Genomic DNA, 115,343 nt, shown 5'->3' with positions numbered 1-115,343 from the left:
AAACTTTAAATGTTTCCAAATAAAAGGTATTCTCTCTAAGAATAACTTACTTCCTGGTTTTGGACTCTTATACTTTAATAAATTAGCCGGTTTTTCCTTAAATAACTGATGAGAAATTAAGGCAATAGTAATTAACATTGCTACTAATAACACTGCTGAAATGATAATCCCAAATCCAACATGAACTGTATCTGTTAATGGTGGCATCACGACTAACTGATTAAACGCATTATATATTAATTTTGCCAGTGTTTCATAACCTAATGTAATCCCAATAAAGGCGCCTATAAATCCTGCAAGTATAGCAACAAAATAATATCTAAATTGAATTTTTGCAAGACTATACCCTAATGATAAGAATGATCCTGCAATTAATCTGTCATCTTCAATCATTCTTGTCATTGTTGTTAAAGATACAATAATAATGACAATTGTAAAGAAAACAGGGAAGATTGCACTAATGACTTCCATTTTTTCGATATTAGCATCTACTGCCACATGGGTAATCATTTCATTTTTAGTTAAATAAGCTAAATCAGTAGATATGATAGTTTTAATCTCATTAACATGAGCTTCAACTTTATTCATATAAGCTACACTGAAGTTTGATTCTTTGATATTAAACTTTATATAAAGATCTGTTGTAATTGGTAAAGTACGATAATTAGTATCAAAATAAATCACAGTTTCTAAGGCTTTACCATCTAAATTACTAGGAATTTCTTCTTGGAAAATTAAAAGTGGATTTTCTACAATACCTACAACCGTTAAAGTTTGTCCTTGATAAGTAATTTCATCTTCTACTTCATACGCTTTAATCCATTTGGTAGATTTTTCTACTAAGACTTCTGTATTGCTTCTTGGGTATCTACCTTGTAAGAGTTTTAGTTTATTTGTATGTTGTAAGATTGGGTCCATCATATAAATACGGAATCCATCTGCCATATCCATTTCAATTAATGTATCAAAACTTTCTACAAAAGGTAATGAGGTAATCGTGTTAATATCCGCTTCACTTATTCCAGTTTGCGTTTTAGCTTTAATAATTAAATCTGGAAAATTCACTTCTTTATAGTAATCATTAAAAGATTCTTCTAATTGTGCAGGTAGACTGCCTAAACCAGTAGAAAGAGCCACACCGACTGCAATAATCGATGCGATTACTAACATTCTGGTTAATTGACTTTTTAGTGTTCGAAACAATAATTTAATATATGTTTTCATACCCACCCGCCCTTACTTTGAACATTGTTAGTTTTTATAAGAATTACCACTCAATTTCACTGATATCTAGTGGTCTATCATTTTTAACCATGTGTTCAACAGTTCCATTTTTTACATAAATGACTTTATCTGCCATATCTTTTAATGCACTATTATGTGTCACAATAACAACCGTTTTATGATCAACTCTAGCAACATCTGATAATAGCCCTAAAATTGATTTTCCGGTTACATAATCAAGTGCCCCAGTTGGTTCATCACATAATACTAATTTAGGGTTTTTAGCTAATGCTCTTGCGATTGATACTCTTTGTTGTTCCCCACCCGATAATTGTGAAGGGAAATTATGCATTCTATCTTTTAACCCGACTTTATGTAACATTTCTTTAGCATCAAGTGCATCTTTTGTCACTTCAATTGCTAATTCAATATTTTCTAATGCAGTTAAATTGGGCATTAAGTTATAAAACTGGAAGACAAATCCAACATCTGTTCTGCGATATAGTGTTAATTTTCTTGAATTAAGATCACGTAAGTCTTTATCATCAACGATTAAAGAGCCCCTAGTTAAAGTATCCATTCCACCAAGTAAGTTTAATAAAGTCGTTTTACCTGCACCACTTGGTCCAACAATAACTACTAATTCTCCTTCATCAATCGAAAAAGACATCTTTTTTAATGCCTCAATTTCAATTTCGCCAACTTTATATGTCTTATCCACATCCAAAGCTTTAATAAAGTCTTTCTTCATCTTTATTTCCCCACCGTATCTTTCTTACTCTCATTTTATCACGTATAACAAAAAAAATCTTATTAACAAAAAAGTCCTCATAATATGAGAACTTTTTCTTTTGTTGCAATTTACATATTTAATTTTCTTTCTATCATCTGATTAATCCTGATATAAAGTTATCTCTAGGCTCAAACTTATCTAATGAGCTATCTGATGGAATTGTTGGTGCTACTGGATTAAAGTCAACCATAAATTGTAATCCATTTAAAGTCACATCATTCTTCATTTCACTATCCGAATATTCAAGTAATAAATCACTTGCTAAATAAATCTTACTTAATTTCTTTTGATTTAACTCAATTCTTAACTCAAACGTTAATTTCTTTAAATAATCTTTAAATTCTGGTGGCAATGGTAAATTTTCAGTAGTTGTTGTTATAAATTCTATAACTTGTTCTTTAGTAATTAATAAACGAATGGTATGTATATCACCTGTCTTATAGACAGTAATCATTTTATCAACGTATTTAATTTGTTCTAATAAACTATCAGAAATATCAAAATGTAAATTTTCTTCTAATGAGTCAAACATTGATTTTAAAATTTCATACTCATTTTGTGTAAATACGACTTCTTTTGAGCGCATTTGTTTATTATTAAAAGACTCTTCAACAGGATTCCCCTGATTGCTTGTTTTATAAGAACCATTGAGCTGTGCATATACATATCCATTTTTTAATAATAGAAATGATTTTGTAGCTTCAATTCGATTTTGATATTCCAAGTATGAAGTTTTTTGTTCATTGTTTACTAATAATTTATTTAAGTTGAAATACATAATTGACTCAGATGCTTCATTTCCTAATGAAATATATGCTGATGCATCAAATTCAAATTGTATAAGTACCTTATTAGATGAATTGCTTACATTTGGGAGTGGTTCGGCACTTGCCTTAAAATCTCCTTTTGCGGAAATCATTAGTGCATTTGATTTAACATCGCTTAAATTCATTTCATTCAATAATGTAAGTTTTTGGGCGAGTGTTAATTCAACCTGATCTGATTTTTTAAGTGGTGGCATGAAGTTACTTTGACATGCAACCAGTATAAATAATCCAATAGACATTAAAACTAATAATATTTTTTTCATTTCCCCCTCCTATGTCCATATTTTACTTTATTTTTACCAAAAAGAAAAACATACCTAATTGGTATTCCTAATTTGATTGATTTATATAATCATTTAATACTTTAGCAATTTCTTTTCGATAACTAAAGATTTGGTTTAAATTACGTTTTGGATGTACTGCATTTGTTAGTAAGATAAAACCTAATTTGTGTTTTCTATCAATAATCATGTTACATCCTGTAAATCCAGTATGCCCAATTGTATTTTCAAAATCATAATTTTCACCAAAATAACCATTCTTATATGGCTTTTGCCAACCTAAGGCACGGTTCATTTCGATATTATCTTCACTTACATAATTAATTCTATTTTTAAATAATTCATTTAATAAGTCATTATTGATAACAAACTTCTCATTTAAAATACTTTCGATAAAGCGTGCTAAGTCTCTTGCTGTTGAAAATACACCAGCATGACCACTTAACCCTTCACAGGCAAATGACTTTTCATCATGAACCATACCTTGCAGTAAACCGTGATAAACTTCATCTTCTCTAAATTCAGTTGGTGCAGTCTTTTCTTTATTTGGACGATAACTTGTCTCATTCATGTTGAGTGGATGAAAGATAACTTCATCTGCATATTCATTAATTGGCTTTTTTGTGATATTTTCTATCACTAGCCCTAAAAGAATATAGCCAATATCTGAATAAACTACTTTTGTATGTTTTGGGTAAATAATATCTGCTGCTAATGCTTTTTCAATAACTTCTTCTTTAGATTTTAATTTATTTGATCTTTGGATATCAGCAGGTAAACCTGATGAATGAATCATTAAATCATAAACCGTGATATCCTCGTGCCTAAATCCTAAAACATAGTCTTTAATCTGACTATCCAAGGATAGTTTTTTTTCTTCAATCAACTTCATTATCATGGTTGTTGTAGAAACAACTTTACTTAATGAGGCAATATCATAAATGGTATCTTTTGTTACAGGACGTTTTGTTACATAGTCAGTTACACCAACAGTGTCACATTCAATTTTCCCATCATATAATACACAAAATGATCCACCTGGAAAATGATGTGCGTTAGCACCTACTTCTAAAATTTTTTTAATTTCATTAATCATTTTTTTAACATCCTTTACTCGTATCTAATGGGAACAATACCTTTAGGTGTTATTTCACCTTTTAAGTATTTCTTTAATACTTGAATTGAGTTCGGTGTGTATTCGTATAAACATACGTAATTTTTTATTTGTTTTGTGTAGTATAAATCATATGGGTTTCTTAATGAAATGACATGTAAGTCATTATCTAATTTTGCTAATTCATTAATTAAGTTGATTTGGCCCTCATGGTTATTTCCATTATAAGTTGTAAAAATCACTTGGTTATAATTTTTAGCTAACTGAACATATGATTGAATTTCTTCACTTGTTGGGTTAAGTTCAACAATATTTACATCTAAGTTTTTAATTTCTTTAACTGGACCAATTAATTTTGTATTACCTAATGCATCATCAGCAATATTTAGCACAGCTGGTAAAATGCCTAGATAGAGCGCTTTATCACTTAATTTGATTGGGTTTCCCTTAATTAAAGTTAAAGCATCTTCAACGACTTGATAACTAAATTGTTGATGTTTTTTATTATCAACTATTGGAATGATTGATTCATATGATTGTTCTAAGTCTAAGTGTATTAATTCTTTTTTATGTTCTAAGATAAGTTTCACATGATTATCTAATGTTTCCATTGTGATTCTTCCATCTAAAACAGCTTGTTTAATGTGTTCTATTGTTTCTATTCTTGGCTGATGTGAATGACATACACATACTAAGTTAACGCCTGCATTAATTGCACGCACACATGCTTCTTCAGTTGTGTATTTATCAACCACACCTTTCATCCCCATACCATCTGAAACAATTAAACCTTTAAAGCCAAACGAATCACGAAGTAAATCTGTCATGATTGACTTAGATAATGTTGCCGGGTGTTCATCTTGTGTTAAATTAGGAAAGTTTATATGTGAACTCATCACACCTTTAATCCCATGATTGATTGCGTGAATGAATGGTTTAAATTCCACTTCTTTTAATCTTTCTAAATCATGTTTGATGACTGGTAAACCTAAGTGTGAATCTATATTTGTATCACCATGACCTGGAAAGTGTTTAGCGGTTGCTACTACATTGTACTCTTGTAAACCTAAAGCAAAAGCTGTACTATATGCTGCAACCACATCTGGGTTATCAGAAAAACTTCTAACACCAATAACTGGATTTTTAGGATTATTATTTACATCCATTACAGGTGCTAAATTCATGTTAATCCCTAACGCATTTAATTCTTCACCCATTATTTGACCAAGTTTATATGCATTTTTTACTTCATTTGTTGCTGAAATTGTCATTGCACCAGGAAAGAATGTTGAACCATTAAAAATACGTGTAACCATTCCACCTTCTTGATCAATTGAAATGAATAAAGGAATTCCAATTGATGATAGTGCTAATTTTTGTAAGTTTTTATTTAAGTTGAATAATTGTTCTGCACTTTGAACGTTTCTGGCAAATAAAATAATATTACCTAAACGGTACTTCTTAATTAAATCAATGATATCATCATTAACGGTTAATCCGTCAAATCCGAACATACATAATTGACCAATTTTATCATCTATAGACATTTGATTAATATCATAATTAAACATGTGCTTACACCCTTTTTTGTATAGTAGTTTAAGTCTATCTTAACATATATAATGTTAAATAATCTTTCATTAATCGAATAAAAAAGCGAAAAACAAGTATGTTTTCGCTTTCTATATTAACCGATTCTATAATAGCTACGATAGAGGTGTCTACCTCTTGATGTTGATACATAAATACCTGAATCATACACATCGGGTAACATTGCACCAAAACCACCCGCAGCATTACGCTTTAACCCAAATATCACCCCTGTACGGTAAGTAATTGAGTTAACTGCACTTGGTTTTTTAATCTTTAATAATTCTTTTGTTAAGCCATCATAAATCTTTAATCCATTTTTTTGATAATCATAAAGAATATGCTGTAAGTCAATATTTTGTTTTTCCTTAACAACATAAACTCTTGTAATCTTTTTACTGAGTAGATATTCTGCTGTTGGAAAATCTTGTTTAAAGATGCTCCATCGATTATCAAAATACCCTGGGGCAACTGGTGCGTTTTCACCTAAACGACGGTCATCAAGTAAAAATACTGGATTAGCTTTTTCATAAATCTTTATATCTTTTAAAATTTCTGCTCCCGCTTTAATCGCATGATATAGTTTATGATTTGGAACTGTTACAACCTTACTTTGAATATTTGAACCATTAAATAGACAAACTGGTTGATATCCTTTTTTAGCAAAAGCAAGTCCATAAGAGATTGCTGCGCTATCAGGCAAATCAACAATATAAATAAATTCGCTTGAGTATGTAATATCTAATTCAATTTCTTTTAGTTCTGGATCAAAATATAATGCATCACCTAGATTCATGAATGCAACCGGCTTTGTCCATCTTGTCCATGGATTTTTACTAGGGCTCCAAATTTTATATGCTTGTTTTTCTGTCATCTTACAAATCCCCCTTAACGACTAAAATTGGAATATCGACGGCATGTTCATCGATTCTTGGTTTCGTGCTAATTCTTCCATAAAAACCAGCACACTTATCTTTTACAGTAAATACGCCAATACATAAGTGATATAACTTACCATCAACTTCAAGTGGTACACTTTCAAACTTTTCTTGAGCAACCCAGTTTAATGGGAACTTCTTAGCAGCTTTCATGATACCTTCTTTATCTACTTTAGAAATAACCCCATCAATCATAACCCCTTCGCCTACACGACCTAAATTAGGTTTTAAGATATGCGTTTTTCTTAAGCTTTCATCTTTAAAGAAAACTTTAGGATCAACTGTATGTGGTAGTAGGCTTTTCCATGTTGTTAAGTCAATATCTAATTTATTCCAAATCACAGGAATACGTTTAGACTGACTTAATAAATTCACTGGGTGGTTACATGAAATTGCATTGGTATGAAAATAATGGTGCCATTTATATTTTCTTGGTAAGTTTTCATACCATTCTAAGGGATAGAATCTAAAGATTCCATCAATTCTTTCTTTACCTAAAAAAGGTGTTTCATCTTTAAAAGTTAATGCAGTTGGGTCATTATAAAATGACTTAATACCTTTAGATTCGAAGTAATCTCCAATATATTGCATCACTTGTCGATCATCTGAATAGGATGTTGCATGTACAAATGATACAGCTTTTAACTCTGGATTAATCTTTATAAAAGAATCATATAAAATCTCTGCAATATCGTATTTTACTTCCCCATATCCTAAGTATTTTTTTGCGATATGACCAAGAATCGTTGCCTCAGCTAATCCTCCTGGAACATCACTATTTACCTCAGAAATTCTAAAACCCTTAGTTGTTGGGTGAAAATCATAACGCATTAAACTTACATTTTTATCTCGATTGTACTTTGTTTGTTTCATAAAGTACTTTTTCATCTTTTTAGATAAACCAACTTCTTTTGAAAAATTCAAATTTTTAAGCATTGCTTCTTGAATCATATGCGTTTCTTTGGTTAAGTTTTCAGCATCACGTTTTAATGATGCTGCTTTTTCTTCAGTAATTAATAACACATACTCTGAAACCGTATTAACATCCCCCACTTGTGGGTCCCATTTATAAGCATCAAAAATAACATCAATTTTGTAATCTTCATAGATTGATTTATCAATCTTAACTAACTTCATGCCCTCCATTAATATCCACCTAAGATTAAACTTACAAAGTCAATCGCGTTTACTAGATAAATATATGCTAAAACTGTAAATCCAATATAGATAGCGGATATAAAGAAAGTTGTTCCTTTTTCATCATTGAGTCTAAAGACATTTTCTAAAACTAAACCTAAAATTAATAAAATTAGTGCTGGCCACGCATGAAAGAATTCGACAACTGTATAACTAAAACTTGTCCAATCGCCTTGGACACCATATGCTAAAATACTTGATAAACATAAAACAAATACACTGTAGCGAATTCCTTTTTGCATATTATGATCACTTTGAATATGTTCTAAAGTTCTTGTGAATCGGTCATAAATATACATGATTACAACATATGCAACTAATCCTAAAAAGTCAGCAAAAATGACTGTCCAAAATCCTGGTCCATCACCAATGTTTGCTGCTGCAAACATGACAGATAAGCCAAGTAAGGATGATCCAATGGTTAAGAATGCTGCTCTATTGCTATTATTAAAAACATCATCAATCATTGATAGTCCTAAGAAATTATATAAGACGACAATATGAATATAAATATAGGCAATCCCCATCATTAAGTAATAAAAAATATAGTATTCACTACCAACAACATCAAATGATGCTAAATTGGATAAAAGAATATATGTTCCACCAATAATGATTATTAATATCGCAATTAATCCGGCAACAATTTTACCATTTGATATATCATTATCAAAGTATTTTCTCGTTATTAAAAAAGAGCCGTATCTAAAAAGTAAAATAACTGCCAATGCTAGAAAAATAATTAAAAATAAAGTTTCCATCATTATCCCCCCCTGGATGCTTATACAGTATCATTGTAACATAGATTACTTTTTATATTTTGTGATTATTATAAATAAAAAAGAACTATTTTTTTTATAGTTCTTCTTTATAATCTCAAATTATTTTAATATCTAAAATATCATCTAATTTTAATTTAACTAGCGTATCTAATTTCACTTCTTTTTTTATTTCATCAAACCTTAAAATATAACCAAATGTTTCTTTAATATATCCATTTTCATAGTAAGTGTAATTTGCCATTAAGTTATTTTTTAAAACATTTAAAAAGATTTCATTTAATTCTCTTAACTTATCTTCCAATAAAATTGGATGATCAATTCTATTTTTCCTATCAATAATTCCTTGAATGAGTTCATGAAATCCAACAAGTGCATCAAAGGGTGCCCATTTAATAATCCCTCTATCTTTATACATGGTGGCCTCCAATTTGTTTGTTTCTATCTTTAACTGTTGAATCTTTTTCTAAAGATGTTGCTCGTAAAACTGAGTTTTTCCCAAACTTCATTTTAAGTTTATCCATTGTATATTGAAGTTGTTCTTCTTTAGCTAAGGCATTTGCATCTTCAAAGATAGAGTACTGATAAGTATTTATCGTTGTTAGATTTGTTAAACTCACACTAATTGTTCGAATTGGTAAATCCTCATGATATAAATCAAATAAGGTTAAACAAGCATCATAAATCACTGATTCATTTGAACTTGCCTGTTCTAATGTGAGTTGACGACTAAACCCACCACCATAAGCTTTTGTATACCCAATTCCTAGGTGAACTGTCTTACATTTTTTTCTTGATATTCTTAAACGGCGTGTAACATCATCAACCATTTCTTGAATTAAAATAAGTGCACCTTCTGCATCATAATCTTTAAATAAAACTTGAGATATGCCAAATGATTTTGACTCACGTCTAAGCATTTGTTTATCCTTAATCATACTTAAATCAATGCCGTGTGTATGATAATATAACTCTTCTCCTAAAATTCCAAACTTTCTTTTTAAAACCGAGACATCGTAATTTGCAATATCACCAATTTTATATAAACCAATATCATTTAATCTTTTTTCCATACGGTGTCCAATCCCCCACATTTCTGATAAAGGTTGAACACACCACAACTTTTCTTTAACGTCTTCATAATCCCATTTTGCGATAAAATCTTTTGATTTTTTAGCTTCAATATCCATAGATAGTTTAGCAAGTAACATATTAGGTCCAACCCCACAAGTTGCAGTCAAACCTAACTTTTCTTTGATACGTGCTAAGATACGTTTACCTAATTCGATATCTGTTATTTGATAATAAGCTAAGTAATGCGTTACATCTAAAAATGCTTCATCAATTGAGTAAACATATAAATCATCTTCACTGATAAACTCCATATAAACTTCAATGACTTTACTTGCATATTCTAAATAAGCTTGCATACGAGGTTTTGCATAAATCGGGTCTAATCCTTTAGGTATTTCAAATATTCTTAATCGACTTGGTACACCTTTTGACTTTAAATAAGGTGTAACTGCTAAAACAATTGAACCTCCGCCCCTACTTTTATCAGCAACTACTAAAGGTGTTGTAAATGGATCTAAACCTCTTAAGACACATTCTACAGATGCATAAAAAGACTTAAGATCAATACAGAGTATGTTTCTATTTACTTGGTATGGTTTTAAATCAATCATGCATAGCCCTCCCTTTTTTGGTTCCTATATTATATACCCCAATTTCTAATGAAAGCAATATGAAATTTATTGAAAATGAAACCTAAAATACATGGTCAAATGAGAATGGCTTAGATAACGAATTTCCTTTATATTTTATTTATCAATTTATAAAAATGCTTACATGTTGTTCTACTTATTTTTTACACAATAAATAAAAAAGATGCGATTTTTCGCATCTACTTCTCACTTGTTTTCATATGATAGATATAATCATATTTTTGATAATATGGTTTTAAAATTCCTTTATAATTATCTTTCCATGGTTTATTTTTTCCATAAAAATGAAGAATATAGGCATGGTTATCAACCCATGTTTCATCAATTAAAAACTCTTTAGTCATACTTAAATTATGTTTAGTAATTGCTCTATCACTTAAGTTATATGTTAAATGACTAATGAGTTTTACTTTATCACCATATAATCCTTGTAAGACATCTTGGTCGGGTAAAATTAATCTCGGGGTATTTTTAATAATATATTCTGTTAGTTCGTTTAAGTCTTGACACGTTCTTAACTTCTTTAAATTAATCAGTAAAACCCCTGTGTTTAAATAATACGATGAACGATCTGCTTTATTTCTAATTTGATTAATCTTTGTTAAGATTTTTTTAACATTCGTTGCGCCAATATAATAGTTATCTTCAAAATCCATTTCATATAAATCTTTTAAGTTCTTTAAGATAATAATATCTGGGTCTAAATATAAGATACGTTCTAAATTTAAGGGCAAATATTCAATTGCATATAAACGATTATAAATATCTACTGGATAACGATAAGTTGTCTTTGCTTGAAGTAAGTTTTCGTTTTGATATTTATAAATTGTAAATTCAATATTTTGATTTAATGTTTTTTTAATTTTATCTAAATCACTTGCTAATATATCTGAACTTACTAAATGAATGTGCAATTTTTCATCTTGATGTTCATTGCATAATGATAAAAGCATAATATGCATATACTTTAAATATTTTTGATTTAGGGTCATTAATATATTCATTATTTCACCACATTTTTTAAAAGTCTAAGGTACTTCTATTATAAAGCATTTCATAAAAATTAACTAATCATTGTGTTATATTAGAATTATACAGAGAGAGATATATGAAAAAAATTATAATATTTGCGTTAACAATAACGACACTTTTATTTATGGCATCATGTAACATGTTTACTTCAACAACTGGTCTTTCAATTGAGTTACCTGACAAGGTAGAATATACATTAGGCGAAAGCTTTGATTCAAAAGGTTTAGTGGTTTATGCACACCGTTCAAATGGTGGTGTCTTAACTTTATCGTAAGATGACTACAAATTAAGTTCTACATCGTTAAATCGTTTAGGTACACATACAATTTCAGTCACACACGATGGACATAAAGCAGAGTTTTCCGTTTATGTAAAGATGATTCAAGTAAAATTTTATTAGTTTATGTATCAAACTTCCCAACAGTCTTTTATAGTGAAGAGCCTACAGCAAACAATATTATCACAACTGGTTTAGACTTAACTTATATGCAGTTAAATGGTGATACAAAAGAAGCATCAATCTCAGATTTCAGTATCTCAGTAATTAAACTTTCTATGACTGATAATGGTTATGATGTTTATGCTGTGATGTTAAACCATAAAACACTTGAAGGCATTTCTACTTCTTTCTTAGTTTATAAAAAATAAGTCTTTAAAAAAAGAAACTTAACAGTAGATGTTAAGTTTTTTTATTCCTCAGTATTCAGAAAGTTTGCGAAAGTTTTTCTTAGTTCATTAAAACATTTTTTTGATACAGGAAGTTTGATACCTGTTTTTAATTCAACTTCGTCTATTGATAATTGCTTAATATATTGCATATTCACAATATAAGAACGATAAATTTTAACAAAGCGTTTTTTATTCACCCTTTGGTCTAATTCAACAAAACTTGAATAAAACTCGTAAGCTTTACCTTCAATTGTATGTAACGTCACCACACGGTGATTGATCTCAAAAAATAAAATATCATCATTGGATATGCTGTAATAAACACTTTTATGTGTAAAGTTAAAGTTATCATTTTGCTTGATGCTTTTTTTGAGAATAATCTTATCTAATACAGTTTGTAATTTCTCTTCATCTTTATTTTTAACCAAATATGAAGATGGTTCAACATCAAATGAATCAAAAACATAGTCATTGCTGGTCGTAAGAAAAATGATTTTTGCCTGTTGATTAATCTCTCTAATTTTAGTTGCTGTTTTTAATCCATCAAAACTATCCATTAAAATATCCAAGACAAAACAATCAAACCTGAACGGATTATCTTCCAAATAAAATAAAAGTGACTCTCCACTCTTGAATTTGACGATTTCGTAATCTATTTGTTTGTCGATAAAAAATTGGTTTAGTATGCGTTCATACTTTTCCAAATGTTCGATGTTATCATCACAAAACGCAACAGAAAACACAACATCACCCTTTCAAATCCATTATAGCATTACAACAAACAAACACTAACAAATAAGTTTTTTAGCATCTTTTATTCTATAAATGATAAATCATATACATAGGTTAATAATTCTTTATCTTCTTCTTTAAACTTAAACCCAACTTTTTCAAATAACTTAATTGAATTCAAATTGTTTTTATCAATATATACAACAATTTTTTTATAACCTAAATGAAATGAATCCTTCAAAACTTCTTTTAAAGTATATGTCGCATATCCTTGATGGTGATAGTCTTTATCAATCATAATTGATAGATACAAGATTTCATCATCTTGTTCTAAATGAAGTGTTCCAATCAGTTTATCATCTGAAAATATTTTATATAGGTAAACAAAATCATTTTCTAAAACATATTCAAAAAAGTTTGCTGAAACGGAAATATACTTTTTATTATCGTGATAAAGTTTAAGTAACGGTTCAATATCCGAATCCATATAATCAAACTTTATAAACAAAATCATTTACCTAACCCCAATTTTTCAACGACATGAATCGCTACATTTTCAGCACTAATCTTTGTATTATTAATTTTAATAAACTCATCTACATTAAATTGTTTAATATCATCTTCATTGGCGATAATTCGCTTCGTACGTTCCTGAATAAGTATTTGTTCTTCACTCCATAAAACGTTCTTTTTAGAAGGTTTTTTAGCCATTCTATTTTCACTACGATTTCTTTTAAGTCTCTCTTCTAGATCACAATATAATTCTAAAATATACACTTTTACATCTTCACCAATTGATTTGGCAGCATTTTTATAAGTTTCAACATAACTTAAGAATAAATTCCAAACTTCTTCGTTGTCATAATACATTGCTCCTGTAAATATCATACCAGGTAAATAACTTCTACCTACATTATCAAAAACAACATGACGAAGTCTATCCCGCAAATCTCTAAAGTGTGTGCGTTGAATAACTTTTGCTTCCTCACTTAAATCATCACCAAATCCATAAAAGTGATTGGCAATTTCAACAGTCATATGATTATGGAATAATTTTAAATTTGTTCTTTTTTCTATTTCTTCGCCAACTGTCATTTTTCCTACAGCTTGACCACCTAAAATAACAAGTAAAGTTTTCATCAATTATCCCCCTTCTAATTTCATTATACTAAAGAAAATAAAAAGGTTAGTATAAGACTAACCTTAACTACCAGCACTTTCATATTTTTTTAAACCCTCACGATACACTAAAAGTGCAGCGAGTAAAAATACTATTGAACCGATTGCACTACCTAAAAGTGAGAATAATACATTTTCACCTTTAATAATTGCTTCAATTGGTCTAAATAAAACCAATGAGAATGGAACAACATAAAGTAAGATTGACTTAATTACATTGCCAAAGATTTCTACTGGATATCTAGAGAAATCAGAAACATTATAGACCATACTCATGATTTGAATACTTCTCTTAGTCCAAAAAGCCATTGAACCAAACATGAGTTTAATTGAAAAGAATAAAATCATCCCAAAAATTGATGTCATAATAACTGTAAGAATTGTTTCGAAATTCCATATAATTCCTGCTTGTGGAGTGAAAATCGCAAGTAGGACAACACCTAAAATAAATTCCCCTAAACCTTCTAACTGAACAGTTTCAGCAATCATTTGGAATAAGGCATTTACTGGTCTAACTAAGTATTTATCAAACATACCATTGGTAATACCACCTGTACCCATTTGCCAAATGTTATCCGATAACATGTGATCAATTGATTTAGGAATTAAATAAAATCCATATAAGAACCCCAAGTGATTAATATTCCAACCATTTAAACTTGGAATTGATGAAATCGTTAAATAAAGTGTTGAAAATAAAATCGCATTTGTTATTAAAAATCCTAAGATTCCAATCACCGCATCTAATCGATAAGACAATCTCGCTTTTACGCTCTTGGCAAAATAATATCTATATAATCTTAAATAATTCATTTTAGCCTCCAGCACTCACAATATGTTTTTTAATTTGATTGAATGATAATTGTGCACAAAGATTTAAGATCACAATCCAAACAACTTGAAGTACCATTTCTAATAAAATTTCTTTATAACTATATTTTTCCATAAGTATCATAATTGGCACTTCTGCAATACTTCTAAATGGTAAATACTTAGTAATCCCTTGAAGCCATGATGGGAAAAATGAAATTGGTAATAAACTGCCTGATAAGAAACCTAAAACTGTATCTTTAATTAACATTAATCCAAATAAGGCATTTGTAAAGATTGCTAATTCTGCAATCATAAAATTAAGCGCATCATAGATGATACATGCTAAAAATGCACTTAACAGAAATAATAAAATAAATGGTATAGATGGAATACTTACACCTAAAAGGAAATAAAATATAATAAAAACAATCACACTAATTGGTAAGAATAATAGGATGAAGTTTGCTATAAAACCGCCTAATGTTGAAAACAATGTACGACGGCGATAATTAATTGGTTTAATTAAATTAATCGCTATATTCCCTTCATAAATATCATATCCTAATTGCCAAAATGAAAAACCATTAAAGATAAGTGGCGAACAAACTCTAGCTAAAATTAAATAAGTTACCATTTGAGAGAATGTCATGCCATTAATGATATCTGTTGGTGAATTCTTATAAACTGCTTGCCAAAGAAAATATAAAATCAATATCGTAAATACATCTCCTAGAAACCAACCAAAAGCATTAAACTTATAGGCAAATCCATCAAGAATACCTGCTTTTGTAAAGGCTAGGTATTTCTTAATACTTTTTATTTTCATAAATACTTCTCACAATCGTTTCTAATGAGTTCTCTTGAATTTTAATATCAATTAGATCTGCTCTTTCAATGATAAATTTTAAGACTTTATTAATATCAATTTTATCTGCATCAAAACTAATATTTAAGTTACCATCATTACCTTCAACATGAATTGATTCAAACTTATTTTTAATTTCCTCTATATCTAAATTTCCACGGTAAGTTAAATAAATATTTCTTACATCACCAAACTTTTTCTTAATTGTAGATAATGGGCCATCATAAAGAATATTACCTTCATCTAAAATAATAACGCGGTGACAAAGATCTGTAATATCATCCATATTATGTGTCGTTAAAATGATGGTTGTATGATAAGTTTGATGAATTTGACGAATTGCTTTTATCATTTTATCTTTAACCAAAACATCAAGGCCAATTGTAGGTTCATCTAAAAATAAAATTTTAGGATTATGAATTAAACTTGCAGCTAAATCAGCACGCATTCTTTGACCTAAAGATAATGTTCTTACTGGTTGATTCATAAATTCATCTAAATCTAAGACTTCTCTTAAGAAATTTAATCTTTCCTCATAATCACTTTTACTCACCTTATAGATTTCTCTTAAAATGACTAAACTTTCAATTAAGGGCAGATCCCACCATAATTGCGTACGTTGTCCAAAGACAACACCTACATCTTTTAAAACTTCCTTTCGCTCTTTAGCTTTATAAGGTTGTTTTCCATTAATTAAAACTTCCCCAGATGAAGGTGTCAAAATACCACACATCATCTTAATTGTTGTTGACTTACCAGCACCATTGGCACCAATATAACCAACAATTTCACCTTCATTAACTTTAAAATTGATACCTTTTACTGCATCTTTTGTTGTATACTTCGTGCTAAATAGCGTTTTAAACATCCCCCAGATACCTTGTTCACGTACTGGCTTTTTAAATGTCTTTTTTAGATCCCTTATTTCTATTACTGACATAAATTTACCCCATCGAATATTCTCAATTCCATTGTAGCATAGCCATTTTTTCAAACGGTGAAATTACATAATAAGAATCCACGGAAAACGGTTACATTATTTTTAAATGAGTCTATTTAGAATATTACACAATTTGCCAAATTGTTTTATTAAAGTATTTAAAAATTAACGCTAAAAAAAGTTATCCACAATATTTTAAAATTTTACAAATTGTCCTTGACTTTGTGTCTAAAATTGACTTTAAAAAAGTTGAGTTTAGTATTAAAAAACCTATGCCTGTGTGTAAATCACACATTTTAACATATTTTTAAACACATTTAATTCTTATTTAACAACAAAAAAAGTTATCCACAATATTTTTATTTTTTTCATTTTCTTCTTGACAAAAAAAAGGGCTTAAAGCCCTTTTAAAGTTTAGTTTATTTAAGAATTTTTATTAAGTCGTCTAAAGATTCGTTGATTTTATCTAAACTGCACTCATGTTCAGTAATTCCTTTAAAAGTTGTTAGTAAAGTTTCTTCTTTACAGACATTTTGATCAGGTAATTCAACGTGTCTTAGTGATACTTTTCGATGATCAATTGGATCAACATCTTTAACAATAATCTTATCTAAGATTAGTTTGTTAAGTGCTTTACTCGCTGCTGATTTTTTCAACCCTAAACGATCACATAAGGTATTTAAGTCTGTGTTAGGATGTGTCTTAATGTCTAAGAAAATCATAAGTTCAGTACTGTTAAAACCATACATTTTAGCAATTATTGCTAAATTCTCATTTAATATATTTTGAATTTTTAATAACTTGGTATAAATATTATCAATTTTTAAATAGTCCATTAAGTACACCTCCTTTAAACTTAATAAGTTAATTTAATCTTAATTTTTGATGGGTCAAGTAAATATGCAGATGTTTCTTCTATAGTATAAGGGGTTCCGTTTTTATCTAATCTAGCTAATAAACTATCAAATTCATTTTTTCCATCCAATACAATCGTATAGTAATCTAATCCGGCTGCATCTTCTGGTGCTTGAATATCTGTTCTTTTCCATGCATTAAATGCGATGACATGATTTTTTTCACGAGTTAAACCAACATCACTCATTCTAAAGTATGGCATATAAATTCCTTCTGCAAATCCCATCACTTCAGTATAGAATTTATTCATTTCATCTACATTTGAACCGTATAAATGGATGTGACCCATTTGCATATCATAAATTGGTGATTCTATATCATCATTTTTATCAAGATGACTGAATAGTTCATCTAAGTCTAATTCATCTCTGCCATCAGTTATTCTACCATCTTTATACTTAATTTTATACTCCCCATTTTTCTCAATATAAATTGCACGATCAACAGTTCGAATATAAAGTTCTATGTCATTACCTTCTAAGTCTTTTAAATAACTTGTTTTAGAGAATCCATGATCAGTCGGAGCGTTAGGGTACTTAATTGAATATAGCCAGTAAATAGCCTTTGCTAATTCCTTTTCATTTGGATACAGTAAGGCAAAGTGATACATTCCAGTCGTATTTGAATAACGTTTAAGATCATCTACTTTTCTTAAATGTAATAATGGATTTTTAGTATCACCCAAGATAGCATAATCTTCAGTCTCTTCTAATATAGTCATTTTTAATGCAACTTTATAGAAGTTAATTTGTTCTTTTAAATGTTTAACTTTTAAATGTACAACACCTAATTTCGTGTTTTCCGAGATTATTCTATCCTTTTGTACATATTCAATAATTTTCATAATTGCTCCTTAAAGATAATTAAATTATCTAATTGTTTTAAATGCTTTAGCCCAAACTAATAATTCGTCTAACATTCCATTCATATTCATTGCATGGTAAGGTTGTGGTTTAAATACTGTAAAGTTTTCAAAGTCGGCCATTAATGAGAAGTTAACCATTGTTCTCACGCCAGCTAATTGTTGTTGTGCATTTGAAACACGTAAAGCTGCGATTGCAAATGTACCACCTAATCCACCATAACCTACATAACCAACTGGTTTGTTAGCTAATTCTGGTTTTAAGAAGTCTAATGCATTTTTGAATGCACCAGGGATTGAACGATTGTATTCACCTGTTACAAATACATAACCATCAAATGAAGCCATTTTTGCAGACCAAGCACCAATTGCTGCACCTTGTTGTTCAGTTGGAGCTACACCTAATAATGGTAAACTATAATCTTTTAAGTCTACTAATTCATAAGTAACACCTTCATCGTTACGATTTGCTGCAAAATCATATACCCATTTACCAACTGACGCACCTACACGTCCTTCACGAATTGTTCCAATAATAATACCGATTTTCATTAATTGATTCCTCCATTTTTGTTTTCGATGTTTCTATTGTAGGCTAAATTAGTTTACTTTTCAACTAATTTGCACTTTTAAAAAAAAGCCTTAGAAATTCTAAGGCTAATTTTGTTATCGTTTTTCTTGATCAAATACCTGTCCAAGTGCTTTAGGAGCAAGTGAACGTTTTGAGGTAAATGCTAAGATAATTAAAGTTACAACATATGGAATCATTGACATGAATTCTTTAGGTAATGCATTATTCTTTAAAAATGGAATTAATGAATATGAATATGCAAAACTTGAGAAGAATCCAAAGAAGATTGCTGCTAATAAAACACTTAATGGTTTCCAGTTACCAAAGATTAATACTGCGATTGCTAAGAACCCCATGCCAGCAACTGTCGCATCAAAACTTTCTGATGTTGTTGCAACATAAATAACTCCACCTAAACCCGCTAGGAATCCTGATGATAAGACACCAAAGAATCTAATCTTTGAAATATTTACACCTAAAGATTGAGCAGCATGTGGATTTTCACCAACCGCTCTTACTCTTAAGCCTAACTTTGACTTATTAAATAATAAGGTAATTACAACTAAGAAGATAATTGCGATAAAGAAACTGATATGTATACGTTTGAAGAATATATCTCCTATAAATGGAATCTTACTTAAGAATGGAATTTCTTGAATTAAAAATTCACCACGGAATTTAACTTGTTGACCACCAATGACTGTTCTAGCTGTAAAAATTGCAAATGCTGGGGCAAATAAGTTAAGTGCTGTTGCTGAAATTGTTTGGTCAGCTTTCATCTTAATAGATGCAAATGCGTGAATTGCAGCAAAAATTAATCCAGTTAATCCACCAACTAACATACCAATAATGTAGATAATTTGAGGATTCCAAGTTGTATTTAATTGTAATATTCTAATTGCCCAAATACCAATGAAGGCTCCCATTAACATGATCCCTTCTAAGGCAATGTTAGTAACCCCGCTCTTTTCAGACATTAATCCACCAAGCGCAACAATTAATAACGGTGCAATAATAATTAAAGAATATTGTATAAGTGAGATGACGATATCCATTAGTTCTTATCCTCACTTTCTTTTAATTTCTTTTCTTCTCTTTGACGTTTGATACGTTGATAGAAAAGTGAAATACCTGCACTAATTGAAGTTGTGTAAACAACAATTGAGATAATGATTTCAATAATTTGTGGTGGGAAACCATATACTTGCATATAATATCCACCTTGTCTAATATGACTTAGGAATATTCCTGAGATAAGTGCACCAATTGGCTCTAGCATTCCTAATAGGGCTACTGAAATCCCATCAAATCCTTCACCTAATAAGGTTGAAGTTACACCAAGGTTCGTACCAATAACTAGATATTGAATCGCACCAGCTAAACCTACGATTGCACCTGAGATTACCATTGAAGTCACAATATTTAATTTAGAATTCATACCTGCATAGCGACTCGCATCCGGGTTAAATCCAGTTGCTTTAAGTTCATATCCTAAAACAGTATGTCTAAATACATAGTGAATCAATAATGCCACGCCAATAGCAATGAATAAACCAATATTTACATCTGAGTTACCAAAAATGAGACTCATTTGAGGTAATTCTGCTGAAGGTAAAATATTTTTTGATTTTGCATAAAGCTGATTATATACATTTGAACGTACTAAGTAAACAACTAAGTACATTGCAATATAGTTAAGCATAATACTCGAGACGACTTCATTTACATTTCTAAATGCTTTAAGTAAACCAGGTATTGCTCCCCAAATTGCACCAGCAATTGTACCTAAAATAAGTGCCACTAACCAATGAATAACAGGTGGCAATGGCCATAAAACACCAACATGAATTGCAACATATGCGCCAATGACCATTTGGCCTGGTGCACCGATATTAAATAATCCTGATTTAAAGGTAACAGCTAATGCTACCCCAGTAAGAATAATTGGTGTTGCTTTTAGTAAAACATCGCCAACCCCTTTAATTCCACCGCGGAAACCTCCAAGAAGCATTGCGAATAAAGCGGGGAACGCATTCGCTGGATTAAAGATTAACATCACGATAAATCCAACTAAGATACCAATACCTACTGCAAGTAAACTATTTTTGAAACGAGGATCCATTTTACTAAATCCCTTTTTGATTGATAAAAAGAAGTTATTTAATTTTTCTTTCATACATTTGTTCCTCTCTTAGAACCAGACATATAAAGTCCAATCTCATTATCATCAATTTCATTTCTTCTAAACTTACCTACAATTTGGCCTTCAAAAATAACTAAAATAACATCAGATAAACTCATAATTTCTTGTAACTCAAATGACACAAGTAAAATTGCTTTACCTTTATCTCTTTCTGCTATCAATTCTTTATGAATATTTTCAATTGCACCAACATCTAGACCTCTGGTTGGTTGGAATGCAATGACTAAATCGTGCTGTTTTTCAAGTTCCCTAGCAATAATAGCTTTTTGCTGATTACCACCACTCATGCTTCTTGCAGATGACTTAATACCATTTGCACTGCGAATATCATATTGTTCAACTAACTTTTCAGCATAGTTAACAATTTCTTTGTGATTTAACTTTCCTTTATGTTGGAAAGGTTCTTTAAAATATGTTTGTAATACTAAATTATATGCAAGGTTATAGTCTAAGACTAATCCATGTTTTTGTCTATCTTCTGGAATATGAGATAAATATTCGTTACGTTTTCTAATCGAATAACGGCTAACATCAGTTCCGTTAATTAGAATCTCGCCTGATGAAGGTTTCATTAATCCTGTTAAAACTTGAACAAGTTCATTTTGTCCATTTCCATCAATACCAGCGACCCCAACAATTTCACCTGATTTCACACTAAATGAAACATCTGTTAAAAGATGCTTATTTTTTCCTTGAAGATTGACGTTTCTAACAGTTAATACTTCTTCACCTGGTTGATATGGTGCCTTTTTATATGATTGATCAATGACACGACCAACCATCATTTCAGCTAATTGTTTAACCGTAACATCTTTTACATTAACGGTATCAATTTTCTTACCGCGTCTAAGAATTGTACATTCTTCCGCAGCTTCTTTTATTTCGTTCAATTTATGCGTAATTAAAATGACAACTTTATTTTCTTTAGCAAACCCTTTAATAATACCCATAAATTCGTGAATTTCTTGAGGTGTTAAAACCGCTGTTGGTTCATCAAAAATTAAGATTTCACTATCACGGTATAACATCTTTAGAATTTCAACTTTTTGTTGTTCGCCAACAGTTAAATCCTTGACATAACTATCTAAATCAACAAAAAGCTTATATTTATCCATCAAGCCAGTGATTTTTTCACGAGCCTTTTGTTTTGTAAGGAACACACCTTTTGATTCTTCAACCCCTAAGATAATATTATCTAAAACGGTAAACACTTCAACTAATTTAAAGTGTTGATGGACCATCCCAATTTTATACTTAGTGGCATCATTTGGATTATTAATTTGAACGACTTCATCGTTAATTAAAATATCACCTTCATCTTGCTTATATAAACCAAAAAGAATTGACATTAATGTACTCTTACCCGCTCCATTTTCACCTAATAAGGCATGGATTTTACCAGGATAAGCAACAAATGAAATATTGTCGTTTGCAACTAAAGGTCCAAATTTTTTTGTAATATTACGCATTTCAATCATAGCGTCAGAACCCCTTTTTTATAAAAATATGGGAAACAAAAACTTTATTGTTTCCCATATCTCTAAATTATTTTTTATTGATTAATTATCCTGCAATTGCTTCTGATAAACCTTCTGGGAATGTATAGCCTAAACCTTCGATAAATGTCTTAAGTTTTGCTGCATCGTTTGGAACTGCTAATGTAGATTTAACTTTTCCAAAGATTTCATCATATTTAGCTTCATTAAATGAAGTAAATCTTGAAGTTGCCATAGGTAATCCAACTGCATCTTCTTTAGCACCTAAAGTGATTGATTTACCACCTTGGAAAGTACCATTATAGAAATCTTCTAATGCTTCGTATGCCGCAGTACCAACACCTTTAACTGCTGAAGATAATACTGTATTAGAATCTCCAGATTGGTATGAGTCAACACCGATAACCCATTTATTTGTTCTTGAAGTTGCTGCTGACATAACTGATAAACCAGCACCACCTGCTGCAGCATGGATAGCTTCTACTCCACGGTCATACCAAGTACCAGCCATTGTAGCAAATTCAGCCTTAGGACCAAAGTCACCTAAGTATGTATAGTTTGCTGGATCGTAAGCATAGTTTGCATCGCCTTTTTCTTTAGCTGCATAGTAAGCACCTGCAACCCAACCAATACCGAATCTTTGAACGGCTGGAACAGCAATACCACCCATGAATCCAAGTTTAGTCTTACCATCTAAGTAAGTTGCATAACCTGCTAAGAATCCTGATTCTTCTTCTTTAAAGAAGATAGATAATGTATTTTCATTAATTACATTATTGTAGTCACCACTATGAGGTGCACCATCCAAGATAACAAACTTAACATCTGGATATTTAGTTTGTGCTTGGAAAACTGGGACTTCAAAATAGAAACCTGGAGTAATAACAATCTTAGCTCCACCTGCAACAGCTAAATCAATAGCTGCTAAGTAGTCACCTGTTGTTTCTCCACCTGGCTTATAATATTGAGCCTTCTTATTATGCTCTTCGGCATATTTTTGAATGCCCTTCCAAGTTCCTTCATTAAAAGAACCATCGTCAATGTCACCCGTATCTGTAATCATAGCAATTTCTTTTGCTTGATTACCACATGAAACAAGTACAAACCCTGCTACTAAAACAAATAGTAAAGCGAATAACTTTTTCATTCATTTTCTCCTTTTATTGTATTCAATTATAATTTAACATTTTTAATCTCTTTTTTCAATTGAAACCTTTTTAAAAAATACATTTTATATAACCAGTTATTAAAATGATACAAAAAAGCATTGAACATAAAAAAATAAAGCGCAAAAGCACTTTATTTAATAGTATAAACCAAATCCTGTAGCAGCTATAATAATATAAAACAAGACACTAATACCAATTGATATCAGCGCACCCTTCAATGCTGCTGAAGCATTTAATGGTTGTGTATCTTTCATTAATGCATAAATAATAATTCCAGCAATTGGTATCATAAAGCCCAAGAAGCCCCATCCAAATCCACCAACATCCTTAACATGAGTATGTGTTGTTGATGTAGATCTGTTTTTAAGCATCGCACCACAGTTTAAACATACATCTTGATCAGAATTAACTCGTTCACCACAATGTGGACAAAAATTCATTTACTTTCCCTCTTTATATATAATATTTTTGAATTAAATTAACAATGCTAAGTATTGAGATAACCCCATTGTACCTACAATGATTACCGCAATAATAATCCATAAAACAAAGATAACGCCCGCAACAATAAGTGAAGTAAAGACACCTTTAATGAGCGATTTTGCAGTGTTTGGTCTTTCATTTATCCAAATAACATAAAGAATGACCCCAATTAACGGCATGAAAAACCCTAATAAAGTCCAACCACCGCCACCATTATCTTCTGCTACTTTTGTAGGACTTGTATTAGCTGAATCTAAAAACTTACCGCAATTCAAACACACAGTTTGATCCGGATTTACTTTCTCACCACAATGTGGACAATAATTCATAATACTTACCCCTTTTTCTTACTCATTTTGTATAGCACGTATATGAGGGCAGCTGGTAAAAATATAATCGCTAAGACAATTAAAACAACAATATCTATATCATTGTCTTTAAAAAAGTCTGAACTTTGATTTTCTTTTTTTACTGCTACACCACAGTTTAGACACACATCTTGATCGTCTTTTAACTCCGTACCACAATTTGAACAGTATTTAGCCATGTTTATCCCCTTTTTATACATGTTGCTTTATATAGATATTGTAACATATATAAATCAAAAATCTAAATAAAACTTGAAACGTTTATTTCATAGAAAAGTATAACTTCATTTCAAAATAATATTTTTCATTTTCTAATTTAATTTCTTTTGTTACGATACCACCATATTTTTGAACAATATCTTCAATAATTGTTAAGCCATAACCATGAAGTATTTTATTGGTTTTAGTTGTCTTAAACTGGTAGTTGGCTCCATGAGCAGTATTCTTAAAATCATAAATTTGATAATTATTACTTACGTATTGTTTGATTTCTAAAGCTCTATCAGCTAACTCAACTTTCACTAATGCTTCATAAATATTTTGGAAAATATTATAGAAAAGTTTAATAAAATCATACTCTGACATTTCAAATGAAACTGGTAAAAATACATCTTTAAACTTTAAACCAATCTTTTCTAACTTTGTTTTAAAATCTAAAATGAGTGCATCTAAAATATAGTGGTTTGAATATTTTTTATACTTTGATGTAATTTGATCCAATTCTTCTTTTGAAGTAACAAATATATCTTTTGCAGTATTTTGGTCTAGCATCGTAAGTGCGTGATTAATCTTTTCATAATCATGTTGAAATTTTGCTAAAGATTGCATATAATCTTCATATTTTTTATAGTGAGATAATTGTGTATCTAACTGTTGTTTTAAGGTTTGACTATAAAATTTATAACCTGATAGATAACCAATATTTAAAGATAGAATAAAACTTAATACATATGTAAAGTAGATTGCTACCGTATTAAAAATAACTCCACGGTTAAACCAACCTAAATATTCTTGAATACTTCTTTCACTTACTAAAAAGATTGCATTAAAAATTAAGACAATTTGCAAAATCACTAAGTTAAGTAAAACATTTTTTTGATTGAAAAAACTTAATATCTTGTTTTTAACAATGACTTTATCAATTAACATAAACATTATAATGGCAAACATATAACTTAATAAGTAGCTTAAATTATAAAGCGTATTTTGATTAACTGAATCTAACGAAATTGTTTGACCTTTGATGGTTAATATAATTGTAGAAAAGAATAAAAAGCCTGTAAAAATATAAATAAAATAATTTAAAAGTAAGAACACTTTAGTTAAAATATTCGTTCTAAAGACATGTGATATCATGAAAAAACTTATGATTAAAACAAGTAGCGCTCTTAAACCATAATATGGTTGAATGCCTTTAAAGTTAAATAAAGGAATTGCTGATACAACCATGAACAAAATAATAAATAATTTGAAGTTTTTATATACAGGTATGGCTTTCATATATCTTGTAAAGTAGATATATAGACTAACTACCATCGCAATAACTGATAAAACTAAAAGTAGATATTCCATCTAGACCTCCTATATATGTTCATTTAAGTAATTAGCAAACTTCTGTTTCACTTCATCATATAAATTTCTTGAAATTGGTAAAAGCGTGCCATCTTTTAATTCAACTTGGTGATTATATATTTTTTGAATATATTGCATATTCACAATAAACGATCTAAATACTTTAACATAACGTTTTTCATCTATTAATTTTTCCAATTCTTTTAATGTGCAGTAAAAATCATATGTATCCATATTGTACCTATGAATTGAAATAATACGTTGATATACTTCGAAGTACATAATAGTTGAATTTGGTAAACTTAAATGCGTACTTTTTGTCTGATAAATAAAATTATCTTGACTAACACTTGTATTTAGTTTACTCACCACTTTATCTAAAACAGAAACTAACTTATCATCATCTTTATTTTTGATTAAATAATTTACTGGATTCGCATCAAATGCATTAAAGACAAACGACTCTGAACTAGTTAAAAAAATGATTTTTAAATCTTCATTGTTTTGTCTAATCTTTAATGCAGTATCAATCCCATTGATTTTACCCATTAAGACATCCAATACAATGATTTGAAAACGATTCTTAAAATCTTCTAAATTAAAAAGTAAAGATTCTCCGCTCTTGAACTTTATAATTTCAAACTCAAGTTTTTTACTTTTAAAATAATCACTCATCATTGTTTCATATTTAGTTAGATAGATGTCTTCATCATCACATAGTGCAATTGAAATCATACGTTCACCTCTATACTAAAAATTATAACATAGTAAACTTTATATCATTAGTTAAACAAAAAACTGCATTGCTGCAGTTTTATTGTTGTTCGCTTAAGACACCATCGACAATACGGTAAACCTTATCACAGTATGTAAGCATTCTTTCATCATGGGTAACCATTATGGTTGCTTTCTTTTGTTCTTTTGTAGCTTCTTTTAATAATTTAACAACTTCAAATGCTCTATTTGAATCTAAACTTGCAGTTGGTTCATCGGCAAAGATTACAGACGGTGAATGATATAATGCTTTGGCGATTGCTGAACGTTGACGTTCGCCACCAGAAAGTTCATTAGGAAACTTATTTTTAATTTTTTCTACATCTAATTTTTGAAATAATTCAGACATGAATTTTTCATTCACTTTTGTCTTTGTAATGCGATTATAAAGCACCATTTGATCTCTAACAGTTAAGAATGGAATTAGGTTAGATGCTTGTAGGATAAATCCAATTTTTTCTAATCTAATTTTAGATTTTTCTTTAACATCTAGTTCACTAAATGGTTTACCATCTAATAAAACTTTACCTGTTGTAGGTTTTTGTAAACCACCTAAAATCGTTAAAAATGTTGACTTACCTGAACCTGATGGTCCAATAATCCCAATAAGTTCTCCTTCATAAGCTGTAAAGTTTGTTTCTTTTAATGCACAAATAACATTATCTCCTTGAAGGAAATCTTTTGTTACACCTTTCATTTCAATTAAAGCTCTCACAATTAACCTCCGATTGCTCTTAGTGGATCGATCTTAAGTACTGCTTTTACTGAGAATAATCCACCAAAGATTGCGAATATAAAGAATGCTAGGGTAATCACACTATAGAATGTAATATTAATAGCAAACGGCATCACTTCTTTTAAGAAGTACCCACTGATTAGCGTTAATGCTAATCCAACAACAATTCCAATTAATACAAGTGCAACTGTTTGGAAAATAACTGAGCCACCAATGTATCTATTTGAAATACCTTGAGCTTTCATGACACCAAACATACTTGTTTTTTGAATTGTTAAAACATATATAAAAATACCTAAAACTAATGCGACAATAAAGATTAAGAAGGCAATCATAACACCAAATGTTAATACTTGTGCAGTATACCCTGGTAATGTACTAATATAATCTTTTGTAAGGTAAGTTTGAAGTCCATCTTTGAGACTCATAACTTCTCCTCTAACGACTACACCACTAAATAAATCTGGTGTGTTTTCTTTACCAAAACGATAAGCTTGGTAAGTATCTAATGCCATATAAATAACCGGTGCTGTTTGATATGTACTTTTTGAAGTAAATCCAATAATTTCAAACTGATCCGTTGTACCAGTTACACCAAACTTATCACCAATCTTATAACCACTTTTTTGAAGTGATTCATCAACTATGACTTGATAACCTGTAAGGTTAGTGTTTTTATATTCAACTGGCTTAATAAAACTATCGTTTTCAATACCGAAGAAATAAACATCCAAACGAGTTGATAATACATCCGCTGCAGTTGGATTGTTAATTACTGCTGGGAATAAGCCTACTTTTGATTTTGTACCATTAACGATGACTGTATCATAATCAGCACTTGTCATATAAGACATCATTAAGTTATCATTAGCATCAACTGTCATAATAATTTCATTTGATTCCCATTTTTCAACTGCATTGGTGTAACTTGATGCTAAACCATAAGCAAGTGATGTTAAGAAATAAACTAAATAACTGACCAATATAACAACTGTAATAATTAACGCAAACTTTTTCTTTTGTTGAAGTAACTCTTTAATTGCTAAAAACATGATGTTCCTCCTTATTTACCTGATAAAAGCTTTTCAATATCAAGTGCTATTCTTTCAGGTTTTACTAATGGACCATATCGTTTAATGACTTTACCATGTTGATCAACTAAGAACTTGGTAAAGTTCCATTTAATATGTTTATTGAATAATCCTTTTTGGTGACGTTTTAAATATGTATATAAAATAGATTCATCATCACCATTCACTCTTACTTTTTGAAATCTTCTAAATGTTGTTTCATAATGATCCACACAGAACTTATTAATATCTTCTATAGTTTTTGGACTATCCTTCTCAAATTCTGTTGTAGGGAAGTCTAATACTTCAAACCCTCTGCGGTTATACTTATCGTAAAGACTTTGTAAACCTTCATACTGCGGTGTCAAGTAACAACTTGTTGAGGTATTAACAATTAATAATACCTTACCTTTATACTCATCTAACATCACAACTTTATTATCAATGTCTTCAACTCTAATTTGATAAATACTCATATACTACCTCCTATATTTACAGCATTCATTATAATTTTCATTTTTATTTATTTTTAAACAATGTTTTATAATGCATGAAAAATGTCATAAAGTGCAAAAAAAAGATGCGAAGTCTAATTCGCATCCTTATTTACTCATTCATTTATTTTTTTATACCATTCTTTATATAAATCTTTTTGAATGAAAACTTCACCCAACTGTTTTTTAAGAATAATATATTCATTTAATCCTTCAACAACACCTTGTTTATCGCCACCAAAATACTTGTCTGAGTTAATCATTGAGTAGTATTTAAATCCGTAACTGTCTGTTTTAGAATCATATGTATTTGTATAAATATCTAAAATTCTATTGTTTACACTATAACCAGGTTCTTTACTTAAAAGATTTGTTCCAAAGTAAACTGTCTTACTTCTATCTAAGTTAAAGAGTTCAATTGTTGTACGATAGAAATCAGCTTGTGTTCTAACTAACGTTTGACTTCCCTTTAACATACCCTTCTTTAAACCATTTGGTAAGGCTTCATTTCCAGGTACATAAATGAATCCAGCAACTTGTGCATTATGTTTTCGATATTCAATTTCAGTTAACATTTCAGTTGCTGAATTTTTAAACATCACTGAAAGATTTTCATTTAAAAGGTTTGTTCCATGATCACCATAGAATAAGTAAACTGTATTATCTAAAACACGACTTTCTTTTGTCACCGGATCAACAAATAATCTTTCTAAAATTTCATTGTAGTACGTTAAGTAATAAATATATTTTAATGTTTCTCCAGATAACTCTTTATTCCATAACTTAGAATACATTTGAGGTCTATTTGGTTTATCATATGGATCATATAAATATGGTGTATGTGGCATAATTGTCATCGGGAACAAGAAATATTTTTGGTTTTGTTGTTCTAATGCTTTCGCTCGATTATAGACATAATCCATCATTGCACGGTCAGATAACCATGGATTTTCATGATCATAATCATCATTATCATATCCGTCACGATCAAAGTCTTCTTTAGAATAATAGTTATCAAAGCCCATCATTTCATCATATACAACTTCACGGTTATAAAATAAACTTGTATCTCCATGAATAGCTTCAGTATAATAATTTTTATCTTTAAATAACTTAGGTAAAGTCATAATATCAAATTTATTATCTAAGAAATCCCAATAAATTGTTGACTTACCATCAGGTTGTAAACCTGATAAAATCGTATATTCAGCATCAGCACTTGTACCCACACCAACACTATTATAGAAGTTATCTAAAACATAACTTTCTTTTAATAATTCATTCAAGAAAGGAACTTCTTTACTTAATTCAGGTAAAAGTGTTACAAAATAATTTAATGATTCTAAATGCACAATCATGACATTCTTATCTTCAAACATGCCATTTAACAAATCATCTTTTAAGAGTGATTCATCAATATATGTAATACCATTGGTATCAGCTAATGTTAATTTATTTTGATATATTTTTTTATCAATAAAGTTTGTATATGCTTCTTTATTGGTATTATACAAATCAAATAATTCAATGTATTCTTCCTCAGTTGAAACTGGAATACTCTTATCAACATCTATGGTGAAGTTTTCACCAAAAATTTCATATAAATAATAATTATATATACCAACATTTTGTGCTGCATATGTACTTCTATTTGCATTAATTGGCCAGTTATCGATGGAGTTCCAGAATAATGTTAAGTTTAATAAAAATACTAAAACACTTAAAATAAATCCTGAGAAACTATAAATTAACTTCTTATTCTTTTCTAATCGAATAACTTCTGCATCGCGTTCAAATAAGAAGAATAGTGTTAAACCAATAGCAAACGGAATAAATAAAATAATGCGGTAATACGTAATTAATTCTTTAAATGATTCAAAGACAATACTTAACCCTAATGCAACCGCAGGATTTTTAAATAAGGTTAAACTATAAAAAGAGAAAATCGTTCCGTAATATTTAGTAAAAATAGTTAGTGAGAAAATTGCTACGTTTAATCCAAATGAAACAATTGCTAATGTTAATAAACGTTTCTTCTGGTTTTTAACCAATAGAAAAACCACTAAGTAAATAACAAATAAAATTAACATGTTACCTAGTAATGAGTTTAATTCTCCAACAAAAGTTCTATCAAATGAAACTAAATATTTATTGAGTGAACTTGTCGTTAAAAAGTAAGTATTGATTAAGTTACCTATAAAGAATACACCTATTGCAGCAATATACAATAATAAGTTTTTATGTTTTTTAAAATCTATCTTTTTCATAACTCAAATTATATCATACTTTTATCTATTTTTCTTTTTTCACCCTTAATTATGAAACTTCATTAAATTGTGGTTTTTTTAAAATAAAAAACCCTTTTAAGGGGTTAGTTTACTAAGCATAGATTACTTCTTTTACTTCATAATTTTTTAAATTAACGGTGATTGATTCAATCATTACCGCTTCTAAAGGTTGATCATTAAAATTTGTCTTCATATTCGCAATTGCATCCAAGACATCAAAACCACTAATTAATCCTCCAAAACTTGCATAATCTCCATCTAAAAACGGATAATTTACATGCATAATAAAGAATTGTGATGTTTGTGAATTATAACTTGTGGCAGTTCTTGCCATCGATAATACACCTCTTGTATGGTTTAAAGGATTGTCAAAATTATTCTTTCTAAATTCTCCAGGGATTGCTTTTCTTGTTTGCTTTACAATTCCCCCTTGAATCATAAAGTCTTTAATCACACGATGAAACTGTGAATTTTTAAAACTTTCATCTAAAATATAAGTTATATAGTTATTAACTGTATTTGGTGCTACATTTGGAAATAATTGAGCCTTCATTTCACCTAAATTTTTAACCTTTATGGTAATTACGGGATTATCATAATTTAAATATTCATAATAAGCTAAATCCTTTAATGTTTCTAAATCAATTTCTTGTTCTTCTAATTCTTCTTCTACTTCAGTTTCTTTTCCACATCCTATTAATGGAACTAAACATAAAACAATTAATAATAAACTAAATTTTTTCATCTGCCTTATCCTTTCAAGTTCTTTAGTCATTATAACAAATATTCTCATCAATTTATCTATTTATTCTATTCTTGTTATTTTTTTAAATTTCTCATGAATCAACTTGCTTGCAAGTTTAAATGTTTAAACACTACTTTTATAGTTTTTAACCCTTTAAATCATAAATTTTTTTAATTAATTGCATTAACTACTCGCTTTTTATATTTTTATATAAAATAAAGGTGAGGTGATAAGGTGAGTGTTTATTTTTATGGTTGTATTACTTTAGATGGGTTTTTAGCAGATAAAAACCATCAGTTAGACTGGCTACATGAAACTGGTAGTTCAGAAGAAACAACATATGAAGCTTTTTATAAAAAAATGGATGTGACAGTGATGGGTAAGAGAACCTATGATTACATTAAAAACATTCCTAATTTTGAAAAGTTCTATGCTGCAACAAAAAACTATGTTTTAACAAGTCATAAAGATGAAGTAAGTGATCAGTTTACGCCTATAAGTGGTGATATTGCTTCATTTATTTATTCGCTACCTCAAGATAAAAATATCTGGATTATTGGCGGTAATACTTTAGTGACACCACTACTTAATAGAGATTTGTTTGATTATTTAATTATTCAGATTGCACCAGTTATTCTTGGGGAAGGTGTTCCACTTTTTAAAGATATTACTAGAAACTTAAGGTATGAACTTGAATCTGTGTCAAAATATGGACAATTCGTAGAAATTGTATTTAAAAAGCGCTCGAAATGAGCGCTTTATTTCTTATTTGTATAGTTCAATTACTTCTTTTAAAACAATTTTTTCCCCATCAAAACTAACTTTTAAAATATAAGGCATTAAATCTTTAATCTGATTAAAATCTTCATATCCAAAGTCTGGTTCAAAGTGATGAAGAATTAAACTTAAGGCCGTCCCGTGAGTGCCAACGATTACTGTTTTATTTTGATTTTCTGCTAATAGGGCTAAGAATGCTTGAACATTTCTTTCTTGAGCTTCTCTTAAAGATTCACCTAATGGTAATTTATAATCAAAATCTAACCATTGTTTTTCTGCATAACAATCAAAATCATCAACCCAGGTTCCAACTGTTCTTTCTTTAAAATTCTCAACTACAACAATTTCCTTTTTTAAAGAATCCGCTAGAGGTTTAACTGTTTGATAAGCTCTTTCATATGGGCTTGAATAAACATTGTCAAAATGTGTACGCTTAAGTAATTTAGCGATATTATATGAATCTAGAAGACCTCTTTGACTTAGGTGTCTTCTTTCAGTTTTATTACGTAAATCTGGGATACCATGTCTAATAAAGTATACTGTTGTCATATTTTCTCCTTGATACTTTATACAATAAATCATTGATTAATTATATAAAGTAGTTTAAACACTTAGATTATCTAAAATGTTTATAACCTTCACAAAAACCCTTTAAAACAAATAAACCTTTTATCCTTGGAATGATTCTACAAGTAAAAGTATAACTGTGCTATCTTTTGGTACAATTTCATCGATTGAAACTTCACTATAAATACCGTCTACATAAACTGCGATATATTCACTATAATCAGACGGTGTTTGGTAGCCTTCAATATTTCTTAAAAACATACCAAAAGAAGTTTCTTCAATTTTAACTCTCATAAAATTATCTTTTATGATATCAACTAAGTTATCACCAAGTGTGAATGTAATATTTTTAGACTTGATTAAACTATAATCACTACCTATAATTTCAATTTTTATTTCCCCTGTGGTGCTTACTTCTTTTTTATCAAGCAAAAGATTTAAAGATATCGCAAGGATAATCATTCCAGTGATTAAAATGATGATTGTGCCTATTAATCTTGTCTTTTTCATAATAATACCTCGAAGAAAAATCATATGTATAATATTATAGCCCAAATATGCGTTTTTTGGATATAAAAAAACTATAGTTTTTTACTATAGTCATTTTTTCTTGATTGGATGTCTGATAATTGTTTTTAGTTTATCCGCTTCTACTTTTCTAGGATCTGATAAATTAATTTCATAGTGATAGCGATTATTAAAATCTATCATTTAAATACCTAATAGTTTTTAATTTCTTTGCATTCGTATTCAGTAAATTCTATCGCAGATTTAATTAACATAAGAGCGATTCTTTTTGCAGCATTTACTCCAATTTTAACAACTTGTCTTTTTAAATTCACTTCTGCTTTTTTAGTTTCATCAACTTTTAAGATGGCATTTGTTACTTTATTAACGCATCCCATGCAATCAATTCCGCTGTCTTTAGTCGTAATTACATTTATATTAAATAAAATAAAGATCTCACATGTTATTTATATCAAAGAAATTATCATCATCTTCATCTTCTTTGAATAGTTCTTTTAGATTAATGGCTTTTTCGTTTTTTGTCTTTACACCAAGTTTTCCTTTAGATAAGCCAACTTGGACAGTTTTTACATCTTGTGATAATTCATTTTCTACTGTATCACCTTCATTTTTTACAACAAACATACCAACGTTTACACGTTTTTTCTTCCTAAAAAACATTTATATATCCCCTTTTTATTTATTAATTACTGTTATATCCATGTTCTTTTGAGGTAAATACTTTTTTCCAATAGCCTTCTCTTATCAGTGCTTGTAATACTTTTTATTATTTTAATGATTTTAATACATCAAATATCTTCTTATAAATATAAATCATTCTTTCTTCAGTCACGTAATTGAGTGCCTCATCAAGCGTAAACCATCTTACACCACTATTTTCATCAACTTTCGTTACTAATTGTTCATTTTCATCAGCAACCAATAAATAAGCTAGGTTCATATGAATATGATCACCAACAAACTTACCATTTTTAATGTGATAAGGAACAAAGATGTTATCAAGTGATACAGGCTCATTTAATAATGGCTTAACATTTTTAACGCCTGTTTCTTCGGTTGCTTCACGAAGAACAACAGCAAGAAAATCTTCTATACCGTCGTTATGTCCTCCAACCCAACCCCATGATTTATAAATTAAATGATTAATAAATAACACTTTATCCTTCTTACTATTTGTAATAATTGCTGAGTTCGTAAAATGCGCCATAAGATTACTTCTTAAAAATGCATCTTCATTTCTACTGGCAAACTGGATCATTGCCTCTTTATCTATTTTTTCCTGTTCATTTTTTGGAATATAATTTTCAATTTCTTTTACTTTCATCATGTCCTCTTTCTTAGATAAATCGTGAAACTTTATAAATATTATTCACTATCAAACGTATAGTCATATGATTCAAATTCACCATTTACTTTTTCTTAAAGATATTCTTTATTGTTTTTTCATCATTTTTAATACCTAGTACTTTTTCAAGATCTTTAATGATTAGTTTTTTCATAGAAAAAGATGCTTGAATAACTTTTTCTATATCTGATACGATACCTTTCATATTTAGATCATGTAAGAATCTTGGAATAATTTGCCAAGATTATCCATACTTATCTTTTAACCATCCACAATTCTCTGATTCTTTAAAGCTTGATAACTTATGCCAATAACTATTTATCTCAGCTTGGTCTTCACAAATAACCATTAAAGAGAATGCTTCTGTAAAATGCTTTGTAAAGCTGTCATCACCAATTAATAATGGCTCTTTGAATAATTTGATTTGACTAATAAATGTTTTTTCTTCTTTATTTTCAAAACTTTGCATGAGGTCAAATTGAGGGAATATTTCTTGATAATAATTAATTGCATCTTTGGCAAATCCATGATGTTTTCCAGTAAATACTAAATATGGCATAACTAACGTTTCTTTATGGATTTTACTTGAATATCCAATGCACCATGATAAACCAAACTTATCTATAATCCACGCCTTTGGATGTTCTAATTCGAGTGGTTGAATGATTTTTTTCGCACCAACAACTAATTTTTTATAAATATCTTCTATTTCACTTCTAGCGTTTCTATTTAAGAATGGATTTACTAAGTAGGCAAGTGAGATAGCTTCTGTTAATTCAAAAGGCCCATTACCCATCAGCATGAATGTGAAATTCTTTATACTCATGAATCGTATCGTTGTTTCATATTCACTACCATGATGAAGTTCTAATTTTCGATGTTCTTTTACATCTTTAAATACTTCTTTATAAAAGTTAAATGCCTCAGTTGAATCTTTTTGTAGCCAAATGGATGTAATAACCTTTTGCATATAAATATCCTCCTACACTCAATTTATACACTTTCATTATAATCCTTAATCTAAAACACTACTGATAAGATGAATCAATATTTTTATTCTAAAACCTTTGTAATAATTGCATCTTGACGTTTCTCATCAAATAGTATTTCTACTTTTACATTTTTTGCAACTTCATCAAATAAAGGTCCACTAAAAACTTTAGTCTCTAATAGTTCTAATCTTTCTTCTACTTTAACAGATAGATCTCTTGATTGAATTCTAGAAAAATTACCTGAATAGATGTTTTTAATCACACCCTGATAAACTTTGTAGTTGTTGATATTTTTTTTAATTGAAACTGTTTTATAACAAAAGTATAAGATTACTGGAAGAAATGGAACTAAAACAACGAGATTAATCATTAAGAAAATGGATGCTGGATTATCAATTGTATCAATTCCAATTAAAAGATAAGCATTAAAAATTACAAATAATAAAAAATATACTGATGTTAATACGAATAAATTCATTTTATAATGTTGATATTTATTCGATTTTAAAATTTTTTCTTTCATATTTATCCCCTTTTGAAAAATAAGAAATGGTTCTACAGTTTGATTTTACCATAATACTTTTTTAAATATTGATTTACTTATAAATGCAAAAAAAAATGCCATCACTTACGATGACATATATTTTACTTAAGATGTCTTGCTGTAAATGAAATGCTACAAACTTTCCACTTGATGTGTTGATTTTACTACTAAACATATAACGATTCCTAAAATTTGAATGAATACTTAGTCATGGATTCTACTTAATTACATTAATCTATTATATCTTTAGGAATAAATGGTTCCACTTTTAATTCTTCCAATTTGCTAATCATAAAATTTGGCCCTTTAAAAAATTGTGTGGTATACCACACTATAATGGATAGGTATATTGTTACCACACAATAATTTATATATCTTAAAATTTAAAATAACTTGAATTTCATTAAATTTAATTACTCTCCAAGACTCATATCTGGATTGTCCACCTAAATAATTCTTTTTCACCATTAGTAAAGATATGCTTTTATGTCTTTAGTTTATGCCTATTCAACCAATCTCACATGCAATAGTTTAGGAAATGTTAAGTAGTATATTGGAATTACTAATAGATTTAGTATAATTATAACTATTAATGATCCTATATGGATAAACCATAAATCAATCCAATAACCACTAATGAAGTAAATAATCACATGGCCAAGGATGGTTAACACAAACGCAATCACAATTTGTTTAAGTGATATCCAAAGATTAGATAAGAACATGTTTGTAATAATCTTTCCTTTTGAGTTAAAGAAGATATTCTCGATGAACAACACACTTTTCAAATCATCAAATCTTAAGAATAAAAAGAATACCATTAATAATGAAATAACAATAAAGAAGAATATCAGTGTATTTTGAATCATTGTAATGAGTGGGGAGAATAAATTAATAATTTGGTTTGTTTTCAGCAACTTATAGTTAGGTTGAGTGAATGAATGATTGATGATTGCAGTATCTAATGAATCAATATCTTTATCCATCATGTATATGATTCTAGGATATACATCATCAAATATGCCTAAAGAATTATTTATATTTAGATATGTCTCAAAATCCGATAATATGGTCATTGTTAAATCAATAGCATCATCATCAGATTGATCAAATAGTATACTCTTGAATTGTGTTGTCTCAAAGTAACCCACAACATCAACTTCAATAAATTCAAATCCGAATACATCAGTCGTTATATACATGGTTTGAATTGTATTTTGAAGAGGATATAATTGGTTAAATAATTCTTTAGATAGTAATAGACCACTATGATTGTTTGAAAAATAATTAATCTCAATATATTGTAAATAATGCATGCCAACATAAAATTCTATATAATCTGTAAAATCAATACTATAACCACCAACTTGACCAAACTCACTTGTTGAACCATATAATGTATCACTAATAATGATACTTGACGAAACATTGGTGTTAATGCGACTTTCCAAATGGGAAGATCTCATACTTATTATATTTTCATATTCGGTTAAATCTTCAGTTTTTATCGAATATGATTCATATTCTATAAATCCATTTGCAGGCATATTTGAATATTTGAAGTTTAAATCAGCATTGACAAATAGAAGAATCAAATTGAAAAAAGATAGGAAAATAACTGATATAAAAGTTATTCTACCAATCAACTTATTACTCCATTTTGGATATAGAGATAGTTTATGAATTTGTTTAATTGACATCGACAAGTTTACCACGTTCAATTTTAACTATCCTATCATAATAATGATCAAAATTGTTGCTATGTGTGACCATAATCACTGTGAGATTATATAAGTTTCTTAAACGACTTATACTTTTAATGACAATATCAGCATGAGTTGGATCTAAATTACCGGTTGGTTCATCAATGACAAGAATCTTCCCATCCGAGATAATAGCACGAGCTAGACTGACTCTTGTTTTTTCACCACCAGATAATATATTGACATTACTATACTTTTTATCAAGCATGTTTAATTCTTTAAGTATATTGTCAAGATCCGGTTTAGTGACTTTAAGTCCTTTATTCACCAAAGGCATGATAATATTTTCATAAACATTCAAATAAGGAATTAAAAATGGCGTTTGAAACATATAGGAAAAAGACTTTCTATATTGCTTGATGTATTTATCACCAAGTGAGATGCCATCAAAGATATAAGTTCCTTCATAATCTTGATCCAACATACCGATTATATTTATTAATGTCGTTTTGCCTGAACCAGAAGGACCCTTGATGGCGATAAATTCCCCTTCATTGATGACTAATTCAGCATTATTGAATATATTAAGTTCACCGTAACTTTTATTTTTGATTTTAATATGTATCATTCTGAACTCCTTAATAAGATTTCAAGTCTTTTTTCACGAATAACACGTTTTAATCTAGCATTGATACTGAAAGTGAAGAATGTCATATAAATGACTATCAGTATTACAAAAAATAATGGTATATAGAATATATTTACTGGAATTATTGAATATGAAACTATAATTCCTAAGATGGTTATTGGTGCTGTCATTACAAGAAATTCCAAAATAAATTGATTGAATATATTTTTATTTGATGCGAAAAATATGTTCCTAATAATGATTTCATCAAAGCGCTTATCAAGCTGATATCTTAATAAGAAATTGAAAACTATTAAGCAGAAAATGACTGGTAATAAAGTAATCATTGTATATAAAATCATGAAGATATCATATTTAGATATGTAGTCAGATTTAAGATAAGTTGATGATCCAGTAAATGAAACATTATTGATATAATTCCAACGATTCTTACTTTGAAGATAATTTTCAAGGTTACTATTATCTTTTAACAAGTACACATCTCCATCATCAATAAATGGAACAATCTTGAAACTGACAATTGGGTCATAAGATTTCATAATGAATGGATTTATCGGAAATACTAACTCGCCATTATCAAGGTTATTAATAGTCTCCGAATTAGAATATAAAACATTAGTTTCAAAAGTTTTTTTTGAATCTATTTGGATAAAAACTAATTCTCCATCATAAACCGGTAATCCAACTTCAATCCCTTTTTTTGTTGTAAGTACTACTTGAATGTATTGGCCATCAACTTCTTCATAAGTAATTTTATATATAATATTACCCTGTTCATCATTTACATATGATATAGTTTCATCTTCAGGATTGATAAGGATGATATCAAAATCATCATAGAATGAAGCTTGACGCTCCATTCTATGATGTTGACTTGCAAAACTAAAAATAATTAACGAAGAATAAATGGTCAAAAGACTATAAATCAATAGTATTGAAAGAGTATTTAATTTATAAAAACGGATTGATTTTATTGTTTTATGCATAATCAATTTAAGCTGAATGTACCGAAAGAATACACACCAGATACGGTATCACCAAATGTATCATTTGTATATACAAAAGTGTCTAAATCAAAAAGATACTTATAAGCTGTGTAATTAGTCTTAACTGTACTAGCTTCCTCTTGCCACCACCATAAAATATTTTCATATCTATAAGATTTTTTTACTTTATATCTAACATAAACCGCTACTTTACCATATGCAAAGTATAGTTGATCTGATGGAATAACATCTAGGTTGAAATCATAAGTTAATGTGTTAGAAGTAATTTGGGATTCAGTATAGACGGTTGTAGTTGAAAGAGTCAATGAGTGATTAGTAGATTGACTTACTTCTGCTGTACCCATATCACCTAGAGATAAACCAAGTTTAGCGACACTTGTTTGGCCAATTGTGGTCGAAACTGTTACAGATACTTGGTTTTCAAGTGTCATAGCATCGTATTGGGTATGTTGCATATTTAATATTTGCGCCTTTGTTTTATAACCACCAGTATAATTATGAACAAGCCTAAATTCAAGTTTAATATCATCACCAATTTCGACTTTATCATGTTTACCTATGATTCCGATTTTATAATATGGACCAGTGTAGACTTTATTTTTGTGAGTGGAATAATCATTTAATACTGCGGTCCAATCATACACTTGACCCAATTGTGGATCCACACTTGCTGTAGCATATACAAAGTTGTTATTCCCTAGAAGGAAGACCATCATAATAAGCATATCAAGACTGATAAGATAGATACTTTTTTCATTTTACTTCTCCATCGTATAATAGTAATGTAGTTTTGAGTCAGTGCTCAATTACTATTATTGTTTTTTAAGTTTTTGTCCTAGTGTTATAATCTAAGTATAGATATAACTGGGTAATGCGATATTTCCCCTTGCACATTATGGTGCTTTAAAAGCGTGTGAACCCGCTTGATTGACTTACTTACCGGTTGCTATTATATCTACTTTACCATCATTATATAACTCTTAGAAATAAGTTTCAAATGATTTAATATATAAGTCTATATGATATTTTAATCCAATAAAAGTTTTGAAGCGCTAGTTTAATACATCTATAGCCATATGTTTTGTTACTAGTTTCAAAGATTTCTGAAATAAGTATCTTAAAATCGTGAAATTTATCAGTCTCATTTTGGTGTTCATAATAATAGTAAACAGACTTTGAAAGTCCTGATATTAGAAGTAAATCTTTTAATGTATATTTTCGCCTTAGTTCCTTAGCTACTTGGTATTTTTGTTTGTTTCTGTTTTTTAATTAAGGTGATGAGTTTTTTATGTATTCATTTATCAAATAGGAACATTGATGAGATTGTATTAGCTGATGAATTAAATAATAAACCTATACTATTTGGAACATTTAATTTTATTCAAACTCGGCTTAATATAGATGTTATGTGGCAAATCATTATAATTTAACTCGAATAGCCTTTCTTTAACCCTTAGTAAAAAGGCAATATTTATCGAGTAGCCTTTATTCAACCCTCAATTAAAGTTACTAATAAATTTATAATTTCATCTAAAATTTAAAAATATAGGGATTTTTTATAAAAGTTTCCTTTCCTTCTCAATGCTACTTCAAACATATATCAACAATACTTCAAAAGCATAAAAAATGCCACACCGAAGTGTAGCATTATTTAATTCCACGATGTCTTGCTGTAAATGAAATGCTACAAACTTTCAACTTGGTGTGTTCATTTTGCAACATTTTTAATATCCCTTGTGTTCAAAATGCTACAAACTTTCAATTTGGTGTGTCCATTTTGCAACAAGCCAAATAGTGTCTGTGTTCATTTTGCTACACAACTAGACAAAACATTATATGCTTCTATTATAGCCTTATAAGAGTATTTTTGCAATCCTCGAGTTTGCTTGTTTTTTATCATAATTTATACAGTATTTAATCTTAATTTTCCTTACCAAATCTGACATCTTGAAACTCCTATAATTTAAATAATTTGTCTGTCTCTACTAAGGTTTTATGATTATACATTTCATTATAAAATCTTCTATCTAGATTTATAAGTAATTCAGATTTAAATTTATATAATTCATTAATAGTTGTATTGCAATAAGTATTCAAAAAAGCTTGTTCTATAAGATGTATTACCATTTTAATATTTTTCTTTTCTACTGTATTAAATATTTTTGATAAGTTACTTCTTGTCCATTCCTTATCTTTAGACAGTGCAGTTTTGATACTATTGTCAGATTGAATAGGTAAAATATTATTTATAAATTTTCCCATAATACTAGCTACATTATCTGCTAATTGAATGGATAAATTGTTTTTACTATCAATAAACTCAAGATCAATATCTGCTTTCTTAAAATAGTAATCCATATATTTTTGAACAGTCTCTATATTGTCATGATATATTTTAAAACTACTATTGCTTGACCCATTATTTAACTTATAAAGTAATATTGTTTCACCTAAAGCAGTCAAATTTACAATGTTGTTTCGACTCTTTTTGTCTATCCTTATACTCTCAGCGACAATATCATCTTTTAGCATTTCTATATAGCCTTCTCCTTGATCATAAAATGCTTTTACCAAACCAACAAACTCATCTCTGATGTGAATTTCTAACTCACACGTAATACATTCCTTATAATCATAACTTATTACATATTCAATAAATTTTTTTATATTCTCTTTTGTCTTATAGTTTATAGTATTAATAAATATACCTAAGAATACCTCATCTATCTTTATTAAGAACTCGTTAAACTTCATAAAGTCATTAGGATAAAGATCTTTGAAAGGTATTCCTAACAACCATACTAAAAAGTTGGTTAAAATAAAAAACTTTTTATCATAAATAGTTATAAGTAAATTACTACCATGTATAAAATCATTAATAAATTCATTTAACAGAGGATTGTTTGCCCGTGTTAATAAATCGGACCCTTTGATCTCTTTAGATTCATTGTTTGGATATAATATGTTTAAGTATTTTTCTTTAAATTTTCGATATTTGTTTGTTATCTCATCATCTTCTATATATCCTACAAGAATAAAATATCTTTGTTCATTGTAATTGAGTTTATTTTCTTTTAATTTAATTTCCCCTGTATTTCTAGATTCATCAAAATATATTTTTGTATGATTCATACTTCACCTCATTTAGATACATCAACTTCAGCATTAACCTATTATCCTTTAAAAATATTCTCTCTATGCCATTGCATAAAGTCGCTTCTTGGAAGTGAACTGATTATTGTTTGAGTCAAATAAATCTATGAAGTCTGTTTCAGTTAGCTCAATAGCACTTTGCTCATCTACACCATGATATGCATATACAGTTTGAAATGTAGCTATTGTAAGAAGTATCAAAAATACAAACAAAGCTACTGTAATTTTTTTTAATATTTTCATATATTTCATCTCCTAAAATATCTTTTATAAATCAAAAATATACTAATTGGGATCATTAACAAACAAAATAATGATGCTAAGAAAATCCATTTATAATTTTCATCACCGGTTGATTGTATTTCAAATCCTAAGTTAAAACCTATTATTGATCCTGCTAATAAAAACAGGCATCCTATTGTTGTTTCTAAAATAATCCATTTTTCTGCTTTACTTTTCTTTCTCATTTCTTTGTACTCCCCTTTCTACGTTTTTAACTATTGTTTAGTTATTGTAATTACCAGTAGAATTTTAAAAAATTTATATCACATTTTCCCCTTGAATTAGATTAATACAATTGTATGGTTCCACTAATGTTTGATATTCATATAAATCTATCCATAATAGTAAAAAAATCTTTTATTACTGTATCTTTAGCTTCTAATAAATCTGGAAATTTTGTTCCTGGTCTAAAAGGATTTTCTCTCATTTCTAAATCAAACTTATTAATTTCTTTAACTTCAAATTCATTATTAAAGTTAAAATCCCATTGATGATAATCTTGATAATTTGTACAAGCCATAATAACTTTGTGTAACTGTAAAAAGGTAATGTTTACTGGTAAAATCGCAACAAAATATAATCCTTTAGGATATATTTCTTCTACGTTGTTCATCTCTATTTTTAACCTGAAATTCATACAATCCACCTACTTATTTATATTTGTTAATATAAATACTTTTTAATACTTTCTGGAACTATTGTTTTTACTTTAAATAGTTCTTTTATTTTTATGTGGGTCCATATGATTGCGTCTATTTCAATAGATTGATTTAAGTAGTTAATATCTTCTTTTTCATCTAATGTTCCACTTGGCATATTATAGGTATTAAAATCATTGTTCCAATTATCTAATGTTTCTTTTGATTCATTTAAATTGTGCTTAACTGAGTACGCTTGATAAGCATGTCTGCACTCATGAAAACAAGTAACCATTACTTCGATCCATGGAACTTTTGTTAACCAATCTTCATTAAATATTATTTCATAATCTTTATGTCTAAAGACTGCTGTTAATTCATTATTAGGTAACTCGTTTGAATTAGCAAAATATATACTTGGCTCAGGTATATCTAATATATTTGATGCAATTTTTATTCCTTTTAGTGCAATTTCTAAGTTGTTCATTTACTAAAATCACCATTTATCTAATTACATAAGTTTATCTTCTCAAATATTTTCTTCGTTTTCTATATCTATTATTCTCGTGAGTCTTTAACGTTCTATCTTCTGTCCTTCTAGTGGATAAAGAAAATATAGATGGAATGAGTATAGATCCTAAAACAACAGTTATTAAGTTTAGTATTAAACTAAAAGAATGATTATTTGAAAAATCTAGACCTATTTCAAAAAGATAAATTAATCCTATTACGGATGATATTACAGTTAGAATTAATATGTGTGATAACTTTGGCCTGTAACTTTTAATCTTTTTGTTTATATGCATAAACCATGTTATATAGAGGTAGACGCTTAAAAGCAAGGAATTAAAATATAAAATTGGAAATAGTATTGTTAATGTGTTTGAATATGAGTTTGCCGTTAAATATATAGTTTCAACTATTGTGTGCAAATTAGTATTCCAACCAAAGATAAATATAATAATTAATTGAATATTAAATATTGCTCCTATTGAGGTTACCATTAAAGCTGTTGATTTTATATTTTTATTTCTTGCCATAAAAATTATTTTGATAATAGCCCATGATGTAGTGATAAGCAGATATGTAACTAACCCATTTATAGCAGTACTTCTTAATCCAATTAAAATGGGAACAAATATTACTAATGTAACAATTGCCACAGCAAAAATAAATAACATAATTACGGCCAGTACTAAAGAAGTCTTTTTAGACTTGCTTGTAGTTATCTTTAATTCCTCTTCTATTTTCTCTCCAGTTTTCATACCTAATTTAAATACTTTTTGAAATTGCTTATTCCTTATTGCTGTTTCAAAACTAGCCGCTCCATTAAGTAGAACTACTATTGAATTAATTACAAATATTGTTAGGAAGATAATTCTTAACACAATTAATCAACTCACTTTTCAAATATCTTTTATTATATAAATTATACACTACCTGGATAACAAAAAAAAGGACAATCTAGATTAAGTTCTAGACTGCCCTTCTGCATTAATATTTTTTGAAATACTTATAACTGATTCAATTATTTTATTTATTACTTCTTCTGGTAAGTTAATATTATTTTCTTTTAGATAGATACTAATATTTGCGATCACGTATTTTTTCTTCTGATCACCCTTTTTATAATTAGCTTCTGCAATAATACAAAGCTCTTTTATTCTAGTTTCTACCTTAAGATATGATTCATAATACTTTTTAGCTTTAGCATTTCTCTTTGATAGATATCCTAATGCTGCAGAGATAATTGATAACACTATACTTATAATGGTTGTTACTAATTCTGGATTACTCATCTTTTTTACCATCCTTATTTAAGACTTCTAAAACATTTTTAATAACTGTTGGAACTTTAAGACCTGCAAGTGTTGAGTTTTCTAATATACTTACACCCTCCATTGAAATGAAGGCAATGATTGCTCCATCTCTAATAAACGAAGTTGTAAGTATAATATCTAGCTGCTGAGACATTGCTATTAAGAATAAAATAAATATTTTTTTAGATAAACTTTTAATACCTGCAGCACTACTTAGTCTGCCACTTTCTGTTTTCTTACTTTTCTTAAATACTACTGCAAGTAATAGACCACTTAAAAAATTAATACTCATTAATACATTTAGTGCAATCATCAAACTATCAAACCCTCCAAAAAGGTATGAAAAAAAGGACCCTAACGTCCCTACCATGAATAAAGCACTATACTTGTACTTCATTATTATCATCCTTTAAATATTTATCTTTAATCTCACTTATTAATTTAAAAGGCTCCTGAGATGAAGTAGTCAATACTTTGTAGACATAAAAAATTATTTAAACCTCAATTCAGTTCTATACTGTATTGGGGTTTTATATCTTAATGAGTATGCTAATCTTTCATTATTGAAATACTCAACATACTTTTTTATAATCTCTAATGGATTATCACTGTGATAAAAATTATAGTCATATTTAAGTTCATCTTTGATCCAACCATTTAGGGATTCAATAATTGGATTATCTGTAGGGGTTGCTATTCTCGACATTGATCTTTTTATGGTATGATTAAATAAAGAGTTGAATCCTCTTGAGGTATATATTGCTCCTTGATCAGAATGCACAATCGTGTCAAGGTTCATATATCCTCTTTTTTGTTTTTGTCTTAAAAAGTTTTTTGCAGCTGTATAGTGATTTGAAGGACTTGCACCATAATTACTGCGTCTAATATCGTAAGATATAATCGTATGATCAAATAAATCAATATATAGATTCCAGTCATATTTACCACTTTTATGCGTTAGTATTGTTGTATCTGTACATACTTTCTCAAATGGACGACTTGTATGAAAATCATGTAGTAAATTAGGATATATCTCGTGTTCTTTTCCGGACTTGTGGCGCTTCATTCTTGCTTTTGAACGAATACCTAATAATTTACAGCACTGATGGCATAAAAGGTCTGAAAAGTATCGTTTTGTTTTATTCCTAATATGCTCCGCTCTATGTTTATAACCCCATACTTTATGCTTCTTATAACTTTCTTTGATTTCTTCGATTAACCATAATCTGTTAATTTGGTACCTGTTTAAGGTACCTTTTCTTTTTATCCATTTATAATATCCTGATCGTGATACACCCATATATATACATAAATTTTCAATATTCATTTCTTTACTTAATAAAGCTATGATTTCGTATTCGCTTTGGATTTTCTTCTTAACTTTATTTCCATCACCTCCTCGGTTGTGTATCCTTTTTTTAAACGTTCATTCTCTATTCTTAATTTCATGTTTTCATATTGGAGTTGTTCTAATTCTGTTAGGTTTTTCTTTAGCATAAATTTAGAAAGTGGATTCCCTGGCTTTCTCTTATTCTCTAGTGCATCTATGCCACCTTCATTATATTTTCTGACCCATGTTGAAATCATTCCGTTAGATATATTATTCTTTCTTCCTAATTCCAGTGCACTACATTCGCCCGATAGAACCAGCTTAACATATTCATACTTAGCTTCTTTACTCCAGTATCGTGATTCAGTCTTATTCTTAACACCTTTTGGTCTTCCCATAGTTATGCCTCCTTTTACTTAAATTATACAAAAAAAGATGCTAGTAGTTTTTTGTGTCTACTAACATCTTACTATTTCACTGAGAGCCTTGTTTTTTCGTCTTCTAAATATGGCCATAATGACCTCCTGTTCCATCAACTTTAATAACAACTAAAGGTCAGTAAGTTTTTTGTTTTTATCTTCTTCTCTAGCTTTATTATATGATTCAAATACTCTGTTTTTAAATTCTTTATATGTGAATCTTGATTTATGTTTCTTAAATATCATTTTATAAATTTTATTTAAATAGGTGTTTTTTGTATATATCGTTCTAGAAATTAACTGTATTAAATAAGTGAGTATTATAGCAATGACAGCATAACCAAAATAACCAGTATCAATTTTTCCATTTATACAAGTACTTATAATAAAATATGCTAAAACGGATAAAAATGATATATCAATTGTGTTTGCAGTTAAATTAACTGTTTTTAACTCATGAGAATATACAGAAACATCTATATCAAAATCATCATTATCTATTTTACCTTTATTTTTATAAGTCAAGGTTACAACGATCCCATGATATTCAACTTTTAAGTCATTATCACTTACAACCTTTAACAAATATTCTCTATAAAGTGATTCACTATTTTTCATTGATATTAAGTCATAATTTAAACCAATATATAGCTCTCGTGGTTTATCTCTATATAAATAAAGATCCCCCATATAATCATTGCTATCTGAACTTCCTGTATATTGAATTTGAGATCCTTTTATTTTTTCGATTTGAAAATACTTGTTATTATCACAAGTTATCTTAATCATTTTGTTCCTTAACTTATCAGCAATTTCTACCCTATCTAGTCCACTAAAAATTTCGCTAGTTAGATTGGATTCCTGCCATCTATTAAAACTATATAGATATCTTTTCCCAATATCTCTACTGTCACTAATTAACTCAAATTTTAACAATATAACCACCTATCTTTCATAGTTTATTATACCATATTTTCAAAGTCTAATTTATATCTATTTAGAACTGCATAAGCAATTATTAATGCAACAGTACCATCAATTCTTTTATATATTGAATTAAGCTTTGAAGGTTGGATGTTTCCATTAACATCTACTTTAGCTTGAGTATTTGATAAACACCATTTAAGTATTGGATTGTTGTTATAAATGACGTTATCATTCTTTAAATCAGCTTCTAGTTGTTTCATCGGTTCAGATAGAGTGTATACTCCCTGTCTTATCTTTTCCATGTTAAATCCGAGTTCTTCCATTTCTTTGGTCCAATATTGACTATTTCATGGATCATAGCCAACCCATAGTGGCCTAATTTGATAAGTCCTTATCTTTTTGTTACAACTTATTGTAGCCTATCCAAAATATAAGTTTTTTCAAAAACAAGGTTACTTCTCATTTCGAGAAAATTAAGGAAGATTCTCATATTACATTACAAATGAAAAACATTGAAGAGTTAATTAATGAAACTAAACCATAAGCATATAATGGCGTTTAACTACGATGGTGGTTTTAGGTTGTTTATGAAACAATTAAAGAATATCAATGATTATGAAGCTAAACAGATATTCTTAAGTGTTGTAGCAACTGATAGAGAAAATCTCAATATAATATTAAAGTTATCTAATCAATCAGATCTAGATATAGACTACTATGTGGTACTACAATCAAATCCGATTTATGAAGGTTCATATGATTTTATACAAACAAGACTAAACTTAAATATAAATTGGAAATTATTTTTAACTTAAATACGAATAGCCTTTCAAATGTAATCTCGAATACCCTTTTAAATGAAATGATTAAAAACATTAAATGAACACGAATACCCTTTTAAATCAAAAATAAAACGACGTACCAACTACTGGTAAAAGTCGTTTTTTTTCTTTATATTTCTTTTTATGTACTTTTTAATTTTCTTATTGTTTTATACTATTAATTAAACAAATGGCTTTGTCAGGCTTATAACTCCATTATATATAAATAAAAAATGCCACACCGAGGTGTAGCATTATTTAATTCCACGATGGCGTCTGAAGAGGGATTCGAACCCCCGACCGATAGCTTAGAAGGCTATTGCTCTATCCAGCTGAGCTATTCAGACACGTTCATTCAGCACATACAATTATACAAAAGTTTGTGCTGAATGTAAAGCCTTTTTTTTACTTTTTTTCGTTTTAATTAATTATTAAATTGGGAGTTATACAATTCGGCATAAAACCCATTTTGTTGTAATAATTCGTTGTGATTTCCTTGTTCAATGATGTTTCCATCCTTCATCACAAAGATCACATCTGCATTCTTAATTGTTGATAAACGGTGTGCAATAACAAAGGCAGTTCTTCCCTTCATTAGGCGATCCATCGCTGTTTGAATTAAAATTTCTGTACGCGTGTCAACTGATGAAGTTGCTTCATCTAAAATTAACATTGGTTTGTTCGCAAGCATTGCACGAGAAATTGTAATTAACTGACGTTGACCTTGTGAAATATTTAAGCCATCTTCATTAAGCATGAACTTATATCCGTCCGGTAATGACTTAATAAAATGATCAGTTTGTGCAGCGATTGCAGCTTCTATAACTTCTTCAGGTGACTTATCGATTGAACCATAACGAATGTTTTCTTCGATTGTGCCTTCAAAAATCCAAGTATCTTGTAATACCATACCGAAGTAACTTCTTACTTCATCACGGCTCATGTCTTTAATATCAACACCGTCAATTGTAATCTTTCCACCAGTTGTTTCATAGAAACGCATTAATAGATTAACCATTGTTGTCTTACCGGCTCCGGTTGGTCCAACGATTGCTACCATCTGACCAGGTTTAATATCGGCAGAGAAACCTTTAATAACTTCAGTTCCAGGCACATATGAGAATTGAACATTTTCAAATTTAACATGACCCTTAACTTCTTTTAATTGTTTTTGTTTCTTTGTTTCATCTGGTTCTGATTCTGCATTTAATAATTGGAAGATACGTTCAGCAGATGCTGCTGTTTGTTGAAGCACTGATGCGGATTGACCAATTGATTGGATTGGTTGTGCTACTTGACGTGTGTATTGAATATAGGTAAGAATAAACCCACTTAATAAAGCGCCAGTTGCGACTAAGTAACCACCATACATTGCAATTGCAATATAGGCAAGGTTTGTAAAGAAGAATTGAACTGGAATCATAATTCCTGAAATAAATTGGCTCTTCCATGATGTTTCAAAGATACGATCATTGATTTCATCAAATTCTTTCTTCGCTCTTTCTTGATAGTTAAATACTTTTACAACATTATGACCGTTGAATACTTCTTCAACGTGACCATTCATATCACCATTATTCTTAGCTGCTTGTCTGAAGAACTTTTGACTAAGTTTAACAAAACGTCCAGCAACATATAATGAAACGAATACTGAAACGCTGGCGATAATTGCTAAGTCCCAACGTAGGACGAACATAATGACTAAAATACTTGTAACTAACGCAAATGATCTAAAAATTTCTGAAATACTTTGTGTTAGTGTTTGGCTAATTGTATCGACATCATTTGTCATTCTACTTAAGATATCACCAAATTTATATTTATCAAAGTAACTTAATGGTAAGGTATTAATCTTATCTGCTAAGTCAACACGCATACGATAAGTCATCTTTTGTGTAATACCGATTAATAGATAACCTTGTAAGTAGTTCAATGATGAAGAAATCGCTGCTGAAACTAGTGCTAATGTTAAGCTTTGGTATAATCCTAAGTTTAAGAATCCACCAAATAATGACACCACATCACTTTGACCTTTCCAAATATATTCAATACTTGTTAAGGCAGCACCAGCAAAGATTGGTGTTGTTGTTGATGTTAACCCTGCAATAATTGCTGAAATTGCTGCAAGGATAATTAATGGCCATGAGTTACTTAGGTATGAACCTAATTGTCTCATTGTGCCTTTAAAGTCTTTTGGTTTTTGAGGAACTCGTCCATGGGCTTTGTTCATAGTCCTAACTCCTCCTTAGATAATTGTGATTGAGCAATTTCTAAGTATACTTCACAATTCTTAATTAATTCATCATGTGTACCAATACCTACAACATTACCCTTATCTAAAACGATAATTTGGTCGGCATGACGAATCGTATTAATACGTTGTGCAACAACGATGATTGTTGCGTGAATATGTTTAGCTAATTCAGAACGTAGTTTTTTATCTGTTTTATAATCTAGTGCTGAGAATGAATCATCAAAAATATAAATTTCTGGATTTTTAGCAATTGCTCTTGCGATACTTAAACGTTGACGCTGTCCGCCTGAAACGTTTGTACCACCTTGGTTAATTTCACTATCATATTTCATTTCAAAGTTTTCAATGAAACTTTCAGCTTGCGCAATTTGTGCAGCTTTCTTAACTAATGCTTCATCAAGTACTTCTTGACCAAATCCAATATTTGATTTAATCGTTCCTTTGAATAAAATACCTTTTTGTGGAACATAACCAATATGTTTCATATAATCATTGATTTTAATATTTCTAATATCAATACCATCAACTTTAATTGCCCCACCTGTTACATCATAGAATCTTGGAATGAGGTTAATTAATGTTGATTTACCTGAACCTGTAGAACCAATGATTGCAGTCATCTTACCTGGTTCAGCTTTAAATGATACGTGGTTTAAAATTGGTTGATCTGCATCTGGATATTGGAACGATACATCATCAAACTCAATTTCACCTTGAATTTTTTCAGGTAGTTCTTCTGGTTCATATGCTTCAGTAATGGTTAAGAACTCATCAATAACATCCATTACACGGTTAGCAGAAATTGCAGCACGTGGTAACATCATGATTGTTGTTGTAATCATCATGAAGTTCATAATCGTTTGTGAACCATATTGAATAAGTGTTGATAATTGTCCTGCAGATAGTGTGCTTCCTGCAAATAAGAATCCACCTTTAATTGAAAAATAAATAATAGATGCGGTAATTAATTGCATCACAAAACCCATTGTTGGCCACATTGCAGTGAACCAGCGGTTAACAAAGACATTAATATCATAAGACTCTTTAGCAACAGCTTTAGTCTTTTTTGCTTGAACATCTTGTGTGTTAAATGCACGGACAACACGTAAACCACTTAAGTTTTCTCTTGTTACTAAGTTTAATTTATCCACTAATACTTGGATCTTTTTAAACTTGTTATAAGTGATTGCCCAGATTGAACCCACAACTGTAAATACGGCTAAAACACCAAATAGTAAAACTGTTGATAACTGTGGATGCACTAAAAATGCCATCACAATTGCACCAATCCCCATGATTGGTTGCATAATAACCGAACGAAGTAACATGTTCACAGTACTTTGAAGTGATGTAATATCGTTTGTTATTCTTGTAATTAAAGATGAAGTTGTAAACTTATCTACTTCTGTCATAGAGAATTTTTGAACTTTTTCATACATTGCATTGCGAATATCTCTTGCGTAATTTGAAGAAGTTCTAGCTTCCATATAACCTGATGTAATAATTGCTACAATACCAACGACTGTGGCAAGTAACATTAATCCACCATATATCCAAATATCACTAAAATCTCTTAGTTCAGGTGCTACTTCAAGTTGTCTTATCATACTATCAATTAATGACCCTTGTAAATTAGGGACGATAAGGTTTAGAAACGCTCTAATAGCAACTAATACAAAAATTGTAATAACACTTATGATATAAGGTTTTAAATATCTAAATGATTTAAACATTTTTCATACTTCTTTCTATTTTTAACTATCGTTAATTATATCAAAAAGAAAGCCATTTAGGACTTTAAATGACTTTCTTGAGTGCGTTTGTAAAATAATTCTTAATTTGTTCGAGTTCTTCTCTTCTTTTTCCGTGAACTTTATCGATTAAATCACTTAAATGATTTATCTTATGGAGAAAGTAATCTTTTGCCTCTAACTTATTATATAAATGCTTACCAGTATATATTTCTTCATCTGTTAAAGTCATCATGCCTTTTTTTACTTTGATAAACACATAGTAAAAACCATCATAAATAACATACTCATCTAAGATTTCATATCCATTTTCTAATAGATACTGTCTTAAAACTTCTTGTTTTTCATTTGCCCCTAAAAGATAGGTTGCATCTTGTACTTTTGATTCTTTTAAAATATCTGTTATTAACTTTGAACCCATCCCCGTAATGATTGCTAGGTCAAAGTGTTCATTTACTTTTTTAAAACCGTCAGATAAGTAGAATTTAACTGGATAACCAACTAGATTTTTCTTCGCACTTTCTAATGGACCTTTTCCAATATCGGTTGCAATCCCTTCTTTAATGTAGCCTTTATCCAAGGCATACTTTAAAACATACCCATGATCACAACCAATATCTGCTACAACATCATAACCTTTTGTAAGTTCAACAATTAAATCAATTCTGTTCATTATTTTCTTGCAACATAGAATTCTTTTAATTTGTTTTGACGTTGTGGAGATCTTAATTTTCTTAAAGCTTTGGCTTCAATTTGACGGATACGTTCTCTTGTAACCCCAAACTCGCGACCAACTTCTTCTAATGTATGTGTCTTACCATCAAGTAGACCATAACGAAGGCGTAATACTTTTTCTTCTCTATCAGTTAATGTTTCTAAGACTTCATCTAAAGTCTTTTTAACCATTTCTTGCATCATATAATCATGCGGATTTAATGCATTAGGGTCACTAATGAAGTCTCCTAATGATGAGTCTTCTTCTTCACCAACTGGTGCTTCTAAAGAGATTGGTTCTTTAGCAATACGTTGAATGTTTTGAACTTTTTCAGGGCTAATTCCCATCTTTTCAGCAACTTCTTCAACGGTTGCTTCTCTACCTAATTCTTGAACTAATTGGCGTTGAATACGAATCATCTTATTAATTGTTTCTACCATATGAACTGGGATACGAATTGTTCTTGCTTGGTCTGCAACAGCACGTGTGATTGCTTGACGAATCCACCATGTTGCGTATGTTGAGAACTTAAATCCTTTTTCATAATCAAACTTATCAACTGCACGCATTAATCCCATGTTACCTTCTTGGATTAAGTCTAGGAATAATAAACCACGTTGTGTATACTTTTTCGCAATTGAAACAACTAAACGATAGTTAGCTTCAACTAAACGTTCTTTAGCAATATGAGCCTTTCTAACTGCTTCTTCAAGTTCGAATACATCTTCTGGTGAAAGTTGGATTTCACCTTTCTTATATGATTCTAATTGATCAGCTGCAACTCTACCGTTAGATACCCAAATTGCATATTTTCTTTCATCATCGATATTAAGTAGAGGGATTTGTCCAATTTCTTTTAAGTACATACGTACAGGATCATCAACTTTAATTGATGAAACGATTTGTTCAATATTTAATAATTCTTCTTCTTTGATATCTTCAACTTCTAATGATGAAAGTGAGAATTCATCTGGTTCATCGATTTCTTCATCATCTTCTAAATCATCTACGTCATCAGTATCGATTTCAACTTTTACTTCTTCTTTTTCTTCTTCATCTTCATCATCGATTAGTACGTCAACTTCCTTTTCCAATAAAGCTTTTTCAAGTTCATCATACTCAGGTGTACCAAATGGATAATAGCTTTCTAAATCGCTTTGGTTTAAAGTTTTCTTCTTACCAGCTTTTTTTACAAGTGCTTCAAGTGCTACTTTCATACTCATGCTACTTTACCTCTCTTACTTAATTCATGTATTTTTTCTAGATATGAATTTTTTTCATTATCTAGTTGAGTTTCTACTAATTTTTTCTTATAGGTTTCTAACAATAAGAAATTTTCATATTCTTTTACTGCATCAACAAACTTCATAAATTCTTTATCACTTCGAATGGTCATCTTTCTTTGGAATTCAATACGGTCCATAAACTTTTGAACATATACTTTATTCTTTGCATAATGTGCTAAGAAATTTTCAATATCCATCATTGATTCGTTCGTGATTTCATAATAGTTGACGATGTCTTTAAATAATTCTTTTTGGTCTTTATCATGGATTTCTACTAAACTAATATAGTATCTAATTTTGTCTAGATATTTATCTTCAATTAAAAGATTAATTAATAAGTGTTCAAAAGCAAAGTATCCTTTTGAACGAATGACTTTTAATTCTTCTTTTTTCTTTGGTGGTAGTTCAGTAATTGTATCCGTTAAATAAACTTTAATTTTTAGTTCATTAAAGATTTTACGTTGATAATATTCTAAAACGGTATTATCTGCACCCCTTAAGAGTGCAGTCATTTGTTTTTTAAATTCTAAGATATCATCCGCTCGTTGAAAATCTTTATTTTTAATAAACATGTTATAACCAAATAAATATGGGTCTGTTAGGTTCGTATCATATAATGCTTTATATTTTTCATAACCATATTTTTTAGTATATTCATCTGGGTCTAACTTTTCAGGAAGACTTAAGATTGATATTTTTAATCCAGCTTTTCTTAAAACTGGAATTGCCTTTAAGGTTGCGTTTTGTCCTGCTTTATCTCCGTCATATGCAATGACAACATGATCAGTTAAACGTTTAATGAGTTCTGCTTGATGAGTAGTTAATGCTGTTCCCATGGTCGCAACAACTGCTTCTAAACCTGATTTATAACTTGCAATGACATCGAAGAAACCTTCAGCAAGAATGACATGTTTTTGTTTAACAGCTGCTCTTTTACTTTCTAAGTAGTGATAAACAATTTCACCTTTTTTAAAGAGTACAGTTTCTGTTGAGTTTACATATTTAGCAACTTCATCTTTTTGGGTTGTTCTACCTGAGAAGCCAACCACACGGTCATGTTCATCTTTGATTGGAAACATAATGCGTGAACGGAAGACATCATAATAAATTCCTTCTTCATTTTGTTTAACTAATCCTAAAGCCATCATGTCAGTAACTGAATGCTTTTTAGACTTTAGGAGTTGATATAACCCGTCAGGTTTACTTGGAGAAAACCCAATCTCAAAATGTTTAATATCTTCATCAGTTAATCCACGATTTAAAAGATATTTATATGCCTCGTTACCTGCCTCTGAATTCATTAAGGCAAATTGATAAAACTCATTTGTATCTTTCATTAAAGCGTATAGTCTTTCGTTTGGATCGACTTGTTTTTTCTCTTCTTTAACTTCAATACCTAGACGTTTTGCTAAATCAGTTGCTGCTTCTTTAAAACTGATATTTTTAATTTGTTGGTAGAAGGTAATTGGATTTCCACCTTTACCACACCCCATACATTTTGCTAAATGTTTTTCGGGTGAAACAGAAAAAGAAGGAGTTTTCTCATCATGAAATGGACATAAGCCCATGTAATTCTTTCCACGCTTAGTAAGTGACATAAACTCTGATGCTAACGCAACAATATCTGTTTCTTCATTTATACGTTGGATAACTGAATTTTCCATGATAACCTCCCTCTTTAATTTATTTTCTTATATGCTTAGAATTTTAATGATTCTCTGATGAATGATTCTAATTTGTCTACATCCATTCTAATTTGTTCCATTGTATCTCTAAAACGAACAGTTACTGTATTATCTTCCATTGTTTGATGGTCAACAGTAATACAGAATGGTGTACCAATTGCATCTTGTCTACGATATCTCTTACCAATGTTTTGAGTTTCATCGTAAACAACATCAAAGTTTTCTGCTAATTTCTTATAAATTTCATCAGCCTTAGCGCCATGGTCTTTCTTCATTAAAGGTAAGATGGCTGCTTTATATGGAGCTAATGCAGGGTGGATTCTTAATAATTGACGTGAATCACCACCAGGAAGTTCTTGTTCTTCTAAACCATTTAATAAGAAGACTAATGCTAGACGCTCAACCCCTACTGCTGGTTCAACAACATAAGGAATATAACGTTCGTTTGTTTCTGGGTCTAAATAAGTCATATCTTCTTTAGATAAGTTTTGGTGTTGAGTTAAGTCAAATGAAGTTCTACTTGCTAATCCCCATAATTCATCAAAGCCCCAAGGGTATTTGAATTCAATGTCAGTTGTTGCATTTGAATAGTGTGATAATGCTTCTTTTGCATGTGGTTCAAATTTTAGGTTTTCTTCTTTGATTCCTAAGTTTAATAAAAATTGTTTCATGTATTCTAACCACCAGTTGAACCATTCAATTTCAGTTCCTGGTTTACAGAAGAATTCTAATTCCATTTGTTCAAATTCACGCGTTCTGAAAATAAAGTTACCCGGAGTAATTTCATTTCTAAATGATTTACCAACTTGTGCAACGCCAAACGGAACTTTTTTACGTGTTGTTCTTTGGATATTTTTAAAGTTAATGAAAATACCTTGTGCAGTTTCGGGACGAAGATATACTTCGTTTGCTGTATCTTCAACAACACCTTGGAAAGTTTTAAACATCATGTTGAACTTTCTAATTGGTAACCAGTCAGTTGTACCTGATACTGGATCTTTAATTTTGTTGTCGATAATGTATTGGTACATTTGTTCTAATGTCCAACCATCTGGTTTTGCATTTGGATCATGTTCTAAAATTAACTTATCTGCACGATAACGTTGATTAGATGTTTTGTTTTCGATTAGTGGATCAGAGAAACCTGATAAGTGTCCACTTGCTTGCCATACTAATGGATTTAATAAAATTGATGAGTCAAGTCCAACGATATTTGGTCCTTGTCTTAAGAATTTTTTTAACCAAGCTTCTTTAATATTTTTCTTTAGGTTTGTACCTAATGGACCGTAGTCCCAAGTGTTTGCTAAACCGCCATAAATTTCAGAACCCTGAAAAATAAAACCAGTTTGTTTTGCATATTGAACAAGATATTCTAAAGTTACCATAATTGCTCCTATCTCCGATTCATTCGTTCATCCATGTGATATTCATAATAATCATACATAAAAGACTTTAATTTAAAAAAATTAACGTCCTCTATCCTATCTATTTTATCATAGGTCATATAAGAGAGTTTTAATAAAATTAAAGATTCTTCTAAATTTAGGTCAATTGTCGTATTTTCACCCACATAGACGAGTCTAGATTCTCTTAAATTAAATCCTTTTATGTTTCTGCCATCAGGCTTTAAGTTTAAATGATACCCTAAGCGACGAAGCAGTTTAAATCCAAAGGACAAAACTGCTTCTCGTTTAAAGTTTATCATTGCATTTTTTAATAATTCAAAGATACTTGCATGATCATCTTCTGGTGTGACATACTTTTTAATAAGCATCGTCATGATACTTGCAAGTTCGGTTACCTCATAACTTTTCTTAATTTCTAAAAAGTCATTTTTAATCACACCTTCTTTCAATGTAAACATTGATTTATTTGGTGTTTCTTTAAATTCTATTAGATTTAAATATTGAGCAAGTATTCTTGAAGAACTTGTTAGTTTTTGGCTTCCCTTCGCAATTAAGGTTAAATTGCCTATTGGTGTATACACAAAAACTAAGCGGTCGTTTTCTAAATAACTTTGAACACTTGTTACAATACCTTCCAAATTAGTCACCATATCCGTAACGTGTTACCGTTTGAGGATCATTTCTCCAATCTTTCTTTACTTTAACCCATAATGTTAAATGTACTTTTAAATCGAAAATCTTGTTAATTTCTTTTCTCGCTTGCGTACCAATCTTTTTAAGCATCTCACCGTTTTTACCAATGATAATACCTTTTTGACTGTCACGTTCAACAATGATTAAGGCATCCACATCTAATGTGTTTAATTCCTCATTAACTTTCATGGTTTCAATCATAACAGCAACTGAGTGTGGTACTTCTTGTTCAGTGGCATAAAGAATTTTTTCTCTAATTAATTCTGCCATTCTTGCATCTTTTGATTGGTCAGTCACATAATCCTCTGGATAGAATTGTGGACCTTCATAAAGATGTTTTAAAATTGCATTCTTCAAATGCACAAAGTGTGTCTTATCTTTTGCTGAAACTGGAATAATTTCATCAAATTCGTATTTACCCATGAATGAAATAATAATTTCATCAATATCTGATTTTTTTTCTAATTCATCAATTTTGTTGATGACTAAAATCGTTGGCAGACCTTCATGTTTAATACGATTTAAAATAAATTCATCAGATTTTTTAAATGGTTGGTCAACAACCCATAAAACACAGTCAACATCGGCCATTGCTTCTGTTGCTGCTTTATCCATTTGTTTACCTAACGAATGACTTGGTTTGTGCATACCAGGTGTATCAATAAAGATGAATTGATTGTCATCTTCATTTAAAATGCCTGTAATACGATATCTAGTTGTTTGTACTTTAGGTGATGTGATCGCAATCTTTTCACCGACTAGTGCATTTAAAAGTGTTGATTTACCAACATTAGGTTTACCAACAATTGTTATAAATCCTGATTTTCCCATTTATTTTCTTGCTTCCTCTAAATCAAAACCGTAAGGTAGTAATTCAGTAACTGTTGTTTCTTTGATATCACCATTTAAATTTGCTAAAAAGACTTTAGCTGTATGTGGGATTAATTCGTGCATCACTTGACGGCATCCACCACATGGAGAAATAGGTTTAGGACCTTCTCCAATGACTGTAATTTCAACGATGTCTTTTGGATCATATCCTTGAGAGATTAATGAGAATAATGCACTTCTTTCAGCGCAGTTACCTAAAGGATAACTACCGTTTTCTATGTTGCATCCGTGAATAATCGTGCCATCTTTTAATAAAATTGCAGCACCTACTTTGAATCTTGAATATGGAACATACGCTCTTTCACGAGCTTTTAAAGCTTCTTGAATATTCATTTAACTACCTCTCTTTTTAAGTTTGCTTTTGCAAGAATTTCTTCTTGTTTTGTAAACATTTCAATTTCTTCTTCTTTTGTTTGATGATCATAGCCAATTAAGTGAAGATATCCATGAACAGATAAGAAACCAACTTCTCTTTCGAATGAATGTCCGTACTCACTGGCTTGTTCTCTAGCACGATCTAAACAAATAAAGATATCACCAAAAGAGTCATCCATTTCATCATCATTTGGGAATGAAATGACATCTGTAACTTTATCTTTATCTCGGTAAGTTCTGTTAATTTCTTGAATTGTATCAGGACTTACAAAAATAACTTGCATATTCTTGTCAGCTTCAATTGTCTTGAAGATGCCTCTAATTAAGGTCTTTACCTTTGTTACATTTTCTTCTGTTTGGTTATGGAATTCAACTTTCATTTTCTTCGTATCTTTCTAAGATTTTTTGTACTAATGGATGTCTAATGACATCGACTTTATCAAAATAAATAAATTTAGCTTCTTCAATATCTCCTAAGATTTGAATGGCTTGTTTCAATCCAGATTCTTTACGATATCCTAAGTCAATTTGTGTAGGGTCTCCAGTAACAACCATAACCGATGAGAAACCTAAACGGGTTAAAAACATTTTCATTTGTGTGGTTGTTGTATTTTGTGCCTCGTCTAGAATAATGAAGGCATTTTCTAATGTTCTACCTCTCATATAGGCAAGAGGCGCAATCTCAATAATTCCTTTTTCAAGTAACGTATCCGTTTGTGTTCTACCTAAGAAATCATATAACGCATCATATAAAGGAATTAAATAGGGATCAACCTTCTCTTTTAAGTCACCAGGTAAAAATCCTAATTGTTCACCTGCTTCAACTGCTGGACGTGTTAGAATTAATTTTTTAACTTTACCCGCTTTGAGTGCAGCGACTGCATGTGCAACTGCTAGATATGTTTTACCTGTACCTGCTGGTCCAATCCCAAAGACTAGTGAATATTTGCTTAATGCATCACTATATACTTTTTGATTAAACGTTTTTGCAACAATTGCCTTACCTGATTCAGCAACTAATATTTTCTTTTGAGATTTATATAAATCAATAATATGGTCTAACTCATTTACTTCAGCCATTTTAATGATGTATAACACATCACGTTCAGTTAAGATGACTTTGTGTTCAGCTAAACTAATTAACGTCTTAAAAATACTTTCTAATAACTCACGTTTACTTTCTGGTGCTGCTACTACAATCTCATTTTCATAGATTGAAACGTCATAACCAAAATGAGCTTTAAATACTAATAAATTTTTATCTTCAATACCTACTAATAGTTGTAATGTTTCTACATGATTGATTTTAAGGTTTAATTTCATTAAAGTCCTCCAAATTAGGTATATCTATTTTACCAAAAAAGAGATAAAAAAGCACCTTTTTTGAAGGTGCATTTTTATTTAATGTTAGCATTAATTAGCGTTTTTTTGATTTAGCCGCTTTTGCTCTCATTCTACGATCAACGCCTGGCTTAACATAGAATTCGCGCTTACGTGCTTCTGCGAGGGTGCCGTCTTTTGAAACGTTACGTTTAAAACGACGTAAAGCATCTTCAATTGTTTCACCTTTGCGTACTTCTGTTTTAGGCATGTCTGCCCTCCTTCCACACGTTTGATTATTCAAACCTTTTTCATTATAATGCATTTTCTCAAATATGTAAAGTTTTTTTTGAAAATTTTTATAAATATAGTTGATTTAAGACAGGAATATGGGCTAATTCCGTAGGAAGTATTGTTAAACCTAGTGTAATGTATTGAGCATGCATCAAATCTAAGATTTTTCTATCTTTTTCATCGATTCCACCTTCAGGTCCAATCACTATAATAATTTTATTAAAATTATGCTTATCTAATACATCTTTTAATGTTTTTGTTTTTTCATATTCGTCTGCAACAATAACTAAACTATCTTTAACATCCATGTCTTTTAATGAATTAAAGAAGTTAATACTTGGTATTTCACTTCTTTTAGATAACTCTGAAGCTTCTTTACTAATTTTTTTTAAACGTTCTAATTTATGATCGATATTCGCTAGTTTTGCAATACTTCTTGCCATTGGAACAAAGCATATATTTCTTGCACCAAATAGCGTTGCATATTTTGTAACAGTTTCTAACTTTTCACCCTTAGGTAATCCTTGAACTAATGTGATATCTTTCGTGAAATTATCAACTAAACGATTTAATCTAAAAAATGACACTTCTTTATTGTTAATTTGCAATTTAGCTAAATGGCAAACACCATCTTTACAAATTTCAACTTCATCGTCTGTTTTAAATCGCATCACATTTACGATGTGGTGCAGATCATCTTTATTAAATTGGTCATTTTTATCTAAAAAATATCTTTGCATATTTTCACCTTATAGAAAAATAGGTATTCCATCACTGGAATACCTTTTAATAAGTCTAGTTAAAGAATCTATCGATTGAGTTACTCCAGATAACCATCGCGAAGAATACAATTGATCCAACAAGCATGATTCTGTTTAATACTAACTCAGCCCCATAAACTTTTTTACCGTTCTTAAATAAATCTTGATTGCTTCCTGTAAATGCATCCATTACATCATCTTTTGAAATTTGTAATGCAGAAACAGCAACCATAATAAAACTTGTTATTAAAATAATCCAATCAGGAAACATCATAAACTTTATTTCTCCTTCATAAAAGTGCTACTTAATTATAACGGATTTTCACCTAAAATGTCAATCTATTATGATAAAACTTGTTGTAAATCATGAATCATGCTTAAAGTTGAACGAATTCCACCAGGTAAAATGTACCATGCATAAGGGTCAAGGATATAAATATCTCCGTTTTTACCTGCTTTTGTCCCCTTCACTAATGCATTATTCATTAAATTATTGATTGAACCAGTAGATTCACCTGTTGCTTGTGCTCGATCAAACACTAAAATGATATCAGGATTTACTGCTGAAATATATTCAGCATTCACTGTTTTACCGTGTGCTTCTAAGATAGAACCATTTGCATCTGCAGGAATCATTCCTAATTCAGAATAAATAAAATCATATCTTGAGTTCTTCCCAAATTGTGAAATTGTATCACCATTTACCATTAAGAATAAAACATTCTTATCTGGGAAGTTTGTCTTAATTTCGTTGAATGATGTTTCAAATGATGTAATATATTGATTTAAATCATCTTTAATATTTGTAAAAATCTTTCCTAAATTTTGATAAATTTCTTTTTGCTTTTCGAAATAATATGGGTTTGCATTAGAAATATCTAAGATATCAGCATTTGGATAACGTTGTTTTAAGTCACTATACTGACTTGCAGCTCTTCCACCTAAAATAATTAAATCTGGCATCATTAATGTTAATGCATCATGATTTGGTTCAAATAACGTACCTACATTTGGATACTTATTTCCTGAAAATTCAGCAAGAGATTCTGTTAAATTCTCTCCCTTAGATAATCCAAACACAGTAATTCCTGCTTTATTTAAGCCTAGTTCTAGCATAATATCAGAAAATTCTAAAGCAAATGTCGCGACCACTCTTGGGTTTGTCGTAAAAGTTTCAGTTACTTCGGTTCTTACGCCATCAATTGTCACTGTATGGGTAATTTCTATATCTTCTCTTGGTAAATCAGATTCACCAATATTTAAGTTGCATGCTCCTAAAAACATGATTCCTACTAGTGTTAAAACACTTAAAACTATTTTTTTCATCTACAAATTTTCCTCTATTTTTATAAGTTTTTTTCTATATTATGGAATACACAAATCTTTTTACCATCAACTTCTCTAATACAGAATTGATGATCATATACATTATTTAACACATCTGTATGCATCATATCATTGATGTTACCATCATAGGCTACTTCACCATCTTTAATCGCGATTACATGATCACAGAATGTAGATGCAATATTAATATCATGCATAACAACAACAATTGTCTTACCTAATTCTTCAACAAATTTTTGTAAGAGTAACATCATTTCAACAGCATACTTCATATCTAAGTTATTCAGTGGCTCATCTAATAAAATATACTTTGTATCTTGAACTAATATCATTGCAAGTAGCACACGTTGAAGTTGTCCTCCAGATAATGTATCAATATATTGATTTCTCACACTCTCTAATTTTAAATATTTAATAACTTCTTCAATTTTTTGAATACAGTTTTCATTTAATTTACCCTTAGAGTGAGGATATCTACCAAATGAAATTAATTCATATGCAGTTAATTTTAAATTGAAATGATTTTGTTGTTTTAAAACTGAGATTAGTTTTGAAACATTTAAGCCTTTTTGATTAATCTCAATACCATCAATTTTAATTGAACCTGTTTTAATTGGAATCATACGACTAATGGCATTAAATAAGGTTGACTTACCGGCTCCATTTGGTCCAATAATTGCTGTAATCTTATTTTCAGGAATACTTACATTGATGTTTTTTAAAACATCTTTTGTTCCATAGCTTTGATTAACATTTTCTAAAACTATCATAACTTATGCTCCTTTACAATAAGATTGATCATATAGATACCACCAATTAAATTAATAACGGTTGTAACGGTTGTTTTATATCCTGTTAATTCAATGATTGCCTGTCCTAAAACTAGACAAATCAGAGAAATTAAACATGATGTAATAAATAATGTTTTATGTTGATATTTTTTAAACATTTCTTTGGCAGCATTCACACTGATTAATCCAAGGAATGCAAGCGGTCCAACAAGTGCTGTTGTAATTGAGATTGCTAAACTAATTAAAATTAATGTTTTATAAGTTTCATTTTGATAATTAATTCCTAAATTTTTAGCTTGGAATTCTCCTAAACTCATCACATCATAAACACTTGATTTTTTAAAGAAGAAATATCCAATAACAATCGCAATCGGTAAGGCTACAAATACTAATGAAGTCTCAATACTCACAATCGAAACACTTGTTAATTGTGCAACTGTTTGAAATGCATCCGGATCCATTAAAATTTGTAAAAAAGTTGAGTAGTTAGAAGCCAAGGTTGATATAACCATCCCAACTAATAAAAGTAACAATAAATTCTTTTTATGCTTTTTCATGAAGAATGTATAAAGCAGAATGGTTGATCCCGACATCACAACAACACTAAATAAAAAGTTAAGTGGTGCATTTGATATTAATCCACCTAAATACGATACAAAAAAGACAATCGTTGTTTGAATCACAACATAAATCGCATCTAATCCTAATAATGAAGGCGTTACAATTCGGTTTGATGTTAATGTTTGGAAAGTTAAGGTTGACATACTGATTAAGACAGAGGCAATGATAAGTGCAGTTACTTGAATGCCTCGTCTACTTAAGATATCTAAAACATTTTTCCAAAAATATGGTGCTCTTGCTGGGTCTGATAAATTAAAAATAATTAAATTAAATTGTGAAGCAATCCAGGCAAGCATATATAAGATAATTCCTACTGTTGCTATAATGCCTAAAATCCAATATTTTTTACGCATGTTTCTTACCTCTTAATAAAAGGTATAAGAAAATAATTGACCCAATAATACCCATGGTAAATCCAACAGCTAATTCATAGTATTCGCCTGTTGTTAAAAGGAAGAATGTCCTTGAGATTAAATCACATGTTAAGACAAAGATACTACCAAAAATCATCATATATATAATGTTTTTATTTAACTTATCTCCAAAATAAATAGAGATGATATTTGGTACAATTAAACCTAAAAATGGTAATGGGCCAACCACAATAAAAGTTGAGGCTGAGATTACAGATACAATCAATAGACCCATAAAGGTTACTCTACTATAGTTAACGCCTAAGTTATTCGCAAAATCTTTACCTAAAGATGCAATATTAAACCTTGTAGCATATATAATTGAAAGAATTAATGCCGGTACAGTTAATAAAATCATTTCATAAGTACCAACTGTTTTATTAACAAAACTTCCTAAGCCAATAAATGCTAGAATTTGTTCAGTTTTCGTTGCTTGTGCAATGACCATAGAAATTGAACCAATTAACGAACCAAACATCATTCCAATTAAAGGCACATAGATTTCATTTTTAAATTGTATTTTACTAATGAAATGTAGGAAAACAAAACTTGAAATCATAGAAAAGCCAAATGAGAAAATGAATTTTCCCCAAATAGGTATTGTTGGCATAAATAAATAACTAATTAATATACCAAGTGTTGCAGCTTGTGTGGTACCAATAGTACCCGGAGAAACGAATTTGTTACGACCAATTGATTGCATGATTAAACCAGCAACTGACAAAGCACTTGCTGTAAGTATAATTGTTAATGTTCTTGGAATTCTTGATATTAGTAAAATTTCAATCGCTTCTTTGTCAAAAGATAATATCGAAAACAGATTCACATCTAATCTTGCATCAATACTTAACGATAATAATATTAAACCAATTAATAAAATTACCGATAAGATTTTTACTGTTCGCATGTTTTAGTTCCGATTAAATCGTAAGATTCTCTAGTAACTTCGATAATCTCTTCTGGTTTTTGGTGATGTGCGCTATTTTTATCTCTATGCATCGCAATATGTTCAGGACTACCTTCCCAAACATAAAAAGCTTTCTTATCTTCCCAATAGACACTTTGACGGTATAAGTCATATTCAGGGTTCTTCTTATCAATCATTAACTCTGATTTAACATACCCTTTTGACTTTGCCATCACGCTAGGATTTAGAAAGCGTTCTAAAACTTTGTCTTGAAAGCCTTTTTTAACTTTCATTACACGTACTAATACATACATATTTATTTTCTCCTTTCTTCTACAATGAAACTATCTATATTTTATTAAAAAATATAAAAACTTACAAGGAATATTATAATCATTAGTTGATAATTTTTCTAAAAAATACCTTATTTTTTTAATTAATCCTCAAATATTTAAGAAGTTTCTAGTCCAATTATGACATATTTTATATTAACTATGTTTAAAATACTGTTTTCTATTCCATTTGCTTGTCATAAAAAATTGATTGATGTATAATCATTCACGGTGAAAATATGGAAATCAAAAGTATAAAACTCGGTGATTTAAGAACAAATGCATATATTGTTTCAAAAGGTAAACAATGTTTCATCGTTGACCCTGGTTTTGAACCCAGTGAAATTATCGAATACATTAAATCAAAAAAATTAGAACCTCAATTTATCTACATCACACATGGACACCATGATCATGTTGGTGGTGTGAGAGAATTAAAAGAGTTATATCACATTCCAGTATATGCTCCATTAAAAGATAAAATCTGGATGGGGGATACACCTTATAACTACTGGCCATATGAAATCCCTGTTGACCAATATGTTGTTGAGAATGATATCATTGACTTTGAAGACTATCAATTTAGAGTCATCGAAACTCCAGGACACTCAATGGGTTCAACTGCATTATATGCCGCTCCTTATCTATTTGGTGGGGACACATTATTTTATGAAGCTGTAGGTAGAACAGATATTCCGTTCTCAGATGAAGCGACAATCATAGATACAATTAAAACTAAATTATTCAAATTACCTGATGATACACAAGTATTCCCAGGACATGGAAAACCAACAACAATCTTCCATGAAAAATTAAATAATCCGTTTATAAAATAAAAGACAGAATTAAAATTGATATGATACCTCTAAAGTAGACACAGGAAATAATATAAAGAAATATATATTATTACTGTTAATACTTGGAGGTATTTTATTTTGAGAAAAAACAAACGATTAAGTTATGAAGAAAAATTACTTATTTGCACGATATATGAGAAAGGCGAAGGGTCACTTAGACAGTTAGCAAGTCAGTTTGGCGTAAGCAAAAGCGCAATAGAGGTACTGATTTTCAAATATAGTAAGTTTGGTGCTGAAGCATTACGTATGCAAGGTATGAATCAAAGTTATACTGAAACATTAAAAAATGAAGTTGTTGAATCATATAGGAATGGTGCTGGAAGATATTATGATTTAGCCCTAAAATATGGAATTCGTAATCCGTCATTAATAGCAAGATGGGTATTAGGGTATAATAATATCAAAACTACACATAGTGAATCAGGTGGTATCGATATTATGGGACGTAAAACAACATTAGATGAAAGAGTTAAAATTGTAGAATACTTAATTCAAAATGCGTTTGATTATCAAGGTACCTCCTTGAAGTTTGAAGTAAGCTACCAACAAGTATACACTTGGTACAAAAAGTACCAAGTTTTTGGTGTTGATGGACTTAGTGACAAGCGTGGTCGAAAAAAACAACCTGATGAATTATCAGAACTTGAAAAATTAAGACGTGAGAATGAACGCCTAAAAAAAGAATTATATTTAAGTGAGGCAGCCAAGGAAGTCTTCAAAAAAAAACAAGAGTTGGAGGCAAAAGCCCACTTAACAAGATTAGAAACCAAGAAACATATGAAACAATAGCTTATTTTAAAGATGTTTACGATATTAAATGGCTCTGTGAACTGTTAGGTATAGCGCGATCTGCATATTATAAATGGTCAAACAGAATTAAACCATCCTATGAAACAAAGAATGAAGAAATGCTAGAAGTTATACAAACCTACTATAAACATTTCAATAAAAAATACGGTTATAGACGTATTAGAGATAACATCAATAAATATACTGGAAAAAATCATTCGGAAAACTACATTTATCGTTTAATGCGAGCCTACAATTTAAAATCTATTATCCGTCGTAAACGTCCAGGTTTCTTGAAGACTAAACCTGAACAAGTTGGACAAAACATATTAAATAGAGAATTTAGTGCATCCAATCCAAATGAGAAATGGTTAAGTGATGTTACAGAATTTAAATATGGATACAGTGGTCAAAAGCTTTACTTATGTGCGATATTAGACGTATATGATAAGAGTGTAGTTTCTTATCATATACATCATAGAAATGATAATCATCTCGTTTTTACAACCTTTAATAAGGCAGTGAAAAAGAATCCTGGTGCTCAACCAATGTTTCATAGTGACAGGGGATTTCAATACACGAGCAGATCATTTAAGAATCTATTAGATAAACACAATATGGTGCAAAGTATGTCTAGAGTAGGTAAGTGTATTGATAATGGACCAATCGAGAACTTATGGGGCATCATCAAATCTGAAATGTATTATTTAGAAACGTTTGATTCATCAGAAAAACTCACAAAAGCAATTAAAGATTACATTAAGTTCTATAATCAAGAAAGAATACAACGTAAATTAAAAAGCCATACACCTTTAGAATATAGGTATATGGCCATTTAATTTTATATTATTTACCGTGTCTACTTGACAAGAGGCTGTTCAAATTTGAAATTCTGTCTTTTTTTCATAATTAACTCTCTTAAGCATTCTTAAAATATCCAATTTCAACAAAATATCCATTTGGATCTTGAAATTGTAAATAATACATGTAAGCTTCTTCTACTTCTTTATAGTTTATCTTTAATGAACTTAGTTTATGTTTCATATACTCAACTTCACTTTGTGAACTTAACATCATTGAGAAAATATTTTGATTATATACTGGATTTTTTATTTTAGCTGGTACTAACTTTTCTAATAACTCTTTTTTAACAAAGATTATATATGAATCTAAAGTGAGTTTAACCGTATGTACTTCATCGCTTGAAAACTCTTTTGCAGTTTCTAATCCTAAAGACTCATAAAAATTTCTTGTTTTTATGATGTCAGTTGATAGAAAATTAATAAATGATTGATTTACTTTCATAGTCATTTTTCAAACACAAATTCAATTAAATATCCATTTGGATCTTTAAGGTGAATAAAATACACCACATCATCATCAAATACACCAAATTCAATATGATTGGTTTTTAAGCGTTCTTCCATTAAGTGCATTTCTTTCATCTCTTTAATTAAAAATGAAATAATTTGATTACCAACTTGGAATGAGGTTACTGGCCTTTGATGAAATTTTTCAAATTTCTTTTCTGTTAAGAATAAAAGATAGGTGTTCTCGGTAAGTAAAAATGCTTCACTATCTTCAGAACTCTGTTGTAATACACGCTCAAAACCAAGTAATTCATAAAATGATTTTGTTTTATCCAAATCATGTGTCAATAAATTGGTAAAGTATCCACTTACTTTCATAAAAAAATCCCCTTTTTTCTTTAGTATACATCGAATATACAAAGTATAGGGGATTTTTGTTTTAACGTTCTAAAATCACTAATGTTTCAATTGAAGTTGTTTGAGGAAACATTCTAACAGGAATAACTTCTTTAAGTTTATATGTTTCTCTAAGTACTTTTAAGTCACGTGTTAAAGTATTTAATTCACATGATAAATAAATAATTTTCTTAAATTGCTTTTGATTTAAAACTGTTAATAAAGATTTATGAAGGCCAGCACGTGGTGGGTCAATCACTAAAATTTCAGCATCTAGTTTTGGTAAAACTTGTTCAGCTAAACCACTTCTAATCTCAAAACTTCCTTGATAATAAGGTTTTAAATCGTTTGCCATTTTAATATTTTCTTTATTTGATTCAATCATCACAATTCGTTTTGCATTTTTACCAATAAAGTATCCGATAGAACCAATACCTGAATAACAGTCAATCACTGTTTCGCCATTTATTTCACTTGCAATACGTTCATAGGTTTTAATCATCACTGGTAAGTTTACTTGCATAAATGAACGGTCATTAATTTTTAATTTTAAACTTCCTTCGGTAAATGTTAGTTCATTCTTACCATATAAAGTATATGATTCGTTACCTAGAATTGTTTTTTCATTTGGCTTAATGTTTAATGTAATCCCAACAACTTCTTTAAATGTTTTAATTTTTTCAACTAGTTCTTTTAATCCAGTAAATTCTTTTTCATATGCCACTAAAGTCACTAAGACTTCTTCTTTTTCGTTTGAGCGTAACATAATATGTTTGAATACTTTTGGATCAACTTTAATAGATTGTTGTTGGATTTTTGCGATACATCTTTGAATCGCATGTGAATTTAAAATGAAGGTATGCACTTCAACCAGTTCAATTGGTGTTGTTGTGTACAAACCTAAACGCATCATTTCATCGTCTAAGACATGATAAACGACTTTATTTCTATAATTTAATGTCTTTTCACTTTGAATAACTTCACCTAATGGTGCTTCATAACCTAAAGAACGCTTAAATTCTTTAGCTGTAATTTCAGCTTGCCAATCGTTTTGCTTATCATCTTTTAAATGATATAAATCAAGCGCACCAAGTTTTGAAGTCATGGTTTTACGCTCTGGTGATGTTGTTAATAATTTTTTTATTTTTGCTTGTAAGAATTTTGATTTAACATCAATAATTGTTACTTGCGCTTTTTCATCTTTAAGTAACCCGGGTGTGAAAATGATGATATCATCAACCTTGCTTACGCCTTGTCCAAAACGGTCAACCTCGTATGCAGTTACTTCAAGTATATCGTTAATTTTGTATTCCATAATTATCCTTGACTAATCTTTTTTCTATACGCTAAATCTGACTTAATAATATCAACTAATGATAGTTCTGTTTGCCAGCCTAAAATGCGTTTAGCTTTTGATGCATCCGCAGTTAATATTGCAGGGTCTCCATCTCTTCTTGGTCCAAAATTAAACTTAAGTGGTAAGACTTCATTGACTGCATTTGCTACATCTAAGTTTGAATATCCTTTTGCTGAACCTAAATTAAAGATATCTGATTTACCACCGTTAAATAGGTAAGTAGCGCCAATAACGTGAGCTTTCGCTAAATCTGAAACGTGGATATAATCTCTAATATTTGTTCCATCTTTTGTTGGGTAATCATTACCATAAATTGTTAAACTATCACGTAAGCCTAGTGCTGCTTCAATTGTTACTGGGATTAGATGCGTAAGTTTCGCTTTCTTTAATCCAATTTCAAGTGATGCATCTGCACCAGCCACGTTAAAGTATCTAAAAATAACATAATTAATATCATGTGCTTGGCTTGTCCATTGAATTAACTTTTCACAAGCAAGCTTTGTTTCCCCGTATGGATTAATTGGATTTTTTAAATCATCTTCTAAGCAAATACCAGTTTTAGAATCTCCATAAACTGCTGCTGTTGATGAAAAGACGATATTTTTAGTTTGTGTTTCCACCATTGATTCTAAAAGTATACGAACACCTTCAACATTATTATAATAATAAGCTAGCGGTTCCTTCATACTTTCAGGAACAATTAATTTAGCCGCAAAGTGCATTACACAATCAAATTTTTGATCCTTTAATACGCTTAAAACATCCGCTTTAATCGTAATGTCTTTTTGATAAAACTTAACATTTTCAGGAATAAATGTAATATCACCCGTTGATAAATTATCCATCACAGATACTTGATGACCTGCCCTTAATAATTCATAAACTGCATGAGAGCCAATATATCCGGCGCCTCCAATAACTAAAACGTTCATATAATCCCCCTTAATTTGAAAACTTACGTTTTAAATAATCTACATAATATTTAGAATTGAATGGTTCTCCTGTTGCATTTAATATTAATTCTTTAGGAGATTTAGAACTACCATATTGATGAATCTTTTCTCTTAACCAATCATTAATCTTATAGATTTCATTATTTGAAATTGCATTTTCAATATTGAAATCTTTGTTCATTGCTTGATAAATTTGTGCTGCATAAGCACTTCCTAATGCATATGTTGGGAAGTACCCAAAGCTTCCACCCGCCCAGTGGATATCTTGTAAAACACCTTCTGCATCTGTCTTTGGTCTAACACCAACATATTGTTGATATAATTTTCTCCATTTTTTAGGAAGATCTTTAGCTTTTAATTTACCAGAAATTAATTGTTTTTCGATTTCATAACGAACCATAATATGTAATGGGTAAGTTAATTCATCTGCTTCTGTACGGATTAATGTACGTTCTGCACGGTTAATGTATTGATAAAAATCTAGTAAACTTACACCCTTTAATTCTTTCGCAAAGATTTCTTTTAATTTATCAAAATGATTTTCCCAGAACGCATAAGAACGACCAATCATATTTTCATACATTCTTGATTGAGATTCATGGATTCCCATTGATGCACCCATGTTTAATCTTGTATCAATTAAATCTTTTGAAATTTGTTGTTCATAGATTCCGTGACCCATTTCATGAATTGTTGAGAATACTGCTGATTCAACAGCATTTTCTAAGTATTTAGTCGTAATTCTCACATCAGTTGATGAGAAGTTTGATTCAAATGGATGTACACTTTGTTTTAACACACCACGATTCAAATCAAAGTTAAATACAGTTGTTAAATACTTATTGAATTCTTTTTGTTTTTCAATTGAAAAAAAACCTTTAGTTAATTTTCTTGATAAAGGTTTTTTACCTGATGTTGCTGATAACACAAAAGGCACTAGTTCTTCTCTAAGATTTAAAAAGAATGCATCATATTCTTTCATTGTCATGCCTTCTTCATACATATCAAGTAAAACATCATACCCTTTTAGCTCAGGTGTTTGTAAGTATTTAGTTGTTTTTCTTGTAAAATCAATAATCTTTTCTAATGTTGGTAAGAATAGATTAAAATCATTTTTTGCTTTCGCTTCTGCCCAAATTGATGATGATTTTGACATTAATACTTGGTATTGAATGTATTCATCTTTTGGCATTTTCTTAATTAAACGCATATCTTTAACGATTTTTTCAATTTCACGACGTAATAATTCATCTAATGAATTTCTTGTTGCATATAGTTTATCAATTGCTTCAAGGTATGCTGAATCTGTTTGAAGCGCGTAAAGTTCAGTAGTTAATACTTCGACTTGTTCACTTCTATAATCTAAAGCCCCTTCTGGAGTTTCTGTTTCTAAATCCCAACTTAAAACCCACATTGCATATTCATAGGCTTTTAGTCTTTTTCTCATATTTTTATAGGTATCAATATATGATTGCATAAAATGCTCCTTAACTACTTTTTATTCTTGTATCAATCATTTATTATATCACTTTCACATATTTTTTTAATGGAAAGAGATATTTTTTAAACGTTTTCAATCATCATTTTATGATTTATCATAAGAAAATAAAAAAAGAAGCATACTATTTTTGTATACTTCCAATTTTTTCCATAACTTCATCTTCGTTTTTATAGATGAATAAATCTTTTTTAAATTGTTTAATTTGATCAACAATTTGCCATGAAGCCTCAATTTCATCCCAGCGAGTAAATAATGTCTTATGACCATCAACAACATCTAAAATTAATTTTTCATAAGCTTCAGGAACATTTCCTTGTACTGATTCAGCCATTTGATAACTTAAGTTAACAACTTCTAAGTTATCCTTTAGACCAGGTTTTTTTGAGTTAATGGTTAAATCAACACCATCATATGGTGCAAATTTAATTGTTAATTTATTAGCCTGAACAGGTAAATTCCATTTTTCTTGTTCAGAAGTTGTGTGATACGTTACTTCAATAAATGATTCTTTATTTTTTAAGGCCTTACCCGTTAAGATTTCAAACGGAACACCTCTAAAATGATGTGTATTCACAAATGCTTTAAAGTAAACCAATGTTTCAGTTTGTGAATTTGCTGGGATATTTGCTTCATTTAAATACCCATCATATTGACCGAAAATAATTGAATCTTTATCAAAACTAATATTTCTTAACACATTAACTTTTTCATCTTTAATGTATTCTGATTGATATTCTTTTGGTGCATCCATGGCAATTAAACTTAAGACTTGTAAAAGATGTGATTGAACCATATCTTTTAATGCTCCTGCAGTATCATAATAACCAGCACGGTTTAAAATACCTTCTTTTTCTTTTGCATAAATCTTTATAGATTTAATTGAATCTGATGACCAAGTATCTTCAAAAATACGGTTAGCAAATCGAACAGTCATTAAGTTTTGAATCATTTCTTTACCAAGATAATGATCAATTCGATAAATTTGTGTTTCATCAAAATACTGCCATAGCATTTGGTTAATTTGAATTGCTGTTTCTAAACTATTTCCAAATGGTTTTTCAAACACTAAGACTTGATTAATATTGTTTCTTGCAATTAGTTTTGATTCACTAATGTTTTTAGCAACAGTTGCTAATATTTCAGGCCCAATTGCTAAATAATAAATATGTTTTGTTTCAGTATGTGAAATTGATTTTATATAGTCATTAAACTTATGGTAATCATTCACATCTGTAATTTGAATTTTATAGTATTCCACAAACGTAGATAAAGTTGTTAAATCTAAGTTTTCTGTTGTAAGATTTTGCATGGCATTTAAGTAGCTATTCGTATCATAATCACGTCTTCCTAATGCAATGACTTTTACATTATCAGTAATTTCTTCATTGTTATATAGTTTTGTGATTGCTGGAAGTAATTTTCTAGCTGTTAAATCGCCTGTTGAACCAAAAATTGTAATAATTAGATCTTTTTTCATTTCTTCTTGTAAACCGCGTGTCCGCCAAATTCTCTTCTCATTGCTGCAACTACTTTTTCTGCAAACATGTTTTCATCTCTTGATTTGAAACGTGTGAATAATGAAGCCGAAATAACAGGCATTGAAACACCAAAATCTAATGCTTCTTCAATCATCCATTTACCTTCACCAGAATCATCCACACGTCCTGAGATTTCTTCTAATTTAGCGTCTTTCTTAAATGCATTTCCAATATAACCAATTAAAGCTGATTCAATAATTGAACCATTGTTCCACACTTCGCTTAGTTTTTCATAATCTACATTAAATGGTGATTTTTCTAATAATTCAAAACCTTCACCAATAGCTTGCATCATACCGTATTCGATACCATTATGAACCATTTTAACGAAGTGCCCACTTCCAGGCCCTCCCATGAATCCATAACCATTTTCAATTGCGATATCACGGTAAACATTTTCTAAGTAGTCGAATGCTTCTTTTGTTCCACCAACCATTAAACATGCACCATTTCTAGCACCATACGTACCGCCTGATGTACCTAAGTCTACAAACTCGATTTCTTTTTCTTTTAGTTTTTCATAACGTAAAAGAGATTTTTTATAGTTTGAGTTCCCACCATCAATGACAATATCTTTAGGTGCTAGGAAAGGTAAGACTTGTTCTATCACAGTATCTACGATTTGATTTGGTACTAATAACCAAACAACTAATCTTTCATTATTTTTTCTAGTCAATAATTTTTTAAGATCATCAAACGTTTCTATTCCTTCTTTAGTTAAAACTTCTCTTGCCTTAGGATCTAAGTCAAAGCCTAACACTTCATGACCATGATCTTTCATATTAAGTGCTAAATTAGCACCCATTTTTCCTAATCCAATTAAATGAATTTTCATATTTTATATCTCCTTAAAAGTAATACAATCATTTTTGATGACCTTATTTATTATACTCATAATCTATGATTATCACAACTTAAAAAACTTACATGTTAATCAATAGAATCGTTGCCACTAGGAAATAGATACCTAATGCAGCAAAGTCATTCACAGTTGAAATAATTGGACCTGATGCTGCTTTTTCATCTGCACCAAGTTTTCTTAAAATAAATGGTAAGAGTACACCCACTAATGCTGAAACAAACATTGATAATACTAATGAAATACCTACAACCATTGCAACTTTATCAATATCCGCATAATCATTAGGCATTAAATATAGGAAGCCAAAGACTATTAATACACCAACTAGTCCTGAAATTAAACTATTTATAATTGCGATAAATAATTCTTTTCTAATATGTCTCATCGGTTTAATCTTTTCATGATGTAATCCTAAAATTGTTACCGCAATACTTTGTGTCCCAATGTTTCCTGCCATTCCTAAAATCATTGGTTGGAACATGACTAATACAACATTGCTATCAATCGTATCTGAAAATGTAGTTAAAAAAGTAGCAATCACAATGTTTAAAACAACACTCATTAATAACCAAGGTAAACGTTGCATACTACGCTTTAAAGGACTAGATGCATCTGAGTGATCATGTAATGCCACTAAACCTTCAACGGCATCAATATGGTCTTCTTTCATAATATCTAATGCATCATCTGCCGTGATAATACCGACTAAGACTTTTTTATCATCAATAACAGGTAGAACGCTCACGTCATAGTTTCTAATTTTTCTTACTGCACTTGCCACTAAATCATCTGCATATGCATAAGGGTAGTTTTCATCAACAATGTCATATAACGCCATTGATTCTCTGGCGATAATTAAATCTTGAAGTCTAAGTCCACCAACAAACCTAACATCATCATGGAAGAAAATAACGTCAATTTCATCATTGTCATCACTTTCTTTAATAACCTTACTTGTTACTTCTTTCACCGTTGAGTTAATATCAAAATACATAAAGCTCGGTGATGAAATAGATCCTGCAGTGTCACCATCATAACTTAAAAGTTTAACGACTTTTTCTCTTCGTTCTTTACCTAATAATCTTAAAATTTCTTCATGATAAGAAACTCTAAATAATTCAATAAATGTTTTTAAATCATCTAATTCAAAGTGTTTTAATAATTCACGTTTTTTATTTTCTTCAAGTTTTAAATAATATCTAACTTGTAAATCGTCATTTAAATAAATGAATGCTTCTCCAAATCTTCTAATACCAATTGCTTCAATTAACTTTTCACGGTATTCTGCATTATCTTCAAACAACACTGCAATATCTGATGGATGGACGTTTTTTAACGCCTCTTTTAACTTACTTACTGGAAGTTCAAAATTGATGTCAATCATGCTGCTAAACCTCCTAAAATAAGTGTTGCAATGCCAAAATAAATGAGATTTGAGGAAATATCAATTAAGTTTGTAATAAATGGTCCCGAAGCAACTGCTGGGTCAAACTTCATTTTACTAATGATAAAAGGAATCATAAATCCTAAGAATGGTCCAGTAATAACGGTTAACCATAAACTCAATCCAACTGATAATCCAATTAATATACCATGATCAAATTGAAGAATAAATGAGAAGATTAGTGTTACTGCAAAAGCAATCACACCCATAACAAAGCCACTAATTGCACCGGTTGCAATTTCTTTTAATCCATTCGAAATAACTTTAGCATCTTTTTTTGTCATTTCAATTAAAGTTACCGCTAGTGTTTGTGAAGCAACATCTCCACCTGCGTCTAAAATAAGTGGTTGGAAGAACGCTAAAATAACGAACGCCGTAAGTATACCTGTAAAATTACTTGTAATAAATGCACTAGGTATTGAAACAGCAAGTAAAATCAACAGCCACGGTAAGCGGTGAAGCGCCGTGAGGAAAGCATTTTTATCTGTAGATGTATCTGGTAAGGCAGCTAATTTCTCATAGTCTTCTTGTGCTTCATCTAAATAGATGTCTAAGATATCATCTTGTGCAATCATCCCAATAAGTTTGTGATTATTATCAACAATTCCAATATCATAACCACCATAGTGTTTTAAATGTCGGACTAAATTATCGACATGGTCAAATACATAGAATGTTGGTTCTACTTCTAAAATATCTAAAACAGTTTTAGGATATTTTGTTTTTATTAGTTTTTTTAATGGAATTTGTCCTTTATAATGGCCTTCATCATCTACAACAAAAATTGTCTGAATTGTATCAACTTCATCTGCCATTTGAATGAGCTTCTTCGTAGCCATTTTCACATCATCATTGATATTTGCGATAACAAACTGGTTAGTCATAAAAGAACCAGCTTCATCTTCATCATATTTAATTAAATCTAAAACTTCTTCATCTTCATCAAGGTTTTTAATTAACTCTTGTTTATCTTCTTCTTCTAATTGATTGATAATATCCGCTGCATCATCCGGTTCTAATTCTTCGACTAATGCAACCTGTTCATCAAGTGTTAAATTAGAGAATACTTCATGTCTATCTTCTGGATTTAAATAACTAATCACTTCAGCTAAAACTTCTTGATTCAGTAAATCTAGAATATAATCTCTATCTTCTTCTGAGAGTTCTTCTATCATCTTTGAAATATCATAAGCATGATAGTTGCTTAAGAATTCAATGATTTCTTCTTTTGATGCTTTGTTGTCTAATAATTCTTTTATCATTTGATACCCTCCTTTTAATAAAAAAACACCAATCAATGATGTTAAATTTAGATACCAAAATTATACTTTTAAAATACTAACCAACATTTGTATGACAAAATGAGATTTAATATGAACAACTCTGTTCACTTTAAAAAATCATTTCAATCTGGTTATTCATTTTACAAGTATAAAATAATTGATATTTGAAATTTTTTCCATCATTTGTGATACTTAAAAAACTTCTACTTAAATAGTCATCTTCTTGTCTATTCATGAATAACCACACCCTTTCTTCATAAACTATTGTAACACGTAATTCATCAAAATACTAAGCATGTAAATTAATTATACTTTTTTATTTTTAATAGTTTAATTATCGAAAAAACAAGATTTCGAAGGATTTTTAAAAAATTCTATTATTTATCACATAATAAGTCTTATTTTTTATTAAATATTATGCATTTTACAGTGTTATTAAAATGACTAAAAATGTTTGTTTTAAATTATGTAAATATATAAATATTTAAAATGAATTATGTTAGAATTAAATTAACAATGCTAGAAGGAGTATACAATAATGAACATAGCACAAAGAAACAGAATCATTGTTGCTGCTTCGCTCTTCTCAATACTACTAGCGTCAGCCACTATTTTTGGGCCGACTGTCTTTTTGATTGGATTAGCGGGGATCGCAACTTCATTTGTAGTAGAATTCTTAAATAGTAAATTAAGAAAGGAGAAATTCGACTGGACAAGTTTTGCAATTACACCACTTGTAATTACACTGTTAACTACACCAACAATTATTAGCCAAGTATGGATGGTTGTTGTAGCAACAGCATTCGGTGTATTCTTTGCAAAAGCTTTATTTGGTGGAGAAGGTAAATATATCTTCAACCCTGCAACAGTTGGTCTAATTTTTATTGCATTAGCATTCCCTGTTTATGTAAATAATTTCTTTGACCCAGTTGCTGGTGAGGCTACAACACAAACATTAGCTACAATCTTTAAAAACACACCTAATACAATCGTCGAAAATTTCAAAATTCTTGATTTATTAATGGGTAACTACGCAGGGGCCATTGGTACAACTTATAAATTAGGTATCCTAATCCTTGGTATCGTACTTATGGTTTTACAAATCACAGACTGGAGAGTTCCAGTTACATTCTTAGGAGGTTACTTCGTATTATCATTAATTAACTTCTTAGGTAAAGGATATGGAGCAAATGCTTTTGTATATGCTTTATATTCAGTTTTAATGGGACATCTATTATTCTCTGCAATGTTTGTTGCAACTGATCCACAAACAGTTCCTTTATATAAGAAGGGTCGTTGGATTTATGCAGCAATTCTTGCACTAATTACATGGATGATTCAAAACATTTGGGCATTCAACCCACTTGCACCAAATACAGAAGGTACAATTTATTCAATCACTTTAATGAATGCAGTTGTTGGATTAATTGACGTAGCCACTGTTCCAAAGGTGAAGGAAAATCCTGTCATGGAGGAACTTGAAGCATGATTAAATACATTAAAATGCTGTCATTCGTTATCCTAATGGGTGCTGTATCAATTGGTATCTTAATTGGTGCTGATGCAATTACAAAGGATAAAATTGCAAAGAACGGTGAATTAACATGGAAATCAGCAATCTTAACTCACCATGAAGTAGCATATACTGATGCTGATTTTGCTGAAAAGTTTGATGCTTCATTTGTTGAAGATACAAAACTTGCATATGATGGTTCTCAAGACTTAACATTATATAGAAATACAGAAACAGGTGCTGTTTCATTCCGTTTCAAAGGAAATGGTTTATGGGATATCATTGAAGGTGTAATCTCACTTGAATCTGATTTTGAAACGATTTTAGCAATCACAGTTACTAAACAAGCTGAAACTCCAGGTCTTGGTGGTGTTGTAGCTGAAAAACAATATTTAGATAAATATATTGGTAAAAAATTTGATGAGTCAATCGGTATTATAATTACTAAAAATAATACTGGTAAAGACAATGAAGTTGATGCAATTGTTGGTGCTACAGGAACATCAAATGCATTTATGGGTGTTTTAAACACTAACTATACACTTTACAAATTCACTTTCACTGATTCAGATGCTTTAGCACCAATGAAAAAAGCAATCTTAACACATAATGAAATTGAATTTACAAATGATAACTATCTAGTTAAATTTAACACAGAATTCACAACTAGAACAAAAGACGATTTAACATTATACGTTGCTAAATCTGGTAATGTAAGTTATCAATTTACAACAGAAGGTTTAAATGGTCCTATCACTGCTGTAATCACACTTGCATCTGATTTCCAAACAATTGTTAAAATTACTGTATTAAGTCAAGCAGAAGGTTGGGGAGCTGCTATTCAAACAGATCCAACTGTATTAGCTGCATTTGAAGGTAAAAAATTCAACCCAAGTATTGTTATTGTAACTGATCCAACTCAACCAAATGAAGTATTAGATGGATTCGGTGGCGCAACAACAACTAAGAAGAAATTTGCTCAAGGCTTAAATGCTGCTTATATCACTTACTACAATGCATTTAGTGGTGAAACGATTGAACCTGAACCTGAAGTTGATGAATTAGCTCCAGTTAAACAGGCTATCTTAACAAACCACGGAATTGAATTTACAGAAGAAAACTACCAATCATTATTTGATGCTGAGTTCACTGCTGAATCAAACAACGACTTAACAATCTATAAACATACTTCAGGATCAATTAGCTATGCGTTTGAAACTGAAGGATTCAAAGATGCAATTAAGGCTGTTATGACTTTAGAATCTGATTTCTTAACAATTAAAATGGTTACAGTTTATGAACAAGGTGAAGCAAGAGGTTCAGTCATTCAATCCGATCCAACAATTTTAGCTAAATTAGTTGGTAAAAAATTCTCAACAGAAATCGTATTAGTTCCAGAAGAATCAGCTAAAGATAATGAAGTTACATTAGATGGTTTAGCTAATGCGACAACAACTAGACGTTTATTTATTGAAGGAATGAATGTTGCATTCCATGCACATTATAATGAATTCGTTAAATCTGCTGCAATCGAAAAAGCAATCTTAACTAACCACGGAATCGCATTTACTGATGAAAACTATAAATCACTATTCGATGCTTCTTTCCAAAGACAAGAACAAGATGAATTAACATTATACGTTCATACTTCAGGTACAAAGAGTTTCTATTTTGTAGTTGAAGGGTTATTCTCTAAGATTGAAACTGTAGTTACCTTAGCATCTGATTTTGAAACAATCTCAAAAATTTCAGTTATCGCTCAAGGCGAAAAATGGGGTGCTACAATTCAAACTAATCCAGATGTTCTAGCTGCATTTGAAGGTAAAAAGTTCTCACCTGAAATCTCAGTAGTTGCAGAACCTGTTCAACCAAATGAAGCATTAGATGGATTCGGTGGCGCAACAACAACTAAGAAGAGATTTGTTAATGGCTTAAATGCCGCTTATGCAGCTTATGCTGAAGCATTCAAAGGAGGTAACTAAGATGGACGCACAAAAGAAAAACAACAAACCAAGTACTTGGTTACGTCTACAATATAAGAAATGGTTTTTAATTCTTAAAAAAGGTATTAGTGAAGAAAACCCAATTGCGATTACTGTATTAGGTATCTGTTCATCACTTGCCGTTACCAATAGAGTTGAAAATGCAATCTTTATGGGTATTGGGGTTACATTTGTTGTAATCTTCTCATCACTATTTGTTTCACTTTTAAGAAACTTAATTCCACCAAAAGTTCGTATGGTTGCATACATGGTTATTATTTCAATCTTTACGATTGTTGTTCAAATGTTCCTACAAGCTTACGTTCCTAAGGTTGCTGCCAACCTTGGTGCTTATACTGGTTTAATCATTACAAACTGTATCGTTATGGGTCGCGCTGAAGCATTTGCTATCAAAAACCCTGTAAGATATACATTTGTTGACGGATTAGCAAACGGTTTAGGTTATACATTCGTGTTAATCGCTATTGCATCTATTCGTGAACCATTAGCATTTGGTACATATTTAGGTTATAGAGCACCATTTATGGAAAACTGGATCAACTGGAACATCATGGCATTAGCCCCAGGCGGATTCTTTGTTTTAACAATGTTTGCATGGTTAATTAGAACATTAACCAAGAAATATGAAGAGTAAGGAGAAAACATATGGAATTAATTGAATTATTTTTAGCCTCAATTCTATCAAACAATATGGCTTTAATCTTCATTCTTGGTATGTGTTCATTAATTGCTGTTTCTACATCAATTAAAAACTCAGTAAACATGGGAGTTGCAGTAATCTTCGTTACATTCATTACTGCAGTTATCAACTGGCCAATTTATGAATTATTAAAAGCTACAAATTCAACACAAATCTCACTTTTAGTATTTATCATCGTTATTGCTGCATTCGTTCAATTCTTAGAGATGTTCTTAGCTAAGTTCTTCCCTAAAATTTACGAATCATTTGGTATTTTCTTACCATTAATTACAGTTAACTGTATCGTATTATCAGTATCATTATTCTTCCAAACAAGAAATTATACATTTGCTCAAACTGCAGTATTCTCATTAGGAACTGGTATCGGTTGGACGCTTGCTATGATTTTACTTGCGGGAGTTAGACAAAAAATGTATAGAGTTTCTAACGTTCCAAAGGGTCTACGTGGTCGTGCTATTGCTTTCTTAATCTTAGGTATCTTAGCATTAGCATTCATCGGATTCTCTGGAATCGGTAGAATCACTTTCTAAGGAGGATATATTAATATGGATTATATTTGGACACCCGTCGTATTAATTGCATTATTAATCGTTGTAACCTTATTAGTTATCTTAATCGATAAATTCCTAGGTGGTGGCGGAGAAAGAAAAATCACAGTTAACAAAAACAATGTTGTTACAATTACTGGTGATGATACAGCTTTAAACGCCCTAACAAACAACAAAATTTTCTTACCATCTTCTTGTGGTGGTAAAGCTACATGTGGTACATGTAAATTTAGATTAATTGGTGATGTTGAACCCCCAAAGTCGACAGAACTTCCATTCCTGAGCAAGGAAGAAATTGCTGATGGTGTTAGACTTTCATGTCAAACTAAAGTAACTTCTGACATCGAATGCGAAGTTCCAGCATCAGCTCTAAATTCAAAAGTATACGATGCTAAAGTTGTAGAAATTGAAGATTTAACACATGATATCAAACGTGTAAGATTTGAAATGAAGGAAGACTTCAACTTTAAGCCAGGTCAATACCTACAAATTCAAGTTCCTGGTATTGAAACAGTACGTGCATATTCAATTGCATCTGATTCAAAAGATTTAAAACACCCAGAAGTAATCATTAGATTAGTTCCTGGTGGAGTTGCAACTAAGTTCATTCATAAAGCAATGATTGTTGGAGATAAAATTAAAATTACTGGACCTTTTGGTGAATTCTTCTTACAAGAAAAATCAAATCGTCCAATGATTATGATTGCCGGTGGTTCAGGTATGGCTCCAATTCGTTCAATCATCTTCAAAATGATGGATCTAGGTTTCCCAAGAAAAGGTACTTACTTCTTCGGTGCTAGAACAAAGAAAGACTTATATTACACAGAATATTTCTTAGATGTTGCTAAAAAATATCCAAACTTTAAATTCATTCCAGCTTTATCAGCTCCACTTCCAGAAGATAACTGGGAATTAGAAGTTGGATTAATTACTGATGTTGTAAGAAAATTCACTGATGATTTATCAGGACATGAAGCATATCTATGTGGATCACCTGGTATGATTGATGCATGTATTAAAGTCTTAAAAGAAAAAGGCATGCCTGAAGAATATATCTACTTCGATAAGTTCTAATGAAAAAAACACTACGAAAAATTTCGTAGTGTTTTATTTTTAAATTGTTTCTTTATAGTAATTTAATATTTGTAGTTCTCTTTCATATGCATATTGATGGTGGTATATCTCATTTGGATCAAATTCTTTTTTTGTTCGTTTATATACTTCGATAAGTTTTATTGCCTCATCTAAAGTAACCCAGATAACTCTACAATTATCCTCAATAAAAGTTTCTGATATAAATGGATGTGTTTTTTCATGTTTAACAACGCCTAGGAACACATAGGAAATTTGTCTTAAATTCACCTTAGAACGTACTTCCTCAAATATACCAATTTGATTATAAACTTCTAATTCATGACAAAGCATATCCTTTGCACAACGTTTTAATGCAAAATCTTTTGTTTCTGTATCTAAAAGTTCAACACCAGGCAATTTATATTCATTTTCATGAACACGATTAATAAGTGCTATTTTCCCTTCAGCATTAAAAATAATACCTTTAATAATAAACCTTACATCAGGTTGCAAAAGTATATATTCTTCCTTATTAAAGTTTTTGTCCGTTAACCTCCCAATTAACTTCTCCATATAATCCCCCTTTAATGTGATTATATAATATTTTTTTATATCTGCATTGAATTTAATTATTTATCTGATAATGATAAAACATTAATTTATCTTTAATAGTAGTATAATATATGTGATATATGTTTAAAGGATGACTCATTATGCTAAAAAAATTATCACCATATTGGATTATCAATCTATCATTTATAAGTTTGATACTAATTGGTAGTTTACTATTATTTCTACCCTTCTCTGTTAAAGAAGGACATTCAATTTCATATGTTGATGCATTCTTCTTATCAACATCAGCCGTAACAATCACTGGATTATCTACTATTAGTAACTTACATGAAACCTTATCAACATTTGGACAAATTATTTTGATACTACTTGTGCAAATTGGTGGTCTTTCTGTAATTACTTTATCCGTATTCATTATGATGTTATTTAAAGCTAAAATTGGCATAAATGAACGTGTTTTAATTAAAGAAAGTTTAAATCAAAATAGTTTACAAGGTGTTGTCAAAAGAGTTAAAAAAATTGTGATTACAGCACTTATCATTGAAACGGTTAGTTTCTTGATTAACTTGATCGTTTTCCTACCTATTTATGAATTTAAATATGCTGTAGGTGTAAGTGCATTCCATGCAATCTCATCGTTCAATAACGCCGGTTTTGATATTTTAGGGGCAAATAGTTTAAAACCCTTTACAGATCATGTTTTATTAAATCTAAATACTATTTTCACAATTATGCTAGGTGGTATTGGATTCATTGTCATTCATGATATATTAGAAAAACGTAGTTATAAAAAATTAAATATTCATTCTAAAATAGTTATTAAAGTAAACTTAATCTTATGGATTGGTGGTACTTTACTCTTTAAAATCAGCCAAACACATGGTAATCCATATAATTGGCTACAAGCATTTTTCCTAAGTGTCACATCCAGAACCGCAGGGTTTACAACAATTGAATTAACTACACTTTCAATGATTTCTGTATTGATTCTAATGGGATTAATGTTTATCGGAGCTTCACCTGCAGGTACAGGTGGTGGTATTAAAGTAACAACTTTCTATACAATTGCTAAAACTGTTAAGAGTTACGCAACTGGTAAAAAAGCTTTAGTTGACAAGCGCGAAATCAGTATGGATAGCCGTTATAAAGCATTTACCTTAACCATGCTAGCAATGTCATTAATTGTAGTTGGTGCTATTGTTATTTTAACGTTTGATGATTTAAGTTTAAGTTCAGTGATGGTTGAAGCAGTATCCGCATTTGCTAACGTTGGATTGAGTCAAGGGTTAACACCGGATTTACATTCAATAAGTAAAATCGCATTATGCATTTTAATGTTTGCTGGTCGTGTGGGTCCACTAACACTTATTTCTATTTTCAATAAAAAATGGAAACGACCACACTCTAGTGTTGAATATTTAGAAGAAAAAATTATTATAGGATAGTGATTATATGAAAAAAAGTATTGCCGTTATCGGATTATCAAGATTTGGTTTCAATTTACTTGAAGCATTTAGCCGTTTAGATGTTGATTTAATTGGTATTGACCATGATATTGAAGCTGTTAAAAAAGCGAGTGAAATTACACATAACGTTATGGTTGCAGATTCTACAAGTTATGAATCATTAAAAGATGCAGGGATTGCCAATGTTGACCATGCTATTGTCGCAGTCGGACAAAACGATAAAGCTAATTTAACCAACAGTATTGTGACCATTATTAGATTAAAAGAATTAGGTGTAGAAAAGATCACTGCACGTGCTGATGAAGAAGACTATGCACAAGTCTTAAAACTCGTTGGGGCTACTGATGTCGTGATGCCTTTATCTATTGCATCAGAACGTGTCGCTAATCGTATTGCAGCATTTAACTTAGTAGACTACTTTAATATTAAAGGGGACTACACAGTATTTGAAGTTAAATTATCTGAGACATTCCCACCAGCTCAAATTATTGATTTAGATTTACGTAATGAATATGAAGCTAATATTATGTTAATTGAAAGAGATAGTCAATTCTTAATGCCAAAACGTGATACTGAGATCTTACCTAATGATGAAATCTTCATCTTTTCTAAGAAAAAAGATATCGCTAAAATTACAGCATTCTTTACATCCAAATAACAAAAAAGGAACTATTGAAGTTCCTTTTCTTTTTTTAGTAATTTTTTATAACTTAAATCAATGGCATATGCCCCAAGTGGTGCACTAATCATAATTGATATAACAGCTGTTGTTAAAATTAGTGGGCCAACACTCAATCCAACACTTAATACAATTGGTCCAATCGATGCTTGTACAGTTGCTTTCGCAATGTAACTTAGCATGATAAACATTCTTTCTTTTTGATTAAGTTTTGAAAATAGCACACAAATATATACTCCAATCATACGAATCACTAGTGCTAATAAAATAACTAATATTGGTTTAAAGCCAAAATCAACTGAAGCCTTAAAATCAATTGCGATTCCAACTAAAACAAATAGAATTATTTCAAAAAATGTCCACATGTTTTTATAAACATTTTCTATTTTTTCGGCTTCTTCTTTATTTTGAATTAAAATCATAATTCCCATTGAAATAATTGATACTAACCCAGAATACTTAATATAGTTTTCAATGACTGATTCAAATCCAACTAATGCTAAGGATACTCCAAATAAAATAAGTACCTTAACTGTTAAATTGAAATTCACTTTTTTATAGATGATACTTAATAGATAACCTAATAGTAATCCAATGAGTAACCCTAATAAAATTTGTAGAGGAATATTCATTAAACTTAAGAGATCAAAATTACCGGTTTGATTTAACGCTAAGAATGCATAAAATAAAACAATTGTATAAATATCATCAAGTGATGCACCAGTTAGAATAATTTCTGAGATTCCCTTATCTCTGCCATAGCCTTCTTCTTTAATCTTAATCATACGAGGCACAACGATTGCTGGACTCACAGCACCTAACACACTTCCCAATAAAACGGCTTCTAATAAAGATATACCAAGCAACATTGGTCCAAAAATCATGACCCCAACAATTTCAAATGTAGCTGGTATAAAGCACATAAGAATTGCTACTAATCCTGCTTCTTTTAACTTTTTATAATCAATTGATAATCCGCTTCGGGTAAGAATAATCACTAAGGCAATATTTCTTAAGTAACTTGAAATACCCAGCATATTTGGTGAAATTAAATTTAAAAAGGACGGTCCAATCAAAATCCCTATAACAATCATACCGACAATTTTAGGTATTTTTATTTTTTCAAAAATTAAACCGACTGTAAATCCTAAAATTAAAATTAACCCTAAATCCAACAACAACATATAGCCCTCCAAATAAAAAGTCTAACCCAAAAAAGGGTTAGACGTCATCAGCAAATTTATTGCGGTTTTGTATATAACATACATGGGAGCACATCATTCCCAAACACTATTTTACTACTTTTTTATAAAAAACTACTTATTTTGTAAATTTTTCTTAATAATCAAATCTTTAGATTTCATGATACGAACAGTATTTGAACGTTCAGCATCAGAAATTTTCATTCTTACAACTTTAATATCATCAACAATTTCAGGAATGATAATATGCTCAATAGCATTGACACGACGTTTGGTCTTTTCAATTTCCTTAATTAAAATTCTGTTCTTCTTATCTTCAACAGCCATTTGAATTAAGTCAGGCAATAATTTACCAAGTTTCGCTACAACCGTATCTAATGCTGGATGTGTTCCATGGAATGAATATGTAACCTTAGGTTCAAATGTTTCTAAGATTTTCACTTTAGGGACATCTACACTCATTACAGATTGTTTACCAAACTCTAACTTAACACTGCTTGCTGGAACTAAGAACTTTTCTTTTAATTCTTCTTCAAAATGAAAACTTTTTGCGTAAGAAAAAGTATCAAGTGCTTGTAACCAAGCTTGATCAACATTTTTTCTTAATGCTTTATAAGATTCAATTTGAAGGAGAAATTGACGCATCATTTCATCTTGTTTATCCTTAAGAAGATGATGTCCTCTTCTTGTTGTAGCAAGTTGATTTTTAAGACGCGTAAGCTCCATTCTTGTCGCATTTACGACATCAGCCATATTTTTATTCCTCTATGTAATATTGTTCAATGTGCGCTAATGATACACGCTTCAATTCACTCTTAGGTAAAATTGATAATAACTTCCATCCAATTGTTAATGTTTCTTCGATAGAACGATCTGAGTCAAATCCTTGAGATAAGTATTCTTTTTCAAATCTATCAGCAAACTTCGCATATAGTTTATCAATATCACTTAATGCTGATTCACCAAGCACTGTTGCAAGTTCTTTTGCTTCTTTACCACGTGCATATGATGCAAATAATTGGTTTAATGTATCTGCATGGTCACTACGCGTTTTACCTTTACCAATACCTTTATCTTTTAAACGAGATAGTGATGGTAAAACATCTACCGGTGGTTCAATTCCTTTTTGATGTAAACTACGTGAAAGAATAATTTGTCCTTCTGTAATATACCCTGTTAAGTCAGGAATCGGGTGTGTTTTATCATCTTCTGGCATTGATAGAATTGGTAATTGAGTAATTGAACCTTTAGCCCCTTTTACACGTCCAGCACGTTCATATAAACTTGAAAGGTCTGTATACATGTAACCTGGATAACCACGACGTCCTGGAACTTCTTTACGAGCAGCTGAGATTTCACGTAAACTTTCTGCATAGTTTGTAATATCAGTCATGATAATTAAAACATGCATATCAAGTTCATACGCTAAATATTCTGCTGCAGTAATTGCCATACGAGGAGTTGCGATACGTTCAATTGCTGGGTCATTTGCTAAGTTAACAAACATTACAGTTCTACTTAATGCACCAGATTTTTTGAATTCTTCAATAAAATAGTTAGATTCTTCAAAAGTAATACCAATTGCCGCGAAGACAACCGCAAATGATTCATCAGAACCTAATACTTTGGCATTTCTTGCAATCATTGCTGCTAATTTATTATGTGGTAAACCTGATCCTGAAAAGATTGGTAATTTTTGTCCACGTACTAATGTATTTAATCCATCAATTGATGAAACCCCTGTTTGAATAAATTCTGAAGGAAAATTTCTGGCAACTGGATTTAATGGTGATCCATTAATATCTAAACGCTTTTCAGCAATAATTTTACCCTTACCATCAATAGGTTTACCCATTCCTGAGAATACTCTTCCCATGATTAACGGTGATACTTCTAATTCTAATCCATGTCCTAAAAAGACTGCTTTAGCATCTTCAATTTTTAAACCTTGACTAGATTCAAATAATTGAACTAACGCTTCATCTTTATTTACTTCTAATACTTTACCTAAACGTTCCTCACCATTAGCTAATTTAATTCTAACTAATTCATCGTAAGTAACATTTTGTGTTTTTTGAACAAGCATTAAAGGTCCGACAACTTCTTTAATTGTTTTATATTCTTTAACTGCCATCAGATTACTCCTTTGCTAGATTCTGATATCCAGAAATCATGTCATTTTGAATTTTCTTGTAAGCTTCATTTACTGCATTCTCTTCAGTATATTTGAAACGTCCAATTTGTTCTCTAACTGCTAATTTCTCAATATCTTTAAAGTTTTTATTTTCTGCTACTGCTTCAAGTCCTTGATGGTAGAAGCTTAATATTAATGATAAGAGTTTATTTTGTTTATTTAATGAAGAATATGTGTCTACAGCATGGAATGCATTTTGGTGTAAATAATCTTCACGAACCATTTGAGCGGCTAATAATTTTAAGCGATCATTTGGTCCTAAGGCATCAAGTCCAACTAAACGAACAATTTCTTGTAGTGATGCTTCTTCTTGTAGAAGTGTCATTACTTCTTTAACTTGTTTACTCCAGTTTTTATCTACTTTTGTATCAAAATATTCAGTCATTTGGTCTGAGTATAGTGAATAACTCTTCAACCAATCAATTGCAGGGAAGTGACGTTTATATGCAAGTGAAGCACTTAATCCCCAGAAAACTTTGACAATACGAAGCGTTGCCTGTGAAACTGGTTCTGAAGTGTCTCCTCCTGGAGGTGATACAGCTCCAATTGCAGTAATTGCACCACGTTTATCTTCATCACCAAGACATTCTACATAACCAGCACGTTCATAGAATTCAGAAATTCTTGAACCTAAATATGCTGGATATCCTTCCTCACCTGGCATTTCTTCTAAACGAGATGACATTTCACGAAGTGCTTCAGCCCAACGTGAAGTTGAGTCAGCCATGATTGCCACTTTATAACCCATATCACGGTAATATTCTGCAATTGTAATACCTGTATAAATTGAGGCTTCACGTGCAGCAACTGGCATGTTTGAAGTGTTTGCGATTAAGACAGTACGTTTCATTAATGAGTTTCCTGTTTTAGGGTCTTTCAACTCTGGAAATTCCATTAAAACATCTGTCATTTCATTTCCACGTTCACCACAACCAATATAAACAATGATATCAGCATCAGCCCATTTAGCTAATTGATGTTGTACAACGGTTTTACCACTTCCAAATGGTCCAGGAATTGCTGCAATCCCACCAATTGAAATTGGAAATAAAGTATCAATAACGCGTTGTCCAGTAACCATTGGCTCAGTTGGCGCTATTTTTTTCTTGAAAGGACGTTTTTTACGAACTGGCCAAGTTTGAAGCATTTTAACTTCAATAATATCTCCATCCGTATTTTCAACTTCAGCAACTACTTCAGTAATTGTAAAGCTTCCTTCTTTAATTGATTTAATTGTTCCACTTACATGCGGTGGAATCATGATTTTATGTAAAACTGATTCTGTTTCAATAACAGTACCAATAACAGAACCACCTACTACTTGATCACCAACTTTTTTTGTTGGTGTAAATTTCCATATTCTATTTCTATCTAATCTTGGTACATCTACCCCTAATGGAATATATGAGCCATGTTCTAAATAGATTTTGTCTAATGGACGTTCAATTCCGTCGAAAATAGATTCCATTAATCCAGGTCCTAGTTCAACGCTTAAAGGTTCATTTGTAAAGAATACTGGTTCACCAGGCCCGATTCCGGCTGTTTCTTCATATACTTGAATAGAAGCTAAATCGCCACGTAATTCAAGTACTTCACCAATTAATCTTTTATTTGAAACTCTTACGACGTCATAAACCTGTACGGATTCCATACCAGATGCAACTATTAGTGGACCTGATACTTTTGTTATAATTCCATGTTTTTCCATATACGTCCCTTTCTAAATGACTGAAATACCAATTGATTTTTCAATCATCAATTTAAGTTCTAGAAGACTATCTTCAGAATGAATGTTGCTTGGTAATTTTAGAAAAATTGGATATAAATTTTCATCATACTTTGCAATTAATTCATTCATGATATCACTAGATTCGCTATCATAAATAATAATTTTTGTTTGGTTTTGTACTGCTTGTTTAACTTTTTTTTTGAATTCTTCTACTGAAGTTAATACACTGACTTCAATACCAATGGATTGGAGAATCATAAATGAATCGTTTTTTGTTAATGCAATAATCTCTCTCATGACTGTTATACCTCCACGCCATAGTACATTTGTTTAAGTCTAATGATTTCTTCACGTTTTTTAATAGTAAAATAAATCATTAAACCAAATGTTTGATTATCAAATGCAAAATTACCTAGTAGTTTTGACATTGCTAAATCAAGTTTTGCATAAACTTTACTTAAGAAATCAAATGCTTCAGTGTCCTTAAAAACATTAACTATCTCATCATTAAAATGTAGTTTTAAATATTCACCAAATTGACTTAAATCTAAATCATAATAACTTAAGATGATTGATTTATCGATTAGTGAATTTTTCAAGATATTCTCTTCAACTTTTTCATAACTAAATTTATATTTTTTTGCACGAATAAAATAGAGAACATTTTCAATCATTGTGTATGTTTCATAGTAATTTTTGATTGAAGCATCTATTTTTTTTGTATTCAATTTCTTTAATAAATTAGAATGTAGAATTTGAATAATTTTATCCGAAATACCTTGCGCATCTAAATTTGATGTTTCTTTGATTAAGTCATCTAAGAATACCTTATCATCAAAATCTAATGCTTTTGCATTATCATAAATAATATAATCAATAAATGCTGTTTCATGATAAGTTGTTAAACCATGCATCATTGGTGTGTATTTAACACCCAGATGGAAACTCTTTAATAAACTTGCTAAAAACAAGTGATTAAATTTTATATATAGTACTTCAAAAATAATATGTTTTTTATCTATTAAGCTTTCTAAGAATAATTTATGTTTATATTCTTCTTCTAGCATGGTTTGCTCAAAATTTTTACTAAAGGTTAAGCCATATTGATGTGTTTTTAACATATCTAAAAAATCACTTTGAGATAGATTGCTGAAAGCAGCAAAATGACTATCTGTAAGTAATCTATCAAAACCTGCTGAAATTACACCATTAGTAAATGATAAGTTCATTTTTAATTTAATTCCTCATAAATTTTCTTTTCATATTTTTGAGCTAATTTGTCGATTGTTTCATCAAATGAGAAGTTTAGATCGAATTCTTCACCAATTAACATAAAACCATTCTTAATTTTCACTGGATTTTTTGTCAATTTAATTTCAAATCCTTTACCTAATTTACTATTTAAAATGTCACAATCTACTAAATCACCTTTACTGCTAGATAAAATACTTAAATATTTTTCATAATCATTCTTATTAACAGCAATTATTTCATGTCCAGTAACTTTCTCGTTTTTGATACCTGTTAAGACATATTTAAATAATGCTTCACCTTCAAGGTTTGTTAAGTAGTTTGTTATTTCATTGAATACTGATTGAACTAATTTTTGCTTAGCTAATGCCGCTTCATCTCTTAGTTCTTTTTTCACTTCTAGTTCTTTTTGTGCAATACTATTTGTATGTTTTTTCTTAGCTTTTTCTAGAGAAGCTTCGATTTCATCTTTCGCTTCTTCAATCATTTTACGATAAACTTGTGATGCTTTTAGTTTAGCTTCAGATAAAATTTCATTCTTTTCTAGTTCAGCTTTTGCGATAATTTTATCTTCTAGTTTGCTCATTCTATTAACCTTGTAATTGTGTCCACATTAAGATAGAAACTAAAAGTGCTAAAATTGCGTATGTTTCAACTAACGCAGTCATTGTAATACCACGAGTTGATAATTCTGGGCGTTTACCTGTCATTAAGATAGATGAAGCCGCTACTTTACCTTGATAAATACCTGAAATTAAACCACCAATAGCAATTGGCATTGCTGCTGCAAAATATAATAAACCTTGTTCAACAGTTAATGAAATTGGATTACCTGTAATCCATTGTAATTTTACTAACATTAATACCGCTACTAAGAAACCATAGATACCTTGTGTACCTGGTAATGCTTGTAAGACTAATACCTTACCGAATAAATCTGGTTTTTCTGATAATACTCCATTACCAGCGTTACCTGCGATACCTACGCCAATCGCTGAACCTGCACCAGCTAATCCAGCTGCAAGTGCTGCACCGAATAGTGCCCAACCCATTCCATCAAATACTGGGAAAAACATATTGAAATCCTCCTAATTGTTATCTTTCTTTAAATTTACTTTATAAACATATTTCAGTTGAAGTTGGAGTGGTTCATATAGGTAACCGCCACCTTCAAAGAATTTACCATAGAATTCTAGATATTGTAGACGTCCAGCATGTACATATGCACTTAATAAGCCCATAACGAAGTTGAAAACATGTCCTACAATGTAAACTAATAATCCTAAGATGATTCCAATCACTGGAATCGAGTTGAATACCATTTCACCTAAAATATTGAATGTCATTGCAATAACACCACTTGAAAGTGCTAAGGCAAGAATTCTTGAGTAAGATAGGATATCTGAAAGGTAAGCTGTTGAGTTATATAAACCTGTAAATGCAGATACTGCTTTACCCATAAATGTCGGTTTTTCTCTTCCATTTAATAGAATAATGAGTAAGACACCTAGACCAATAAGTACTAATGCAGTATAAGTTATTACTGACTTAACTGTATCTGTCATTGGTAATGCGAGTGTAATTGCATATAAAGATAATCCCGTTAAAATACTAATCCATGAAACCGAATCTGCTAATGCACCTAAAATATCTTTTCTTCTTATTGCTAAGATAAGTTTTAATACTAAACCACATAAGATATGTACTATACCCAATGCAATTGAAATAATTAACATTGGTAATGGATCTTTAATTGGATCAATTAATTTTGGCCACGGTGCATCAAATCCCAAGAATGAACCAAATACTGCACCAGCAGCAATTGATGTAATACCTGAATATAAGAATACTGTGACTAAATCCTTTAATCCACCTTTAAGTTTTCCAAATTTACGTGCTGCACCAAATAGTAAGACCATTAGTAATCCATATCCCATATCTCCAACCATGATACCGAAGATAATCCAATACCAAATTGACATGATTGGGTTCGGATCAATTTCTTTTGGATTAGGAATAGAAAATTGATTTGTAATACTTTCAAATGGCTTCACAAAAGCATTATTCTTAAGTGAAGTTGGTGGCATTTCATCTTCAAGTGGATCTCTTGTTTCTAATTCAAAATCAATTTGTTGTTCTGTTAGAATTTTTTCTAAATCTCTTACTTGATCTGAACGCATCCAACCTTCTACATAAATTGTATTTTTAGTTGATTGGAAATCAATATCACTACGTTGATCACGTGCAAGTAATTGATCATATAATAATTTTAATCGAGATAATTGATTAATTTGTTCTGTAAAGTATGTATCAATCATATGTATCTCATCAGCTAAATGAATTAATTCTTTTTGTAATGATTCTACAACTGAAGCATTTTCTTTTTCAAAACTATCTAATCGATCAACGCTAAATCCAACTTGATTAATAACTTCTAATAATTTATCTTTATCCTCATTTAACACAACCATTGAAAAGTAGCTAAATCCTGATTGCTCACCTAATTCATCATAGTATGCATCAAGTGATTGGATATGCCCTAATAATGATTCTTTCTTTTCAGTTGGGATTTTACCAACTAATCCTGTTAAATATTTCAAATGATTCAAGCGACTTGTTGGAACACTTAAACTTTGATAAGGATAAATTTGTTCTATTTGATGCTTTGTGTCTTGTAGTTTAGTTTCTAAGTCTTTTAACTCATAGCTTTTTGCCAGAATTTCTTGAACTAATTCTACTGTCTTTGGATCAATAACTTCAAACTCATCAATTGATATAGTTTCGTTACTGCCAAATGACTTTTTCTTTAAATATTTTTCAACTTGTTCAATTGCCTTTTGTGTATCAATCAAATCAGTTGAAACTGAAGCTTGTTTTTGATGTTTTGAATCAAGCATGAAGACGCCATAAGTTTGAAGTGTCTTTAGGACGCTTTCTTTTGATTCTTCCATAAAAATAAGCTTAGCTTTTTTCATAGGAACAATCATATATTCGTAACCTCATCTTTAAGTTTTTCTACATACTTGTTAACAATTTCTTCAAAGCGTTCTTCAAACTTTTTATTTAGTTCAGCTTTATCTTGAACTAATTTTTCTTCTAAAGCTTTAATTTCTTTTGCTTCAGTTACTTTTAGTTTTGAAACTTCTTTGTCAAACTCTACTCGAAAAGAACTGATTTCTTCTTCAGCTTTTTTTCTCTCTGCTTCAATCATTAACGATGCTTCTTCTTTTGCTTTTTGAATCTCTTGTTCGATTCTTTCTTCAAGCTCAATTATTGATTTTAGTTTGCTCAAGATTTTTACCCCACTTTCTATATAATGATCTTGCTTTGCTCATATAATCAAAAAAACTTAAACTAAGCCTAACTTTTAACCAAGGTGCATAATATTCTAGATGTCATCATAAAAGACTTTGTTTACCCCTATTCATTTAAGTTTCTTTAATCGAATTGTATTGCATGTTTATTTTAACATTTTAAATAAGGTTACTCATCTGATTTGCAACTTAAATCGGGATGGCTTAATTTAGGTTTTTATTTATTAAATAAATTATACTACTTTTTCCTCAAAAGGTGGTAGTGGTTCAAAAGAAAATCCGATAGAATCTGAAACCGGAAGTGAGAAACATAATCCACGCGCTTCAGTTTCTACACCAAAATTATCAGTTAGTGCTTTCATTAACTTATCTGTATTTTCCTTTTTACATACAATAAATAACACATCTTTTTCAGGGTGTATTCTAATACCAAAGAATTTCGTCTTTTCTTGAGAAATAGATGAACGTCCGTGAAGTATCGTTCCACCTCTAGCACCAGCTTTTCTTGCTTCTTTCATTGCATCATAACTAAAGCCGTGATTACATACATAGATAATTAAATTTTGTTCAATTTTTTCCATTTTATTTAGCTCCTAACATTTCATTTTGAAGATGTTGCAATGTTTTACTTGTTATTCCATTTAATGGAATTGCACATGCAACCCCCATACCACGCTTTGTAAAATTGTATTCTGCTTCTAACTTTTCAAACATTACCTCAATATCTTTATTTTCAGCAAATCCAATAATAACTTCTTTATCTTTTTGAGTTAATGATAATGCCTCTAAAATCTCATGTGATGCAGTTCCTTGAGCAATAAATGTGATTGCACTAATTAGATTAAATTTCGATAAAAATTCAGCTATTTCATTTGCTTTACCTTTATCAGTTACTAACCAAACTAATTTCATTTTGTATCCTCCTCTAAATGGATAACAGTATCTGGAATTTTAATTCTAGATGTTGCTCTATATTCTTTAACTCTAGACATTAATCCAAGTAATTGAATTGTTAATAATGGTGTCATGGCAACAAATGCAACCAATCCAAATGCATCAGTTAAAATACTACTTCCAGTTGGATCAATCCCCATACCAGCACCGAATGTAAATGGCATTAAGAATGCTGAGGTTAATGCCCCAGAAACAGCTCCTCCCGAGTCAAATGCGATTGCATAGAATGTCTTGGGTGTAATAAATGTTAGTAGCATAATCACAATGTAGGTTGGTAAAATTATCCACCAAATACTAATGCCTGTTAAAACTCTTAAGTTAGCTAAACCAATTGAAATAGATACCCCAATAGATAATGAGACTAACATCATCTTCTTTGTAACAGTACCTGCTGATACATCTTCAACTAATTTATTTAAAACCATAACTGATGGTTCAGCAGCAATAGAAATATATCCAAATAACATACCTATTGGAATTATAATCCAAGCATAACTCCTTGTGGCAAAGAAATTACCTAATTGATATGCAAGGTTAACTAATCCTGCATTAGCGCCAGTTAAGAATATAACTAATCCAATGTAAACATAACCAAATGCTACTAAAATTGAAGCAACTTTTTCTTTACTAAACTTAAAGACTGTAAATTGGAATAATAAAAAGAAAAACATAAATGGTAAAATGGCAATTAACATTTGAATTAAATTTACATGGAAGTAATCAATAAATGTTGAATCTAAATCCATCGTTGGTGTTTGAGGCGAGAAAAATAAACCTAAAACTAAAACTGAAATAATTGGTCCAACACTCGCTACTCCAATTAATCCAAACGAATCTGTCTCTGCATCTTTATCCCCACGTGCCTGGCTTAAACCTAATCCTAGAGCCATAATAAATGGTACTGCCATCGGTCCAGTTGTAACCCCTCCCGAGTCAAATGCTACTGGAATAAATGAGGGGTTAAAAATTGAAACAATACCGGCAACCACAAATACTAAACTATAACCTATAATCACTAAAGTTCTTAAAGAAAACTGGAATACAATACGCAAAATTGCTAAAACAACAAATATACCTGTACCAATTGATACAGTAAATACTAAAATTAAAGGATTAACAACACTTGAAAATTGATCTCCTAAAACCCATAATGCTGGTTCTGCTACAGTTATTAAAAATCCAACTGTAAAAATAACACCTATTAAAAGTGCTAATTTCTTTTTTCTTACTAAGAATCCACCAATTTCAGATGCAATGGTCATCATTGAAGTTTCAGCCCCTAATGAGAAAATTGAAAGACCAATAATAAGCATCAATGCACCCAGCAAGAAATTAAAAATCAGTTTGCCATCTAGTCCAATTATATAACTCATTAAAATAACTATGACTGTCATTGGAATGACTGCTACTGCTGATTCTTTTAGTTTGACTAATAAGCCTTTAAGCATTTTTAGCATATATACCTTCTCCTCGTCCAATATGATTTTATCATATAAAATTGAAAACACTTTCAATAACTATAGTGTTTAAATAAAACAAAAAAGCCACAGACTTTTAAGTGGTTTTGTTTTTCAAATTACGCCTCTATATTTTTTAATTAACTATTCACAAAAAGAAAATATAAAGATTTTTGAAATAATTTGATACAAAATTAAGTTTTATTTAAACGATTGATTGAAACTTTTTTCAATTCTAAAGTTTATAATGATTATACCATAGGTATAACTAATTTTAAACATCCTTACTTAAAATTATACACAAAAAAAGACGTATTTGAAAATACGTCTTCACTTTAAATTATATTATTTGTTTTCTTCTCCTGAGATTGTTAAGTCTCCTACATAAACTGATGGAGAACCGACACCAGAGATATCAAATTTAATATCTGATGCAACCCCTTTAACATTCTTTAATAATTCAAACCAGTTACCACTTAAGACAACCATCTTCACGGCATGATCAAGTTTACCATTTTTAATGTAAACCCCTCCGGCTTGAAGCGAGAAATCACCTGATGTTGAGTTTACACCAGCGTGTAAACCAACAAGGTCAGTAACATAGAATCCTGATTCGATTGAAGAAATCATTTCATCAAATGATTGTTCTCCTGGTTCTAAGTATAATCCAGCAGCTCCGATACCGCTTGAGAATCCATTACCAGTTGGTTCTTCTTTAAAGATTGATGCAGTTTTTAAATTATGCATAAATCCAGTAAAGACACCACCATCAATAACTTTACGAACTTTAGTTGCAACCCCTTCATCATCAAAGGCATTTTGGAATGGAGCATTTTCATTTAATCCATCATCCCATAGATTAAAGATGTCTGCAGCAATTTTTTCTCCAACTTTATCTTTTAATGCAGTTGTTTGTCTATATGCTGCTTCACCAGAGAATAATCCTGAGAATACTTGTAACATATCGCCAAAGCGTTTAGGTGAGAATACTGTTGGGTATTTACCAGTTTTAAGTGGTTGACCACCTAATTTAGACATACCGTTTGCAATTGTTGCTTCCGCATCTTTTTGGGCATCAAACTCATCAAAGCTTTTCGCTAACTTAATTTCATATCCTGTCTTGATGTCACCATCTTTTTCAAAGATACCATAAGCCATTGAGTATGCAAAGTTATGTTTCTTAGCAAGATTTAACCCCTTAGAGTTTACAATTCTTGTTTCCCCAAAACTTTCAGAATAAGATGCTGCTTCAACTTGTTTTACATATTCACAAGCTAGTACAGCTTTTTCAAAGTCAACTAAGTATTTAACTTTGTCTTCAACAGGAATGCTGTCAAAATCAAAATCGTTTTCTTTAACAACTGCATATTCAGGTGAACCTTCAAAAATAATTGCTGGTTCTTTAACTGTTAATGCTTTTGCATTTAAAATTAATCGGTTAAATAATCTTTCAATTGATTCATCAGTTAAGTTTTCAGTTGAAGCTGAAACTAATTTTTCATCATAAATACCTTTGATTTTTACTGAAGTTACATCTGAATTTGTTAATGATTCAACTTTTCCTTGATAAACTTCAATTGATAATGATTTGTTACGAACTGAATAGATTTCAATATCGCTAAATCCTTTTTTAAGTCCTAATTCTATCCATTTAGCAAACATTAGCGCTTACCTCCTTGACCACCAACAAGCATACTTGTAACACGGATTGTAGGTTGTCCTACATCTGTTGGAATTGATCCACTACCAGCACCACACATACCTTGTCCATATGATTTGTTGTTTGCCACTCTATCAATCTTCATGATAGTTTCAGCACCGTGACCAATTAACATTGCACCACGAACTGGTTTTGTAATTTTACCATCTTCAATCATATAACCTTCCATAACTGCAAAGTTATATTCACCTGTTGCTGGATTTACTGTTCCACCACCAAGTTTTTTAGCAAATAGACCGTATTTAGTATCTTTAATGATATCTTCCCAGTTGTCTTTTCCATTAGCAATATATGTTGTATTCATACGTGCTGTTGGTGCAAATTTATAGCTCTGACGACGGCCAGATCCAGTTGAAGAATACCCCATACGTTTACCATTTCTAACATCTGATAAGTAACCTTTTAAAATACCATTTTCGATTAATAAGTTCTTTTGTGTCTTATTACCTTCATCATCATAAGTTGAGCGTCCCCATTGGTTTTCTTCATCACCGTCATCATATGCTGTAACAACATCCGATGCAACTTTTTGACCAAGTTTACCAGCAAATGGGCTTAAACCTTTTGAAACAGCTGATGTTTCAAGTGGGTGTCCAACTGCTTCGTGGAAGATAACGCCACCAAATCCGTTATGAATTACAACAGGTAATTCTTGTGGTTCCATATTATCTGCATATAGTAGTGTCATTACGCTTTCTGCAACTTCATTAGCTAATGCTTTTAAATCTAATTCATCAAAGATTTCAAAGCCCATGTTACGTCCTGGACCTTCATAAGCTTCTTGCATTAATTCTCCATCTTGAGCAACTGCATAAAGAATGACTCTTGAATAAGTTCTTTCATCATCTTGGTATAAACCATTTGAGTTAGTGATTAAAACCTTTTGATTCCATTCAACAAGTGAAGTCATCGCTTGTACGATTTTTGAATCATGACTCTTAATTAAGTTTGATAACTCAATTAATTTTGCACTCTTTTCTGCTGGAGTAACATCCTCATGACGAATTTTAATGTTATTTACATAAGGTTTTGCATCACCTAATGGTTTTGCTACACCTTTTTCTCCTGTAAATGATCCTCTTAAGTTAAGCATTAATTTTTCAATTGATGCATAAGTTACTTCATTAGAATAACCATACACCTCATCAATACCCTTTAATAATCTAACGCCGACACCATGTACATTACCGTTTGATGCACTAATTACTTCGCCGTTCATGACGCGGATATTCCCTGATACTGTATCTTCGATAAAGATTTCAGAAAAATCTGCGCCAGTTTCTAAGCCTAGTTGTAATAAACTTTGTAGTTCTTGTTTGCTAAGCATTTATTTCTCCCTCCTGTTTGTCATATTGTAATTTGTAAAGATTGTAGTAGATTCCCTTTTGCTTTAATAATTCTTGGTGAGAACCCATTTCTTTTACTTCGCCTTTACTCATTACGAGTATTTTATCACTATGTTGGATTGTTGACAATCTATGCGCAACAATTAACATTGTTGAAATGTTCATCATCTTATTTAAAGAATCTTGAATAATTGCTTCTGTTTCAGAATCAATGTTTGCGGTTGCTTCATCTAAAATCATTAAACTTGGCTGATAAACAACAGCTCTTGCAAAAGAAATTAATTGACGTTCACCACTTGAGAAGTTGTTTCCACGTTCTCTTACCACATGATCTAATCCATCTGGCAATTTATTTAAAACATAATCTAAACCTACATACTCACTTGCTGCTTTAATATCACTATCTGTAATAGATTCATCACCTAAGGTAATATTTTCTTTGATCGTTCCACTAAATAAGAAGACATCTTGTAACATTTGTCCAACAAAACTTCTTAAACTACTACGTTTAATTTTCTTAATATCTATACCATCAATTAAGATTTCACCTTTTTGGATATCATAGTTTCTAACAATTAATTGTAAGATTGTTGTCTTCCCGCTTCCTGTAGAACCTACAAAAGCTACGGTTTCATTTGGTAAAACTTTAAATGAAACGCCTTTCAACACCCATTCATCTGGAACATAACTGAACCAAACATCTTTAAATTCAATTTCACCTTTAAATTCAGTTAGTTCAATTGCATCTGGACTATCAACAATATCCGGTTTTGTATCAAGTACATCAAAGATCTTTTCTGCACTCGCAAATCCACTTTGTAAGTTGTTGAATTGGTCTGCAATTTGTTGAACTGGTTCATATAATTGACCAACATAAATATAGAATGAGAAAAAGAAACCGATTGTTAATGTTCCTGCAAATACAGCCTGCACTCCGAAATAGACTGATAGGATACTTGCGATCATGGCACTTGCCCAAATCACTGGACGATAGACACCAAAGATAATAATTTCTTTTAAGTATGATTTTCTTAAATCATCATTAATCTTTTTGAATTCTTTTCTCTTCTTTTCTTCTTGGTTAAAGACTTGTGTAATCTTCATACCACTTAAGTTTTCTGATAAGAATGCATTCACATTACTTACATTATCTCTTGTTTTTCGATAGGCTTTTCTACTATATTTTCTAAAGAATAATGTTGCAATAACAATAAGCGGCACTGAAACCAAAGCGATTAAAGCCATTTGCCAATTAATTAAAAACATAATAACAAGAATGATGAGCATTGACATAATATTTTTGACTAAGTTAACAATCGTATTTGTAAACATATCAGAAATATTTGCTGGGTCATTATTCGCTCGAGTAACCAATTTACCAACAGGTAATTGATTAATTTGTCCAATGGATAACTGTTCAATATGTTCAAACACTTGTGTGCGCATCAAGTGTGTAACATCTTGACCAATATCTTGTAGAATCATTTGTTGGAAGTAACTAATTGTAATTGTCACCACAATCAATATAAAGATACCTATAATACCAATATTTAATAATTTTAATCTTTCAGATAATTCAAGTGAAGTATCCGCCATATAATCAATTGCTAACCCTGAGATTAAGGGTAAAATCATACCCGCTAAAGTTGTTAAGATCATTAACAGGAATGACACAACAAACTTTCCACTATAGGGCTTTAAGTAGTTTAGTAAACGTGCGATTAAGTGTTTATCTTTTCTCGCTTCAACAGATTCATTAAAATCTTTCATCTTACTCTACCTCCCCAACTAAAGCTTCTAGTTCTTGGCGTTTAACCATTTCTTGATAAAGTGCATTTGTCTTTAATAGTTCTTTATGTGTACCAAATCCTGCAACTTGTCCTTCTTCAATTAATAAAATCTTATCTAATTTTTTTACTGTTGAAATTCTGTGAGCAATCATTAAAGTTGTTTTACCTTTTCTGATTTTTCTTAAGTTTGAAATGATCTTTTCTTCAGTTTTTGTATCAACAGCTGAAACTGAATCATCTAAAATAAGGAAGGTCGGATCTTTTGCTAATGCTCTAGCAATTGAAACTCTTTGTTTTTGTCCACCTGAAATTGTTGTTCCACGTTCTCCAAGCATTGTTTCATATTGATCTTGGAATCCTAAAACATTCTCATGCAGATCAGATAGCTGAGCAACTTCAATCATCTTTTCTTCACTCATCGGTTCATCGAATGCAAAACCAATATTATTTTTAATTGTATCTGAGAATAAGAAATTATCTTGCGGTACATAACCAATATGTTTTCTTAGTGCTTTGATACTTATATCATTAATATCATACTCACCAAACTTAATCATATTTTCTCTTGTATTATAAACTCTTAGTAATAACTCAACTAGCGTTGATTTACCACTACCTGTTTTACCTAAGATACCAACCATTTCACCTGGTTTAATCTCAAAACTCATATTTTTTAATATATAATCTTCACCATCTTCATATTTGAAAGATAGGTTAGTTACATTAATTGAACCATCTAATTGTACGTCAAGTAATGCATCCTCTTTTGACTTCACATCAACTTTGGCTTCTAAGAAGTTATTAATTCTTTTGGCTGATGCTTGCGCTTGTGCATTTACATTCATAAACCAAGAAATCGCAAATACAGGCCATAATAATGAGAAGAAATAAGAAATATACTCTGTTAATTCAGGACCACTTAAATCACCTACTGCGATTAAATAGGATCCAAATCCTAAGATTGATAAAATCACTAAATTAATCATTACATCAATTCCAATATTCACAATAATTGAATATCTAGTATGATTCATTGTCTTATCATATAATTCTTGAGATTTCTTTCTAAATGTTAAGGCATGAAACATCTCTTTCACATACGCTTTAACAACAGTAATACCTGTAAATGATTCTTGAGAAAAATCACTTAACGCTTCTTGAGCTTCTTGTCTAATTCTTGATTGTTTTTCCATCTTCTTATTAATGAAGAACATTAAAATCCCCATTAAGGCAATTGGAATAAACGCAATCGCTGTCATTTCAAATTGTAGTGAGAACATTCTAACTAAAACCATGCCACCTAATACTAAACCATCAATGACCATCAGTAATCCAAATCCATACATTTCTTTAACAACATTAATATCACTAATAAAGTATGTCATTAAACCACCAATTTTTTCTTTACTATAGAAGTCTTGCGATAAAGTTGTTGCATGATTAAACATAGCTTCTCTTACATCAGTTTCTACTCTTCTACCAGTACCTATTAAGAGGTAACGCCACAAGAATCTTCCAATTGTCATCGTTAAGACAATTAAAGATAGGTTAACTAAGTAAGGTACTACTTGTTCAATTGTTGTATATTCTCCTAGATCCACACCGTTTAAGATTACTTTAATAATTCTTGGTATTTCTAGAGACACATAGTCAACTAAAATTAATATTCCAATCCCTAATAACAAGGGGACGGCGTATTTAAGATAATATTTTCTAAAATGTTTTAATAAAATCATGTTCTCATCCTGTCACGAGCTATTCGCTCAAATCATTATATTATTATATTTCTAAGCTAATTATTCAACTACAATACTAACTGTTGTTCCATCCTCATCTTCAATGTTTACTAAATCACCTGAAGCACCTTCAGCAATCATTTCTAAGACAGAATCAATATCAATATTTAAATCGTCAAAGTCAACACTACCAAACTTACCGTTTTTAAGTAGCTTAGCAAATTCAATTGGGATATTTACTCTAACCTTTTCGCCATCTGCTCCATCAATTTTAATGCGTAGCATTCTAAATGGTGCTTTCTTTTCTTTCTTCACTTCGACTTCTTTTGGTTGTCCCAAAGCTTCTAACAAGCTAGATGCTTGTTCAGGTGTTATTGTACCATCTTTTAGTAATTCTAAAATTTTAATTCTTTCTTCTTTTAAGTTTTCCATGATATTTCTCCTATTATTCGTTATTTTTTACTTTTCTTCAATTTTTCGATAGCATTTTCTACACTGATGCTACCATTTTTGATCATTTCTAGAATGTCTAAGTTATTCACTTTTTCTTTAGATTGAACAACTTCTTCTTTCTCTTCTTCATCATCTAAGTTATAACCTAAAGCAACTACTGCTTCATCTAATAACTTTTTAACTGTAGGGTAACTTACATTCATTTCCTTTTCTACAGCTTTAATATTTCCTCTATTTTTAATAAATAGTTCAATAAAATATAATGTTTCTTTATTGATATAGTTGAACTTAGAGAAACTAAATTCACCTTTAATTTCTGTATGGCAATGATCACAAGCTAATCCTGTAATATGTAAATCCCCTTGGCAGATTGGACAAGTTGTAATCGCAACATTTAACTTTTTCATCAATTTTCTCCTTTAATATGTTTTTATTTTTATATTGGTATCTTCACTTTGGACTTCAATTGAAATCCCTTTTACTAACATCTTTCTAACTTCTTCATAATCATCTATTTGATTTTTAAATAGACGCATGATGCCGACCGGTACTGGTATCAAAAATAAGAAGTTAATCAAGTTAGTTACATGTTTATGATCTTGCAATTTGAACTTCAACTTAACAAAGGATGCTTTCTTTGGCTCTATATATGAATTTTGCGCACGATATTTTTTCAATTCTTTTTTATAGAGTTGTTCATACCCTTCATCAATTGAAAGTTCATGTTTATAAATTTTATTGAGAATTTTATTTTTCTTCATTTTTTTAATCTCGCAATTAATTTTTTTAATTTATGACTTAATTTTATTGATTGTTTTGTGATTTGTCAATTAAAATGATTAATTTTTTGATTAATTTTCCTTTTGGTTAACTTTTTTATAACATATTTGCCTAAAACGATAGTCCTTTCACTTTGAATATTCGTTAATAAAAGAGTATAATATTAAAGAAATGAGAGGTGCTTATGATGTCAAGATTAGTTGACCGTTTTATAAAGTATGTAAAGATTGATACACAATCAGATCACGAATCTACTACTTTCCCATCAACAATGAAACAAAAAGACTTATCTAACGTATTAGTTAATGAGTTAAAAGAAATGGGCTTAGATGCCTTTTTAGATAAAGATGGATATGTTTATTCAAAACTTCCTTCAAATATCGATAAGAAAGTTCCAGCAGTAGGATTTATTGCTCACGTGGATACATCACCAGATGCTCCAGGTGCCAACGTAAATCCAAGAATTATCAAAAACTATGATGGTTCACTGATTCAATTAAATGAAGAATATTCAATGTGGCCAGAAAAATACCCAGCTTTAAAACGTGTTATCGGTGAAGATATCATCGTTACAGATGGTAATACTTTACTTGGAGCAGATGATAAAGCAGGTGTTGCTGAAATCATGGAAATGGTTCACCGTTTAACTGAGAACCCAGACATTAAACATGGTGATATCTATATTTGCTTCACACCAGATGAAGAAATCGGACAAGGGGCAGATCGTTTTAATTACGATTGGTTCAAAGCTGATTTCGCCTATACTGCTGATGGTAGCGAAGTTGGTGGTATTGAATATGAAAACTTTAATGCTGCTGCAGCAAAACTTGTTTTCACAGGTAAATCAATTCACCCAGGTTCAGCTAAAAATAAATTAATCAACTCAATGCATTTAGCAATGGAGTTCCATTCAATGTTAAATCCACTACAAATTCCTGCCAACACAGAAGGTTATGAAGGTTTTAACCACTTAACTGATATTAAAGGTATTGTTGAAGAAACTGTAAGTAAATATATTATTAGAAACCATTCAATGGAATTATTTAAAAAACAACAAGAAGACTTCAAAAAGATTGCAGACTACATGAATGATAAGTATGGTTATGAAGCTGTTAAATTAACAATCAAAGAACAATACTTAAACATGTATGAAATTATTAAACAAAACATGCACATTATTGATTATGCAGTTGAAGCCACTAAGCGCGTAGGATTAAATCCACAGTTTGAAGCTATTCGTGGTGGTACAGATGGTGCAAGATTAACTTGGGGCGGACTTCCTTGTCCAAACTTAGGAACCGGTGCTTTCCACTTCCATGGTCGTTTAGAATTCGCAAGTATTAACCAAATGGAAACCGCTGTAAAAATCTATACTGAAATTGTTAAGTTAATTGCTGAATAAAAATAAAGGAAAGAATTTTTATCAATTCTTTCCTTTTTCTTTTATCTTTGTATATTTAACGCGAATTAAATCTCTACTAATTAACGTTTGTTTATCTAAGTACTTCTTCGTGTAATCATAATATGGTTTATTTTCTTTAACTTCTCCATCTTTAAAGTACATATCAATTAATTCATATGCATACTTTAGATTTCTTGGGCCATTAATTGTATATAAAAGGGGTGTTGTTTCATGTTTTTTTGTATCCCCAACATAAGTTACTGTATATTTATCTTTATCAATTAAATTAATATCTAAATTTAAATACACCTTAATATTTTGTCCATGTATCCACAGTTTACAAATCGTTCTATTCTTATACATATAACGCTCATTTTTAAAACTCTTAATCAGTTGAACATTAGGATAACTTAAGATATAGTTTTTTAAATCACTATATCTTTTTTGACTTTCTAAGGGTGCTTGAATGAGTCTAGCCATAAAACTATAGTTGTAAATGATTCCATCATTTGAAGTTTCTTCATCTTCGTCCATTAAACTTACTGCATTTTTAGCAGGGATAATTCCCATATAAGTTAAAAGTTTCATACCATCTGATTCATCTTCTTTAATCATATCGTGTTCTGTTAATTCTTTAATTTGTTCAAAGCTTAATAGTTTAACGGTTTGTTCAATAACTTCTTCATTTAAGTAATCTAAATAAATTACATGATTATATCCTAAAACTTTTTGGTCTTCTAAAAAATCATAAGTACCTATATTTTTATTTCTTTGTTTATTTCGTTTTAAAATAAACCAAATAGAAGTTAGAAAGAAAATCAATCCTAAGCCTATCAAAAGGAATGCATGATTTGGCAAATTATTATGTTTTTCCTCAGCTAATGCATCTTCATGATTTTGAAGAGTAATTCTTGGGATTTTACTTAACGCATCTACACCTAAATTATATTTTTCTTCTAACTCATCAACCGAACTTATTGGAAATATATTTATATATGTTTCATACATTAGATCTAATTTTTTATCATCAACTTCAGTATATAAATAATTATGTTTAAGTAATTGATAAATTTGATCAAACTTAATTAAATAATCATTATAAATAACTAGTTCATTTAATCTTAAAGTTACTTGTTCAATCAGTTGATTTAAATCAAGTTCATTTTCTACATTAATTAGTCCTTCATTAAATTGTTGTTCAATATCTAAAGTTAAGTTGGGTAGACTCATTTCATATGGTAATAATCTTTCATTTAACCAAAGTGTAGTATCTTTTTTCAAATTATCTAATGCAAACTTAAGAACAGCTTCTTTTAAATCATTTTCAAAACTTAATCGCTTTTCTTCGCTTAAGGCAATCATCTTTGTGAATCTCATCATCACTTCATTTTTCAATTCATCAAAGTCATAAGGATAGATACTTGTTAAAAGATCAAAGTCAGTTATGAGTTTTTCTAAATACGCTTTATAAATGGTATCAACTTTGTTTTCTATCGCTAATAATGATAAATCATAATTTCTATTTAGACTATCCAAAGAAAGAGATTCATTTAACATATTGATTAATCCATCTATAAAATTTGCTTCAAGCATTACTAAATCCAAATAGTTAGTTTCTACAAACACCATGAGTTCATTTGTAAATTTAACTTTCGTTTTTTCTAAAATATATGAATCAAACGTTTGAATAATTGATGTCATTAATGCTAAAAGTACATTTTCATTTTGATAATTAAAAGCGTTAATTTCATCTAAACTATTTAAAATAATCCCTTCCATCTCATCATCAAAACTATATTCTATAGATAATTCATCATAGATACACTCTTTAACTTTTCTAACTTCGCCTTGAATATAACTATCAATTTTATGAATTAAATCTTCTTTTACTTTATTTACTTCACTATAATTTATAGCTTCATTAAATAGTGTTTTTGATTCATCTAGCAAATTAATTAAAAAATCATCGATATAATTGGTCGCACCGATTAAGTAAGTATCTAATTCATTTAACGCATTTAATCTATATGGAACAATCATCACTTGATCAAGTTCTTGCATGATGAACTCTTTTAACACATGCATTGAAAGTTCATCATTATAATTCTTTGAATTAACTAACAGAATATCTCTATCAATAATTGATCTTGTTTCTTCATTATGATAATTTGGTTGGTATGCTAAAAGATTAGTTCTTAATTCATTTTTTGCTTCATTAATTTTTACAGATAGGTAATCATCAATATCTTTATTCGCTTCTTCATAGATTATGATTGCCTCTTCTATCACTTCATTATCATTTAGTTTTTTTTCATAAGCATTAACTATATTTTTAAGCACTTCATCAATTTTAGATACTTTAACTTCTAAATTATTATGCATTAAATTTATATAATACGTATTCACATTCTCTAAGTTTGCATCTGAAAGTATATTTTCAAACATAAATATTAATTTTTTAGCATCTTTAGGTAAGGTCTGAATTGCTTCAGTTTCTTTGATAATTGTTAATTGTTTTAGATAAATTGAGAATAATTTCTCTTCAAAATAGGCCTTATCGATTAAGTTAAAATCTGCTAATGATTTAACTGCATTTTGATACTCCATATAATATTTTGTTATCAAAGTAGCCTTTTCATCTGTTTGAAAGCTAAATATTAAAATATCACTTACATCGCTCAAACTTAATCCATCAATTTGAGCGTTTACATGAAGTATTTGTTCATCGTTTGATAATTTATAAGCTGGAATATATATATGATTAAATGCATCATTTTGATAAGTACCAAGCCCTTCAATCGTAAAATGAGTTGATTCAGGATATGCTAAATCATTTTCTTGATAAAAATAAATATATAAAGAGCCATCATATAATTGTTTAATTTGGTAATACTCAATATTTGGTGTTTTATCGCCTTCATAAGCGAACACACGAAAAGACAAGTTCAAAGAAATTGCCATTATAAATAAAAAAACATGAGCAATACGTTTATACATAAAATGTCACCTCAATTAAAATTATAATTTCAATACTTGTTGTCTGTTTTTAATGTATTGAAAGACATTCTCCACGTATTAAGATTTTTGAACTTTAAAAAAATATGTAATTTTATCAAAAAAATAACAATTTTGCGTGTAAAATAGGGGTAAAGGGGGAATGACAATGTATATTCCAAATAAAGATAGATATCAAAAGATGATCTATAGAAAACTCGGTCAAAGTGGCTTAAAGTTACCTGTATTATCTTTCGGTTTATGGCAAAACTTTGGAGAGCATAATGATTATGAAAAATGTAAAGAAATGATTCTTACTGCATTTGACAATGGTATTACGCACTTTGATTTAGCAAATAATTACGGCCCACCACCAGGTCATGCTGAAACCATCTTCGGCAAAATTCTAAAAGAGGAGTTAATGCCTTATCGTGATGAGTTAATCATTTCAACTAAAGCTGGATTTAAAATGCTTGAAGGACCTTATCAAGATGGCGGTTCAAGAAAATATTTAATTTCTTCTTTAGACCAGTCATTAAAACGCTTAGGTATTCCTTATGTTGACATCTTCTATCATCACCGTTTTGATAGTGAAACAAGTCTTTATGAAACAATGCTTGCTTTAAGAGATATCGTATTAAGCGGTAAAGCCTTATATGTTGGTTTATCTAACTATAATAGCGCACAATTAAGAGAGGCTCATAGAATTTTAAAAGAATTAAATGTTCCTTATGTGATTACACAACCAAGTTATTCCATGCTAAATCGTTGGATTGAACATGATCATCTACTTGAAACACAATATGCATTAGGTGGAGGAACTATTTGTTATTCCGCATTACAACAAGGTCTTTTATCTAATAAATATATTAATGATATTCCAGCAGATTCAAGAGCGAAAAATCCAGATTCATTATGGTTAAAAGAAAAAGATATCACAGAAACTTTACGTGAACGTCTAAAAAAATTAGATGTGATTGCCAAGGCACGTGGACAATCAATTGCTCAATTAGCTTTAGCTTGGGCAATTAGAAATCCAAAAATGACCTCTACTTTAATTTCAACTTCCAAAATTTCTCAATTAGAGGAAAACTTAAAGGTATTAGACCGCTTAGATTTTTCTGATGAGGAATTATTTGAAATAGAAAACATTTTAAAAGTTACGTAAAAAATAAAGTCCTAACCTTAAATCGGTTAGGACTTATTTTATTTTGTAAACTCTATATAGAAGTTAGATAATTTTTTATCAGCTCTAATTTTTAAATCATTTAAATTGTATATTTCATTTGCTTTGATAATTTTTAGTTGTGCGTGTTTATAATCTTTATGATTTAAAACTTCTAATTGATGTGTTGTAAAAATTAACCTGTCAAATAACAATTCTTTATCAATATCTTTTAAAACCATTGTTAATAAACTAGGATCAAATGAATCAAATAAATCATCATATATATAGATTGCGTTATGGCGATCTTGATAGATTGTCATGAGAAGTTTAATCATTATTCTTTCACTCTTACTTAATTCAGGGTAGTGGAAATGTTGTTCTTTTTGATGAATCATCATTTCTTTAATGACTAATTCAGAAGTTAAAATGCCATCAATTTTAAAAATTGTATTAAACGCATATACATAAACATACTCATGTTTACTTTCAATCATTTGTACTCTAACATAATCTAAAAACTCATCATACAAATGACGATTAAATAATTTTCTTAAATAATCAAAATTAACCGGTTCAAAATAAATTACATCATATTTAAACCCAATATTTTCTAATGACTTCATCACTTTTTTATAGTGCTTTTCATCAATTAAAGACAAATCATAAATGAGTTCATTTTCCTCTAATACAAAAATCTTATTCAATGCTTCACCAATTTCTTTAAAGAAGTTGATTTTTTTAGTTTCAAAATCTTTATCGAAAATAGATGCTAGGATTAATCTTGTTTTATCGAATCTCAAATCATATAAATAGGTTTCTAGACGTTGATAATCAAATACATCATACATTTGTTTAAGTGAATCCATAATTTTAATTTGTTGATTAGTTCTTTCAAAGATTGCATTTTTTTCATCTTTGTAAATCTCAACCAATACTTCTTCAACAACTTCTAGTCTTTCAATATTCAAAACAACTTTATATTCATAATTTTTTTTGGCAATTTGAAAATTGAAAATGTAAACTGGTTTTTCATTTTCATGTTTAAGCACTCGCATACTTTTTTTAAAAACCTTTGAAAAAGTATTAATAGCCTCTATAAATGTTGTTTTTCCTTCTTTTTCTTTACCTAAGATAGCGTAAACTTTTTCATCTGAGTCAATTTTTAATAAAAATTCCTTTTGAAGCCTTTTGTAGTGATTCACCGAAATTGATTTAAGCAT

126 protein-coding genes, 1 tRNA gene, 1 pseudogene and 1 riboswitch (1 of these 129 running past the window's edge) are annotated in these 115,343 nt (G+C 30.0%); of the genes and pseudogenes, 16 read left to right on the top strand and 112 right to left on the bottom strand.

What is annotated here, in order from left to right:
* From EXC59_RS00615 to EXC59_RS00565, 11 genes are all read right to left on the bottom strand, one after another.
* On the bottom strand, window positions 1-1,224 hold the 5' portion of the coding sequence (locus EXC59_RS00615) for an FtsX-like permease family protein (RefSeq protein ID WP_035368973.1). 543 nt of this gene lie to the left of the window's left edge; 1,224 of the gene's 1,767 nt are visible here — the first part of the coding sequence; the start codon lies at window positions 1,222-1,224; its stop codon lies beyond the left edge, outside the window.
* Between the two features lie 43 nt (window positions 1,225-1,267).
* A complete protein-coding gene (locus EXC59_RS00610; RefSeq protein WP_035368971.1) occupies window positions 1,268-1,975 on the bottom strand; it encodes an ABC transporter ATP-binding protein in 708 nt (235 codons plus the stop codon).
* 133 nt (window positions 1,976-2,108) lie between these two features.
* Window positions 2,109-3,107: a hypothetical protein gene (locus tag EXC59_RS00605; RefSeq protein ID WP_162163973.1), complete on the bottom strand. Its 999-nt coding sequence runs from the start codon at window positions 3,105-3,107 to the stop codon at window positions 2,109-2,111.
* Between the two features lie 67 nt (window positions 3,108-3,174).
* Window positions 3,175-4,221 (bottom strand): serine hydrolase domain-containing protein, encoded by a 1,047-nt coding sequence (locus EXC59_RS00600; RefSeq protein WP_035368967.1) that lies wholly within the window; start codon window positions 4,219-4,221, stop codon window positions 3,175-3,177.
* 14 nt (window positions 4,222-4,235) lie between these two features.
* Window positions 4,236-5,810, bottom strand: a complete 1,575-nt coding sequence (nagZ, locus tag EXC59_RS00595; protein WP_035368965.1) for a beta-N-acetylhexosaminidase — start codon at window positions 5,808-5,810, stop codon at window positions 4,236-4,238.
* Window positions 5,811-5,926: 116 nt separating this feature from the next.
* On the bottom strand, window positions 5,927-6,703 hold the full coding sequence (locus tag EXC59_RS00590) for a hypothetical protein (protein ID WP_051658992.1): 777 nt from the start codon (window positions 6,701-6,703) through the stop codon (window positions 5,927-5,929).
* A gap of 1 nt (window position 6,704) precedes the next feature.
* Window positions 6,705-7,904 carry a glutathionylspermidine synthase family protein gene (locus EXC59_RS00585; protein WP_162163972.1) on the bottom strand — a complete coding sequence of 400 codons (1,200 nt, stop codon included), beginning with the start codon at window positions 7,902-7,904 and terminating at the stop codon, window positions 6,705-6,707.
* Window positions 7,905-7,912: 8 nt separating this feature from the next.
* Window positions 7,913-8,725 carry a hypothetical protein gene (locus EXC59_RS00580; RefSeq protein WP_035368961.1) on the bottom strand — a complete coding sequence of 271 codons (813 nt, stop codon included), beginning with the start codon at window positions 8,723-8,725 and terminating at the stop codon, window positions 7,913-7,915.
* Between the two features lie 115 nt (window positions 8,726-8,840).
* Window positions 8,841-9,161 carry a YolD-like family protein gene (locus EXC59_RS00575; protein ID WP_162163971.1) on the bottom strand — a complete coding sequence of 107 codons (321 nt, stop codon included), beginning with the start codon at window positions 9,159-9,161 and terminating at the stop codon, window positions 8,841-8,843.
* Complete coding sequence (locus EXC59_RS00570) at window positions 9,154-10,428, bottom strand: Y-family DNA polymerase (protein WP_035368956.1); 1,275 nt, start codon at window positions 10,426-10,428, stop codon at window positions 9,154-9,156. The genes EXC59_RS00575 and EXC59_RS00570 overlap by 8 nt, the downstream gene beginning before the upstream one ends.
* 218 nt (window positions 10,429-10,646) lie before the next feature.
* A complete protein-coding gene (locus EXC59_RS00565) occupies window positions 10,647-11,471 on the bottom strand; it encodes a glycosyltransferase family 8 protein (RefSeq protein ID WP_051658991.1) in 825 nt (274 codons plus the stop codon).
* Window positions 11,472-11,575: 104 nt separating this feature from the next.
* Here EXC59_RS00565 and EXC59_RS00560 point away from each other — a divergent pair, with 104 nt between their 5' ends.
* Both EXC59_RS00560 and EXC59_RS07050 read left to right on the top strand, forming a co-directional pair.
* Window positions 11,576-11,773: a hypothetical protein gene (locus tag EXC59_RS00560; protein ID WP_035368954.1), complete on the top strand. Its 198-nt coding sequence runs from the start codon at window positions 11,576-11,578 to the stop codon at window positions 11,771-11,773.
* A gap of 212 nt (window positions 11,774-11,985) precedes the next feature.
* Window positions 11,986-12,147 carry a hypothetical protein gene (locus EXC59_RS07050; protein WP_156952793.1) on the top strand — a complete coding sequence of 54 codons (162 nt, stop codon included), beginning with the start codon at window positions 11,986-11,988 and terminating at the stop codon, window positions 12,145-12,147.
* A gap of 41 nt (window positions 12,148-12,188) precedes the next feature.
* Here the strand turns inward: EXC59_RS07050 and EXC59_RS00555 are convergent, their stop codons facing one another.
* From EXC59_RS00555 to EXC59_RS00445, 23 genes are all read right to left on the bottom strand, one after another.
* Window positions 12,189-12,911, bottom strand: a complete 723-nt coding sequence (locus EXC59_RS00555) for a LytR/AlgR family response regulator transcription factor (protein ID WP_035368952.1) — start codon at window positions 12,909-12,911, stop codon at window positions 12,189-12,191.
* 71 nt (window positions 12,912-12,982) lie between these two features.
* Complete coding sequence (locus EXC59_RS00550) at window positions 12,983-13,414, bottom strand: GNAT family N-acetyltransferase (RefSeq protein WP_035368950.1); 432 nt, start codon at window positions 13,412-13,414, stop codon at window positions 12,983-12,985.
* The gene (locus EXC59_RS00545) at window positions 13,411-14,040 is read right to left on the bottom strand and encodes a shikimate kinase (protein ID WP_162163970.1); all 630 of its coding nucleotides are present in this window, start codon (window positions 14,038-14,040) and stop codon (window positions 13,411-13,413) included. Before EXC59_RS00545 ends, EXC59_RS00550 begins: the two co-directional genes overlap by 4 nt.
* Window positions 14,041-14,103: 63 nt before the next feature.
* Complete coding sequence (locus tag EXC59_RS00540) at window positions 14,104-14,892, bottom strand: ABC transporter permease (RefSeq protein WP_035368946.1); 789 nt, start codon at window positions 14,890-14,892, stop codon at window positions 14,104-14,106.
* A gap of 1 nt (window position 14,893) precedes the next feature.
* Window positions 14,894-15,718: an ABC transporter permease gene (locus tag EXC59_RS00535; protein ID WP_035368944.1), complete on the bottom strand. Its 825-nt coding sequence runs from the start codon at window positions 15,716-15,718 to the stop codon at window positions 14,894-14,896.
* Window positions 15,699-16,697: an ABC transporter ATP-binding protein gene (locus EXC59_RS00530; protein ID WP_035368943.1), complete on the bottom strand. Its 999-nt coding sequence runs from the start codon at window positions 16,695-16,697 to the stop codon at window positions 15,699-15,701. Before EXC59_RS00530 ends, EXC59_RS00535 begins: the two co-directional genes overlap by 20 nt.
* Before the next feature lie 419 nt (window positions 16,698-17,116).
* Complete coding sequence (locus EXC59_RS00525) at window positions 17,117-17,533, bottom strand: MarR family transcriptional regulator (protein WP_035368941.1); 417 nt, start codon at window positions 17,531-17,533, stop codon at window positions 17,117-17,119.
* 20 nt (window positions 17,534-17,553) lie between these two features.
* Window positions 17,554-18,456: a VOC family protein gene (locus tag EXC59_RS00520; protein WP_051658990.1), complete on the bottom strand. Its 903-nt coding sequence runs from the start codon at window positions 18,454-18,456 to the stop codon at window positions 17,554-17,556.
* A gap of 24 nt (window positions 18,457-18,480) precedes the next feature.
* A complete protein-coding gene (locus EXC59_RS00515) occupies window positions 18,481-19,026 on the bottom strand; it encodes an NADPH-dependent FMN reductase (protein ID WP_084145146.1) in 546 nt (181 codons plus the stop codon).
* 114 nt (window positions 19,027-19,140) lie between these two features.
* The gene (locus tag EXC59_RS00510) at window positions 19,141-20,100 is read right to left on the bottom strand and encodes an ABC transporter permease (protein WP_035368937.1); all 960 of its coding nucleotides are present in this window, start codon (window positions 20,098-20,100) and stop codon (window positions 19,141-19,143) included.
* Window positions 20,100-21,221 (bottom strand): ABC transporter permease, encoded by a 1,122-nt coding sequence (locus EXC59_RS00505; protein ID WP_035368935.1) that lies wholly within the window; start codon window positions 21,219-21,221, stop codon window positions 20,100-20,102. Before EXC59_RS00505 ends, EXC59_RS00510 begins: the two co-directional genes overlap by 1 nt.
* On the bottom strand, window positions 21,218-22,726 hold the full coding sequence (locus tag EXC59_RS00500) for an ABC transporter ATP-binding protein (RefSeq protein WP_162163969.1): 1,509 nt from the start codon (window positions 22,724-22,726) through the stop codon (window positions 21,218-21,220). Before EXC59_RS00500 ends, EXC59_RS00505 begins: the two co-directional genes overlap by 4 nt.
* 85 nt (window positions 22,727-22,811) lie before the next feature.
* The gene (locus EXC59_RS00495; protein ID WP_035368930.1) at window positions 22,812-23,891 is read right to left on the bottom strand and encodes a BMP family lipoprotein; all 1,080 of its coding nucleotides are present in this window, start codon (window positions 23,889-23,891) and stop codon (window positions 22,812-22,814) included.
* Window positions 23,892-24,047: 156 nt separating this feature from the next.
* Complete coding sequence (locus EXC59_RS00490) at window positions 24,048-24,353, bottom strand: zinc-ribbon domain-containing protein (protein WP_035368928.1); 306 nt, start codon at window positions 24,351-24,353, stop codon at window positions 24,048-24,050.
* A 33-nt stretch (window positions 24,354-24,386) separates the two neighbouring features.
* Window positions 24,387-24,725 (bottom strand): zinc ribbon domain-containing protein, encoded by a 339-nt coding sequence (locus EXC59_RS00485; protein WP_051658989.1) that lies wholly within the window; start codon window positions 24,723-24,725, stop codon window positions 24,387-24,389.
* Window positions 24,726-24,730: 5 nt separating this feature from the next.
* Window positions 24,731-24,943, bottom strand: a complete 213-nt coding sequence (locus EXC59_RS00480) for a zinc-ribbon domain-containing protein (RefSeq protein WP_035368926.1) — start codon at window positions 24,941-24,943, stop codon at window positions 24,731-24,733.
* An 82-nt stretch (window positions 24,944-25,025) separates the two neighbouring features.
* Window positions 25,026-26,336 carry a GHKL domain-containing protein gene (locus EXC59_RS00475; RefSeq protein ID WP_035368924.1) on the bottom strand — a complete coding sequence of 437 codons (1,311 nt, stop codon included), beginning with the start codon at window positions 26,334-26,336 and terminating at the stop codon, window positions 25,026-25,028.
* 9 nt (window positions 26,337-26,345) lie between these two features.
* Window positions 26,346-27,071, bottom strand: a complete 726-nt coding sequence (locus tag EXC59_RS00470) for a LytR/AlgR family response regulator transcription factor (RefSeq protein ID WP_035368922.1) — start codon at window positions 27,069-27,071, stop codon at window positions 26,346-26,348.
* Window positions 27,072-27,150: 79 nt separating this feature from the next.
* Entirely contained in the window at window positions 27,151-27,807 is a 657-nt protein-coding gene (locus tag EXC59_RS00465) for an ATP-binding cassette domain-containing protein (protein WP_035369133.1), read from the bottom strand.
* 20 nt (window positions 27,808-27,827) lie between these two features.
* Window positions 27,828-28,898, bottom strand: a complete 1,071-nt coding sequence (locus tag EXC59_RS00460; RefSeq protein WP_035368920.1) for an ABC transporter permease — start codon at window positions 28,896-28,898, stop codon at window positions 27,828-27,830.
* An 11-nt stretch (window positions 28,899-28,909) separates the two neighbouring features.
* On the bottom strand, window positions 28,910-29,392 hold the full coding sequence (locus EXC59_RS00455) for a glutathione peroxidase (protein ID WP_035368919.1): 483 nt from the start codon (window positions 29,390-29,392) through the stop codon (window positions 28,910-28,912).
* Window positions 29,393-29,526: 134 nt separating this feature from the next.
* Window positions 29,527-31,677 carry an LTA synthase family protein gene (locus EXC59_RS00450; protein ID WP_162163968.1) on the bottom strand — a complete coding sequence of 717 codons (2,151 nt, stop codon included), beginning with the start codon at window positions 31,675-31,677 and terminating at the stop codon, window positions 29,527-29,529.
* 112 nt (window positions 31,678-31,789) lie between these two features.
* Window positions 31,790-32,443, bottom strand: coding sequence for a peptidylprolyl isomerase (locus EXC59_RS00445; RefSeq protein ID WP_084145144.1), 654 nt, complete (start codon window positions 32,441-32,443; stop codon window positions 31,790-31,792).
* A 234-nt stretch (window positions 32,444-32,677) separates the two neighbouring features.
* On the opposite strand from EXC59_RS00445, the gene EXC59_RS00440 reads away from it, so the two are divergent.
* Window positions 32,678-33,196 (top strand): dihydrofolate reductase family protein, encoded by a 519-nt coding sequence (locus EXC59_RS00440; protein WP_162163967.1) that lies wholly within the window; start codon window positions 32,678-32,680, stop codon window positions 33,194-33,196.
* 12 nt (window positions 33,197-33,208) lie between these two features.
* On the opposite strand, the gene EXC59_RS00435 is transcribed toward EXC59_RS00440, so the two are convergent.
* The 25 genes and pseudogenes from EXC59_RS00435 to EXC59_RS00325 all read right to left on the bottom strand — a co-directional run bounded on the left by EXC59_RS00435 (window position 33,209) and on the right by EXC59_RS00325 (window position 49,447).
* Entirely contained in the window at window positions 33,209-33,769 is a 561-nt protein-coding gene (locus EXC59_RS00435; protein WP_035368916.1) for a histidine phosphatase family protein, read from the bottom strand.
* A 120-nt stretch (window positions 33,770-33,889) separates the two neighbouring features.
* Window positions 33,890-34,297 (bottom strand): DUF4430 domain-containing protein, encoded by a 408-nt coding sequence (locus EXC59_RS00430; protein WP_035368914.1) that lies wholly within the window; start codon window positions 34,295-34,297, stop codon window positions 33,890-33,892.
* A 90-nt stretch (window positions 34,298-34,387) separates the two neighbouring features.
* A pseudogene (locus EXC59_RS07250) lies at window positions 34,388-34,492 on the bottom strand (GyrI-like domain-containing protein); the annotation flags it as partial.
* Window positions 34,493-34,506: 14 nt separating this feature from the next.
* Window positions 34,507-34,701: a heavy-metal-associated domain-containing protein gene (locus EXC59_RS00425; RefSeq protein ID WP_269471627.1), complete on the bottom strand. Its 195-nt coding sequence runs from the start codon at window positions 34,699-34,701 to the stop codon at window positions 34,507-34,509.
* Between the two features lie 49 nt (window positions 34,702-34,750).
* The gene (locus tag EXC59_RS00420) at window positions 34,751-34,975 is read right to left on the bottom strand and encodes a hypothetical protein (protein ID WP_162163966.1); all 225 of its coding nucleotides are present in this window, start codon (window positions 34,973-34,975) and stop codon (window positions 34,751-34,753) included.
* 106 nt (window positions 34,976-35,081) lie between these two features.
* Window positions 35,082-35,639 carry an NUDIX hydrolase gene (locus EXC59_RS00415; protein WP_197723475.1) on the bottom strand — a complete coding sequence of 186 codons (558 nt, stop codon included), beginning with the start codon at window positions 35,637-35,639 and terminating at the stop codon, window positions 35,082-35,084.
* An 85-nt stretch (window positions 35,640-35,724) separates the two neighbouring features.
* The gene (locus EXC59_RS07045) at window positions 35,725-35,865 is read right to left on the bottom strand and encodes a hypothetical protein (protein ID WP_156952792.1); all 141 of its coding nucleotides are present in this window, start codon (window positions 35,863-35,865) and stop codon (window positions 35,725-35,727) included.
* 39 nt (window positions 35,866-35,904) lie between these two features.
* Window positions 35,905-36,630 carry a VOC family protein gene (locus EXC59_RS00410; RefSeq protein ID WP_035368909.1) on the bottom strand — a complete coding sequence of 242 codons (726 nt, stop codon included), beginning with the start codon at window positions 36,628-36,630 and terminating at the stop codon, window positions 35,905-35,907.
* Between the two features lie 83 nt (window positions 36,631-36,713).
* Window positions 36,714-37,175, bottom strand: coding sequence for a hypothetical protein (locus EXC59_RS00405; RefSeq protein ID WP_129614225.1), 462 nt, complete (start codon window positions 37,173-37,175; stop codon window positions 36,714-36,716).
* Between the two features lie 524 nt (window positions 37,176-37,699).
* The gene (locus EXC59_RS00400) at window positions 37,700-38,647 is read right to left on the bottom strand and encodes a hypothetical protein (protein ID WP_156952791.1); all 948 of its coding nucleotides are present in this window, start codon (window positions 38,645-38,647) and stop codon (window positions 37,700-37,702) included.
* A 238-nt stretch (window positions 38,648-38,885) separates the two neighbouring features.
* A complete protein-coding gene (locus EXC59_RS00395) occupies window positions 38,886-39,527 on the bottom strand; it encodes an ABC transporter ATP-binding protein (RefSeq protein ID WP_035368904.1) in 642 nt (213 codons plus the stop codon).
* Window positions 39,524-40,408, bottom strand: coding sequence for a 6TM ABC transporter family protein (locus tag EXC59_RS00390; protein WP_162163965.1), 885 nt, complete (start codon window positions 40,406-40,408; stop codon window positions 39,524-39,526). The genes EXC59_RS00395 and EXC59_RS00390 overlap by 4 nt, the downstream gene beginning before the upstream one ends.
* Window positions 40,409-40,536: 128 nt before the next feature.
* The gene (locus tag EXC59_RS00385) at window positions 40,537-41,280 is read right to left on the bottom strand and encodes a hypothetical protein (protein WP_162163964.1); all 744 of its coding nucleotides are present in this window, start codon (window positions 41,278-41,280) and stop codon (window positions 40,537-40,539) included.
* 1,231 nt (window positions 41,281-42,511) lie between these two features.
* Window positions 42,512-43,687 (bottom strand): DUF3800 domain-containing protein, encoded by a 1,176-nt coding sequence (locus EXC59_RS00380; RefSeq protein ID WP_035368897.1) that lies wholly within the window; start codon window positions 43,685-43,687, stop codon window positions 42,512-42,514.
* Between the two features lie 63 nt (window positions 43,688-43,750).
* On the bottom strand, window positions 43,751-43,951 hold the full coding sequence (locus EXC59_RS00375) for a hypothetical protein (RefSeq protein ID WP_035368895.1): 201 nt from the start codon (window positions 43,949-43,951) through the stop codon (window positions 43,751-43,753).
* A gap of 5 nt (window positions 43,952-43,956) precedes the next feature.
* Window positions 43,957-44,175, bottom strand: a complete 219-nt coding sequence (locus EXC59_RS00370) for a hypothetical protein (RefSeq protein WP_162163963.1) — start codon at window positions 44,173-44,175, stop codon at window positions 43,957-43,959.
* 137 nt (window positions 44,176-44,312) lie between these two features.
* On the bottom strand, window positions 44,313-44,627 hold the full coding sequence (locus EXC59_RS00365) for a plasmid pRiA4b ORF-3 family protein (RefSeq protein WP_162163962.1): 315 nt from the start codon (window positions 44,625-44,627) through the stop codon (window positions 44,313-44,315).
* Between the two features lie 26 nt (window positions 44,628-44,653).
* The gene (locus tag EXC59_RS00360) at window positions 44,654-45,115 is read right to left on the bottom strand and encodes a hypothetical protein (protein WP_035368886.1); all 462 of its coding nucleotides are present in this window, start codon (window positions 45,113-45,115) and stop codon (window positions 44,654-44,656) included.
* Between the two features lie 34 nt (window positions 45,116-45,149).
* A complete protein-coding gene (locus EXC59_RS00355; protein WP_035368885.1) occupies window positions 45,150-46,016 on the bottom strand; it encodes a hypothetical protein in 867 nt (288 codons plus the stop codon).
* A gap of 81 nt (window positions 46,017-46,097) precedes the next feature.
* Window positions 46,098-46,427 (bottom strand): phage holin, LLH family, encoded by a 330-nt coding sequence (locus tag EXC59_RS00350; RefSeq protein WP_035368884.1) that lies wholly within the window; start codon window positions 46,425-46,427, stop codon window positions 46,098-46,100.
* Window positions 46,420-46,818, bottom strand: coding sequence for a phage holin family protein (locus EXC59_RS00345; protein WP_269471626.1), 399 nt, complete (start codon window positions 46,816-46,818; stop codon window positions 46,420-46,422). Before EXC59_RS00345 ends, EXC59_RS00350 begins: the two co-directional genes overlap by 8 nt.
* Window positions 46,819-46,938: 120 nt before the next feature.
* Window positions 46,939-47,775, bottom strand: coding sequence for an IS3 family transposase (locus tag EXC59_RS00340; protein ID WP_129614223.1), 837 nt, complete (start codon window positions 47,773-47,775; stop codon window positions 46,939-46,941).
* Window positions 47,776-47,792: 17 nt separating this feature from the next.
* Window positions 47,793-48,176 carry a helix-turn-helix domain-containing protein gene (locus EXC59_RS00335; protein ID WP_129614222.1) on the bottom strand — a complete coding sequence of 128 codons (384 nt, stop codon included), beginning with the start codon at window positions 48,174-48,176 and terminating at the stop codon, window positions 47,793-47,795.
* A 150-nt stretch (window positions 48,177-48,326) separates the two neighbouring features.
* Window positions 48,327-49,133: a hypothetical protein gene (locus tag EXC59_RS00330; RefSeq protein WP_035368246.1), complete on the bottom strand. Its 807-nt coding sequence runs from the start codon at window positions 49,131-49,133 to the stop codon at window positions 48,327-48,329.
* Between the two features lie 26 nt (window positions 49,134-49,159).
* Entirely contained in the window at window positions 49,160-49,447 is a 288-nt protein-coding gene (locus EXC59_RS00325) for a terminase TerL endonuclease subunit (RefSeq protein ID WP_084145062.1), read from the bottom strand.
* A 228-nt stretch (window positions 49,448-49,675) separates the two neighbouring features.
* Here EXC59_RS00325 and EXC59_RS00320 point away from each other — a divergent pair, with 228 nt between their 5' ends.
* Window positions 49,676-49,939: a hypothetical protein gene (locus EXC59_RS00320; protein WP_129614221.1), complete on the top strand. Its 264-nt coding sequence runs from the start codon at window positions 49,676-49,678 to the stop codon at window positions 49,937-49,939.
* Between the two features lie 276 nt (window positions 49,940-50,215).
* Here EXC59_RS00320 and EXC59_RS00315 read toward each other — a convergent pair.
* The 20 genes from EXC59_RS00315 to EXC59_RS00220 all read right to left on the bottom strand — a co-directional run bounded on the left by EXC59_RS00315 (window position 50,216) and on the right by EXC59_RS00220 (window position 67,769).
* Window positions 50,216-50,292 (bottom strand) — tRNA-Arg (locus EXC59_RS00315).
* Between the two features lie 77 nt (window positions 50,293-50,369).
* Window positions 50,370-52,175 carry an ABC transporter ATP-binding protein gene (locus EXC59_RS00310; protein ID WP_035368252.1) on the bottom strand — a complete coding sequence of 602 codons (1,806 nt, stop codon included), beginning with the start codon at window positions 52,173-52,175 and terminating at the stop codon, window positions 50,370-50,372.
* Complete coding sequence (locus EXC59_RS00305; protein WP_162163874.1) at window positions 52,172-53,932, bottom strand: ABC transporter ATP-binding protein; 1,761 nt, start codon at window positions 53,930-53,932, stop codon at window positions 52,172-52,174. Before EXC59_RS00305 ends, EXC59_RS00310 begins: the two co-directional genes overlap by 4 nt.
* A 64-nt stretch (window positions 53,933-53,996) precedes the next feature.
* On the bottom strand, window positions 53,997-54,623 hold the full coding sequence (locus EXC59_RS00300) for a tRNA (adenine(22)-N(1))-methyltransferase (RefSeq protein ID WP_084145064.1): 627 nt from the start codon (window positions 54,621-54,623) through the stop codon (window positions 53,997-53,999).
* On the bottom strand, window positions 54,623-55,888 hold the full coding sequence (gene rpoD / locus EXC59_RS00295) for an RNA polymerase sigma factor RpoD (protein ID WP_035368254.1): 1,266 nt from the start codon (window positions 55,886-55,888) through the stop codon (window positions 54,623-54,625). Before rpoD ends, EXC59_RS00300 begins: the two co-directional genes overlap by 1 nt.
* Complete coding sequence (gene dnaG / locus EXC59_RS00290) at window positions 55,885-57,615, bottom strand: DNA primase (protein ID WP_162163875.1); 1,731 nt, start codon at window positions 57,613-57,615, stop codon at window positions 55,885-55,887. The genes rpoD and dnaG overlap by 4 nt, the downstream gene beginning before the upstream one ends.
* Window positions 57,616-57,650: 35 nt before the next feature.
* The gene (locus tag EXC59_RS00285; protein WP_035368255.1) at window positions 57,651-59,021 is read right to left on the bottom strand and encodes a glycine--tRNA ligase; all 1,371 of its coding nucleotides are present in this window, start codon (window positions 59,019-59,021) and stop codon (window positions 57,651-57,653) included.
* An 8-nt stretch (window positions 59,022-59,029) separates the two neighbouring features.
* Complete coding sequence (gene recO, locus EXC59_RS00280) at window positions 59,030-59,692, bottom strand: DNA repair protein RecO (RefSeq protein WP_084145066.1); 663 nt, start codon at window positions 59,690-59,692, stop codon at window positions 59,030-59,032.
* Window positions 59,682-60,566, bottom strand: a complete 885-nt coding sequence (gene era / locus EXC59_RS00275; protein WP_035368258.1) for a GTPase Era — start codon at window positions 60,564-60,566, stop codon at window positions 59,682-59,684. Before era ends, recO begins: the two co-directional genes overlap by 11 nt.
* Complete coding sequence (gene cdd, locus EXC59_RS00270; RefSeq protein WP_035368259.1) at window positions 60,567-60,959, bottom strand: cytidine deaminase; 393 nt, start codon at window positions 60,957-60,959, stop codon at window positions 60,567-60,569.
* Complete coding sequence (ybeY, locus tag EXC59_RS00265; protein ID WP_162163876.1) at window positions 60,956-61,381, bottom strand: rRNA maturation RNase YbeY; 426 nt, start codon at window positions 61,379-61,381, stop codon at window positions 60,956-60,958. Before ybeY ends, cdd begins: the two co-directional genes overlap by 4 nt.
* Window positions 61,371-62,324 (bottom strand): PhoH family protein, encoded by a 954-nt coding sequence (locus EXC59_RS00260; protein WP_162163877.1) that lies wholly within the window; start codon window positions 62,322-62,324, stop codon window positions 61,371-61,373. The genes ybeY and EXC59_RS00260 overlap by 11 nt, the downstream gene beginning before the upstream one ends.
* Before the next feature lie 94 nt (window positions 62,325-62,418).
* Window positions 62,419-62,592, bottom strand: a complete 174-nt coding sequence (rpsU, locus tag EXC59_RS00255) for a 30S ribosomal protein S21 (RefSeq protein ID WP_035368264.1) — start codon at window positions 62,590-62,592, stop codon at window positions 62,419-62,421.
* An 88-nt stretch (window positions 62,593-62,680) separates the two neighbouring features.
* Window positions 62,681-63,355, bottom strand: coding sequence for an RsmE family RNA methyltransferase (locus EXC59_RS00250; RefSeq protein ID WP_035368266.1), 675 nt, complete (start codon window positions 63,353-63,355; stop codon window positions 62,681-62,683).
* Window positions 63,356-63,410: 55 nt separating this feature from the next.
* Window positions 63,411-63,650, bottom strand: a complete 240-nt coding sequence (gene secG, locus EXC59_RS00245) for a preprotein translocase subunit SecG (RefSeq protein ID WP_051658920.1) — start codon at window positions 63,648-63,650, stop codon at window positions 63,411-63,413.
* A gap of 68 nt (window positions 63,651-63,718) precedes the next feature.
* Complete coding sequence (locus tag EXC59_RS00240) at window positions 63,719-64,702, bottom strand: ABC transporter substrate-binding protein (protein ID WP_035368267.1); 984 nt, start codon at window positions 64,700-64,702, stop codon at window positions 63,719-63,721.
* Between the two features lie 20 nt (window positions 64,703-64,722).
* Window positions 64,723-65,493: an iron ABC transporter ATP-binding protein gene (locus EXC59_RS00235; protein WP_035368268.1), complete on the bottom strand. Its 771-nt coding sequence runs from the start codon at window positions 65,491-65,493 to the stop codon at window positions 64,723-64,725.
* Window positions 65,490-66,488 carry an iron chelate uptake ABC transporter family permease subunit gene (locus tag EXC59_RS00230; RefSeq protein ID WP_162163878.1) on the bottom strand — a complete coding sequence of 333 codons (999 nt, stop codon included), beginning with the start codon at window positions 66,486-66,488 and terminating at the stop codon, window positions 65,490-65,492. Before EXC59_RS00230 ends, EXC59_RS00235 begins: the two co-directional genes overlap by 4 nt.
* Window positions 66,481-67,455: an ABC transporter permease gene (locus EXC59_RS00225; RefSeq protein WP_035368269.1), complete on the bottom strand. Its 975-nt coding sequence runs from the start codon at window positions 67,453-67,455 to the stop codon at window positions 66,481-66,483. Before EXC59_RS00225 ends, EXC59_RS00230 begins: the two co-directional genes overlap by 8 nt.
* On the bottom strand, window positions 67,443-67,769 hold the full coding sequence (locus tag EXC59_RS00220; RefSeq protein ID WP_035368272.1) for an antibiotic biosynthesis monooxygenase family protein: 327 nt from the start codon (window positions 67,767-67,769) through the stop codon (window positions 67,443-67,445). The genes EXC59_RS00225 and EXC59_RS00220 overlap by 13 nt, the downstream gene beginning before the upstream one ends.
* 257 nt (window positions 67,770-68,026) lie before the next feature.
* On the opposite strand from EXC59_RS00220, the gene EXC59_RS00215 reads away from it, so the two are divergent.
* The 3 genes from EXC59_RS00215 to EXC59_RS00205 all read left to right on the top strand — a co-directional run bounded on the left by EXC59_RS00215 (window position 68,027) and on the right by EXC59_RS00205 (window position 70,272).
* A complete protein-coding gene (locus EXC59_RS00215; RefSeq protein WP_035368274.1) occupies window positions 68,027-68,623 on the top strand; it encodes an MBL fold metallo-hydrolase in 597 nt (198 codons plus the stop codon).
* A 99-nt stretch (window positions 68,624-68,722) separates the two neighbouring features.
* Complete coding sequence (locus EXC59_RS00210) at window positions 68,723-69,433, top strand: helix-turn-helix domain-containing protein (protein ID WP_129614220.1); 711 nt, start codon at window positions 68,723-68,725, stop codon at window positions 69,431-69,433.
* Window positions 69,403-70,272 carry an IS3 family transposase gene (locus EXC59_RS00205; protein ID WP_162849184.1) on the top strand — a complete coding sequence of 290 codons (870 nt, stop codon included), beginning with the start codon at window positions 69,403-69,405 and terminating at the stop codon, window positions 70,270-70,272. The genes EXC59_RS00210 and EXC59_RS00205 overlap by 31 nt, the downstream gene beginning before the upstream one ends.
* A 79-nt stretch (window positions 70,273-70,351) precedes the next feature.
* Here the strand turns inward: EXC59_RS00205 and EXC59_RS00200 are convergent, their stop codons facing one another.
* From EXC59_RS00200 to EXC59_RS07230, 10 genes are all read right to left on the bottom strand, one after another.
* Window positions 70,352-70,738, bottom strand: a complete 387-nt coding sequence (locus tag EXC59_RS00200) for a VOC family protein (protein WP_035368852.1) — start codon at window positions 70,736-70,738, stop codon at window positions 70,352-70,354.
* 2 nt (window positions 70,739-70,740) lie between these two features.
* Window positions 70,741-71,121, bottom strand: a complete 381-nt coding sequence (locus tag EXC59_RS00195; RefSeq protein ID WP_162163960.1) for a VOC family protein — start codon at window positions 71,119-71,121, stop codon at window positions 70,741-70,743.
* A 61-nt stretch (window positions 71,122-71,182) separates the two neighbouring features.
* On the bottom strand, window positions 71,183-72,454 hold the full coding sequence (gene rlmD / locus EXC59_RS00190) for a 23S rRNA (uracil(1939)-C(5))-methyltransferase RlmD (protein WP_035368850.1): 1,272 nt from the start codon (window positions 72,452-72,454) through the stop codon (window positions 71,183-71,185).
* A gap of 2 nt (window positions 72,455-72,456) precedes the next feature.
* Window positions 72,457-73,428 (bottom strand): UDP-glucose 4-epimerase GalE, encoded by a 972-nt coding sequence (gene galE, locus EXC59_RS00185; protein WP_035368849.1) that lies wholly within the window; start codon window positions 73,426-73,428, stop codon window positions 72,457-72,459.
* Between the two features lie 10 nt (window positions 73,429-73,438).
* Complete coding sequence (locus tag EXC59_RS00180) at window positions 73,439-74,926, bottom strand: carboxypeptidase M32 (RefSeq protein ID WP_035368848.1); 1,488 nt, start codon at window positions 74,924-74,926, stop codon at window positions 73,439-73,441.
* A gap of 145 nt (window positions 74,927-75,071) precedes the next feature.
* Entirely contained in the window at window positions 75,072-76,427 is a 1,356-nt protein-coding gene (gene zwf, locus EXC59_RS00175; protein ID WP_035368847.1) for a glucose-6-phosphate dehydrogenase, read from the bottom strand.
* Window positions 76,424-77,323 carry a phosphogluconate dehydrogenase (NAD(+)-dependent, decarboxylating) gene (gene gnd, locus EXC59_RS00170; protein WP_162163959.1) on the bottom strand — a complete coding sequence of 300 codons (900 nt, stop codon included), beginning with the start codon at window positions 77,321-77,323 and terminating at the stop codon, window positions 76,424-76,426. The genes zwf and gnd overlap by 4 nt, the downstream gene beginning before the upstream one ends.
* A gap of 88 nt (window positions 77,324-77,411) precedes the next feature.
* Window positions 77,412-78,734: a magnesium transporter gene (locus EXC59_RS00165; RefSeq protein ID WP_035368845.1), complete on the bottom strand. Its 1,323-nt coding sequence runs from the start codon at window positions 78,732-78,734 to the stop codon at window positions 77,412-77,414.
* Window positions 78,731-80,056, bottom strand: coding sequence for a magnesium transporter (gene mgtE, locus EXC59_RS00160; protein ID WP_162163958.1), 1,326 nt, complete (start codon window positions 80,054-80,056; stop codon window positions 78,731-78,733). Before mgtE ends, EXC59_RS00165 begins: the two co-directional genes overlap by 4 nt.
* A 130-nt stretch (window positions 80,057-80,186) precedes the next feature.
* Window positions 80,187-80,312 carry a hypothetical protein gene (locus tag EXC59_RS07230; protein ID WP_269471587.1) on the bottom strand — a complete coding sequence of 42 codons (126 nt, stop codon included), beginning with the start codon at window positions 80,310-80,312 and terminating at the stop codon, window positions 80,187-80,189.
* 303 nt (window positions 80,313-80,615) lie between these two features.
* Here EXC59_RS07230 and EXC59_RS00155 point away from each other — a divergent pair, with 303 nt between their 5' ends.
* From EXC59_RS00155 to EXC59_RS00135, 5 genes are read left to right on the top strand one after another with little or no spacing between them, the layout of a single operon-like run.
* Entirely contained in the window at window positions 80,616-81,566 is a 951-nt protein-coding gene (locus tag EXC59_RS00155) for an RnfABCDGE type electron transport complex subunit D (protein ID WP_162163957.1), read from the top strand.
* The gene (locus EXC59_RS00150) at window positions 81,563-83,572 is read left to right on the top strand and encodes an FMN-binding protein (protein ID WP_051658988.1); all 2,010 of its coding nucleotides are present in this window, start codon (window positions 81,563-81,565) and stop codon (window positions 83,570-83,572) included. Before EXC59_RS00155 ends, EXC59_RS00150 begins: the two co-directional genes overlap by 4 nt.
* Window position 83,573: 1 nt before the next feature.
* Window positions 83,574-84,227: an Rnf-Nqr domain containing protein gene (locus EXC59_RS00145; protein WP_084145136.1), complete on the top strand. Its 654-nt coding sequence runs from the start codon at window positions 83,574-83,576 to the stop codon at window positions 84,225-84,227.
* 11 nt (window positions 84,228-84,238) lie between these two features.
* Window positions 84,239-84,823 (top strand): Rnf-Nqr domain containing protein, encoded by a 585-nt coding sequence (locus tag EXC59_RS00140; RefSeq protein WP_035368842.1) that lies wholly within the window; start codon window positions 84,239-84,241, stop codon window positions 84,821-84,823.
* A gap of 15 nt (window positions 84,824-84,838) precedes the next feature.
* Window positions 84,839-85,915 carry an NADH:ubiquinone reductase (Na(+)-transporting) subunit F gene (locus EXC59_RS00135; protein WP_035368841.1) on the top strand — a complete coding sequence of 359 codons (1,077 nt, stop codon included), beginning with the start codon at window positions 84,839-84,841 and terminating at the stop codon, window positions 85,913-85,915.
* Window positions 85,916-85,954: 39 nt separating this feature from the next.
* On the opposite strand, the gene EXC59_RS00130 is transcribed toward EXC59_RS00135, so the two are convergent.
* Window positions 85,955-86,488 carry an NUDIX hydrolase gene (locus tag EXC59_RS00130; protein ID WP_035368840.1) on the bottom strand — a complete coding sequence of 178 codons (534 nt, stop codon included), beginning with the start codon at window positions 86,486-86,488 and terminating at the stop codon, window positions 85,955-85,957.
* 140 nt (window positions 86,489-86,628) lie between these two features.
* Here EXC59_RS00130 and EXC59_RS00125 point away from each other — a divergent pair, with 140 nt between their 5' ends.
* Complete coding sequence (locus tag EXC59_RS00125; protein WP_051658987.1) at window positions 86,629-87,933, top strand: TrkH family potassium uptake protein; 1,305 nt, start codon at window positions 86,629-86,631, stop codon at window positions 87,931-87,933.
* A gap of 7 nt (window positions 87,934-87,940) precedes the next feature.
* Window positions 87,941-88,612 (top strand): potassium channel family protein, encoded by a 672-nt coding sequence (locus EXC59_RS00120; RefSeq protein ID WP_035368838.1) that lies wholly within the window; start codon window positions 87,941-87,943, stop codon window positions 88,610-88,612.
* Window positions 88,613-88,623: 11 nt separating this feature from the next.
* Here the strand turns inward: EXC59_RS00120 and EXC59_RS00115 are convergent, their stop codons facing one another.
* The 20 genes from EXC59_RS00115 to EXC59_RS00020 all read right to left on the bottom strand — a co-directional run bounded on the left by EXC59_RS00115 (window position 88,624) and on the right by EXC59_RS00020 (window position 108,540).
* On the bottom strand, window positions 88,624-89,817 hold the full coding sequence (locus tag EXC59_RS00115) for a cation:proton antiporter domain-containing protein (protein ID WP_051658986.1): 1,194 nt from the start codon (window positions 89,815-89,817) through the stop codon (window positions 88,624-88,626).
* A 31-nt stretch (window positions 89,818-89,848) separates the two neighbouring features.
* Window positions 89,849-89,927: riboswitch (Fluoride riboswitch) on the bottom strand.
* Window positions 89,928-89,949: 22 nt separating this feature from the next.
* Entirely contained in the window at window positions 89,950-90,588 is a 639-nt protein-coding gene (locus EXC59_RS00110; RefSeq protein WP_035368837.1) for a V-type ATP synthase subunit D, read from the bottom strand.
* Between the two features lie 4 nt (window positions 90,589-90,592).
* A complete protein-coding gene (locus tag EXC59_RS00105) occupies window positions 90,593-91,969 on the bottom strand; it encodes a V-type ATP synthase subunit B (protein WP_035368836.1) in 1,377 nt (458 codons plus the stop codon).
* 4 nt (window positions 91,970-91,973) lie between these two features.
* Window positions 91,974-93,737 carry a V-type ATP synthase subunit A gene (locus EXC59_RS00100; RefSeq protein ID WP_035368835.1) on the bottom strand — a complete coding sequence of 588 codons (1,764 nt, stop codon included), beginning with the start codon at window positions 93,735-93,737 and terminating at the stop codon, window positions 91,974-91,976.
* 12 nt (window positions 93,738-93,749) lie between these two features.
* Complete coding sequence (locus EXC59_RS00095; RefSeq protein WP_035368834.1) at window positions 93,750-94,055, bottom strand: V-type ATP synthase subunit F; 306 nt, start codon at window positions 94,053-94,055, stop codon at window positions 93,750-93,752.
* A gap of 5 nt (window positions 94,056-94,060) precedes the next feature.
* Complete coding sequence (locus EXC59_RS00090) at window positions 94,061-94,987, bottom strand: hypothetical protein (protein ID WP_035368833.1); 927 nt, start codon at window positions 94,985-94,987, stop codon at window positions 94,061-94,063.
* Between the two features lie 2 nt (window positions 94,988-94,989).
* Entirely contained in the window at window positions 94,990-95,595 is a 606-nt protein-coding gene (locus tag EXC59_RS00085) for a hypothetical protein (protein WP_035368832.1), read from the bottom strand.
* Between the two features lie 4 nt (window positions 95,596-95,599).
* The gene (locus EXC59_RS00080; RefSeq protein WP_035368831.1) at window positions 95,600-96,085 is read right to left on the bottom strand and encodes a V-type ATP synthase subunit K; all 486 of its coding nucleotides are present in this window, start codon (window positions 96,083-96,085) and stop codon (window positions 95,600-95,602) included.
* Window positions 96,086-96,097: 12 nt separating this feature from the next.
* Entirely contained in the window at window positions 96,098-97,996 is a 1,899-nt protein-coding gene (locus EXC59_RS00075; RefSeq protein WP_035368830.1) for a V-type ATP synthase subunit I, read from the bottom strand.
* Window positions 97,993-98,301 (bottom strand): hypothetical protein, encoded by a 309-nt coding sequence (locus EXC59_RS00070; protein WP_162163956.1) that lies wholly within the window; start codon window positions 98,299-98,301, stop codon window positions 97,993-97,995. Before EXC59_RS00070 ends, EXC59_RS00075 begins: the two co-directional genes overlap by 4 nt.
* A 255-nt stretch (window positions 98,302-98,556) precedes the next feature.
* Window positions 98,557-98,904 carry a biosynthetic peptidoglycan transglycosylase gene (locus EXC59_RS00065; RefSeq protein ID WP_051658985.1) on the bottom strand — a complete coding sequence of 116 codons (348 nt, stop codon included), beginning with the start codon at window positions 98,902-98,904 and terminating at the stop codon, window positions 98,557-98,559.
* 1 nt (window position 98,905) lies between these two features.
* A complete protein-coding gene (locus EXC59_RS00060) occupies window positions 98,906-99,235 on the bottom strand; it encodes a hypothetical protein (protein ID WP_035368827.1) in 330 nt (109 codons plus the stop codon).
* Window positions 99,232-100,734 (bottom strand): DUF1538 domain-containing protein, encoded by a 1,503-nt coding sequence (locus EXC59_RS00055; RefSeq protein ID WP_162163955.1) that lies wholly within the window; start codon window positions 100,732-100,734, stop codon window positions 99,232-99,234. The genes EXC59_RS00060 and EXC59_RS00055 overlap by 4 nt, the downstream gene beginning before the upstream one ends.
* Window positions 100,735-101,079: 345 nt before the next feature.
* Window positions 101,080-102,396 (bottom strand): TldD/PmbA family protein, encoded by a 1,317-nt coding sequence (locus EXC59_RS00050; RefSeq protein ID WP_035368826.1) that lies wholly within the window; start codon window positions 102,394-102,396, stop codon window positions 101,080-101,082.
* The gene (locus tag EXC59_RS00045; RefSeq protein WP_035368825.1) at window positions 102,396-103,781 is read right to left on the bottom strand and encodes a TldD/PmbA family protein; all 1,386 of its coding nucleotides are present in this window, start codon (window positions 103,779-103,781) and stop codon (window positions 102,396-102,398) included. The genes EXC59_RS00050 and EXC59_RS00045 overlap by 1 nt, the downstream gene beginning before the upstream one ends.
* A complete protein-coding gene (locus EXC59_RS00040; RefSeq protein ID WP_035368824.1) occupies window positions 103,774-105,570 on the bottom strand; it encodes an ABC transporter ATP-binding protein in 1,797 nt (598 codons plus the stop codon). The genes EXC59_RS00045 and EXC59_RS00040 overlap by 8 nt, the downstream gene beginning before the upstream one ends.
* Before the next feature lies 1 nt (window position 105,571).
* Window positions 105,572-107,326, bottom strand: a complete 1,755-nt coding sequence (locus tag EXC59_RS00035; RefSeq protein WP_035368823.1) for an ABC transporter ATP-binding protein — start codon at window positions 107,324-107,326, stop codon at window positions 105,572-105,574.
* Between the two features lie 60 nt (window positions 107,327-107,386).
* Window positions 107,387-107,758: an SHOCT-like domain-containing protein gene (locus tag EXC59_RS00030; protein WP_035368822.1), complete on the bottom strand. Its 372-nt coding sequence runs from the start codon at window positions 107,756-107,758 to the stop codon at window positions 107,387-107,389.
* A 20-nt stretch (window positions 107,759-107,778) separates the two neighbouring features.
* Window positions 107,779-108,186, bottom strand: a complete 408-nt coding sequence (locus EXC59_RS00025) for a DUF2089 domain-containing protein (RefSeq protein ID WP_035368821.1) — start codon at window positions 108,184-108,186, stop codon at window positions 107,779-107,781.
* A 12-nt stretch (window positions 108,187-108,198) separates the two neighbouring features.
* The gene (locus EXC59_RS00020) at window positions 108,199-108,540 is read right to left on the bottom strand and encodes a hypothetical protein (RefSeq protein ID WP_035368820.1); all 342 of its coding nucleotides are present in this window, start codon (window positions 108,538-108,540) and stop codon (window positions 108,199-108,201) included.
* Window positions 108,541-108,746: 206 nt separating this feature from the next.
* On the opposite strand from EXC59_RS00020, the gene pepT reads away from it, so the two are divergent.
* Window positions 108,747-109,961 (top strand): peptidase T, encoded by a 1,215-nt coding sequence (gene pepT, locus EXC59_RS00015; protein WP_035368818.1) that lies wholly within the window; start codon window positions 108,747-108,749, stop codon window positions 109,959-109,961.
* Window positions 109,962-109,982: 21 nt separating this feature from the next.
* Here pepT and EXC59_RS00010 read toward each other — a convergent pair whose 3' ends face one another.
* Entirely contained in the window at window positions 109,983-112,958 is a 2,976-nt protein-coding gene (locus EXC59_RS00010; protein ID WP_162163954.1) for a hypothetical protein, read from the bottom strand.
* A gap of 166 nt (window positions 112,959-113,124) precedes the next feature.
* Between EXC59_RS00010 and EXC59_RS00005 the strand changes: the two genes are divergently transcribed.
* Window positions 113,125-114,123: an aldo/keto reductase gene (locus EXC59_RS00005; RefSeq protein WP_232034464.1), complete on the top strand. Its 999-nt coding sequence runs from the start codon at window positions 113,125-113,127 to the stop codon at window positions 114,121-114,123.
* A 38-nt stretch (window positions 114,124-114,161) separates the two neighbouring features.
* Here the strand turns inward: EXC59_RS00005 and EXC59_RS07040 are convergent.
* Window positions 114,162-115,343: hypothetical protein (locus EXC59_RS07040; RefSeq protein WP_035368815.1), on the bottom strand; the 1,182-nt coding region annotated here is incomplete at its 5' end.

The organism is Acholeplasma hippikon (assembly GCF_900660755.1).
In the GTDB taxonomy this organism is placed as follows: domain Bacteria; phylum Bacillota_I; class Bacilli_A; order Acholeplasmatales; family Acholeplasmataceae; genus Acholeplasma; species Acholeplasma hippikon.
Note: the sequence above shows the minus strand (reverse complement) of the source record. Positions and strands in the feature narration are given on the sequence as shown.

Excerpts from the sequence above, each read along its gene's own strand:
- EXC59_RS00530 (WP_035368943.1), bottom strand. The coding sequence starts at position 16,697 with ATGTCAGTAATAGAAATAAGGGATCTAAAAAAGACATTTAAAAAGCCA.
- EXC59_RS00065 (WP_051658985.1), bottom strand. The coding sequence starts at position 98,904 with ATGGAAAAAATTGAACAAAATTTAATTATCTATGTATGTAATCACGGC.
- EXC59_RS00085 (WP_035368832.1), bottom strand. The coding sequence starts at position 95,595 with ATGAGCAAACTAGAAGATAAAATTATCGCAAAAGCTGAACTAGAAAAG.
- secG (WP_051658920.1), bottom strand. The coding sequence starts at position 63,650 with ATGATGTTTCCTGATTGGATTATTTTAATAACAAGTTTTATTATGGTT.
- EXC59_RS00120 (WP_035368838.1), top strand. The coding sequence starts at position 87,941 with ATGAAAAAAAGTATTGCCGTTATCGGATTATCAAGATTTGGTTTCAAT.
- EXC59_RS00535 (WP_035368944.1), bottom strand. The coding sequence starts at position 15,718 with ATGAAAATAAAAAGTATTAAGAAATACCTAGCCTTTACAAAAGCAGGT.
- EXC59_RS00250 (WP_035368266.1), bottom strand. The coding sequence starts at position 63,355 with ATGCAAAGATATTTTTTAGATAAAAATGACCAATTTAATAAAGATGAT.
- EXC59_RS00550 (WP_035368950.1), bottom strand. The coding sequence starts at position 13,414 with ATGATTTTGTTTATAAAGTTTGATTATATGGATTCGGATATTGAACCG.
- EXC59_RS00585 (WP_162163972.1), bottom strand. The coding sequence starts at position 7,904 with ATGAAGTTAGTTAAGATTGATAAATCAATCTATGAAGATTACAAAATT.
- dnaG (WP_162163875.1), bottom strand. The coding sequence starts at position 57,615 with ATGGAAAATTCAGTTATCCAACGTATAAATGAAGAAACAGATATTGTT.
- EXC59_RS00080 (WP_035368831.1), bottom strand. The coding sequence starts at position 96,085 with ATGTTTTTCCCAGTATTTGATGGAATGGGTTGGGCACTATTCGGTGCA.
- rpoD (WP_035368254.1), bottom strand. The coding sequence starts at position 55,888 with ATGAGTATGAAAGTAGCACTTGAAGCACTTGTAAAAAAAGCTGGTAAG.
- EXC59_RS00155 (WP_162163957.1), top strand. The coding sequence starts at position 80,616 with ATGAACATAGCACAAAGAAACAGAATCATTGTTGCTGCTTCGCTCTTC.
- EXC59_RS00450 (WP_162163968.1), bottom strand. The coding sequence starts at position 31,677 with ATGAAAAAGATAGATTTTAAAAAACATAAAAACTTATTATTGTATATT.
- EXC59_RS00525 (WP_035368941.1), bottom strand. The coding sequence starts at position 17,533 with ATGGACTATTTAAAAATTGATAATATTTATACCAAGTTATTAAAAATT.
- EXC59_RS00300 (WP_084145064.1), bottom strand. The coding sequence starts at position 54,623 with ATGAACAGAATTGATTTAATTGTTGAACTTACAAAAGGTTATGATGTT.
- EXC59_RS00435 (WP_035368916.1), bottom strand. The coding sequence starts at position 33,769 with ATGACAACAGTATACTTTATTAGACATGGTATCCCAGATTTACGTAAT.
- EXC59_RS00540 (WP_035368946.1), bottom strand. The coding sequence starts at position 14,892 with ATGAATTATTTAAGATTATATAGATATTATTTTGCCAAGAGCGTAAAA.
- EXC59_RS00230 (WP_162163878.1), bottom strand. The coding sequence starts at position 66,488 with ATGCGTAAAAAATATTGGATTTTAGGCATTATAGCAACAGTAGGAATT.
- EXC59_RS00220 (WP_035368272.1), bottom strand. The coding sequence starts at position 67,769 with ATGTATGTATTAGTACGTGTAATGAAAGTTAAAAAAGGCTTTCAAGAC.
- gnd (WP_162163959.1), bottom strand. The coding sequence starts at position 77,323 with ATGAAAATTCATTTAATTGGATTAGGAAAAATGGGTGCTAATTTAGCA.
- EXC59_RS00110 (WP_035368837.1), bottom strand. The coding sequence starts at position 90,588 with ATGGCTGATGTCGTAAATGCGACAAGAATGGAGCTTACGCGTCTTAAA.
- EXC59_RS00380 (WP_035368897.1), bottom strand. The coding sequence starts at position 43,687 with ATGAATCATACAAAAATATATTTTGATGAATCTAGAAATACAGGGGAA.
- EXC59_RS00575 (WP_162163971.1), bottom strand. The coding sequence starts at position 9,161 with ATGTATAAAGATAGAGGGATTATTAAATGGGCACCCTTTGATGCACTT.
- EXC59_RS00005 (WP_232034464.1), top strand. The coding sequence starts at position 113,125 with ATGTATATTCCAAATAAAGATAGATATCAAAAGATGATCTATAGAAAA.
- EXC59_RS00410 (WP_035368909.1), bottom strand. The coding sequence starts at position 36,630 with ATGCAAAAGGTTATTACATCCATTTGGCTACAAAAAGATTCAACTGAG.
- EXC59_RS00515 (WP_084145146.1), bottom strand. The coding sequence starts at position 19,026 with ATGAAAATCGGTATTATTATTGGAACAATTCGTGAAGGACGTGTAGGT.
- EXC59_RS00455 (WP_035368919.1), bottom strand. The coding sequence starts at position 29,392 with ATGAGTATTTATCAAATTAGAGTTGAAGACATTGATAATAAAGTTGTG.
- EXC59_RS00350 (WP_035368884.1), bottom strand. The coding sequence starts at position 46,427 with ATGAGTAATCCAGAATTAGTAACAACCATTATAAGTATAGTGTTATCA.
- rpsU (WP_035368264.1), bottom strand. The coding sequence starts at position 62,592 with ATGCCTAAAACAGAAGTACGCAAAGGTGAAACAATTGAAGATGCTTTA.
- era (WP_035368258.1), bottom strand. The coding sequence starts at position 60,566 with ATGGGAAAATCAGGATTTATAACAATTGTTGGTAAACCTAATGTTGGT.
- EXC59_RS00260 (WP_162163877.1), bottom strand. The coding sequence starts at position 62,324 with ATGAAATTAAACCTTAAAATCAATCATGTAGAAACATTACAACTATTA.
- EXC59_RS00495 (WP_035368930.1), bottom strand. The coding sequence starts at position 23,891 with ATGAAAAAGTTATTCGCTTTACTATTTGTTTTAGTAGCAGGGTTTGTA.
- EXC59_RS00520 (WP_051658990.1), bottom strand. The coding sequence starts at position 18,456 with ATGAAAATTATTGAATATGTACAAAAGGATAGAATAATCTCGGAAAAC.
- EXC59_RS00365 (WP_162163962.1), bottom strand. The coding sequence starts at position 44,627 with ATGAATTTCAGGTTAAAAATAGAGATGAACAACGTAGAAGAAATATAT.
- EXC59_RS00485 (WP_051658989.1), bottom strand. The coding sequence starts at position 24,725 with ATGAATTATTGTCCACATTGTGGTGAGAAAGTAAATCCGGATCAAACT.
- EXC59_RS00480 (WP_035368926.1), bottom strand. The coding sequence starts at position 24,943 with ATGGCTAAATACTGTTCAAATTGTGGTACGGAGTTAAAAGACGATCAA.
- EXC59_RS00565 (WP_051658991.1), bottom strand. The coding sequence starts at position 11,471 with ATGAATATATTAATGACCCTAAATCAAAAATATTTAAAGTATATGCAT.
- mgtE (WP_162163958.1), bottom strand. The coding sequence starts at position 80,056 with ATGATAAAAGAATTATTAGACAACAAAGCATCAAAAGAAGAAATCATT.
- EXC59_RS00545 (WP_162163970.1), bottom strand. The coding sequence starts at position 14,040 with ATGAAAACTTTACTTGTTATTTTAGGTGGTCAAGCTGTAGGAAAAATG.
- EXC59_RS00030 (WP_035368822.1), bottom strand. The coding sequence starts at position 107,758 with ATGGAAAACTTAAAAGAAGAAAGAATTAAAATTTTAGAATTACTAAAA.
- zwf (WP_035368847.1), bottom strand. The coding sequence starts at position 76,427 with ATGAAAAAAGATCTAATTATTACAATTTTTGGTTCAACAGGCGATTTA.
- EXC59_RS00165 (WP_035368845.1), bottom strand. The coding sequence starts at position 78,734 with ATGATTGACATCAATTTTGAACTTCCAGTAAGTAAGTTAAAAGAGGCG.
- EXC59_RS00310 (WP_035368252.1), bottom strand. The coding sequence starts at position 52,175 with ATGAACAAAGCCCATGGACGAGTTCCTCAAAAACCAAAAGACTTTAAA.
- EXC59_RS00075 (WP_035368830.1), bottom strand. The coding sequence starts at position 97,996 with ATGATTGTTCCTATGAAAAAAGCTAAGCTTATTTTTATGGAAGAATCA.
- EXC59_RS00395 (WP_035368904.1), bottom strand. The coding sequence starts at position 39,527 with ATGATACATATTAAAATCAAAAATAAAAGTTACGGTGAACTTAATATA.
- EXC59_RS00470 (WP_035368922.1), bottom strand. The coding sequence starts at position 27,071 with ATGATTTCAATTGCACTATGTGATGATGAAGACATCTATCTAACTAAA.
- EXC59_RS00570 (WP_035368956.1), bottom strand. The coding sequence starts at position 10,428 with ATGATTGATTTAAAACCATACCAAGTAAATAGAAACATACTCTGTATT.
- EXC59_RS00500 (WP_162163969.1), bottom strand. The coding sequence starts at position 22,726 with ATGATTGAAATGCGTAATATTACAAAAAAATTTGGACCTTTAGTTGCA.
- EXC59_RS00580 (WP_035368961.1), bottom strand. The coding sequence starts at position 8,725 with ATGGAAACTTTATTTTTAATTATTTTTCTAGCATTGGCAGTTATTTTA.
- EXC59_RS00130 (WP_035368840.1), bottom strand. The coding sequence starts at position 86,488 with ATGGAGAAGTTAATTGGGAGGTTAACGGACAAAAACTTTAATAAGGAA.
- EXC59_RS00020 (WP_035368820.1), bottom strand. The coding sequence starts at position 108,540 with ATGAAGAAAAATAAAATTCTCAATAAAATTTATAAACATGAACTTTCA.
- EXC59_RS00345 (WP_269471626.1), bottom strand. The coding sequence starts at position 46,818 with ATGGTAGGGACGTTAGGGTCCTTTTTTTCATACCTTTTTGGAGGGTTT.
- EXC59_RS00430 (WP_035368914.1), bottom strand. The coding sequence starts at position 34,297 with ATGAAAAAGACAAGATTAATAGGCACAATCATCATTTTAATCACTGGA.
- EXC59_RS00445 (WP_084145144.1), bottom strand. The coding sequence starts at position 32,443 with ATGAAAAAATTTAGTTTATTATTAATTGTTTTATGTTTAGTTCCATTA.
- EXC59_RS00105 (WP_035368836.1), bottom strand. The coding sequence starts at position 91,969 with ATGGCAGTTAAAGAATATAAAACAATTAAAGAAGTTGTCGGACCTTTA.
- EXC59_RS00340 (WP_129614223.1), bottom strand. The coding sequence starts at position 47,775 with ATGAATATTGAAAATTTATGTATATATATGGGTGTATCACGATCAGGA.
- EXC59_RS00180 (WP_035368848.1), bottom strand. The coding sequence starts at position 74,926 with ATGCAATCATATATTGATACCTATAAAAATATGAGAAAAAGACTAAAA.
- EXC59_RS00420 (WP_162163966.1), bottom strand. The coding sequence starts at position 34,975 with ATGTTTTTTAGGAAGAAAAAACGTGTAAACGTTGGTATGTTTGTTGTA.
- EXC59_RS00050 (WP_035368826.1), bottom strand. The coding sequence starts at position 102,396 with ATGTTTGCTAAATGGATAGAATTAGGACTTAAAAAAGGATTTAGCGAT.
- EXC59_RS00390 (WP_162163965.1), bottom strand. The coding sequence starts at position 40,408 with ATGGAGCGTCAAGCTTCATTCTATGATGATTTTGATATCATCCTTATC.
- EXC59_RS00305 (WP_162163874.1), bottom strand. The coding sequence starts at position 53,932 with ATGTTTAAATCATTTAGATATTTAAAACCTTATATCATAAGTGTTATT.
- EXC59_RS00150 (WP_051658988.1), top strand. The coding sequence starts at position 81,563 with ATGATTAAATACATTAAAATGCTGTCATTCGTTATCCTAATGGGTGCT.
- EXC59_RS00125 (WP_051658987.1), top strand. The coding sequence starts at position 86,629 with ATGCTAAAAAAATTATCACCATATTGGATTATCAATCTATCATTTATA.
- EXC59_RS00115 (WP_051658986.1), bottom strand. The coding sequence starts at position 89,817 with ATGTTGTTGTTGGATTTAGGGTTAATTTTAATTTTAGGATTTACAGTC.
- EXC59_RS00055 (WP_162163955.1), bottom strand. The coding sequence starts at position 100,734 with ATGCTAAAAATGCTTAAAGGCTTATTAGTCAAACTAAAAGAATCAGCA.
- EXC59_RS00375 (WP_035368895.1), bottom strand. The coding sequence starts at position 43,951 with ATGAAAATATTAAAAAAAATTACAGTAGCTTTGTTTGTATTTTTGATA.
- rlmD (WP_035368850.1), bottom strand. The coding sequence starts at position 72,454 with ATGGAATACAAAATTAACGATATACTTGAAGTAACTGCATACGAGGTT.
- cdd (WP_035368259.1), bottom strand. The coding sequence starts at position 60,959 with ATGAATATTCAAGAAGCTTTAAAAGCTCGTGAAAGAGCGTATGTTCCA.
- EXC59_RS00405 (WP_129614225.1), bottom strand. The coding sequence starts at position 37,175 with ATGAAAGAAAAAATTTTAAAATCGAATAAATATCAACATTATAAAATG.
- EXC59_RS00090 (WP_035368833.1), bottom strand. The coding sequence starts at position 94,987 with ATGAACTTATCATTTACTAATGGTGTAATTTCAGCAGGTTTTGATAGA.
- EXC59_RS00285 (WP_035368255.1), bottom strand. The coding sequence starts at position 59,021 with ATGGTAACTTTAGAATATCTTGTTCAATATGCAAAACAAACTGGTTTT.
- EXC59_RS00460 (WP_035368920.1), bottom strand. The coding sequence starts at position 28,898 with ATGTTTTTAGCAATTAAAGAGTTACTTCAACAAAAGAAAAAGTTTGCG.
- EXC59_RS00025 (WP_035368821.1), bottom strand. The coding sequence starts at position 108,186 with ATGAAAAAGTTAAATGTTGCGATTACAACTTGTCCAATCTGCCAAGGG.
- ybeY (WP_162163876.1), bottom strand. The coding sequence starts at position 61,381 with ATGAAAGTTGAATTCCATAACCAAACAGAAGAAAATGTAACAAAGGTA.
- recO (WP_084145066.1), bottom strand. The coding sequence starts at position 59,692 with ATGGTGACTAATTTGGAAGGTATTGTAACAAGTGTTCAAAGTTATTTA.
- EXC59_RS00360 (WP_035368886.1), bottom strand. The coding sequence starts at position 45,115 with ATGAACAACTTAGAAATTGCACTAAAAGGAATAAAAATTGCATCAAAT.
- EXC59_RS00225 (WP_035368269.1), bottom strand. The coding sequence starts at position 67,455 with ATGCGAACAGTAAAAATCTTATCGGTAATTTTATTAATTGGTTTAATA.
- EXC59_RS00415 (WP_197723475.1), bottom strand. The coding sequence starts at position 35,639 with ATGAAAGTAAAAGAAATTGAAAATTATATTCCAAAAAATGAACAGGAA.
- EXC59_RS00215 (WP_035368274.1), top strand. The coding sequence starts at position 68,027 with ATGGAAATCAAAAGTATAAAACTCGGTGATTTAAGAACAAATGCATAT.
- EXC59_RS00605 (WP_162163973.1), bottom strand. The coding sequence starts at position 3,107 with ATGAAAAAAATATTATTAGTTTTAATGTCTATTGGATTATTTATACTG.
- EXC59_RS00320 (WP_129614221.1), top strand. The coding sequence starts at position 49,676 with ATGGCGTTTAACTACGATGGTGGTTTTAGGTTGTTTATGAAACAATTA.
- nagZ (WP_035368965.1), bottom strand. The coding sequence starts at position 5,810 with ATGTTTAATTATGATATTAATCAAATGTCTATAGATGATAAAATTGGT.
- EXC59_RS00370 (WP_162163963.1), bottom strand. The coding sequence starts at position 44,175 with ATGAGAAAGAAAAGTAAAGCAGAAAAATGGATTATTTTAGAAACAACA.
- EXC59_RS00235 (WP_035368268.1), bottom strand. The coding sequence starts at position 65,493 with ATGATAGTTTTAGAAAATGTTAATCAAAGCTATGGAACAAAAGATGTT.
- EXC59_RS00195 (WP_162163960.1), bottom strand. The coding sequence starts at position 71,121 with ATGAAAGTAAGTGGATACTTTACCAATTTATTGACACATGATTTGGAT.
- EXC59_RS07230 (WP_269471587.1), bottom strand. The coding sequence starts at position 80,312 with ATGAATAGACAAGAAGATGACTATTTAAGTAGAAGTTTTTTAAGTATC.
- pepT (WP_035368818.1), top strand. The coding sequence starts at position 108,747 with ATGTCAAGATTAGTTGACCGTTTTATAAAGTATGTAAAGATTGATACA.
- EXC59_RS07045 (WP_156952792.1), bottom strand. The coding sequence starts at position 35,865 with ATGAAAGGTATCGTATCAGATATAGAAAAAGTTATTCAAGCATCTTTT.
- EXC59_RS00240 (WP_035368267.1), bottom strand. The coding sequence starts at position 64,702 with ATGAAAAAAATAGTTTTAAGTGTTTTAACACTAGTAGGAATCATGTTT.
- EXC59_RS00385 (WP_162163964.1), bottom strand. The coding sequence starts at position 41,280 with ATGCTTATTATGATGGTCTTCCTTCTAGGGAATAACAACTTTGTATAT.
- EXC59_RS00200 (WP_035368852.1), bottom strand. The coding sequence starts at position 70,738 with ATGAAAGTAAATCAATCATTTATTAATTTTCTATCAACTGACATCATA.
- EXC59_RS00610 (WP_035368971.1), bottom strand. The coding sequence starts at position 1,975 with ATGAAGAAAGACTTTATTAAAGCTTTGGATGTGGATAAGACATATAAA.
- EXC59_RS00490 (WP_035368928.1), bottom strand. The coding sequence starts at position 24,353 with ATGAATTTTTGTCCACATTGTGGTGAACGAGTTAATTCTGATCAAGAT.
- EXC59_RS00010 (WP_162163954.1), bottom strand. The coding sequence starts at position 112,958 with ATGTATAAACGTATTGCTCATGTTTTTTTATTTATAATGGCAATTTCT.
- EXC59_RS00135 (WP_035368841.1), top strand. The coding sequence starts at position 84,839 with ATGGATTATATTTGGACACCCGTCGTATTAATTGCATTATTAATCGTT.
- EXC59_RS00060 (WP_035368827.1), bottom strand. The coding sequence starts at position 99,235 with ATGAAATTAGTTTGGTTAGTAACTGATAAAGGTAAAGCAAATGAAATA.
- EXC59_RS00590 (WP_051658992.1), bottom strand. The coding sequence starts at position 6,703 with ATGACAGAAAAACAAGCATATAAAATTTGGAGCCCTAGTAAAAATCCA.
- EXC59_RS00100 (WP_035368835.1), bottom strand. The coding sequence starts at position 93,737 with ATGGAAAAACATGGAATTATAACAAAAGTATCAGGTCCACTAATAGTT.
- EXC59_RS00510 (WP_035368937.1), bottom strand. The coding sequence starts at position 20,100 with ATGGATATCGTCATCTCACTTATACAATATTCTTTAATTATTATTGCA.
- EXC59_RS00325 (WP_084145062.1), bottom strand. The coding sequence starts at position 49,447 with ATGGAAGAACTCGGATTTAACATGGAAAAGATAAGACAGGGAGTATAC.
- EXC59_RS00335 (WP_129614222.1), bottom strand. The coding sequence starts at position 48,176 with ATGGGAAGACCAAAAGGTGTTAAGAATAAGACTGAATCACGATACTGG.
- galE (WP_035368849.1), bottom strand. The coding sequence starts at position 73,428 with ATGAACGTTTTAGTTATTGGAGGCGCCGGATATATTGGCTCTCATGCA.
- EXC59_RS00560 (WP_035368954.1), top strand. The coding sequence starts at position 11,576 with ATGAAAAAAATTATAATATTTGCGTTAACAATAACGACACTTTTATTT.
- EXC59_RS00095 (WP_035368834.1), bottom strand. The coding sequence starts at position 94,055 with ATGAGAGAGATTATTGCATTAACAAAAAACGATTCATTTATGATTCTC.
- EXC59_RS00465 (WP_035369133.1), bottom strand. The coding sequence starts at position 27,807 with ATGAAAGGTGTAACAAAAGATTTCCTTCAAGGAGATAATGTTATTTGT.
- EXC59_RS00600 (WP_035368967.1), bottom strand. The coding sequence starts at position 4,221 with ATGATTAATGAAATTAAAAAAATTTTAGAAGTAGGTGCTAACGCACAT.
- EXC59_RS00140 (WP_035368842.1), top strand. The coding sequence starts at position 84,239 with ATGGAATTAATTGAATTATTTTTAGCCTCAATTCTATCAAACAATATG.
- EXC59_RS00040 (WP_035368824.1), bottom strand. The coding sequence starts at position 105,570 with ATGAAAGATTTTAATGAATCTGTTGAAGCGAGAAAAGATAAACACTTA.
- EXC59_RS00035 (WP_035368823.1), bottom strand. The coding sequence starts at position 107,326 with ATGATTTTATTAAAACATTTTAGAAAATATTATCTTAAATACGCCGTC.
- EXC59_RS00145 (WP_084145136.1), top strand. The coding sequence starts at position 83,574 with ATGGACGCACAAAAGAAAAACAACAAACCAAGTACTTGGTTACGTCTA.
- EXC59_RS00045 (WP_035368825.1), bottom strand. The coding sequence starts at position 103,781 with ATGCTTAGCAAACAAGAACTACAAAGTTTATTACAACTAGGCTTAGAA.
- EXC59_RS00475 (WP_035368924.1), bottom strand. The coding sequence starts at position 26,336 with ATGGAATATCTACTTTTAGTTTTATCAGTTATTGCGATGGTAGTTAGT.
- EXC59_RS07050 (WP_156952793.1), top strand. The coding sequence starts at position 11,986 with ATGCAGTTAAATGGTGATACAAAAGAAGCATCAATCTCAGATTTCAGT.
- EXC59_RS00505 (WP_035368935.1), bottom strand. The coding sequence starts at position 21,221 with ATGAAAGAAAAATTAAATAACTTCTTTTTATCAATCAAAAAGGGATTT.